At 73.4% G+C, this 112,790-nt stretch carries 102 protein-coding genes and 2 riboswitches (2 of these 104 cut by a window edge); of the genes, 53 read left to right on the top strand and 49 right to left on the bottom strand.

Annotation, left to right across the window (positions count from 1 at the left end; all coding sequences use genetic code 11):
• On the top strand, positions 1-941 hold the 3' portion of the coding sequence (locus tag ABRQ22_RS12280) for a glycosyl hydrolase family 18 protein (protein ID WP_353706939.1). Its footprint begins 778 nt before the window's first position; the window shows 941 of its 1,719 coding nt (coding positions 779-1,719); the start codon falls outside the window, past its left edge; it ends in the stop codon at positions 939-941.
• A gap of 187 nt (positions 942-1,128) precedes the next feature.
• Here the strand turns inward: ABRQ22_RS12280 and ABRQ22_RS12275 are convergent, their stop codons facing one another.
• Together ABRQ22_RS12275 and ABRQ22_RS12270 are read right to left on the bottom strand one after the other, a co-directional pair.
• Positions 1,129-2,220: an inositol-3-phosphate synthase gene (locus tag ABRQ22_RS12275; RefSeq protein WP_047230909.1), complete on the bottom strand. Its 1,092-nt coding sequence runs from the start codon at positions 2,218-2,220 to the stop codon at positions 1,129-1,131.
• Positions 2,217-2,912 carry a PadR family transcriptional regulator gene (locus ABRQ22_RS12270; RefSeq protein ID WP_353706938.1) on the bottom strand — a complete coding sequence of 232 codons (696 nt, stop codon included), beginning with the start codon at positions 2,910-2,912 and terminating at the stop codon, positions 2,217-2,219. Before ABRQ22_RS12270 ends, ABRQ22_RS12275 begins: the two co-directional genes overlap by 4 nt.
• A gap of 414 nt (positions 2,913-3,326) precedes the next feature.
• On the opposite strand from ABRQ22_RS12270, the gene ABRQ22_RS12265 reads away from it, so the two are divergent.
• The 5 genes from ABRQ22_RS12265 to rplI all read left to right on the top strand — a co-directional run bounded on the left by ABRQ22_RS12265 (position 3,327) and on the right by rplI (position 7,660).
• The gene (locus ABRQ22_RS12265; RefSeq protein WP_353706937.1) at positions 3,327-5,714 is read left to right on the top strand and encodes a penicillin-binding protein; all 2,388 of its coding nucleotides are present in this window, start codon (positions 3,327-3,329) and stop codon (positions 5,712-5,714) included.
• A 153-nt stretch (positions 5,715-5,867) separates the two neighbouring features.
• Positions 5,868-6,158 (top strand): 30S ribosomal protein S6, encoded by a 291-nt coding sequence (rpsF, locus tag ABRQ22_RS12260; RefSeq protein WP_009863694.1) that lies wholly within the window; start codon positions 5,868-5,870, stop codon positions 6,156-6,158.
• Positions 6,159-6,310: 152 nt separating this feature from the next.
• Complete coding sequence (locus tag ABRQ22_RS12255; RefSeq protein WP_047230913.1) at positions 6,311-6,856, top strand: single-stranded DNA-binding protein; 546 nt, start codon at positions 6,311-6,313, stop codon at positions 6,854-6,856.
• 101 nt (positions 6,857-6,957) lie between these two features.
• Entirely contained in the window at positions 6,958-7,194 is a 237-nt protein-coding gene (gene rpsR / locus ABRQ22_RS12250; protein ID WP_021481584.1) for a 30S ribosomal protein S18, read from the top strand.
• Positions 7,195-7,213: 19 nt separating this feature from the next.
• Positions 7,214-7,660, top strand: a complete 447-nt coding sequence (gene rplI / locus ABRQ22_RS12245; protein ID WP_047230914.1) for a 50S ribosomal protein L9 — start codon at positions 7,214-7,216, stop codon at positions 7,658-7,660.
• Between the two features lie 63 nt (positions 7,661-7,723).
• Here the strand turns inward: rplI and ABRQ22_RS12240 are convergent, their stop codons facing one another.
• Positions 7,724-9,142: an MATE family efflux transporter gene (locus ABRQ22_RS12240; protein WP_353706936.1), complete on the bottom strand. Its 1,419-nt coding sequence runs from the start codon at positions 9,140-9,142 to the stop codon at positions 7,724-7,726.
• A 349-nt stretch (positions 9,143-9,491) separates the two neighbouring features.
• Here ABRQ22_RS12240 and ABRQ22_RS12235 point away from each other — a divergent pair, with 349 nt between their 5' ends.
• Both ABRQ22_RS12235 and ABRQ22_RS12230 read left to right on the top strand, forming a co-directional pair.
• Entirely contained in the window at positions 9,492-13,115 is a 3,624-nt protein-coding gene (locus tag ABRQ22_RS12235) for a replicative DNA helicase (RefSeq protein WP_353706935.1), read from the top strand.
• A gap of 303 nt (positions 13,116-13,418) precedes the next feature.
• Positions 13,419-14,456 carry a hypothetical protein gene (locus ABRQ22_RS12230; protein WP_353706934.1) on the top strand — a complete coding sequence of 346 codons (1,038 nt, stop codon included), beginning with the start codon at positions 13,419-13,421 and terminating at the stop codon, positions 14,454-14,456.
• Here the strand turns inward: ABRQ22_RS12230 and ABRQ22_RS12225 are convergent.
• Together ABRQ22_RS12225 and ABRQ22_RS12220 are read right to left on the bottom strand one after the other, a co-directional pair.
• Positions 14,417-15,046 carry a hypothetical protein gene (locus tag ABRQ22_RS12225; RefSeq protein ID WP_353706933.1) on the bottom strand — a complete coding sequence of 210 codons (630 nt, stop codon included), beginning with the start codon at positions 15,044-15,046 and terminating at the stop codon, positions 14,417-14,419. The genes ABRQ22_RS12230 and ABRQ22_RS12225 overlap by 40 nt on opposite strands.
• Positions 15,043-15,390 carry a hypothetical protein gene (locus tag ABRQ22_RS12220; protein WP_353706932.1) on the bottom strand — a complete coding sequence of 116 codons (348 nt, stop codon included), beginning with the start codon at positions 15,388-15,390 and terminating at the stop codon, positions 15,043-15,045. The genes ABRQ22_RS12225 and ABRQ22_RS12220 overlap by 4 nt, the downstream gene beginning before the upstream one ends.
• A 156-nt stretch (positions 15,391-15,546) precedes the next feature.
• Between ABRQ22_RS12220 and ABRQ22_RS12215 the strand changes: the two genes are divergently transcribed.
• Positions 15,547-16,718 (top strand): IS3 family transposase gene (locus ABRQ22_RS12215; protein ID WP_353706931.1). Its coding sequence is split into 2 segments (ribosomal slippage): positions 15,547-15,817 and positions 15,817-16,718, totalling 1,173 coding nucleotides; the frame shifts between segments, so codons are not numbered across the junction.
• 293 nt (positions 16,719-17,011) lie between these two features.
• Here the strand turns inward: ABRQ22_RS12215 and rplL are convergent.
• The 4 genes from rplL to ABRQ22_RS12195 form a co-directional block, all read right to left on the bottom strand.
• Positions 17,012-17,407, bottom strand: a complete 396-nt coding sequence (rplL, locus tag ABRQ22_RS12210) for a 50S ribosomal protein L7/L12 (protein ID WP_353706930.1) — start codon at positions 17,405-17,407, stop codon at positions 17,012-17,014.
• Between the two features lie 245 nt (positions 17,408-17,652).
• A complete protein-coding gene (locus ABRQ22_RS12205) occupies positions 17,653-18,213 on the bottom strand; it encodes a hypothetical protein (RefSeq protein WP_353706929.1) in 561 nt (186 codons plus the stop codon).
• A 918-nt stretch (positions 18,214-19,131) separates the two neighbouring features.
• Positions 19,132-19,887 (bottom strand): class I SAM-dependent methyltransferase, encoded by a 756-nt coding sequence (locus ABRQ22_RS12200; RefSeq protein WP_353706928.1) that lies wholly within the window; start codon positions 19,885-19,887, stop codon positions 19,132-19,134.
• A 326-nt stretch (positions 19,888-20,213) separates the two neighbouring features.
• The gene (locus tag ABRQ22_RS12195; RefSeq protein WP_353706927.1) at positions 20,214-20,738 is read right to left on the bottom strand and encodes a DUF1992 domain-containing protein; all 525 of its coding nucleotides are present in this window, start codon (positions 20,736-20,738) and stop codon (positions 20,214-20,216) included.
• A 72-nt stretch (positions 20,739-20,810) separates the two neighbouring features.
• Here ABRQ22_RS12195 and ABRQ22_RS12190 point away from each other — a divergent pair, with 72 nt between their 5' ends.
• Together ABRQ22_RS12190 and ABRQ22_RS12185 are read left to right on the top strand one after the other, a co-directional pair.
• Entirely contained in the window at positions 20,811-21,413 is a 603-nt protein-coding gene (locus tag ABRQ22_RS12190; RefSeq protein WP_353706926.1) for a TetR/AcrR family transcriptional regulator, read from the top strand.
• 179 nt (positions 21,414-21,592) lie between these two features.
• Positions 21,593-23,521 (top strand): glucoamylase family protein, encoded by a 1,929-nt coding sequence (locus tag ABRQ22_RS12185; RefSeq protein WP_353706925.1) that lies wholly within the window; start codon positions 21,593-21,595, stop codon positions 23,519-23,521.
• Positions 23,522-23,706: 185 nt separating this feature from the next.
• On the opposite strand, the gene ABRQ22_RS12180 is transcribed toward ABRQ22_RS12185, so the two are convergent.
• From ABRQ22_RS12180 to ABRQ22_RS12170, 3 genes are read right to left on the bottom strand one after another with little or no spacing between them, the layout of a single operon-like run.
• Positions 23,707-24,723, bottom strand: a complete 1,017-nt coding sequence (locus tag ABRQ22_RS12180) for a LacI family DNA-binding transcriptional regulator (RefSeq protein WP_353706924.1) — start codon at positions 24,721-24,723, stop codon at positions 23,707-23,709.
• The gene (locus tag ABRQ22_RS12175; protein WP_353706923.1) at positions 24,720-25,382 is read right to left on the bottom strand and encodes a hypothetical protein; all 663 of its coding nucleotides are present in this window, start codon (positions 25,380-25,382) and stop codon (positions 24,720-24,722) included. The genes ABRQ22_RS12180 and ABRQ22_RS12175 overlap by 4 nt, the downstream gene beginning before the upstream one ends.
• Entirely contained in the window at positions 25,379-26,329 is a 951-nt protein-coding gene (locus tag ABRQ22_RS12170) for a sugar-binding domain-containing protein (protein ID WP_353706922.1), read from the bottom strand. The genes ABRQ22_RS12175 and ABRQ22_RS12170 overlap by 4 nt, the downstream gene beginning before the upstream one ends.
• A 150-nt stretch (positions 26,330-26,479) precedes the next feature.
• Between ABRQ22_RS12170 and ABRQ22_RS12165 the strand changes: the two genes are divergently transcribed.
• Genes ABRQ22_RS12165 through ABRQ22_RS12140 form a run of 6 tightly spaced genes read left to right on the top strand, consistent with a single transcriptional unit; the run spans position 26,480 to position 32,915 of the window.
• Positions 26,480-27,484: an ABC transporter permease gene (locus ABRQ22_RS12165; protein WP_353706921.1), complete on the top strand. Its 1,005-nt coding sequence runs from the start codon at positions 26,480-26,482 to the stop codon at positions 27,482-27,484.
• 26 nt (positions 27,485-27,510) lie between these two features.
• Complete coding sequence (locus ABRQ22_RS12160) at positions 27,511-28,515, top strand: substrate-binding domain-containing protein (protein WP_087470398.1); 1,005 nt, start codon at positions 27,511-27,513, stop codon at positions 28,513-28,515.
• A gap of 1 nt (position 28,516) precedes the next feature.
• The gene (locus ABRQ22_RS12155; RefSeq protein WP_353706920.1) at positions 28,517-30,076 is read left to right on the top strand and encodes a sugar ABC transporter ATP-binding protein; all 1,560 of its coding nucleotides are present in this window, start codon (positions 28,517-28,519) and stop codon (positions 30,074-30,076) included.
• A gap of 32 nt (positions 30,077-30,108) precedes the next feature.
• Positions 30,109-30,768, top strand: a complete 660-nt coding sequence (locus ABRQ22_RS12150) for an SIS domain-containing protein (RefSeq protein ID WP_087470396.1) — start codon at positions 30,109-30,111, stop codon at positions 30,766-30,768.
• A gap of 2 nt (positions 30,769-30,770) precedes the next feature.
• Positions 30,771-32,246 (top strand): FGGY family carbohydrate kinase, encoded by a 1,476-nt coding sequence (locus tag ABRQ22_RS12145; protein WP_353706919.1) that lies wholly within the window; start codon positions 30,771-30,773, stop codon positions 32,244-32,246.
• A gap of 21 nt (positions 32,247-32,267) precedes the next feature.
• A complete protein-coding gene (locus tag ABRQ22_RS12140) occupies positions 32,268-32,915 on the top strand; it encodes a transaldolase family protein (RefSeq protein WP_353706918.1) in 648 nt (215 codons plus the stop codon).
• Positions 32,916-33,013: 98 nt separating this feature from the next.
• Here ABRQ22_RS12140 and ABRQ22_RS12135 read toward each other — a convergent pair whose 3' ends face one another.
• Genes ABRQ22_RS12135 through ABRQ22_RS12120 form a run of 4 tightly spaced genes read right to left on the bottom strand, consistent with a single transcriptional unit; the run spans position 33,014 to position 37,333 of the window.
• Positions 33,014-34,183, bottom strand: a complete 1,170-nt coding sequence (locus tag ABRQ22_RS12135) for a family 1 glycosylhydrolase (RefSeq protein WP_353706917.1) — start codon at positions 34,181-34,183, stop codon at positions 33,014-33,016.
• 23 nt (positions 34,184-34,206) lie between these two features.
• On the bottom strand, positions 34,207-35,103 hold the full coding sequence (locus ABRQ22_RS12130; RefSeq protein WP_253051556.1) for a carbohydrate ABC transporter permease: 897 nt from the start codon (positions 35,101-35,103) through the stop codon (positions 34,207-34,209).
• A gap of 1 nt (position 35,104) precedes the next feature.
• The gene (locus ABRQ22_RS12125) at positions 35,105-36,028 is read right to left on the bottom strand and encodes a sugar ABC transporter permease (protein ID WP_253051555.1); all 924 of its coding nucleotides are present in this window, start codon (positions 36,026-36,028) and stop codon (positions 35,105-35,107) included.
• A gap of 15 nt (positions 36,029-36,043) precedes the next feature.
• Positions 36,044-37,333, bottom strand: a complete 1,290-nt coding sequence (locus ABRQ22_RS12120) for an extracellular solute-binding protein (RefSeq protein WP_353706916.1) — start codon at positions 37,331-37,333, stop codon at positions 36,044-36,046.
• Positions 37,334-37,475: 142 nt separating this feature from the next.
• On the opposite strand from ABRQ22_RS12120, the gene ABRQ22_RS12115 reads away from it, so the two are divergent.
• From ABRQ22_RS12115 to ABRQ22_RS12105, 3 genes are all read left to right on the top strand, one after another.
• Positions 37,476-38,219: a TetR family transcriptional regulator gene (locus ABRQ22_RS12115; RefSeq protein WP_353706915.1), complete on the top strand. Its 744-nt coding sequence runs from the start codon at positions 37,476-37,478 to the stop codon at positions 38,217-38,219.
• Positions 38,216-41,653 (top strand): hypothetical protein, encoded by a 3,438-nt coding sequence (locus tag ABRQ22_RS12110; protein WP_353706914.1) that lies wholly within the window; start codon positions 38,216-38,218, stop codon positions 41,651-41,653. Before ABRQ22_RS12115 ends, ABRQ22_RS12110 begins: the two co-directional genes overlap by 4 nt.
• Before the next feature lie 109 nt (positions 41,654-41,762).
• Complete coding sequence (locus ABRQ22_RS12105; RefSeq protein ID WP_353706913.1) at positions 41,763-42,335, top strand: hypothetical protein; 573 nt, start codon at positions 41,763-41,765, stop codon at positions 42,333-42,335.
• 15 nt (positions 42,336-42,350) lie between these two features.
• Here ABRQ22_RS12105 and ABRQ22_RS12100 read toward each other — a convergent pair whose 3' ends face one another.
• Positions 42,351-43,469 carry a DUF1080 domain-containing protein gene (locus tag ABRQ22_RS12100; protein WP_353706912.1) on the bottom strand — a complete coding sequence of 373 codons (1,119 nt, stop codon included), beginning with the start codon at positions 43,467-43,469 and terminating at the stop codon, positions 42,351-42,353.
• Between the two features lie 144 nt (positions 43,470-43,613).
• On the opposite strand from ABRQ22_RS12100, the gene ABRQ22_RS12095 reads away from it, so the two are divergent.
• The gene (locus ABRQ22_RS12095; protein ID WP_253051550.1) at positions 43,614-44,270 is read left to right on the top strand and encodes a GntR family transcriptional regulator; all 657 of its coding nucleotides are present in this window, start codon (positions 43,614-43,616) and stop codon (positions 44,268-44,270) included.
• Positions 44,271-44,307: 37 nt separating this feature from the next.
• Here ABRQ22_RS12095 and ABRQ22_RS12090 read toward each other — a convergent pair whose 3' ends face one another.
• A complete protein-coding gene (locus ABRQ22_RS12090) occupies positions 44,308-44,745 on the bottom strand; it encodes a hypothetical protein (protein ID WP_253051549.1) in 438 nt (145 codons plus the stop codon).
• 198 nt (positions 44,746-44,943) lie between these two features.
• Positions 44,944-45,834, bottom strand: coding sequence for a S1 family peptidase (locus ABRQ22_RS12085; RefSeq protein ID WP_253051548.1), 891 nt, complete (start codon positions 45,832-45,834; stop codon positions 44,944-44,946).
• 134 nt (positions 45,835-45,968) lie between these two features.
• Between ABRQ22_RS12085 and ABRQ22_RS12080 the strand changes: the two genes are divergently transcribed.
• The 4 genes from ABRQ22_RS12080 to ABRQ22_RS12065 all read left to right on the top strand — a co-directional run bounded on the left by ABRQ22_RS12080 (position 45,969) and on the right by ABRQ22_RS12065 (position 48,762).
• Positions 45,969-47,264, top strand: a complete 1,296-nt coding sequence (locus tag ABRQ22_RS12080; protein ID WP_353706911.1) for a hypothetical protein — start codon at positions 45,969-45,971, stop codon at positions 47,262-47,264.
• Between the two features lie 24 nt (positions 47,265-47,288).
• Positions 47,289-47,363, top strand: a riboswitch (Fluoride riboswitch).
• A 42-nt stretch (positions 47,364-47,405) separates the two neighbouring features.
• Positions 47,406-47,954, top strand: coding sequence for a universal stress protein (locus ABRQ22_RS12075; protein WP_353706910.1), 549 nt, complete (start codon positions 47,406-47,408; stop codon positions 47,952-47,954).
• Positions 47,951-48,388: a CrcB family protein gene (locus ABRQ22_RS12070; protein ID WP_353706909.1), complete on the top strand. Its 438-nt coding sequence runs from the start codon at positions 47,951-47,953 to the stop codon at positions 48,386-48,388. Before ABRQ22_RS12075 ends, ABRQ22_RS12070 begins: the two co-directional genes overlap by 4 nt.
• Complete coding sequence (locus tag ABRQ22_RS12065) at positions 48,385-48,762, top strand: CrcB family protein (protein WP_353706908.1); 378 nt, start codon at positions 48,385-48,387, stop codon at positions 48,760-48,762. The genes ABRQ22_RS12070 and ABRQ22_RS12065 overlap by 4 nt, the downstream gene beginning before the upstream one ends.
• Before the next feature lie 72 nt (positions 48,763-48,834).
• Here the strand turns inward: ABRQ22_RS12065 and ABRQ22_RS12060 are convergent, their stop codons facing one another.
• From ABRQ22_RS12060 to ABRQ22_RS12030, 7 genes are all read right to left on the bottom strand, one after another.
• Positions 48,835-49,440, bottom strand: coding sequence for a flavodoxin family protein (locus ABRQ22_RS12060; protein ID WP_353706907.1), 606 nt, complete (start codon positions 49,438-49,440; stop codon positions 48,835-48,837).
• Between the two features lie 207 nt (positions 49,441-49,647).
• Positions 49,648-50,061, bottom strand: coding sequence for a PRC-barrel domain containing protein (locus tag ABRQ22_RS12055; protein ID WP_253051542.1), 414 nt, complete (start codon positions 50,059-50,061; stop codon positions 49,648-49,650).
• Complete coding sequence (locus tag ABRQ22_RS12050) at positions 50,058-50,486, bottom strand: hypothetical protein (protein WP_253051541.1); 429 nt, start codon at positions 50,484-50,486, stop codon at positions 50,058-50,060. Before ABRQ22_RS12050 ends, ABRQ22_RS12055 begins: the two co-directional genes overlap by 4 nt.
• Positions 50,483-51,712 (bottom strand): divalent metal cation transporter, encoded by a 1,230-nt coding sequence (locus tag ABRQ22_RS12045; RefSeq protein WP_353706906.1) that lies wholly within the window; start codon positions 51,710-51,712, stop codon positions 50,483-50,485. Before ABRQ22_RS12045 ends, ABRQ22_RS12050 begins: the two co-directional genes overlap by 4 nt.
• Positions 51,709-52,233, bottom strand: coding sequence for a hypothetical protein (locus ABRQ22_RS12040; protein ID WP_353706905.1), 525 nt, complete (start codon positions 52,231-52,233; stop codon positions 51,709-51,711). The genes ABRQ22_RS12045 and ABRQ22_RS12040 overlap by 4 nt, the downstream gene beginning before the upstream one ends.
• 77 nt (positions 52,234-52,310) lie before the next feature.
• Positions 52,311-53,327: a zinc-binding dehydrogenase gene (locus tag ABRQ22_RS12035; RefSeq protein WP_353706904.1), complete on the bottom strand. Its 1,017-nt coding sequence runs from the start codon at positions 53,325-53,327 to the stop codon at positions 52,311-52,313.
• A gap of 75 nt (positions 53,328-53,402) precedes the next feature.
• Complete coding sequence (locus tag ABRQ22_RS12030; protein ID WP_353706903.1) at positions 53,403-54,137, bottom strand: ANTAR domain-containing protein; 735 nt, start codon at positions 54,135-54,137, stop codon at positions 53,403-53,405.
• A 162-nt stretch (positions 54,138-54,299) separates the two neighbouring features.
• On the opposite strand from ABRQ22_RS12030, the gene ABRQ22_RS12025 reads away from it, so the two are divergent.
• Together ABRQ22_RS12025 and ABRQ22_RS12020 are read left to right on the top strand one after the other, a co-directional pair.
• A complete protein-coding gene (locus ABRQ22_RS12025) occupies positions 54,300-54,929 on the top strand; it encodes a PAS and ANTAR domain-containing protein (RefSeq protein ID WP_353706902.1) in 630 nt (209 codons plus the stop codon).
• A 75-nt stretch (positions 54,930-55,004) separates the two neighbouring features.
• Complete coding sequence (locus ABRQ22_RS12020; protein WP_353706901.1) at positions 55,005-55,670, top strand: flavin reductase family protein; 666 nt, start codon at positions 55,005-55,007, stop codon at positions 55,668-55,670.
• Between the two features lie 139 nt (positions 55,671-55,809).
• Here ABRQ22_RS12020 and ABRQ22_RS12015 read toward each other — a convergent pair whose 3' ends face one another.
• The gene (locus ABRQ22_RS12015) at positions 55,810-56,682 is read right to left on the bottom strand and encodes an alpha/beta hydrolase (RefSeq protein ID WP_353706900.1); all 873 of its coding nucleotides are present in this window, start codon (positions 56,680-56,682) and stop codon (positions 55,810-55,812) included.
• Positions 56,683-56,847: 165 nt separating this feature from the next.
• On the opposite strand from ABRQ22_RS12015, the gene ABRQ22_RS12010 reads away from it, so the two are divergent.
• The 3 genes from ABRQ22_RS12010 to ABRQ22_RS12000 all read left to right on the top strand — a co-directional run bounded on the left by ABRQ22_RS12010 (position 56,848) and on the right by ABRQ22_RS12000 (position 65,026).
• A complete protein-coding gene (locus tag ABRQ22_RS12010; RefSeq protein WP_353706899.1) occupies positions 56,848-58,860 on the top strand; it encodes a BTAD domain-containing putative transcriptional regulator in 2,013 nt (670 codons plus the stop codon).
• Between the two features lie 131 nt (positions 58,861-58,991).
• Positions 58,992-64,118, top strand: coding sequence for a glycoside hydrolase domain-containing protein (locus ABRQ22_RS12005; protein ID WP_353706898.1), 5,127 nt, complete (start codon positions 58,992-58,994; stop codon positions 64,116-64,118).
• 200 nt (positions 64,119-64,318) lie between these two features.
• Entirely contained in the window at positions 64,319-65,026 is a 708-nt protein-coding gene (locus ABRQ22_RS12000; protein ID WP_353706897.1) for a hypothetical protein, read from the top strand.
• Positions 65,027-65,033: 7 nt separating this feature from the next.
• Here the strand turns inward: ABRQ22_RS12000 and ABRQ22_RS11995 are convergent, their stop codons facing one another.
• The 3 genes from ABRQ22_RS11995 to ABRQ22_RS11985 all read right to left on the bottom strand — a co-directional run bounded on the left by ABRQ22_RS11995 (position 65,034) and on the right by ABRQ22_RS11985 (position 68,333).
• Entirely contained in the window at positions 65,034-66,716 is a 1,683-nt protein-coding gene (locus ABRQ22_RS11995; RefSeq protein ID WP_353706896.1) for an ATP-dependent DNA ligase, read from the bottom strand.
• Between the two features lie 172 nt (positions 66,717-66,888).
• The gene (locus ABRQ22_RS11990) at positions 66,889-67,920 is read right to left on the bottom strand and encodes a cation diffusion facilitator family transporter (RefSeq protein ID WP_353706895.1); all 1,032 of its coding nucleotides are present in this window, start codon (positions 67,918-67,920) and stop codon (positions 66,889-66,891) included.
• Positions 67,917-68,333 carry a metalloregulator ArsR/SmtB family transcription factor gene (locus ABRQ22_RS11985; protein WP_353706894.1) on the bottom strand — a complete coding sequence of 139 codons (417 nt, stop codon included), beginning with the start codon at positions 68,331-68,333 and terminating at the stop codon, positions 67,917-67,919. Before ABRQ22_RS11985 ends, ABRQ22_RS11990 begins: the two co-directional genes overlap by 4 nt.
• Positions 68,334-68,480: 147 nt before the next feature.
• On the opposite strand from ABRQ22_RS11985, the gene ABRQ22_RS11980 reads away from it, so the two are divergent.
• A complete protein-coding gene (locus ABRQ22_RS11980; protein ID WP_353706893.1) occupies positions 68,481-69,665 on the top strand; it encodes an SLC13 family permease in 1,185 nt (394 codons plus the stop codon).
• A 65-nt stretch (positions 69,666-69,730) separates the two neighbouring features.
• On the opposite strand, the gene ABRQ22_RS11975 is transcribed toward ABRQ22_RS11980, so the two are convergent.
• Complete coding sequence (locus ABRQ22_RS11975) at positions 69,731-70,276, bottom strand: N-acetyltransferase (RefSeq protein ID WP_353706892.1); 546 nt, start codon at positions 70,274-70,276, stop codon at positions 69,731-69,733.
• Positions 70,277-70,455: 179 nt separating this feature from the next.
• On the opposite strand from ABRQ22_RS11975, the gene ABRQ22_RS11970 reads away from it, so the two are divergent.
• Positions 70,456-70,941 (top strand): hypothetical protein, encoded by a 486-nt coding sequence (locus ABRQ22_RS11970; protein ID WP_353706891.1) that lies wholly within the window; start codon positions 70,456-70,458, stop codon positions 70,939-70,941.
• Positions 70,942-70,977: 36 nt separating this feature from the next.
• Here ABRQ22_RS11970 and ABRQ22_RS11965 read toward each other — a convergent pair whose 3' ends face one another.
• The gene (locus tag ABRQ22_RS11965; RefSeq protein ID WP_353706890.1) at positions 70,978-71,304 is read right to left on the bottom strand and encodes a hypothetical protein; all 327 of its coding nucleotides are present in this window, start codon (positions 71,302-71,304) and stop codon (positions 70,978-70,980) included.
• Between the two features lie 185 nt (positions 71,305-71,489).
• On the bottom strand, positions 71,490-72,470 hold the full coding sequence (gene dapA, locus ABRQ22_RS11960; protein ID WP_353706889.1) for a 4-hydroxy-tetrahydrodipicolinate synthase: 981 nt from the start codon (positions 72,468-72,470) through the stop codon (positions 71,490-71,492).
• Between the two features lie 72 nt (positions 72,471-72,542).
• Between dapA and ABRQ22_RS11955 the strand changes: the two genes are divergently transcribed.
• Positions 72,543-73,433: a LysR family transcriptional regulator gene (locus ABRQ22_RS11955; RefSeq protein ID WP_353706888.1), complete on the top strand. Its 891-nt coding sequence runs from the start codon at positions 72,543-72,545 to the stop codon at positions 73,431-73,433.
• Between the two features lie 49 nt (positions 73,434-73,482).
• Here ABRQ22_RS11955 and ABRQ22_RS11950 read toward each other — a convergent pair whose 3' ends face one another.
• Complete coding sequence (locus ABRQ22_RS11950) at positions 73,483-73,824, bottom strand: YciI family protein (RefSeq protein WP_253051520.1); 342 nt, start codon at positions 73,822-73,824, stop codon at positions 73,483-73,485.
• 380 nt (positions 73,825-74,204) lie between these two features.
• Here ABRQ22_RS11950 and ABRQ22_RS11945 point away from each other — a divergent pair, with 380 nt between their 5' ends.
• Both ABRQ22_RS11945 and ABRQ22_RS11940 read left to right on the top strand, forming a co-directional pair.
• Positions 74,205-77,606: a CARDB domain-containing protein gene (locus ABRQ22_RS11945; RefSeq protein ID WP_353706887.1), complete on the top strand. Its 3,402-nt coding sequence runs from the start codon at positions 74,205-74,207 to the stop codon at positions 77,604-77,606.
• Between the two features lie 71 nt (positions 77,607-77,677).
• Positions 77,678-78,088, top strand: coding sequence for a hypothetical protein (locus ABRQ22_RS11940; protein ID WP_353706886.1), 411 nt, complete (start codon positions 77,678-77,680; stop codon positions 78,086-78,088).
• 53 nt (positions 78,089-78,141) lie between these two features.
• Here ABRQ22_RS11940 and ABRQ22_RS11935 read toward each other — a convergent pair whose 3' ends face one another.
• Positions 78,142-79,392 carry an MFS transporter gene (locus ABRQ22_RS11935; protein ID WP_353706885.1) on the bottom strand — a complete coding sequence of 417 codons (1,251 nt, stop codon included), beginning with the start codon at positions 79,390-79,392 and terminating at the stop codon, positions 78,142-78,144.
• A 42-nt stretch (positions 79,393-79,434) separates the two neighbouring features.
• Here ABRQ22_RS11935 and ABRQ22_RS11930 point away from each other — a divergent pair, with 42 nt between their 5' ends.
• Positions 79,435-80,115 carry an FCD domain-containing protein gene (locus ABRQ22_RS11930; RefSeq protein ID WP_253051516.1) on the top strand — a complete coding sequence of 227 codons (681 nt, stop codon included), beginning with the start codon at positions 79,435-79,437 and terminating at the stop codon, positions 80,113-80,115.
• 27 nt (positions 80,116-80,142) lie between these two features.
• Here ABRQ22_RS11930 and ABRQ22_RS11925 read toward each other — a convergent pair whose 3' ends face one another.
• The 3 genes from ABRQ22_RS11925 to ABRQ22_RS11915 are packed head-to-tail and all read right to left on the bottom strand — an operon-like array spanning position 80,143 to position 82,235.
• Positions 80,143-80,580 (bottom strand): VOC family protein, encoded by a 438-nt coding sequence (locus ABRQ22_RS11925; RefSeq protein WP_353706884.1) that lies wholly within the window; start codon positions 80,578-80,580, stop codon positions 80,143-80,145.
• A gap of 9 nt (positions 80,581-80,589) precedes the next feature.
• Positions 80,590-81,879, bottom strand: coding sequence for an MFS transporter (locus tag ABRQ22_RS11920; RefSeq protein WP_353706883.1), 1,290 nt, complete (start codon positions 81,877-81,879; stop codon positions 80,590-80,592).
• Positions 81,876-82,235 carry a hypothetical protein gene (locus ABRQ22_RS11915; RefSeq protein WP_253051513.1) on the bottom strand — a complete coding sequence of 120 codons (360 nt, stop codon included), beginning with the start codon at positions 82,233-82,235 and terminating at the stop codon, positions 81,876-81,878. Before ABRQ22_RS11915 ends, ABRQ22_RS11920 begins: the two co-directional genes overlap by 4 nt.
• A gap of 71 nt (positions 82,236-82,306) precedes the next feature.
• Between ABRQ22_RS11915 and ABRQ22_RS11910 the strand changes: the two genes are divergently transcribed.
• Positions 82,307-82,954 (top strand): uridine kinase, encoded by a 648-nt coding sequence (locus tag ABRQ22_RS11910; protein WP_353706882.1) that lies wholly within the window; start codon positions 82,307-82,309, stop codon positions 82,952-82,954.
• A 26-nt stretch (positions 82,955-82,980) separates the two neighbouring features.
• On the opposite strand, the gene ABRQ22_RS11905 is transcribed toward ABRQ22_RS11910, so the two are convergent.
• The gene (locus tag ABRQ22_RS11905) at positions 82,981-83,463 is read right to left on the bottom strand and encodes a glutathione peroxidase (RefSeq protein ID WP_253051511.1); all 483 of its coding nucleotides are present in this window, start codon (positions 83,461-83,463) and stop codon (positions 82,981-82,983) included.
• 135 nt (positions 83,464-83,598) lie between these two features.
• Between ABRQ22_RS11905 and ABRQ22_RS11900 the strand changes: the two genes are divergently transcribed.
• The 4 genes from ABRQ22_RS11900 to ABRQ22_RS11885 all read left to right on the top strand — a co-directional run bounded on the left by ABRQ22_RS11900 (position 83,599) and on the right by ABRQ22_RS11885 (position 86,280).
• Positions 83,599-84,165, top strand: coding sequence for a hypothetical protein (locus ABRQ22_RS11900; protein ID WP_353706881.1), 567 nt, complete (start codon positions 83,599-83,601; stop codon positions 84,163-84,165).
• A gap of 140 nt (positions 84,166-84,305) precedes the next feature.
• Complete coding sequence (locus ABRQ22_RS11895; protein ID WP_353706880.1) at positions 84,306-85,091, top strand: 3-hydroxyacyl-CoA dehydrogenase; 786 nt, start codon at positions 84,306-84,308, stop codon at positions 85,089-85,091.
• A 70-nt stretch (positions 85,092-85,161) separates the two neighbouring features.
• Positions 85,162-85,857: a DNA alkylation repair protein gene (locus tag ABRQ22_RS11890; RefSeq protein ID WP_253051508.1), complete on the top strand. Its 696-nt coding sequence runs from the start codon at positions 85,162-85,164 to the stop codon at positions 85,855-85,857.
• 30 nt (positions 85,858-85,887) lie between these two features.
• Complete coding sequence (locus ABRQ22_RS11885; RefSeq protein ID WP_253051507.1) at positions 85,888-86,280, top strand: nuclear transport factor 2 family protein; 393 nt, start codon at positions 85,888-85,890, stop codon at positions 86,278-86,280.
• A gap of 18 nt (positions 86,281-86,298) precedes the next feature.
• Here the strand turns inward: ABRQ22_RS11885 and ABRQ22_RS11880 are convergent, their stop codons facing one another.
• Positions 86,299-87,999: a PQQ-binding-like beta-propeller repeat protein gene (locus ABRQ22_RS11880; protein WP_353706879.1), complete on the bottom strand. Its 1,701-nt coding sequence runs from the start codon at positions 87,997-87,999 to the stop codon at positions 86,299-86,301.
• A gap of 366 nt (positions 88,000-88,365) precedes the next feature.
• Between ABRQ22_RS11880 and ABRQ22_RS11875 the strand changes: the two genes are divergently transcribed.
• Complete coding sequence (locus ABRQ22_RS11875) at positions 88,366-89,352, top strand: sugar phosphate isomerase/epimerase (RefSeq protein ID WP_353706878.1); 987 nt, start codon at positions 88,366-88,368, stop codon at positions 89,350-89,352.
• A gap of 79 nt (positions 89,353-89,431) precedes the next feature.
• Here the strand turns inward: ABRQ22_RS11875 and ABRQ22_RS11870 are convergent, their stop codons facing one another.
• The 3 genes from ABRQ22_RS11870 to ABRQ22_RS11860 form a co-directional block, all read right to left on the bottom strand.
• Positions 89,432-90,241, bottom strand: coding sequence for an alpha/beta hydrolase (locus ABRQ22_RS11870; RefSeq protein WP_353706877.1), 810 nt, complete (start codon positions 90,239-90,241; stop codon positions 89,432-89,434).
• 76 nt (positions 90,242-90,317) lie between these two features.
• Entirely contained in the window at positions 90,318-91,655 is a 1,338-nt protein-coding gene (locus ABRQ22_RS11865) for an MFS transporter (RefSeq protein ID WP_353706876.1), read from the bottom strand.
• Between the two features lie 121 nt (positions 91,656-91,776).
• Complete coding sequence (locus ABRQ22_RS11860) at positions 91,777-92,739, bottom strand: PhzF family phenazine biosynthesis protein (protein WP_353706875.1); 963 nt, start codon at positions 92,737-92,739, stop codon at positions 91,777-91,779.
• A gap of 170 nt (positions 92,740-92,909) precedes the next feature.
• Here ABRQ22_RS11860 and ABRQ22_RS11855 point away from each other — a divergent pair, with 170 nt between their 5' ends.
• Complete coding sequence (locus ABRQ22_RS11855; protein ID WP_253051501.1) at positions 92,910-96,236, top strand: family 16 glycoside hydrolase; 3,327 nt, start codon at positions 92,910-92,912, stop codon at positions 96,234-96,236.
• Positions 96,237-96,511: 275 nt separating this feature from the next.
• Positions 96,512-98,797 (top strand): efflux RND transporter permease subunit, encoded by a 2,286-nt coding sequence (locus ABRQ22_RS11850; RefSeq protein WP_353706874.1) that lies wholly within the window; start codon positions 96,512-96,514, stop codon positions 98,795-98,797.
• A 96-nt stretch (positions 98,798-98,893) separates the two neighbouring features.
• Here the strand turns inward: ABRQ22_RS11850 and ABRQ22_RS11845 are convergent, their stop codons facing one another.
• Positions 98,894-99,400 (bottom strand): FBP domain-containing protein, encoded by a 507-nt coding sequence (locus tag ABRQ22_RS11845; protein WP_353706873.1) that lies wholly within the window; start codon positions 99,398-99,400, stop codon positions 98,894-98,896.
• Positions 99,401-100,087: 687 nt separating this feature from the next.
• Between ABRQ22_RS11845 and atpC the strand changes: the two genes are divergently transcribed.
• A complete protein-coding gene (gene atpC, locus ABRQ22_RS11840; RefSeq protein ID WP_353706872.1) occupies positions 100,088-100,402 on the top strand; it encodes an ATP synthase F1 subunit epsilon in 315 nt (104 codons plus the stop codon).
• Between the two features lie 3 nt (positions 100,403-100,405).
• Here atpC and ABRQ22_RS11835 read toward each other — a convergent pair whose 3' ends face one another.
• Positions 100,406-100,804 (bottom strand): VOC family protein, encoded by a 399-nt coding sequence (locus ABRQ22_RS11835; protein WP_353706871.1) that lies wholly within the window; start codon positions 100,802-100,804, stop codon positions 100,406-100,408.
• A gap of 92 nt (positions 100,805-100,896) precedes the next feature.
• Here ABRQ22_RS11835 and ABRQ22_RS11830 point away from each other — a divergent pair, with 92 nt between their 5' ends.
• Together ABRQ22_RS11830 and ABRQ22_RS11825 are read left to right on the top strand one after the other, a co-directional pair.
• Complete coding sequence (locus ABRQ22_RS11830; RefSeq protein WP_253051496.1) at positions 100,897-101,145, top strand: DUF2630 family protein; 249 nt, start codon at positions 100,897-100,899, stop codon at positions 101,143-101,145.
• Positions 101,146-101,199: 54 nt separating this feature from the next.
• Positions 101,200-101,451, top strand: a complete 252-nt coding sequence (locus ABRQ22_RS11825; protein ID WP_231581656.1) for a hypothetical protein — start codon at positions 101,200-101,202, stop codon at positions 101,449-101,451.
• 57 nt (positions 101,452-101,508) lie between these two features.
• Here ABRQ22_RS11825 and metE read toward each other — a convergent pair whose 3' ends face one another.
• On the bottom strand, positions 101,509-104,013 hold the full coding sequence (metE, locus tag ABRQ22_RS11820; protein WP_353706870.1) for a 5-methyltetrahydropteroyltriglutamate--homocysteine S-methyltransferase: 2,505 nt from the start codon (positions 104,011-104,013) through the stop codon (positions 101,509-101,511).
• Positions 104,014-104,045: 32 nt separating this feature from the next.
• Positions 104,046-105,110: a methylenetetrahydrofolate reductase gene (locus ABRQ22_RS11815; RefSeq protein WP_353706869.1), complete on the bottom strand. Its 1,065-nt coding sequence runs from the start codon at positions 105,108-105,110 to the stop codon at positions 104,046-104,048.
• 115 nt (positions 105,111-105,225) lie between these two features.
• A riboswitch (SAM riboswitch) is annotated at positions 105,226-105,328 on the bottom strand.
• A gap of 396 nt (positions 105,329-105,724) precedes the next feature.
• Between ABRQ22_RS11815 and ABRQ22_RS11810 the strand changes: the two genes are divergently transcribed.
• Together ABRQ22_RS11810 and ABRQ22_RS11805 are read left to right on the top strand one after the other, a co-directional pair.
• Positions 105,725-106,468: a hypothetical protein gene (locus tag ABRQ22_RS11810; RefSeq protein WP_353706868.1), complete on the top strand. Its 744-nt coding sequence runs from the start codon at positions 105,725-105,727 to the stop codon at positions 106,466-106,468.
• Positions 106,469-106,798: 330 nt separating this feature from the next.
• On the top strand, positions 106,799-109,432 hold the full coding sequence (locus tag ABRQ22_RS11805) for a LuxR C-terminal-related transcriptional regulator (RefSeq protein WP_353706867.1): 2,634 nt from the start codon (positions 106,799-106,801) through the stop codon (positions 109,430-109,432).
• A gap of 19 nt (positions 109,433-109,451) precedes the next feature.
• Here the strand turns inward: ABRQ22_RS11805 and ABRQ22_RS11800 are convergent, their stop codons facing one another.
• Positions 109,452-110,036, bottom strand: a complete 585-nt coding sequence (locus ABRQ22_RS11800; RefSeq protein ID WP_253051492.1) for a sigma-70 family RNA polymerase sigma factor — start codon at positions 110,034-110,036, stop codon at positions 109,452-109,454.
• On the opposite strand from ABRQ22_RS11800, the gene ABRQ22_RS11795 reads away from it, so the two are divergent.
• On the top strand, positions 110,005-110,910 hold the full coding sequence (locus ABRQ22_RS11795; protein WP_253051491.1) for a hypothetical protein: 906 nt from the start codon (positions 110,005-110,007) through the stop codon (positions 110,908-110,910). The genes ABRQ22_RS11800 and ABRQ22_RS11795 overlap by 32 nt on opposite strands.
• 56 nt (positions 110,911-110,966) lie before the next feature.
• Here ABRQ22_RS11795 and ABRQ22_RS11790 read toward each other — a convergent pair whose 3' ends face one another.
• Positions 110,967-111,152, bottom strand: coding sequence for a hypothetical protein (locus ABRQ22_RS11790; RefSeq protein ID WP_353706866.1), 186 nt, complete (start codon positions 111,150-111,152; stop codon positions 110,967-110,969).
• 280 nt (positions 111,153-111,432) lie between these two features.
• Here ABRQ22_RS11790 and ABRQ22_RS11785 point away from each other — a divergent pair, with 280 nt between their 5' ends.
• The 3 genes from ABRQ22_RS11785 to ABRQ22_RS11775 form a co-directional block, all read left to right on the top strand.
• Positions 111,433-111,618, top strand: a complete 186-nt coding sequence (locus ABRQ22_RS11785; protein ID WP_353706865.1) for a hypothetical protein — start codon at positions 111,433-111,435, stop codon at positions 111,616-111,618.
• A gap of 69 nt (positions 111,619-111,687) precedes the next feature.
• A complete protein-coding gene (locus ABRQ22_RS11780; RefSeq protein ID WP_353706864.1) occupies positions 111,688-112,224 on the top strand; it encodes an exosortase/archaeosortase family protein in 537 nt (178 codons plus the stop codon).
• Positions 112,224-112,790, top strand: partial view of a glycosyltransferase family 2 protein gene (locus ABRQ22_RS11775; RefSeq protein ID WP_353706863.1) — the beginning only. The gene runs 783 nt beyond the window's last position; only the first 567 of its 1,350 coding nucleotides appear in the window; its start codon is at positions 112,224-112,226; its stop codon lies off the right edge, out of view. The genes ABRQ22_RS11780 and ABRQ22_RS11775 overlap by 1 nt, the downstream gene beginning before the upstream one ends.

Raw genomic sequence — 112,790 nt, 5'->3', positions numbered from 1 at the left:
ACTACCTCATCACCGGCTTCGCACCGGCCGGCTGGGCCCCGCGCACGTACGGTGGCTGGCTCGACCCGCGCTTCGTCGACGCGCTCGACTTCATCAACGTCCAGGGCTACGACTACCACGGCGACTGGAACACCACCCGCACCGGGCACCAGGGCAACCTGCACGTCTACGACGACCCGACCACCGGCGAGCCCGCCAACTGGGGCCTCGCCGCGGACGGCGTCCTCGGCGCCTACCACGCGGCCGGGTGGCCCAAGGAGAAGCTCGTCCTCGGCATGGCCGCGTACGGCTACGGCTGGAAGAACGTCACCGACTCGACGCCCGGTGCCGCCGCCGACGGCGCCCTCCCGTTCACCTACTACTCCGAGATCAAGGCCAAGGGCCTCCCGGAGTACTACGACGAGGTCGCCGGACAGGGGTACTTCTACGGCGACGGCGAGTGGTGGACCGCGGACACCCCGCGCTCCGTGACGGCCAAGGCCGAGTACCTCGCCACCCACGGCTACGGCGGCGGCTACTTCTGGGACCTCGCGGGTGACCTCGACAACGAGCTCCTCGGGACCCTGCGCGGCACGTTCGAGACCGCCACCCCGGGACCGCTCTTCCCCGCCGACGCGGCCGCCCCCTGGTACGCCTCCGGCGTGTACGCCACGGGCGACGTCGTCTACCACGACGGCGTCGAGTACCGCGCCGCCTGGTGGACCCGGAACCAGGAGCCCGGCCAGCCGAACGGGCCCTGGCGCGCCATCGGCGGTCCCGGCACCGCCCCGGCGGGAGAGGCACCCGCCTGCGGCGACGCCTGGGACGCCGGGCGCACCTACACCGCGGGCGACGTCGTCACCCGCGCGGGCGTGAACTACACCGCGCAGTGGTGGACCACCGGCTCCCAGCCCGGCACCGACGTCCACGGCGCCTGGGACGCGGGCAGCCCCTGCGCCTGACGCACCGCACGACGAGCACACGGGCGAGGCCCCTGCCGATCACCGGCAGGGGCCTCGCCCGTATCTCCACCTTCGCTGCGCTCCGGATCAGCGCTCGACTCTGCTGGTCGCGCTGGTCCTGCGCTCCGCTACGGCCGAGGGCCCGGCGAAAAGCGTGCCGGGCCCTCAACCTTCGCTGCGCTCCGGATCAGCGCTCGACCTCACCGGCGATGAAGGCCTCCAGCTGCGCACGGCCCTTCGTGTCCTCCATCTGGACCGGCGGGGACTTCATGAAGTAGGTCGAGGCCGAGAGGATCGGGCCGCCGACGCCGCGGTCCTTGGCGATCTTCGCGGCGCGCACGGCGTCGATGATGATGCCGGCGGAGTTCGGGGAGTCCCACACCTCGAGCTTGTACTCCAGGTTCAGCGGGACCTCGCCGAACGCGCGGCCCTCGAGGCGCACGTAGGCCCACTTGCGGTCGTCGAGCCACGCGACGTAGTCCGACGGGCCGATGTGGACGTTGCGGTCCTCCTTCTTGCCGCCCAGCGGGCCCTCGAGGTTCGAGGTCACGGCCTGCGTCTTGGAGATCTTCTTGGACTCCAGGCGCTCGCGCTCGAGCATGTTCTTGAAGTCCATGTTCCCGCCGACGTTGAGCTGGTACGTGCGGTCCAGCACGACGCCGCGGTCCTCGAAGAGCTTGGCGAGCACGCGGTGCGTGATCGTCGCGCCGACCTGCGACTTGATGTCGTCGCCGACGATCGGGACGCCGGCCTCCTCGAACTTCGCGGCCCACTCCGGGTCGGACGCGATGAAGACGGGCAGCGCGTTGACGAACGCCACGCCGGCGTCGATCGCGGCCTGCGCGTAGAACTTCGCGGCCTGCTCGGAGCCCACGGGGAGGTAGCAGACGAGCACGTCGACCTGGGCCTCGCGCAGCGCGGCGACGACGTCGACCGGCTCCGCGTCCGACTCCTCGATCGTCTGCGCGTAGTACTTGCCGATGCCGTCGAGGGTCGGGCCGCGCTGGACGGTCACGCCGAGCGGCGGGACGTCCGCGATCTTGATCGTGTTGTTCTCCGAGGCGTTGATCGCCTCCGAGAGGTCGAAGCCGACCTTCTTCGCGTCGACGTCGAACGCCGCCACGAACTCCAGGCTCGACACGTGGTAGTCGCCGAACTGCACGTGCATGAGGCCCGGGACGGTGCTGCTCGGGTCGGCGTCACGGTAGAAGTGCACGCCCTGGACGAGGGACGATGCGCAGTTGCCTACTCCGACGATGGCGACGCGGATGGAGGTCATCCTCGCTCCTTGGTGTTCGATGTTCCAGGGTCCTCGGGTCGCCTCGCGCCGTCGGGCTCCTGCTCGGATGGTTCCGCAGGATGCGGGGTGCTGCTGGTCCGCGCACGGGTGGTGCTCCGGGAGTGCCCGGAGCTCCGGTCGCGCTCGGTGGTGATGAGACCGTCGAGCCAGCGCACCTCGCGCTCGACCTGCTCGAGTCCGTGACGTTGCAGCTCGAGCGTGTACTCGTCGAGCCGCTCGCGGGTGCGAGCCGCGGACTCTCTGACCGCCTCCAGCCTCTCCGTGAGCCGGGTGCGCCGGCCCTCGAGGATGCGGATGCGGGTCTCGGCGTCGGTCTGCGCGAAGAACGCGAACCGGACGTCGAAGCTCTCGTCCTCCCAGGCTGCCGGCCCCGACGAGGCCAGCACGCTCTGGAGGTGCTCCTTGCCCTCGGCGGTCAGCTCGTAGACGATCCGCGCGCGCTTGCCCGAGAGGGCGGGCGCGAGCGTCGACTGCGCCGCGGACTGCTCGGTGCCGCTGATGAGCCCGCGGGCCACCAACGACTTGAGGGCGGGGTACAGCGAACCGTAGGACAGCACGCGGAACGACCCGAGCATGAGGTTGAGCCGCTTGCGCAGCTCGTACCCGTGCAGAGGGGACTCCTTGAGGAGGCCGAGGATCGCGGTCTCGAGCACCGGCGTCTTGCTGCGCACGAACCCACCTCCTGACGCTCCTCGGGCGTGCCCCGGCGGGCTCGCTGTGACCTGATGGTCGACTCGATGTATCGAGTCGATACATCGACAGGTTAGGTCGTCTCGATGTGTCGTGCAATCTTCGGGGAGTGTCGCGCACCGCGCCACAGATGTGAAGGACCCGCGGAGGCGGCGGGACGCCGCGGCGAATCAATGGCGCACGATCGCGCTGTCAGTGCTGCAGACCCTTGTCCCGACAGGGCGACGCCCTATTGTTCAGGGTGGTCCGGCGTGTGCCGACCCCGTGCCCGACGACGTCCCACGCCCGAGGCGGGGACGCGCCGTCGGGCAGGCGGTCCGCTCGCGGCGGGCCACGAGCAGGTCCGCGGACGACGTGGAGCCGGCTTCCCGTTGCCCCCCAGAGGAAGGTAGACCGTGGCGCGATCCACGAGGACGAACGGACGGACGACCCCCCGCGGGCGACGTCGGTTCTTCAACTACCCGCGCTCGCACGTCAAGAGCTTCCGTCGCTGGCTGCCGTCGTGGCGCGTCGTCGTCGGGACCATGCTGACCGGCGTCGCGCTCGTCGCGGGCGTGCTCGTCGCGGCGTGGTTCACGACCGAGGTGCCGACGAAGCTGCCGAGCGTCGAGGCGCAGACGTCCACGGTGTACTGGGGCGACGGGACCGAGATGGGGAAGTACGCCGTCGAGAACCGCGAGATCGTCGACTACGCCACGCTTCCGAAGTACGTGGGCGACGCGGTCGTCGCGTCGGAGGACCGAACGTTCTGGACGAACTCGGGCGTGGACTTCCGGGGCATCGCACGTGCCTTCTACAACAACTTCAAGGGCGGCGACCGCCAGGGCGCCTCGACGCTCACCCAGCAGTACGTCGAGCGCTACTACACGGACACCGTCACGGACTACGCGGGCAAGGCCCGCGAGGCCATCCTCGCGCTGAAGATCACGCAGCAGCAGAAGAAGGAAGACATCCTCGGCAACTACCTCAACACGATCTACTTCGGCCGCGGGGCGTACGGCATCCAGGCCGCCGCGCAGAAGTTCTACGGGGTGGACGCCGCGGGTCTCACCGTGTCGCAGTCCGCCATGATCGCCGGCATCGTCCCGAACCCCACCAACTGGGACCCGATCAACAACCACGACCAGGCCGCGTACCGCTGGGACCGGACGCTCGGCTTCATGTACGAGGACGGGCACATCGACAAGGCCCAGTACGACGAGGCCCTCGCCGCGGGCTTCCCCGAGCCGGTCGAGTACACGAAGTCGCAGCGGTATGCGGGGTCGACGGGCTACCTCCTGCGCATGGTGGAGGAGGAGCTCGCCGGGAGCGACAACCCGATCGACTTCGACAGCCTCTCCACCGGCGGGTACACCGTGGTGACGACGATCGACAAGGGCATGCAGGACGCGGCCGTCGCGACGGCCGACTCGCTCCCGCGCGAGGGTCGGGGGGACGAGAACCCCGTCTCCGAGAACATCCGGGCGGCGCTCGTGTCGATCGATCCGAACGACGGTTCGATCCGGGCGCTCTACGGGGGCCCGGACTTCGTCCAGAACGAGTACAACAACGCGACCCGCGGCGCGGCTCAGGGCGGCTCGACCTTCAAGCCGTTCACGCTCATCGCCGGGCTCGAGAACGGCCACACGCTCGACGAGCGGTTCGACGGCGACTCGCCCAAGACGTTCCCTGGCGCGGACAACGGCAGCGACTGGAAGGTCCGCAACTTCAGCGACCACGACTGGGGAAACATCGACCTCACCGAGGCGACCGCGCAGTCGGTGAACACCGCCTACGCGGAGCTCAACCTCGAGGTCGGGCCGGAGAAGACCGCGGACGTCGCGGCACGTCTGGGCATCAAGGCCGACGTCGGGTCGAACCTGGCGAACGTGCTCGGTGACGCGACGGTGACGCCGCTCGAGCTGACGAACGCCTACGCGACCATCGCCGCGCAGGGCATGCGGTCGACGCCGCACATCGTGGCTTCCGTGACCGACTCCCGGGGCAACCTGGTGTACCAGGCACCGGGCGCCGACAAGCGCGAGCAGGAGTTCGCTCCCGACGTCATGGCTGCGGCGACGTACGCCCTGTCCCAGGTCGTCGAGAAGGGGTCGGGCAAGCCGGCGCAGGCCATCGGCCGCCCGGCCGCCGGCAAGACCGGAACCTCGACCGACAACAAGTCGGCCTGGTTCGCGGGATTCACCCCTGGTCTCGCGACGGTCGTCGGTCTCTACCAGTCCGGCCCGGACGGCGAGCAGGAGCAGATCACCCCGTTCGGCAAGTGGGTCGGGGACGAGATCACGGGTGGTTCGTGGCCGGTCGAGGCCTGGACCTCGTACATGCAGACGGCGGTGGCGAACCTGCCTGCCGGCGAGTTCCCGGCGTACACGCCGCCCAAGCCGCAGCCGACGGAGACGCCCACCGAGACCCCGACGGAGACCCCGACCGAGGACACGCAGCCGGAGGAGCCGGTCGAGCCGGAGCAGCCGGAGAACGTCACCGTGCCCAGCGTCGTCGGCATGGAGAGCCGGGCCGCGCGCGCCCAGCTCGAGGCGGCAGGGCTCAAGGTGCGGATCACCGAGGAGTTCTCCGACCAGCAGCCGCGGGGCTTCGTCATCAGCCAGTCGTCGATGAGCGAGGTGCCGCCCGGGTCGACGATCGCGCTCGTGGTCTCGAAGGGCACCGATCCCGGGCAGCAGCCGACCGACCCGCCAGACCCGGAGAACCCGGATCCGTCCCCGACCGAGACGGGGCCCCCGGGCGGTGGCGGGAACGGGGGCGGCGGCGGGAACGGCAACCCCTGACCTCGGCCGTCCCGCAGATTTCCAGGGGCCCGCGCCGAGCGGGTACCCTGGGGAGCTGCCGTCCGCACGTCGGACGGCAGCAGCACGAATGCATGAACCCTCCTGTCACGGAGAGACCGTGACCGCGAAGACCAGAGGAGGTGGGTTATCCGCATGCGTCAGTACGAACTGATGATCATCCTCGACCCCGAGATCGAGGAGCGCACCGTCGCCCCGTCGCTCGACAAGTACCTGTCGGTCATCAAGACCGACGGCGGCTCCGTCGACAAGGTGGACATCTGGGGTCGTCGCCGCCTCGCGTACGACATCAACAAGAAGTCCGAGGGCATCTACGCGGTCGTCGACTTCACGTCGACGTCCGACACCGCCAAGGAGCTGGACCGTCAGCTCGGCCTCAACGAGGTCGTCCTGCGGACCAAGATCCTGCGCACGGACGCTCGCTGACCCTCCCCGCGTCCCCCGTCCGACCGTCCCGCACGGGATCTCCACGCCGTAGCGCGTGTGGGCGCCGCGTGATGGGATGAGCGACGCGAGAACGTTACGAGCGAGGCGCGCGGCGCCGTCGACGACACAGACGACACACGAAGGAGCTGGCCATGGCAGGTGACACCGTCATCACGGTGATCGGGAACCTCACGGGAGACCCGGAGCTGCGTTTCACCCCCTCGGGTGCGGCGGTGGCCAACTTCACGGTGGCGTCGACGCCGCGGACCTTCGACCGCCAGTCGAACGAGTGGAAGGACGGGGACACCCTGTTCATGCGCTGCTCGATCTGGCGCGAGGCCGCGGAGAACGTCGCGGAGTCGCTGACGAAGGGCATGCGCGTCATCGTGCAGGGCCGCCTCGTCCAGCGCTCGTACGAGACCCGCGAGGGGGAGAAGCGCACCGTCGTCGAGCTGCAGGTGGACGAGATCGGTCCCTCCCTGCGCTACGCCTCCGCGAAGGTCACCCGGGCCCAGCGCTCGGGTGGCGGTGGCGGCGGCTTCGGCGGCGGTGGCGGCTACGGAGGTGGCGCCAACTCCGGCGGTGCCTCCGGTGGCGGATTCAGCTCCGGCGGCGGTCAGCAGCAGAGCGACGACCCGTGGGCCTCGGCTGGCCCCGCGTCGTCCGGTGGTTCGTTCTCCGACGAGCCCCCGTTCTGATCGCCCGCCACTCCCAGAACACACACCCGTCCCCGCGGGTGCCGCGCCGCTCGTCGGCACGGACCGCGCGCGGGGATCGCACCTTGTAGAGGAGCAACACCATGGCGAAGCCTGTGGTGCGCAAGCCCAAGAAGAAGTCCAACCCGCTGAAGTCGGCCAAGATCGAGTCGGTCGACTACAAGGACACCGCGCTGCTGCGCAAGTTCATCTCCGACCGCGGCAAGATCCGTGCGCGTCGCGTGACCGGCGTCTCCGTCCAGGAGCAGCGCCAGATCGCCCGTGCGGTGAAGAACGCGCGCGAGATGGCGCTGCTGCCGTACACGTCGACGGCTCGCTGAGCGGGAAGGGAGAGAACTCATGGCCAAGCTGATCCTGACCCACGAGGTCACCGGTCTCGGTGAGCCCGGCGACGTCGTCGAGGTGAAGGACGGGTACGCCCGTAACTTCCTCGTCCCGCGCAAGCTCGCCACGCCGTGGTCCAAGGGCGCCGAGTCGCAGGTGACTGCGATCCGCAAGGCGCGCAAGGCCCGCGAGATCGCGTCGCTCGACGACGCGAAGGCGATCCGCGACTCGCTGCAGTCGAAGCCGGTCGTCGTCGAGGCGAAGGCCGGCGCTGCCGGTCGCCTCTTCGGTGCCGTGACGACGGCGGACATCGCGTCCGCCGTGACCGCCGCGGGCGCGTCGGTCGACAAGCGCAAGATCGAGATCGGCCAGCCGATCAAGGCGACGGGGGACTACACGGTCTCCGTCCGCCTCCACCCGGAGGTCTCCGCGACCCTCGCGGTGAAGGTCGTCGCTGCCTGATCTGCTGCTGAGCAGTCCTCGAAGGCCCGGTCCCTCCTCGGAGGGGCCGGGCCTTCGTGCTGTTCACGCCGTCCCGGTGACCATCCAGGCGCTGCCCCGGGCGCGGAGTCCGGTGGTGACGGCGCGGGCGGCCATGAAGACCCCCGCGAAGGCGAGCCACAACCACGCGAGGCCCGCCGCGCCGTCGGGCGCCCACTGCCGGACGGCGAGGGCGAACGGCACGTAGACCACGAGCGTGAGCATGCCCGCCCAGGCGAGGAAGCGGCCGTCCCCGGCGCCGATGAGGACGCCGTCGAGCACGAACACCCAGCCCGCCATGGGCAGGAGCAGCCCGCACACGGCCATGCCGACCGCCACCGCGGCGCGCACCTCCGGGTCGGACGTGAAGAGCAGCGCGAACCACCAGCCGCCCGCGGCCATGACGACCCCGAGGGCCGCGCCCGCCGCGACCCCCCACTGCAGGGTCCGGCGCAGGACGGCCCGGACGCGCGGGACGTCGTCGGCCCCGAGCCCGTGGCCGACGAGCGCCTGCGCGGCGATGGCGAGCGCGTCGAGGGCGAAGGCGGCGAGCCCCCAGACGGAGTTCACGACCTGGTAGCCGGCGAGCGTGACCTCGCCGAGCCCGGTCGCGACGAACACGGTGAGGAGGATCGCGAGGCGCAGCGAGAGGGTGCGGACGAAGAGCGGCGCGCCGGCCCTCGCGTTGGACCAGATGCCGCCGGCCGCGGGGCGCAGGGACGCGCCGTGGCGCCGGGCGCCGCGCACGACCACGACGACGAGCACCGCGCCCATGGTGAGCTGCGCGACGGCCGTCCCGATGCCCGAGCCGGCGATCCCGAGGCCCGCGCCGTAGACGAGGACGACGTTGAGGACCGCGTTGAACGTCGCGCCGCCTGCCGCGACCCACAGGGGCGTCTTCGTGTCCTGCATGCCGCGCAGGACGCCCGTGGAGGCGAGGACGAGGAGCATCCCGGGGAGGCCGAGGGCGGACCAGCGCAGGTAGACGACGGCGTGCTCGGCGACGTCGCCCGTCCCGCCCATCGCGCCGACGGCCCAGGGCGCGGTCGCCCACAGGGCGGCGGCGAGGAGCACGCCGAGCCCGACGGCGAGCCACAGGCCGTCCACGCCCGACTGGAGCGCCTCGCGCGCGTGCCCGGCGCCGATGCGGCGGGCGACGGCGGCCGTGGTCGCGTAGGCGAGGAAGACGCACAGCCCGACGAGCGTGACCAGGAGCGTCGAGGCGAGGGAGAGCCCGGCGAGCTGCGCGGTGCCGAGGTGGCCGACGACGGCGCTGTCGACGAGGACGAAGAGCGGTTCCGCGACGAGCGCGCCGAGGGCGGGGACGGCGAGCGCGAGGATCTCGCGGTCGAGCAGGGAGCGGGTGCGGCGTCCTGTGGACGACGGCGCGGGGTCGGATGGCGTCCGGGTGTCGCCGGAGTGGCCGGGCGGTGTCCGGCGTGTCGTCGGCGTGTCGTCGGACATTCTTTCTTCCACACCCCTGAGGGTAGTGACGAGGCTGGTCAGAGGCCGCTCGCGCTGATGTACACAGGGAGATCGTGACGTTGTCCACACGGTTATCCACCGGGTGTGCACAGTGACGGGGACTGTGTCCACAGGTTCGGGGGTCCCTGTCCACCGGGCGTGCACAGGGTCGTTTGCGGCGTGCAGGACGGCGTTCTAGTGTCGCGGGGTCGTGCCTGTCGGAGGCGGGAGGCGCGGTCACCGGGACAGTCGTGTGGGTGGCCCGCGGTAGAACACGTGTACGACGAAGGTTTGTCCCGGTCGCGCGGTCCCTCGTGGGTCGTGGCGGCTTCGGGGGAGCGAGGGGCGCATGTCGATCGAGGAGCTCGAGGAGAGCTACGGGGGCCCGGGGCCGTCAGGTTTCGACCGGACGCCGCCGCAGGACGTCGCGGCGGAGATGAGCGTGCTCGGCGGCATGCTGCTGTCCAAGGACGCCATCGCCGACGTCATCGAGCAGATCCGCGGCTCCGACTTCTACCGTCCCGCGCACGAGGTCGTGTACGAGTCGATCATCGACCTCTACGGCCGCGGCGAGCCCGCCGACGCGATCACCGTCGTCGCGGAGCTGACCAAGCGCGGCGAGCTGCAGCGCATCGGTGGCGCCCCGTACATCCACGACCTCATGGCCGGCGTCCCGACCGCCGCGAACGCCGGGTACTACGCCCGCATCGTGCGCGAGCGCGCCGTGCTCCGGCGTCTCGTCGAGGCGGGCACGCGCATCGTCCAGCTCGGCTACGCGACCGACGGCGGCGACGTCGACGAGATCGTGAACAACGCCCAGGCCGAGGTCTACGCCGTCACCGAGCGTCGGACCACCGAGGACTACCTCCCGCTCTCGGAGATCCTCGGCCCCACGTTCGACGAGATCGAGGCCGCGCAGGGCCGCGGCGAGGGCATGACCGGCGTCCCGACCGGCTACTCCGACTTCGACCGGCTCACCAACGGCCTGCACCCCGGCCAGATGATCGTCGTCGCGGCGCGACCCGCGATCGGCAAAGCCCTCGCGCTGGACACGCCGCTCCCGACGCCGTCGGGCTGGACGACGATGGGTGACGTCGCCGTCGGTGACCTGCTCGTCTCCGCGGACGGGACGCCCACGCGCGTCGTCGCCGCGACCGAGGTCATGGTCAACCGCCCGTGCTACGAGGTCGAGCTCGACGACGGCACGGTGATCGTCGCGGACGCGCAGCACCAGTGGGTGACCTCGACCCGCGCCCAGCGACGCGCGGTGCGCGCCGGCGAGACGCCGGAGTCGTCCGTGCGCACGACCGAGGAGCTCGCCGCCACGCTCCGGACCGCGACGGCCGACAAGCGCGCGAACCACTCCATCGTCACCGCGGCGCCGCTCGACCTGCCGGACGCGGACCTCCCGATCCACCCTTACGCACTCGGGGTGTGGCTGGGCGACGGCAGCTCCCCACGTGCCGAGCTCGCGTCCGCCGATCCCGAGATCGCGATGCGGCTCGAGGGGCTGGGCTACGTCGCGCGGCCGGACGCGGACGACCTGCGCGCGCCCGGTGTGTCGGGAACCGACCACATCCCGGCTGCGTACCTGCGCGCGAGCGAGGCACAGCGTCGGGACCTTCTGGCGGGTCTGCTCGACACCGACGGCACCGTCATGCCGCAGGGCAGCGTCCAGATCAGCCTGACGAACGAGCGGCTCGCGCGCGAGACGCGTGAGCTCATCCTGTCGCTCGGGTATCGCACGGGTTGGTCGACGAAGACCGTGAAGGGGCGGACCGAGGCGTCGTCGACGGCGTACACGATCACCTTCACGACCGAGGACGACGTGTTCTGGCTGGAGCGCAAGCGCCTCGTCCACAAGGAGCGCCGCCGTCCGGGCACCGCGCGCCTCACGTCACGGTTCGTCGTCGACGTCCGCCGGGTCGAGTCGGTGCCGGTGCGCTGCGTCGAAGTGGACCATCCCTCGCACCTGTACCTGGCAGGACGATCGATGGTGCCGACGCACAACTCCGTGCTCGGCATCAACGTCGCGACTCACGCCGCGGTGCACCACCAGATGGCGTCCGTCATCTTCTCCCTGGAGATGAGCCGCAACGAGATCACCATGCGTCTTCTCGCCGCGGAGGCGCGGGTCCCGCTGACGCGGATGCGGTCCGGAAAGATGGACGAGCAGGACTGGCAGAAGCTCGCGTCGACGATGGGCAAGGTCGCCGAGGCGCCGCTGTTCATCGACGACTCGCCGAACATGTCGCTCATGGAGATCCGGGCGAAGTGTCGGCGCCTCAAGCAGCGTCACGACCTCAAGCTCGTCGTCATCGACTACCTCCAGCTCATGAGCTCCGGCAAGCGCGTCGAGTCGCGCCAGCAGGAGGTCTCGGAGTTCTCGCGTGCGCTCAAGCTCCTCGCGAAGGAGCTCGAAGTCCCGGTCATCGCGATCTCGCAGCTGAACCGTGGTCCGGAGCAGCGCGGCGACAAGAAGCCGCAGATGAGCGACCTGCGTGAGTCGGGCTGCCTCACCGATGACACGAAGATCCTGCGCGCCGACACCGGCGCAGAGACGAGCCTGGGCGAGCTCTTCGCGCTCAACGCCAAGGACGTCCCGGTGTGGGCGCTCAACGACCGGCTCCAGTACGTCCGCCGCCACCTGACGCACGTGTTCCCCACGGGCGTGAAGCCCGTGTTCCGGATGCGCCTCGCATCGGGCAAGGAGATCGAGGCGACGGCGAACCACCCGTTCCTCACCTACGACGGCTGGACCGCGCTCGGCGACCTGGAGGTCGGGTCGCGCATCGGCGTGCCGCGCCACGTCCCCGGCCCGGAACGGAACCTCGAGTGGGACGACCGCAAGGTCGTCATGCTCGCGCACCTCCTGGGCGACGGGTCGTTCGTGAAGCGGCAGCCGATCCGCTACGCCTCCATCGACGAGCGGAACCTCGCCACCGTCTCCGACGCGGCGGGTGCCTTCGGGATCACCCCGATCCGCGACGACTACGCCGCGGCCCGAGTCACGACCCTGCGCCTCCCCGCGCCCTACCGGCTCGCCAGGGGGCGCCGGAACCCGATCGCCGAGTGGCTCGACGACATGGGGCTGTTCGGCGCACGCAGCCACGAGAAGTTCATCCCGACGAGCGTCTTCCACCTGCCGAAGCGCCAGATCGCGCTCTTCATCAAGCACATCTGGGCCACGGACGGCTCGGTGACGATCAACAAGAACGGGCGCAGCGGGCGGATCTACTACGCCTCGACCTCGCGCGAGATCGTCGACGGGCTGTCACGCCTCCTGCTGCGATTCGGCATCTCGACGCGTGTACGGACGGCGACACCCAAGGGGTCGTACCGTCCCGGGTACACGCTGGACGTGAGCGGGGTGGACGACCAGCGCCGCTTCCTCCAGGAGATCGGCGTGCACGGCGACCGAGGCGATATCGCCGAGAAGCTGCTGACGATCATCCGCGAGACGCGCGCGAACACGAACGTCGACACCGTCCCGCGTCGGGTCTGGGACGACGTCCGCGACATCCTCGTCGAGCGCGGCATGACGCACCGTGAGTTCGCTGAAGCGATCGGGACCCAGTTCTGCGGCAGCGCGCTGTGGAAGAACTCTCCGTCACGGCATCGCCTCGGCAAGATCGCGGCGGTGCTCGAGAGCGAGGAGCTCGAGATCATGGCCGTGAACGACCTTCTGTGGGATGAGGTCGTCTCCGTAGAGCCGATGGGCGAGAAGCAGGTTTACGACGCCACCGTCCTCGACGGGCACAACTTCGTCGCCAACGGCATTGCCGCACACAACAGTATTGAGCAGGACGCCGACGTCGTGATCCTGCTCCACCGCGAGGACGCCTATGAGAAGGAGTCACCGCGAGCGGGCGAGGCCGACCTTATCGTCGCCAAGCACCGTAATGGCCCCACCGACACGATCACCGTCGCGTTCCAAGGTCACTACCAGCGCTTTGCCGACATGCAGATGTAGCAATATCGTTTGTTGTCGACGTTGTCGATATGCGGCCTACTTTGCACAATCCTCCCGCTATGTAACGTGACTGTTTCTTTGCCTTTGGTCCGCGGATGGGTGGTCTGATGTCGGAGTGGTGGGTGTCTGTTAAGGGTCAGTGGGTGGTGCGTTCGCGTGGGGTAAGCGTTCTGTCGTCGGAGTGCTTGCTCCTTCATCGCGCGGGAGAGGACGTCTCGCGCCCGAGGCTGAGATTGGGTATCGATGAGTGACGCGTATCGGGTTCGTCGGCAACGAGCGGGGTCTCTTCGTCCGGTTGACGGGTTGAGCGAGCCGTTGTTCCTGCACGCCTCGGGGGCGGAGGTGGGCAAGGTGGCGCCGTTGTGCGTGCCGGGAAGCTTGGGCGCGATCTACACGGTGCCCGGGGGGCGTGCCCGTGATGAGCGGGCGGGTCAGATCGTTCGGGAACACAGGGAGCAGGGTGTGCTGGGCTCGTCGTTCCTCCTGGACGCGGCACGGTATGGGGGCGCGGGGAGGGTGGGCGCCGATGCGGCATTGACGCCGCAGTGGTTGGCGCAGCAGTGGGACCGGGGCCTTGAGTGGGCGATGACGGACAGCGGGTACGTGGACCGTGACCGGGTCGACCAGCTGGACGCGTTGTTCGACAGCGCGGTGGCGATGCGCAAGCAGGCGCCGGTGGGGGCGAAGTTCTTCTTGCAGGTGCCCGCGGACTCGCAGTGGGTGTCCAAGCGTGCGGACGAGGTGCGCGAGCGGGTGGACCGGTACCAGATCCCGGTGGCGTACATGTTCGGCTCCTCGGGTGACCCGTTGGAGACGCGGGCGAGCGTGCAGGGGTTGTTGCACCTGCTTGGCTCCCCGGTGCCTTCGGCTCTGGTGCGGGCGGATCACGCGGCGTTGGGGGCGTTGGCCGGTGGGGCGGTTCTCGGTGCGATGGGCACGTCCTCGGGCCGGCGACACATCTACACCAGTGCAGGTCGGGGGCGCCGGGTGCCGGGACTGTTCTCGGTGCTGTTGCCCGAGGGGCTGAGCTTCCACCGCAGCGACACCCTGGCCCGCGCGATCGGTTCGTCGCCCGAGCAAAGCTACTGGCGCTGTCACCACTGCTCGAGATGTGAGGGCGCGCGCCTGGACGACATCGTGGACCCGACGGCGGCGTTCATCCACTCCATCGAGTCGTTGCAGGACCTGGCCGCCGGCGTGCTCGCCTCGGGCGAGGCGAGCACCGCGATGGCGTCCTGGAAGGCGAAGTGCCGTTCCGCGCAGTTCATCCACACGGACATCGCGGTGAACCTGAAGTGGGACTACCCGAAGTCGCTGAAGGCGTGGACCACCGGCTCCTGAGCAGGTATCGAGTCGGTACGCATGGCCCAGTCGTAGAGCTGTTCTTCGAAGAACCGCCGCCAGACGGGTGACATCGCCGTGCCTGCGCGCACGCCTGGGTCGCCGCCGACGACCACCTGGGGCGGATTCCCTGCTGTGACGACCGCGGTGCCTTGCAGGTCGAAGCTCGTCAGCGTCATGGCTTGCGGTATGGCCCCGGACGGGGTGAGTGCGATGGTGCGGGCGAGCGGGCGTAGCCCGAGCAGGTCCTGCCTGGCCCGGTAGAGGGGGTCGATCCCGATGAACGCGACCATGCGCACCGCGGACGGGGTGTGCTGGTCATGTCCGGGACTGGTGAGCACATCGCGGACCGTGGCGGGGTCGAGCAGTGCTGCCGGTGCCTGGTGGCGTCTTGTCCATAGGGCGTGGGGGTCGAAGGTGACCACTGGGAAGACGCGGGCGTCGGCGAACCGGACCAGCGGGAGGAGCTGACCGATCCCGATGACGTGCTCGAGGACCTCGCGGGCTGATGCCGCGGGGTCGGTGGTGCGCCACCACCGCTGGGCGGTGCGGGTGAGGGGTGCGGCGTGCAGCCGGTACTGGCTGCTCATGAGGCCGTGACCTGGTAGCGGGCCGCGGCGACGGTGAGCCCTTGTCGTGGGGACATGACTTCGATCCCGGTGTGCGGGTCGCCCAGACGCATGTACACCACCTGAGGCTGGTCGAGGTTCAGGGTCTCGACGATGCCACGGGGCAGGACGACTTGCCCGACGCAGGAGATCGTTCCCGCATGCTCGGACCCTGCGCGGTAGGCCTGGATCACGATCGTCTCGGGTGCACTGTCGTGGGTCTCCAGGGTGACGCGGGTCGGTGGTTCCATGCCTGCCGCGCGCAGCAGGTCGAGCGGCACCCCGACGATCCGGCGGGGGCTGAGTCTGCGCGGACCGTACAGCACCTCCCCACCTCCTTGCCGTTCGCTCAGCTCAGACGTCTTAATCCTAGTACGCCGCCGCCTTTAAGCGGTAGGGCCGTGTGGGTCGAAGGGGACTGCCCCAGCATCGGTTGACTCCTGATCTGTGAGGACTGTGGTCCTCGCTGGAAGGATGTCCCCGTGCCCAAGCCCTATCCCGCCGAGTTCCGTAGCGACGTGATCGCGGTCGCCCGTCAGGGTGGTTCGATCGCGCAGATCGCGAAGGACTTCGGCATCACCGAGTCGTGCCTGCGCCGTTGGCTGGCCGCCGACGATGTCGAGAACGGCGCCAAGCCCGGAGTCACGAAGACCGAGTCGGCCGAGCTGCGCGAGCTCAAGCGGCGCAACCGTCAGCTCGAGCAGGAAGTCGAGATCCTGCGCCGGGCGGCGGCGTACTTCGCGAAGGAGATCTCCCCAAAATGACGTACCCGCTGGTCGGTGACCTGGCCGCGGACGGTATCCCCGTCGCGGTGACCTGCCGGGTGCTCGGGTTCTCCAAGCAGGCCTACTACGCGTGGAAGGCCCGCCCCGTCACGCCCGCAGACCTGCAGCGGGCGCACCCGATCAACGCGGCCTGGGACGTGCACCGAGACGACCCGGAGTTCGGGTACCGGTTCGTCGCCGACGAACTCGTCGACGCCGGCTTGAGCGTGTCACCTAACACCGTCTGGTCCTTGTGCCGCGAGGCGGGCCTGATTGCCTCGTTCCACAAGCGTCGCGGGTCGGGCAAGAGACCGGGTCCGCCCGTGCACGACGACCGCGTCCAACGCGACTTCACCGCGCCCGGTCCGAACCGGTTATGGCTCACGGACATCACCGAGCACCCCACCGGCGAGGGCAAGCTCTACCTGTGTGCGATCAAGGACGTCTGGTCGGGGCGCATCGTGGGCTACTCGATGGACTCACGCATGAAATCCTCCCTGGCCGTGGCCGCGCTCGATCACGCCGCAGCCCGCCGCACCGTGATCCCCGCCGCTGGCGAGCAGGCCGGCACGACGTGCCACAGCGACAGGGGATCGCAATTTCGTTCCAGGCGCTTCGTCCAAGCGCTCGGCCGGCACGCCGTGACCGGCTCCATGGGCCGGGTCGGCGCCGCCGGGGACAACGCCGCCATGGAGAGCTTCTTCGCCCTGCTCCAGAAGAACGTCCTCAACCGCAAACGGTGGGCCACCCGAGACGAACTACGCCTGGCGATCATCACCTGGATCGAGAAGACCTACCACCGCCGACGCCGACAGACCCGACTCGGCCGCATGACACCCATCGAGTTCGAGACCGTCTACGCTGCTAACACCCTGGCCCTCGCGGCCTAACTCAAAGAGTCAACCGATGCTGGGGCAGTCCCGAACGACTCCGGAACAACCGACATTCGAATCCCGAACTCACCGACCGAGCCAGACGATGGCGCCGGTGAAGCGTCCATAAGGAAGGAGGCACCTCCTCGGATGAGTCCGGACCGGTCCATGACACCAGGGATCAGGCGGGGGAGAGTCCGGGGCCCAGAAGTGCGCCCGTATGTGAATGCAGCGCGGGGCGCCGGGCACCGGCACCGAGGATGTGGCCGGCGTGCGGCAACGACCTGTTGGCGCTCCTCGTCCGAAAGCTGTCAGTGGGAGGAGGTGACTGCGATGGTGGCGCCGGCGCCCTCGAGGGCAGCCTTGGCCTTCTCGGCCGTCTCCTTGTTCGCGCCCTCCAGGACCGGCTTCGGGGCACCGTCCACGAGGTCCTTGGCCTCCTTCAGGCCGAGGGACGTGAGCGCGCGCACCTCCTTGATGACCTGGATCTTCTTGTCGCCGGCGGCCTCGAGGATGACGTCGAACTCGTCCTTCTCCTCCTCGGCCGGGGCGTCGCCCGAGCCACCCGCGGGGGCGGGGACCGCGATGGCGGCGGGGGCGGCGGCGGTGATCTCGAAGGTCTCCTCGAAGGCCTTCACGAACTCGTTGAGCTCGATGAGGTTCAAGCCCCGAAACTGCTCGATGAGGTCGCGTGCACTCAGCTTCACATGACCACGTTCGAGGAGCGGGCCCCTACGCATAGGGCTGGGGCCGTCTGGGGGACGCCACGGAGTCTTTGCGGGTTCGGGATCGGCGCTCGGGGTTGGCGACGGCGTCTGGGTGGGGGACGGATCGGAGGCAGGTTCCGTGGCAGGGGACGGGGATGGGTCCTGGGTCGGTTCACCGCTCGCGTCGTCGCGATGGCGCTTGTCAGGCACTCAGCTCCTCGATTCTGCTGATTGATCGGGCGAACTTATCCCCTCAGCCACGCCAGCACGACCCAGACGCTCAGTTGCACGAAGCCGAGTACGACGAAGGTCGAGAAGGAGCGGTGCAGTGATTGTAGCGACGACTCGTTGGATTCGTAGGCTTCGTCGTTCAAGAGGGTGAGGGCGCGGATGTAGTCGACTTCGTTCGGGGCGCCGACCTGTGGCTCGATCCACTCGACCAAGCGTTTTCCGGACATCGCGAACGACCATTGGAATCGTGGCAGGCCCCAGCGGAGCGCGGCGAGCAGGAGAATGTGCGCGGCGAGAACGACCGATGCGATGGCGATGAGTGTCCCCAGCGCGGCGACGATGAAGAAAAGGGTGTCACGGGTCGAGCCGCTGAGGCTGGTACCGACCAGGAAAGCCGTGGCTGTCCCGACGAATGCGAGGTATTGCACGGTGCGCTGCCGCACACCCTCGAGTTGCTTCAGCTGGAACTCGAGCGCACGCGAACTCTCGGCGTAGGCGAGTTTGTACAGCTCCAGCCGTTCAGGCCGGGCCTCGCCCTGCGACCGTTCGGAACTGCCTTCCCGGGCAACAGGCACGCTCACAATCTAGTGCCTGCACGACCGTCGTGCTATGTCGTCGTCGGTGGACGCGCCGAGGTACGGCGGCCAGGACGCCTACCGGTGCCACGGGGGTGGGCCGTCGCCGTCGTTGCGGGCGCCGGCAGCCACGTCAGGGCGCTGGCTACGGATTGCCACGGTGCGCTGTGGGCCCAACGCGGTGCGCGAGTCCGTGTGCACCATTACGCCGGTGTGTGCCTTCTTCGCGCAGCAGCGGGAGTACGAGGCATCGATGCTTCGCCGCTACAACTGGTTGGGCTTCTTCGTCGCGGTTGCGTGGTCGCGTCGTTGATCGCGCTGATCGTCGCCGCCGCTGACTCCCGTGGGGGCCTCGGCGACAGCGATCGGCACGATCGTCTCGGGCGGGGCGATGAGGTTCGTACTCGATCAGAAGCGCGAGCAGCAACGACGCATCACCAGTGGATCACAACGATCAGCAAGCACGGCTGCGACTGAGAAGACACCGCCGGGTATGCGCGGGAAGGCCCAGTGTGGCGGTCGCCCCCTGCCCGGGGATCGGGCGGGCGCACTCATTGGGGTACCGGTTCTGCGCTGGGTAGGTCGAACTGCAGGTCGGCACCCCGACAATGGTGCGCGTCGCGGCTCGGGTCGCCCCCTCGTGCTCGCGCGAAGCTTCCGGCGCTGACCAGGCATGATGCAACCTACTTCGCGCACGACCCGCGCTACGCACGGGATCGTGCAAGGTAGGGCGGCGTGTCCGTGCAATCTGCGTGGCACGTCGACAGACGTGCAGCCTAGATTGCAGAGTCCTGCACACATGCTGCATGGGGAGTGCTTTGCCTGAGCAACCACAGGCGTACGCGCGACGTGTGTGGCGGCGTCCGGCAGTACGGAAGTACCGCGGCAGTCATCACGTGGCAGCGACGTGCACGCCGGTCAGTCACGCGTGCTGACGGCGACGTCGTGCAGGACGAAGGTGGCAAACCCTAGTTCGCGTCGTGCGCCGCTCAGCCAGGCATCGCGATTCTCACGTGCAGCGGCAAGTGCCTGGTCGCGATCCTCGGTCGTCGGGGCCTCCCGCACGGCCCAGTCGACGAGCGACCCGGTCCAGCTGAACTGGTAGTCGTCCCACTCGGCCAACGTGCTGACGTGCCCGTACGACGGCTCGAAGCCGTGCTCGTGGACGGCCCGCACGAAGCCGGCGAGGTCGGGATAGGCGTCGACGGAAACATCGAGCGCTGCCAGCGCAGAAGCCGACGGAGCGCCCTCCCAGATGCTGTCACCGATCAGCGCTTGGCCACCGGGGCGCAGCTGCCGCCGGACAGCGGCCAGCATGTCCTCCAGCCTGCCGAAGGCGTGGCTTGCGCCGATGCACAGCACCACGTCGAAGACCCCGTCGTCCCAGGTGGCGGCATCCGTCTCGATCCAGCGCACCCGGTCGCTCAGCTTCCGCTCCTCGGCACGCCGGGCGGCAGAGGCCGGGAGCATGTGGTCGATCCCCACGCCGGTGATTCCGGGGTGGGCGAGCAGCAGCTCCTGCAGCCACTCGCCCTCGCCGCACCCGAGGTCGACGGCGCGGGCACCGTCGCTCGGGCTCAGCCAGCCGACCAGTTCGCGTAGCCGCTCGGGCGCCACCGGCGCCCCGATCGGATGGCGCAGGTGGGCGATGTCGAAGATCTCGGAGCGTTCCATCTCGGCGACGCTACAGGCCACCGCCTACCCGCGCCGATGCCGTCTGACGAGCCATCGCCCCATGGCTCACGCGGCCACGAGACACACCCTCTTCCGCCGCCGTGGGACCGCTGAGTGCAACCAACCCTGCGCGACCCGACCGACACGCCCGAGGTCGTACGCGGCACAGCGGCGGGTCCGCGCGATCTGCGCTGCACGTCAACAGCGGCGGCCGTCTGGCGCAGGGAATCCTCGTCGCCGAGGGCGAATCCAGTGCGATGGAGCCGGCGCGTCAAGACGGGCCAGGCACGTGCGCCGAGGTGGTTGGACACGGTCGGCGACGGCGCCTACTCGGACCGTCGACGGGAGCGTCGACGGCGGGGACGCTTCGTCTCGGTCGTCTCCGCGGCTGCTGCCGCCCGTGCCTCCGCGGCGCGCGACGCGCGGCGCTGTGCCCATGCGGCGACGGTCTGGTCGACGTCCCGCGGCATGGTGACGAGGGGTGGGCCGGCGGGTGCTTGGTAGCGGCCGCGGAGGACGCGGCGGTTGAACTCCTCGACCTCGTGGCGCACGTCGTCCTCGACCCAGAGCTCGTCGAGGCGTTCGTCGAGCGCGGCGTCTTCTCTGCGCAGCTCGATGGAGGGTGGCAGCACCACGAGCCGCTCGCGCTTGACGAGGTTCTTGAGCCACCAGTCGGGGTCGTAGCGGTCGGGGATGGGGAGCGGCTTGCCGCTGCCGGGGAGGTCGTCGAACTCGCCGCGTTCGATGGCCTTGCGGATCTGCAGGTCGGCCAGCAGGGCGATCGCCACCTCCTGGTCGATGGCGACGGCGTACGGGTTGAAGAGCGCGGGGGACGGGTGCGGGTCGGCCATCGTCTCTCCCTCCCAGGGTTTGCCATACAACTGTATTGTGTCACGGGTGCTGCCAGAGGAAGGGAGTCCGGGGTGCCGAAGCTGGTGGACCACCAGGAACGCCGGGAGGCGCTCGCGCGGGCGCTGTGGCGGGTCGTCGACCAGCACGGCTGGACGAAGGCCACGATGCGCGAGGTCGCGAGCGAGGCCGGGGTCTCGCTCGGGCACGTGCAGCACTACTTCGCGTCGCGCGCCGGGATGCTGACCTTCGCGATGGAGTTCGTCGCCGAGCAGACCGCGGACCGGGTCGCGCGGGGACTGGCCGCGCTCGACCAGCCCCCGCACCCGCGGGACGTGCTCCGTCTCGTCCTCGTCGAGATGCTCCCCCTGGGCCCCGACGCGCGGGCGTCGAGCCGCATGAGCGCCGCGTACGTCCTCGAGGCGCTGCACGACCCGGCGCTGCGCGAGCGGGCGAGCCTCGGGCTCCGCGACGGCCGGGCGATGGTCGCGCAGCTCGTCCGCGACGCGATGGCGCAGGGGCAGATCGCACCGGACCGCGACCCGGACGTCGAGACCGACCTGCTCCTGGCGCTGACCGGGTTCACCCCGCTGCTCGAGCTCGAGGTGATCGAGCCGCGGGCCGCGCTCGCCGCCATCGACCAGCACCTGGACCACCTCTTCGCCCGAGCCTCCTGACCACGGTTGCCGCGAAGCGGCCGAGGAGAAGCTCGCGCGGTGCGCGCACGGCCGCCCGTCGCGGCGTCGTCGCCCGACGCGGCCTCCGTTGACCCCGTCCGGCACCCGGGCTACTCTCTGCGCCCCCATTCGGAAAGTGCGCCCGAAATTTCGGGGGTCACGACACGAAGGAGTGCCTGATGGATGGAACGACCACGAACGCGCGGAACGGCGTGCACCGCCGCCGCGGAGCCGCGCTCGTCGCGAGCGGACTCGTCGGCGGCCTGGCCCTGGCGGCCGGCCTCGCCGCCCCCGCCGCGGCGGAGAGCGTCCCGGCGGCGGGGAGCGTCCCCGCGAAGGCGACGCCCGGCGTCGGGCCGCCCGGCCTGACCGGCGCGCAGCGCGCGACGCTGGAGACATACCTGGAGGACACGTACACCTCGCTGGAGGCCATGACGGACGAGGGGACCGGCCTGCCCGCGGACAACATCGAGGGTGACCTGGACCCGGCATCGAGCAGCGCGTACACGTCGCCGACGAACATCGGCGGCTGGCTCTGGTCCACCGTCGTGGCCCGCGACCTCGGCCTGGTCGACGCCGACGAGGCGCACGACCGCCTCGCGACGACGCTCGACACCGTCGCGTCCCTCGACCGGCACGACGCGAGCGGGATGTTCTACAACTGGTACGACCCCGCGACCGGCGACCGGGTCGAGACGTGGCCGGACAGCGGCGACGTCGTCCACCAGTTCCTCAGCTCGGTGGACAACGGCTGGCTGGCCGCGGGCCTGCGCGTCGTCGCGGAGGCGGAGCCGAGCCTCGCGGACGAGGCGCGCGCGATCTACGACGACATGCACTTCGGCGCCTTCTACAACCCGGACGCGCGTCCGGACCTCGGCGTGGGGCTGCTGCGCGGCGGGTTCTGGGACGAGGAGCCGCCCGGCTGCTCCGTGGCGGGCGACTACCTCGGCACGGGCACCGACGTCTACTACACGTGCCACCACTACGACACGACGGTCTCCGAGACGCGCATCGCGACCTACCTCGGCATCGCCGAGGGCGACGTGCCGCCCGAGGCGTACTACGCGAGCTACCGGACGTTCCCGGACACGTGCGACTGGTCGTGGCAGGAGCAGAAGCCGATCGGCGAGACGCGCGAGTACCTGGGCGTCCCCGTCTTCGAGGGCGCGTACCGCTACCGCGACATGGCGGTCGTGCCGGGCTGGGGCGGCTCGATGTTCGAGGCGCTCATGCCGGACATGCTGGTGCCCGAGGCGGAGTGGGGCCCGACGTCGTGGGGCGTCAACCACCCGCTCGTCGTGCGCGCGCACAAGGAGCACGGTCTCGACGAGGCCGGGTACGGGGCCTGGGGTTTCTCGCCCGCGAGCAACCCGTCCGGGGGGTACGCCGAGTACGGCGTCGACGCGATCGGGCTCCGCTCCGACGGCTACCTGTCCGACGGCGAGACGGACGTCGACCTCGGGTTCGACGGCTGCCGCGAGGCGACGAACCCGACGCCGGAGTTCGGCGACGGCGTCGTGACGCCGCACGCGTCGTTCCTCGGCCTCGCGTACGACACCGAGGGCGTCCTCGACAACCTCGCCCACCTCGCCGACGACCTCGGCGCGTACGGGCCGGGCGGGTTCTACGACTCGGTCGCCGTCCGCTCGGGCACGGTCGCCGAGCGCTACCTGTCGCTCGACCAGGCGATGATCGTCGCCGCGATCGGGAACGTCCTCGACGACTCGCGCCTCAAGGACTACTTCGTCGACGACGAGCTCGAGCAGCGCCTGCGCCCGCTCATGGCGGCCGAGACGTTCTCCGCCACGGCCGACCTCACGCCCGGCGTGGGCGCCGACGTCCAGGTCCAGGCGCGCTGCCTCGGCCACCGGGCGGCCGTCGCCGTCCGCGCGACGAGCACGGGGGACGGCCGCGCGGACATCACGCTCGCCACGCCCTACGGGACGCGGTCGTTCGACGACGTCGTCCCGCACCGCAGCACGTACCAGTCGTTCGCGGCCCGCACGGCGGAGATCCCGTCCGGCACCGCGACGGTCACGGTCACGTCCGACGACGGGTCGACGACCCAGGAGCTGTCCTACCGCTACGCGGGCGTCTCCTGCGGCTGACCGGCCGCCTGCTCGCCGGTCGACCGGCACGCGACGACGGGAGGGACGCGGACCGCGTCCCTCCCGTCCGTCGTGGTCCCGGCGTGCCCCGGGCGCATGCGTCCGGGGCACGCGTCAGGACCGCCCCAGGCCGCGTCAGGCTCGCACGTCGGGACCGCACGTCAGCACCGCGCGCCACGGCCGTCTCACGACCGCGGCGGAGCGGTGGACTCCCGGACGACGAGGCTCGTCGCGAGCTCGGTGCGCAGCGTGTGCCCGCTCGCGGTGCGCGCGCGGTGGACGAGCCCGACGGCCGACGCGCCCATCTCGACGAGCGGCTGGCGGACGGTGGTGAGCGGCGGGTCGGTCCAGGGCGCGACGGGGAGGTCGTCGAACCCGACGAGCGAGACGTCGCCCGGCACGGACAGCCCCGCCTCCCGCAGCGCCCGCAGCGCGCCGAGCGCCGTGTCGTCGCTGCACGCGAAGATCGCGGTCGGGGGGTCGTCGCGGGCCAGCAGGCGCTGCGTCCCCTCGTAACCCGCGGGGACGCCGTACGTGCTCAGGCAGACCAGGTCGTCGTCGACGGGCACGCCCGCCTGGATCATCGCGGCGCGGTAGCCGGCGAGCCGCGCGATCGCGTTGTCCTGCTCCGGGACGCCGGTGATCGTCGCGATGCGCCGGTGCCCGAGCGCCAGCAGGTGCGCGGTCGCCTCGAGCGCCCCCTGGAAGTTCGCGGCGCCCACGCTGAGCACGTCCTCGGGCGGGCGTCGTCGCGGGTCGACGACGACGAGCGGGACCCTGGCGGCCGCGAGCGTCGCGCGCGCCTCGGGGTCGGGTACCGCGACGACGCTCACGAGCCCGTCGGTGCCCCGGGTCAGCGCGTGCCGGACCCAGGCGCCGCAGTCGTCGGGGTCCAGCTCCACGGACAGCACGACGTCCAGGCCCAGGCGCCGCGCCTCGGCGACCGCGCCGCGCACCACCGCCTCGGACCAGGGACCCTCGAAGTCGACGATGCGGACGTCGACGAGTCCCGTCCGCCTGGCCGCGGGAGGCCGGATCTCGTAGCCGTGGCGCCGCAGGACCTCGGCGACGCGCTCGCGCGTCGCCGCCGAGACGTCCGCGCGCGCGTTGAGCACCTTCGACACGGTCGGGACGGACACCCCTGCCTCGGCCGCGACGGCGGCGAGCGGGACGTTCCGTCGACCGGGCTGCGCGGTGCTCATCCGGCTCCTACGTCCTCGTCGCGCCGCGGAGCGACTCCGGTCGCGCGCGCCGCCGTGAGCCACCCGTGCGGGTCCTTGCTCGCGACGAGGTCCGTCCCGGACACGAGCCACGTGGCCCCGGCGCGGAGCGCCCGCGGGATGATCGAGCGCGTGACGCCGCCGTCCAGGCCGACGGCGTGACCCGGGGCGGCGACCTGCCCGACCGTGGCGAGCGCGTCGACCTGGAACGTCGACCCGGCGTGGCCGGGGGTGATCGACATGACGAGGACGTCGGTCCCGGGCTCGACCTCCGGCACCTCGACGCCGGGCGAGAGCGCGACGCCGGCACGCGCGCCCCGGGCGCGGACGCGGTCGAGCGCGGCGCGCCAGTCGCGCGTCCCGGCGTGGACGACGACGAGCTCGCAGAAGTCGGTCCAGCGGTCGACCTCGCGCAGCGGCTCCTCGACCATGAGGTGCGCCTCGGCGGCCAGCCCGCTGCCGGCGGTCACGGCGGACGCCTCCGCGGCGGTGAAACCGCCCGCCGCGGCGTAGCGCCCGTCGGTACGGTCCCAGTGGACGGTGCGGAGCCCGGCCCGGGCGAGCCGGTCGGCCTCCGCGGCGACGCGGTCGCGCGGCGTGGACCAGAACGAGGCGGCGACGCGGGTGCGGGGGGCGCTCATCGGCCCGTGCCGCGCGCGACGGGCGGGAGGTCGAGCAGGGCCTCGGCGCAGCGCTGCTCGGTGACGAGGGCGGAGACGAGGCCCGACCGGGTGACGGCGTGGACCGCGGCCGCCTTCTCGTGCTCGGCGGCGACGGCGATCACCTTGGGCACGCGGGCGAGCTGGCGTGCGGAGATCGAGAGGCACCGCTCGGCGAAGTCGGGGACGAGGTCCCCCTCGGCGGTGAGGAGGATGCCGGCGATCTCGGCGCGGACCCCGCGCGCGGTGAGGTCGTCCCGCTCGTCGCGCCCGAGGACCTCGCGGAGCTGGGAGATCGGCGGGTCCCACGACCCGATCGCGACGACCGCGACGTCGACCCGGTCGAAGAGCGAGAGCGCACGGGCGATGTCGGGCTGGCGGCGCAGCGTGGCCGCGGTCGCGGCGTCCTCCACGACCAGCGGCGCGAAGATCGCGTGCGCGTCGCCCCCGGCGCGCAGGGAGACGCGGCGGATCACCTCGACGGGGGAGTCGGAGAGGTCGGAGCCGACCGCGCCCGTGAGCTGGACGACCGTGACGGGCGGCAGCGCGGTGAGGCGCTCCGTCATGGCGGTGAGCGTCCGCCCCCAGGCGAAGCCGAGGGTGTTCCCCGGGCGCAGGGACCGGGTGAGCAGCTCCGCGGCGGCCGCGCCGACGTCCTCGCGCAGCTCGGGCACGGTGTCGCGGCCCTGGACCACGAGGCACTCGTCCAGGCCGAGGTGCGAGCGCAGACGCGCGGAGAGGGCCGGGTCGACGACGCCGGCGTCGTCGATGGTGATGGTCACGATCCCGGCCTCGAGCGCCTGCTCGAGCATCCGGGCGACCTTGAACCGTGAGACGCCGAGCTCCTCGCCGATCTCGACCTTGGAGGCCGAGTCCACGTAGTAGCGGCGGGCCACGTGTGCGAGCTCGTGGCGCGAGAAGTCCGTCATGTCACCCATTCTTGCTCATCTGAGCGCTCGTCTGCGCATGTGTTACCGATCTGTGATCGAGGCGCGTTGCTTGTGGCCTCGTGGTGTTCATACTATCGACATACGAGCAATCGAGTGCTCATATGAGCATCGCAAGGAGGCGAGAAGTACATGTCGCGACGACGCGTCCCTGACGAGGTCGGGATCGCGGGGATCTTGGTCCTCGTGGTGGTGGTGATGAGTCTGCTGTCCCCGAACTTCCGCACCGCCGGGAACTTCGAGGTCCTGCTGCTGAACGGTGCCGTGGTGGCGCTGCTCGCGCTGGGCCAGACCTTCGTGCTGCTCACCGGTGGCATCGACCTCTCGACGGGGTCCAACCTCGCCCTCACGGGCATGGCCGCAGCGCTCGGGATGCAGGCGGGGCTGCCCTGGTGGGCCGCCACGGTCCTCGCGCTCGTCGTCGGCGTCGCGGTCGGCCTCGTCAACGGGGTCTTCGTGCACTACCTGCGCCTGCCCCCGTTCATCGCGACGTTCTCGATGTTCGGCATCGCCGGGAGCATCCCCATGATCCTCACGGGCGCGGCGTCGGTCACGGTGCGCGACCCGATGTTCGCCTTCCTCGGGCGCGGCGGGATCTTCGGGATCCCGACGCCGATCCTCATCGTGGCGCTCGTCGCCGTCGTCTTCAGCGTCCTCCTGGCGCGCACGAGCACGGGCGTCCACATCTACGCGCTCGGCGGCAACAAGGAGACGGCGCGCCTCGCGGGCATCCACACCGGGCGCACCACCCTCTTCGTCTACGCGGTCTCCGGACTGTGCGCCGCGCTCGCCGGCGTCGTGACGACCTCGCGCCTCATGGTCGGCTACCCGTCCGCCGGCTCGGGCAACGAGCTCTTCTACTCGATCGCCGCCGCGGTGGTCGGCGGGGTGAGCCTGTTCGGCGGGGTCGGCTCGATCGGCGGCGCGCTGCTCGGTGCGGTGCTCATCGCGACCGTCTCGAACGGCATGAACGTCGTCGGCGTCGACAGCTTCTGGCAGCCGCTCGTCATCGGCGTGATCATCCTCGCCGGCGTCAGCCTCGACACCTACCGCCGCTCGCTCTCGACCACCGGGGGGAGAGGCCGCCTCTTCCTCCAGCTCCTCCAACCACGTCGCGCCGAGCGCGCCACGTCCTGACCCCCACCGCTCGAAGGAGAGTACTCATGCGACGCAAGATCATCGTCTCGGCCCTCGCCGTGACCGCCCTCGCCCTCGCGGGCGCCTGCTCCGCCGTCGACACCGGCACCGGCGACACGAGCGGGAGCGGCTCGACCGACCAGGCCGAGACCACCCTGCCCGCGTCCTGCGACGGGGAGAACCCGTACGTCGCGGTCAGCCTCCCGAACCTCACCAACCCGTACTACGTGGCCATGAAGCAGGGCTTCGAGGACGGCGGCGCCGCCAACGGGTTCGACGTCGAGGTCCAGGTCGCGAACGACGACGACGCCCAGCAGCTCGCCCAGGTCGAGGCCATGCTGCAGAAGGACCCGTGCGCGCTCGCGCTGAACCCCGTGAAGTCGGAGCCCGCCGCGGGGATCGTCAAGGCGGCGAACGACGCCGGCGTGCCCGTCTTCACCGTGAACGTCATCGTCGACGAGGACGCGCTCGCCGCCCAGGGCGCGACGATCGTCCAGTACCTCGGCGCGGACAACGAGGCGGGCGGCCGCGCGATGGGCGAGAAGGTCCTCGAGGATCTCGGCGCCGACGCCGCGCTGAGCATCGGCTTCATCACCGAGCCCGACGAGCGCCCGGTCGTCATCCGTGACGAGGGCTTCACCGACGCGGTGTCGGCGAACCCGAACGCGGAGGTCGTCGCCAAGGTCGACGGCAACGTCAAGCCCGACGACTCGCTGCGCGTCACGGGCGAGATGCTCCAGGGCAACCAGGACATCAACGTCATCTGGGCCTCGACCGGCCCCGCCGTCTACGGCGCGCTGCAGGCGCTGGGCAACCGCACCGACGTCGCGCTCTACGGGTTCTGCGCCTCCGAGGAGCCGCTCACCGAGGTGTACCGCGGCTGCGTCGCGCAGGAGCCGGAGAGCTACGGCACCCAGGTGACCGAGCAGATCCGCGCGTACGTCGACGGCGAGGACGTCGAGCCGGAGATCCTCCTGCCGCTCAAGGCGTTCACCGTCGGCGAGACCCCTGCGCCGGGGGAGGTCGGCTGACATGACCGACGGCACGACGTCGGTCCCGCGGGGCGCCGCCGAGCGCGGCGCCCTGCGGGCCAGCGGGATCGTCAAGAGCTTCTCGCACGTGCGGGTGCTCAAGGGCATCGACCTGACGCTCGCGGCGGGCACGGTCACCGGGCTCGTCGGGCACAACGGTGCCGGCAAGTCGACGCTGCTCCGCGTCCTCGCCGGCGCGCACCCCGCCGACGAGGGCACGGTGACCGTGGACGGCCACGCGCTGCCCCAGGGCTCCCCGACGGCCGCGCTCGACGCGGGCATCTCCACCGTCTACCAGGAGCTGTCGCTCCTGCCGAACCTCACGGTCACGCAGAACGTGTTCCTCGGTCGTGAGCTGACGCGCGGGGGAGCGCTCGACCGGCGCGCCATGCGCGAGCAGTCCCGCGCGCTCGCGGACCGGTTCGGCCTCGCGGTGGACGTCGACCGCAAGCTCGGCGCCTACCCCGTCGCGACCCGCCAGCTCCTCGAGATCGCGGTGGCCGTGGCGCGCGACGCGCGCTACCTGCTGCTCGACGAGCCGACGACGAGCCTCGAGGGCGGGCAGGTCGAGCGGTTCCTCGAGACCGTGCGCGACCTGGCCCGCACCGAGGGCCTCGGGATCCTGCTCGTCGACCACAAGCTCGACGAGCTCTACGCGGTCGCCGACCACGTCGTCGCGCTCGTCGACGGCGAGGTCCGCATCGCCGGCCCGGCCGGCACGGTCGACCGGCAGGCGGTCGTGCACGCGATCGCCGGGGACGAGGCCGTCGCCTCGACGGGCGGGGTCACGGAGGCGGCGCGCCGCACCGACGTCGTCCCGCTCGACGCGGGCGCCCGCCCGTCCCTCGTGGTGCGGAACCTGCGCACGCCCGCGCTCGCCGACGTCAGCCTCACGGCCCGCCCCGGCCGCGTGCTGGGCGTCTACGGGCTCATCGGCGCCGGCCGCACCGAGCTGCTGCGCACGCTCGTCGGCCTCGACAAGGTCCTGGCCGGGAGCATCGAGCTCGACGGCGCGCCGTACCGGCCCGCGACCCCCGCCGAGGCCCAGCGGCGCGGGCTCGTCTACCTGACCGAGGAGCGCAAGGTCGACGGCATCGTCGGCGGGCTGGACGCGACGACGAACGTCGTCCTCCCGGTCCTCGACCGGTACCGCCGGCTCGGCCTGCTCGACAAGCGACGCATGCGCCGCGAGGCGACGGCCCTCATGGACCGCATGCAGGTCCGCGGGGACCGCGAGGGCCCCGTCGAGCGCCTGTCCGGCGGCAACCAGCAGAAGGTGCTGCTCGCCCGCGTCCTGGCGCAGGCGCCGCGCGTGCTGCTGCTCGACGAGCCCACCAAGGGCGTCGACATCGGCGTCAAGACCGAGATCCACCGGCTCCTGCGCTCGCTCGCGCACGACGACGGGCTCACGGTCGTCGTCGTGTCCAGCGAGGAGGAGGAGATCCTCGAGCTCGCGGACGACGTCGTCACCCTCACGGAGGGCCGGTGCGACGGCGACGTCGTCGCGGCCGGCGAGCTGTCCTCCGTGGACCTGCGGCACGCGGCCTGGAGCGCCGCGTGACCACACCGAGAACCCCTGGACGAGGAGTACCCATGACCATCCCCGACACCACGACGCGACGCCGTGCCGCCGTGCTCGAGACCGCCCGGGCCGTCGTCGCGCACGAGGCGCAGGGGGTCGCCGCGAGCGTGACCGACCTGGGCGACGTGTTCCTGGACGTGGTCCAGCGGGTGTACGAGTGCACGGGCAAGGTCTTCGTCACCGGGGCCGGCACGTCCGGCGCGGTCGCGCGCCGCATGGCGCACCTGCTCTCCGTGTCCGGCACCCCGTCGGTGTTCATCTCGGGCGCGGACGCGCTGCACGGCACGATGGGCGCGATGGCCCCGGGCGACATCCTCGTCGCGATCTCGCGCGGGGGCGGGAGCGACGAGATCAACGACCTGGTCGTGCGCGCCAAGGAGCGTGGCGTCGACACGGTCGTCGCGGTCACGGCGGACGCCTCCTCGCGCCTCGCGCGGAACGCGGACGTCGTGGTCGAGCTGACGATGATCCCGGGGATCGACCCCGGCGAGGTCATCGCGATGGGATCTACCCTCGTGACGGCAGCGTGGGGCGACGCGCTCGCCGTGGTCCTCATGCGGATGCGCGGGTACTCGTGGGCGAACGTCCTGCACTCGCACCCCTCCGGGGCGGTCGGCAAGATCGACGAGGCGCCCCAGGAGCTGCCGCCCCTCGAGCCCTACTGGAAGTAGCCATGGACCTTGTCGCAGGGGTCGACTCCTCGACCCAGTCCTGCACCGTCGAGCTGCGCCGCCGGGACGACGGCGCGCTCGTCGGGACCGCGTCGGCCCCCCATCCCCGCACCGCGCCTCCGGTCAGCCGGCAGGACCCGCGGGACTGGTGGGCCGCGTTCCGGGCGGCGTTCTCGGGCGCGCTGCGCGACGCCGACGCCGACCCGACGCAGGTCGTCGCGCTCGCCGTCGGCGCCCAGTGCCACGGGCTCGTGCTCCTGGACCGGAGCGGGGAGCCCCTGGCTCCCGCGCCGCTGTGGAACGACACGACGGCGGGCCCGGCGGCGGCGCGGATCGCCGAGGAGTACGGGCTCGAGCGGTGGATGCAGGACGTCGGTATGGCGCCGTCGTCCGCCCTGACGATCATGAAGCTCGCGCACGTGGCGGAGATCGACCCCGCGCTCCTCGGGCGCGTCGCGCACGTCCTCGTGCCGCACGACTACCTCACCTACCGGCTCACCGGGTCGACGGTCACCGACCGGTCCGACGCCGCCGGGACCGGCTACCTCGACGTCCACCGCGGCGTCTGGCGGCCCGAGCTGCTGGACCGCTTCGTCTCGCCGGACGTCGGCTGGGAGGACGTCCTCCCGACCGTCCTCGGTCCCGACACCCCGGCCGGGACCGTGCGGCCGGACGTCGCCGCCGAGCTCGGGCTCCGGCCGGGCGTCGTCGTCGGTCCGGGCGGGGGAGACCAGCACCTCGCCGCCGTCGGGCTCGGCCTCGTCGAGGGCGACCTCGGGGTCTCGCTCGGGACGTCCGGCGTCGTCCTCAGCCCGCGCCGCACGTCCGTCGTCGACCCCCTCGGCACGGTCGACTCCGTGTGCGACGCGACCGGCGGGTATCTGCCGCTCGCGTGCACGCTCAACGCCGCCAAGGTCACCGACACCTTCGCGCGGCTCCTCGACGTCGACCACGCGACCCTCGAACGCCTCGCGCTCGCCGCCCCCGTCCGGGGAGAGCGGCCGACGCTCGTCGCCTACCTCGACGGCGAGCGCACCCCGCGGCGACCGGGCGCGACCGGCGTGCTCGGCGGGATCACCGGAGAGACCACGCGGGAGGACCTCGCGCTGGCCGCGTTCGAGGGTGTCGTCGCCGGCCTGGTCGGGGCGGCCCGCGCGCTCGAGCGGGTGGGCGTCGACACGAGCGGGGAGGTCGTCGTCAACGGCGGCGGCGCCCGGTCGCTCGCGTACCGGCAGGTCCTCGCCGACGCCCTCGGCCGCCCCGTCGTGCGTCGTGCGGCCCCCGAGGCGACGGCGCGCGGGGCGTGCGTCCAGGCCGTCGCCGTCCTCGAGGGCACCACCGTGGCGGGAGTCGCCGCGTCGTGGGTGCCCGAGGTGCTCGACGTCGTCCCGCCCCGCGACGTGCCCGCGACGATCGACGCCCCCTACTACGACCTGCTCGCCACGGTCGCGGACCGGCCCCGGCCGCCCGCGGCCTGACCGCACCACCAGGGAGAACGCATGCTGTACATCGACTCCGCCGACCGCGACCAGGTCGAGCGGCTCCTCGCGACCGGCCTGTTCGCCGGCGTCACCACGAACCCGACGATCCTGCGCCGGGCGGGCCTCACCGTCGACGACGCCCCCGACGTCCACCGGTGGGCGCGCGCGGCCGGCGCGGGGACGGTGTTCCTCCAGGCCGTCGGCCCGGACGAGGCGGCGCTGGAGGCGCACGGCCGGGAGCTCGTCGGCCTCGGCCCGGACGTCGTCGTCAAGCTGCCCGCGACCCGCGACGGCCTCGCCGTCTCTCGCCGGCTGACGCGCGAGGGGGTGCCCGTGCTCGTCACGGCGGTCTACCACGCGTCCCAGGCGCTCCTCGCGGACGCGGCCGGTGCGGGCTGGATCGCGCCCTATGTCGGGCGGATGAGCGACCTGGGCCTCGACGGCGTCGAGCAGACGGTCGACCTCCACGCGACGTTGCGCGCGTCGGGCCAGGGGTGCCGGGTGCTCGCCGCGAGCCTGCGCGACACGACCCAGGTCGCGGCGCTCGCGGCCCGCGGGATCGAGGACTTCACGCTGTCCACCGCGCTCTGCGCGGCGCTCCTGGAGAACCCGGACACCGTCGCTGCGGCGGCGCAGTTCGAGACGGACGCCCGCGCGGCGGGGTGACGTCCTCCGGACGGACGACGACGCGGGGCGGGGACGATGTCCCCGCCCCGCGTCGTGACCTGCAGGAGGGTGCGGCGCGCGGCTCCGGCCGCGTCGCGTCAGTCGTCGAGCGAGACCGTGCCGCGGGCGACGCCGCCGAGCCAGGCGAGGCTGGGCTTGGGCGTGCGCTCGAAGGTCTCCGGGTCCCACGCGACGAGCCCGAACGTCGGGGCGTACGAGCCCCACTCGTAGTTGTCGAGCAGCGACCAGTGGAGGTAGCCGAGCAGCGGGAGGCCCGCCTCCATCTCGGCGTGCAGCGCGCGCAGGGCGTCGCGCGTGTAGTCGATGCGGCGCGCGTCGTCCGCCGTCGCGATGCCGTTCTCCGAGACGAGGACCGGCAGGCCGGTGAGCTCGTGCCCGAGGCGCGCGGCCTCCGCGATGGCGGCCGGGTAGTACTCCCACCCGGTGAGCGTCTTCTCCGAGTCCTCGGGGGCGGGCAGCGGCCCGTCCACGGTGATGCGCGTGCGCGTGTAGGCCTGGACGGCGACGAAGTCGTCGCCGCGCGAGGCCTCGAGGAAGACGGTCTCGCGCGGGTAGGCGTACTCGCGCAGGACCTCCTCGGCGCCGGGGTCGGCGAAGAACTGCTGCGGCGCGACGGGCCACCCGACGGGCACCCCGACGGTCCGCACGAGCTCCACGGCCCGGCGGTGCGCGGCGATGAGGTGCTCGGTCGCGACCGGGTCGGGCGCGTGCATCGTGCCGGCCTGGAGCTGCTCGGTGCCCTTGGCGGCCGTGATCATCATCGCGAGGATGTTCGGCTCGTTGATGGTGAACACGTGCGACGCGCGGTCGAGCAGCGGCAGCACGTGCTCGACGTACCGCGCGAACCGCTCGACGGACCGCGGGTCGGTCCAGCCGCCGTCCTCCGCGAACCAGCGCGGCGAGGTGAAGTGGTGCAGCGTGACGAGCGGCGTGACCCCGTGCTCGAGGCAGCAGTCGATCATGCGGCGGTAGTGGTCCAGCTCGGCCCGCGAGAAGCGACCCTCGGCCGGCTCGATGCGCGCCCACTCGATCGAGAACCGGTACGAGGTGAGCCCGGACTCGGCCAGCAGCCGGATGTCGTCGGCGTACCGGTGGTAGGAGTCGGCGGCGTCGCCCGACGGCTCGGCGAGGGTCGAGGCCGGGTCGACCTCGCGCGCCCACCAGTCGCTGTTGACGTTGTTGCCCTCGATCTGGTGGGCCGCCGTCGAGGCGCCCCAGACGAAGTTCTCGGGGAAGGTGATCGACACGGGCTCTCCTCGTCGGTCGCCGGTCACTTGATGCCGGTCATGGCGATGCCCTGCACGAAGTAGCGCTGCAGGAACAGGAACAGGATGAGGATCGGCGTCACGACGAGCACGGACCCGGCCATGAGGAGGCCGTAGTAGGTGCCGTTCGAGCCGACCGAGTACAGCGAGAGCGCGACCGGGAGGGTGTACATGTTCTCGGTCTGCGCCACGACCAGGGGCCACAGGAAGTTGTTCCACGACCCGAGGAACGTGAGGATGCTCAGCGTCGCGAGCGGCGGCCCGCACTGGGGCAGCACGATGCGGAAGAAGATCCGGAACTCGCCTGCGCCGTCGATCCGGGCGGCCTCGATGAGCGCGTCCGGGATGCCGAGCATGAACTGCCGCATGAGGAACACGCCGAGCGGTCCGGCGAGGAACGGCAGGATGAGTGCCGGGTAGGTGTTGACGAGCCCCATGTTGGACACGAGCACGAACATCGGCACGAGCGTGACGACGCCCGGGACCATGAGCGTGAGCATGACGAGGGCGAACAGCACCCGCTTGCCGGGGAAGCTCATCTTCGCCAGGGCGTAGCCGACCATCGAGCAGAACACGATGTTGCCGAGCACCACGGCGACGGCCACGACGATCGAGTTGGTGAAGTACTGCCCGTAGTTGAGCTGGGAGAGCCACCGCTCGTAGTTGTCGAGCGTGGGGTCCTGCGGCCACCACGTGATGGGGCGCTGGAGCAGCTCGCCCTGCGTCTTGAAGCTGCCGAGCGCCATCCAGATGAACGGCATGAGGGTCAGGAGCAGCCCGACGACGAGCGCCGTGTACGTGGCGCCGCGCGACCACCGGATCGGGCGCCGCGGGCGGCGCCGGGTGGTCGTGCCGGCGGTCCCGGGCGTCGCGGGGGTGGTCCGCGAGGACGTGACGGTCATGTCAATCCTCCTTCGACCGCAGCAGGCGGAACTGGACGGCGGCGAGCGCGGCGATCAGCGCGAAGAGCACGTACGCGGCTGCGGAGGCGAACGCGTAGTTGCCGTACCCGAACTGGTTGTAGACGTAGTAGCTGATGGTCAGCGTGGAGTTGACCGGGCCGCCCTTGGTCATGACGAACGGCTCCTCGAACACCTGGAGGAAGCCGACGGACAGCAGCACCGCGCCGAGCAGCAGGGTGGGGCGCATGAGCGGGACCGTGATGGAGCGGAACCGGCGCCACGAGCCGGCGCCGTCGACCTCGGCGGCCTCGTAGACGTCGCGCGGGATCGCCTGGAGCCCGGCGAGGAAGATGATCATGAGCGTGCCCATGTTGCGCCAGGCGGCCATGAGGATGATCGACGGCATGGCCCAGGTGCTGTCGTTGAGCCAGTCGGGACCGTCGATCCCGACCCAGCCGAGCACGGTGTTGACGAGGCCGGAGTCCTGGAGGATGAACCGCCACACGACGGCCACCGCGACGATCGACGTCACGACGGGCGTGTAGTAGCCGACGCGGAAGACGCTGCGGAACTTCTCGATGCCCGAGTTGAGGGCCACGGCCAGGGCGAGGCCGAGCACCATCGTCAGCGGGATGCCGACGAGGACGAAGTAGAAGGTGTTGAGCAGCGCCTTGCGGAAGAGCTCGTCCTGGAAGACACCGGTGAAGTTCTCGAGCCCGACGAAGTTCACCGCGAACGGCGTCTTGATGTCACGGATCGTGAGGTCCGAGAACGACATCCCGAACGACGCGAGCAGCGGCCCCAGCATGAAGACCGTGAAGACCGCGACGAACGGGAGCGCGAACAGCCAGGCGACGAGCGCTTGCCGTCGCCGGTGGACGGCGCCGGCCGTGCGCCGGCGCCGTCCCTCGGTGGTGGTGGTCATGACCGACGGGTCCTGTTACCAGCCGAGCCCGAGCGTGTCGGCCTTGGCCTGGATCGCCTTGGCGGCGTCCTCGGACGTGACCTGACCGTTCGCGACCTTCTCGGCCTCGGTCTCGATCGTCGCGGAGAGCTCGTCCCAGCTCGGCACGGTCGGCGGGGCGATCGTGTTCTCGAGCTGCTCCTGGAGCACCTGCGTGCGGGGGTTGGACGTCAGGGGCTCGTAGTCCCACGCGGTGGTGAGGGCGGGAAGGTCGCTCGTCGCGTCGAACCAGGCCTGCTGCGTCTCGGGCTGGGCGAGCCAGCGCACGAGCTTCCACGCGCCGTCGGGGTTCTTGGCCTCGGCGAAGACGCCGAGGTGCCCGCCGCCGATGTACGAGTCGTTGTTCGCGGAGCCCGCGGGCACCGGGACGGTCGCGACGTTCTGCTCGACCCAGTCCTCGCCCTGGAGGTCGGCGAGCACGTTGACCATCCACGGGCCGGAGATGAACGCCGGGTCCGAGCCGTCGACGAACGCGCTGTTCTGCGAGTCGCCGTAGCCGGACAGCGGGGACAGGCCCTCGGTGAAGAACGACGCGTAGTAGTCGAGCGCGTCGACCATCGCCTGGTTGTCGAGGTCGAACGCGTCGCCGGCCTCGTTGAGGACCGAGCCGCCGGCCTGCGAGTAGAACGGCAGGATGACCTGCGTGGAGTCCTCGGCGTCGCCCATGGGGAGCTGGAGGCCGAAGGTCGAGCCGTTGGCCTGCATCGCCTCGGCGAACGACGTGAGCTCCTCCCACGTCGTGGGCGCCTCGACCCCGGCCGCCTTGGCCAGGTCGGAGCGGTAGTACAGGACGCGGGTCTCGACGTACCACGGCACGCCGTACTCGACGCCGTCGGCGACGGTGGAGGCGGCAGCGCCCTCGACGAAGTCCGCGCTGTCGACGAGGCCGTCCGGGACGGGCGCGAGGCCGCCGGTGGCGACCATCGTCGGCATGAAGGACGAGCCGATCATGATCGCGTCGGGCACGGTGCCCGCGGCGACGGCGGTCTGGAACTTCGTCATGACGTCGGCCCACGGGATCGTGGTGACCTCGACGTTCGCGTCGGGGTTCTCGTCCGTGAAGCCCTGGACGAAGTCGGGCAGCTTCTCGCCCTCCTCACCCATCGCCCAGATCGTGATGTCACCCTTCGCGGGCGCGTCGTCCACCGTCGTGGTGGACCCGGCGTCGGTCTCGCCACCCGTCGACTCGTCGTCCGCACGACCGCACGCGGTCAGGGCCAGGAGTCCGACGACGCCGATGGCGACCGCCTTGCGTCCGAGCTTCATGAGCAATCCTCCTCATCGAGCAGTCGGCTCGTCTGGTGTGAGCCGCTGTGGAAACTACCTTAGCGTGCGCTCGGTTAGTATTTTCAACCGGGGCGTCCAGGCCGTACCGTTGGCGCCGAGAGACTGGGCGAAGGAGACGGTGATGAACGAGAGCGACTCCGCAGGTGGCGGCGCCACGACGGGGACGGCAGGGGGCGCGGGGGGCCGTGCGACGACGACGACCGGGACGCGTGGCACGACGGCGGCCGGCCTGCCCGACCGACGCATCGTCCGGGGCGAGCAGCGCCGTCGCGAGATCCTGCGCACGGCCGTCGAGGTGTTCGGCGAGCAGGGCTTCCGCGGCAGCTCGCTGCGCGAGATCGCGGCGCGCGTCGGCATCTCCGAGGCCGGGCTCCTGCACCACTTCGGCAGCAAGGCGGGCCTCCTGACGGCGACGCTCGAGGAGCGCGACCGGCGCGACCTCGTGCGACGCACCGAGGACGAGGCCGCGGGCGCCGACCTCCTGACGACCATCCGCGACCAGGTCCGGCGCAACGCCGAGACGCCGGGTCTCGTCTCGCTGCACGTCGTGGTCGCCGCCGAGGCGACGGACGCCGCCCACCCGGCCCACGACGTCGTGCGCGACCGCTACCGCGCCTTGCGCCACCAGGACGACACGCGCTTCCAGGACGCCGTCGCGCGCGGCGAGCTGCGCCCCGAGGTCGACCCGCAGGCGATCGGCCAGCTCTTCTCCGCCGTCATGGACGGCCTGCAGCTCCAGTGGCTGCTGGACCCCGACAACGTCGACATGGTCGCCCTCTTCGACCAGTTCCTCGCGCTGCTGCGCCCCGAGGGCACGACCCCCGCAGCACCCGAGACCCGCACCACCGAGCAGGAGACCGCGTGACCCTCACCGCCAGCCCCGCACGCACGACCCCCCTCGCGGGAGCGACGCTCGCCTCGGGCGAGCTGACCGTCGAGCTCACCGGCGGGGGTGACGTGCGCACCGTGAGCACGGGCGGCCTGCTCGTCAACCAGTACCTGCCGGGCGAGCACGACCGCATGCCCGGCGGTGTCCTGCTGCGCGCGACCCGCGCGGACGGCGGCGTCGAGGTCGCCCGGCTCACCGGGTCGGCGCCCGCGGTGACGTCGGTCGAGGTCGGCACCGACCGGGTCGTGTGGTCGGGCGAGGCGCTCGGGCTCGCCACGCGCGTCGCGCTGACGCTCGACGGACGCACGCTCGTCTGGCGCGTCGACCTCACGGCCGGCGCGAGCACGCCCGCGGACGCGCGCTACGACGTCGTGCACGCGCAGGACCTCGCCCTCGCGCCGCCCGCGGCGGCGCTGTCGAGCGAGCCGTACGTGTGCCAGTACCTGCTGCACCGCGCGTTGGAGCACCCCGACGCGGGCACCGTGCTCGTCAGCCGGCAGACCATGTCCGCCCAGCCGCGCCTCCCGCTCGCCGTCGCGTTCCTCGTCGAGGGCGCCGTCGCGCACCTCACGGACTCGCTCCAGGTCTTCACGGCCCGGACCCGGCGCGACGGCGTCCCGCACGGCCTGCTCGGTCCCGTGGACTCCGGCGTGCTCCAGTACGAGTACGCGATGCCGACCCTCGTCTCGCGTCCGCTCGACCTGTCCGGCGGGACGGCCCGCGTGCACGCGGTGACCGTCGTCGACCCCGACGCGCCGGGCCCGCTCGCCGCGCACCTCGACGAGGTGGCCGGCTGGGCGGCGGCCGCGGTCGCCGCCGCCGCCGACGAGCGCGCGACCACCCCGCTGCCGCGGACCGGGTCCGTGCTGCGCGACGCGCCGCTCCTCGCGGGCGACGAGCTCGACGAGGCCGGGCTGCTCGCCGCCGTCGGGCTCGGCGCCGACGACGTGCTCCTGCCCGAGCGCGACGCCGACGGCACGCTGCTGTCGTTCTTCACCGCGGACGGGACGCACGTCGTGGACGCGCGCAAGGACACCGTGACCGAGCGCTCGCACGGGCACGTGCTCAAGGCGGGCGACGACGTGCTGCCCACGGACGACGTGCTCTCCACGACGGCGTTCGCGCCGGGCGTCTTCGCGTCGCACGTCGTGCTCGGCAACACCACGGCGAACCGCCTCGCGACCGTGCACCGGCACCACCTCAACCTGCTCCGCAGCAGCGGGCTGCGGGTCCTCGTCGACGACGGCCGCGGCCCCCGGCTGCTCGGGCTCCCCTCGGCGCTCGTCCTCGACGTCGGCGGCGTCCGCTGGGTCTACGAGACGCCGCTCGGCCGCGTGGACGTGCGGACCGTCGCGCACGACCGCGAGAACCGCATCGACGTGGACGTGCGCTGCGACCGGCCGCTGCACGTCACCGCGACGCTCGAGCTCGACGACGAGGCGGGCGGCTGGGTCGTCGAGCACGTGGCCCCGACGGCGGACGCGGGCGAGGCCGTCGTCGTGCACCCCGTCCCGGGCGGCGACGTCGACGCGCACTACCCCGACCTGCGGTACGTCGTGTCGTCGAGCGCGTCCGTCGTGCTCGACCCCGAGCACCCGGCGGGCGCCCCTGCCGGGACCGCGCACCGCCTCACGAGCGCGACCGACACCGGTGCGCTCCGGCTCGCGATCACCGGATCGCTGGACGGGGCCGACGCCGCGCTCGCGCTCGCCGCGCCGGCGCACGACCCGCTCACCGACGTCGACGCGACCCTCGCGGGCCACCTCGCGACCGTCCGCGGGGTCGTGCGCGGCCTGCGGTTCGCGCCCCACGCGGAGCTGGAGACGCAGGAGCTCGACCTGCTCGTGCCCTGGTACGCGCACGACGCCCTGATCCACTTCCTCGTCCCGCACGGCCTGGAGCAGTACTCGGGCGCCGCGTGGGGCACGCGCGACGTGTGCCAGGGACCGTTCGAGCTCGCGCTCGCGGGCGGGCGGCACGACGTCGCGCGCGCGATCGTGCTGCGCGTCCTCGCGCACCAGCACACGTGGGGCGAGTTCCCGCAGTGGTTCATGTTCGACGCCTACGGCGAGCGCTACAACGACTCGTCGCACGGCGACGTCGTCGTGTGGCCGCTGTTCGCGCTCGCGCAGTACCTCGACGCGAGCGGCGACCTCGCCGTGCTCGACGAGCCGGTCCCGTTCTGGGACCACGCGCACCGGCGCCCGGCCGCGTCCGGGCCCGACGCCGCGGCGACCGTGCGCGACCACGTCGCGCGCCTGCTCGACCACCTCGACCGCGACCGCCTGCCCGGCACCGCCCTGCCCGCGTACGGCGAGGGCGACTGGGACGACACGCTCCAGCCCGCCGACCCGCGCATGCGCACGGACCTCGCGTCCACGTGGACGTCCGCGCTGCTCGTGCAGGCCGCCGAGCTGCTCGCCCGCACCACGTCCGGCGGCGACGACCACGCCGCGCTCTCGCAGCGCGCGGGGGCACTGGCCGCCGAGGTCCGCGCCGACCTGCGCGAGCGCGCGCTCGTCGACGGCGTCATGGCCGGGTACGTGCGGCACGGGTCCGACGGCGACGAGCTCGTGATCCACCCGTCCGACACGGTCTCCGGGATGCGGTATCGCCTCATCCCCATGACGCAGTCGATCATCGCGGGCATCCTCACGCCCGAGGAGGCGGAGCAGCACGAGCGCCTCGTGGTCGAGCACCTCCACTTCCCCGACGGCGTGCGCCTCATGGACCACCCCGCCGCGTTCGACGAGGGCGTCCCGCACACGTTCCTGCGGGCCGAGCAGGCCGCGAACGTCGGCCGCGAGATCGGGCTCATGTACGTGCACGCGCACATCCGCTACGTCGAGGCGCTCGCGGCCCTGGGCCGCGGCCGCGCGCTCGACGAGCTGCTGCGCATCAGCCCCGTCGACCTGGGCAGCCGCCTCGCGCACGCCGCGCCGCGCCAGCGCAACGCGTACTTCTCGTCGAGCGACGCCGACTTCCCGGACCGCCAGAGCTTCGCGCGCGACTTCGACCGGCTGCGCGACGGGACCGTGGGCGTCCGCGGTGGCTGGCGCGTGTACTCCAGCGGGCCGGGCATCTACCTGCGTCAGCTCGTCCAGGGCGTGCTCGGCCTCACGGAGCGCTCGGGGTCGTCCGGCGCGCTCGTCGTCGACCCCGTGCTGCCCGCGGCGGCCGACGGCCTCGCCGTCGACCTCGAGCTCGCCGGACGGACGCGCCGGGTCGTCTACCGGGTCGTCGAGCCGGGCGAGCGCGTGCGGGTGCGCGCGGGGTCCGACCTCGGCACGCTCGCCGACGTCACCACGACCCCGCGGGCGGGCGACTACCGCGAGCGGGGCGTCGTCGTCGCGACGGGCGACCTGGGTGACGCGGGGCTCGTCGAGATCACGGTGCCCGCGGGCTCGTAGGCCGCGAGATCTCGCCGTCCCGAGCCGTTCCCCGCGCGGGGGCCGGAGGCGCTAGCCTTCGGACCACGCCGCCGTCGGGACGGCGTCACCCGCGACGAAGGAACACGCCGTGAGCCAGCCTCCGTACCAGCAGCACCCGGGCGGCGACGCCCAGCAGCCCCCGCAGGCCCCCGGGCCGTACGGGCAGGGCCAGCCCGCCTACGGGCAGCCGGCCGCTCCCGGTCCCTACGGGGCGCCGGCGCCGTACGGCCAGGGCCAGCCCGCGTACGGACAGCCCGCGCCGCCCGAGCAGCACCAGCCGGCCTACGGGCAGATGGCGCCGCAGGCTCCTCCCGTGGCGCCGTACCCGCCGCAGGGCCAGCAGCCCTACGGGGCGCCGTACCCGCCGCAGGGTCAGCAGCCGTACGGCGCGCCCTACGGCCAGCCCGGCTACGGCGCGTACGCGCCCGCCGGCCCGCAGCCGATGACGTGGCGCACGATCCTCGCGTACGTGTTCAGCCCGATCGCGGTGTTCTTCCTGCCGATCGTGTTCGGCGTGCTCGCGATCGTCTTCTCGGCGATCGCGGTCCGCCGGAACGAGAAGACGGCGAAGATCGCGCTCGGGGTCGCGATCGCGTGCACCGCGGTGGGCTTCATCCTGGGCGCGATCAGCGGCTACCAGGCGGCCAGCCAGTACTTCTGACGCCGCCCGCCCTGCTCAGCCGCAGTCGACCCCGGCGTACGGCGTCTCGACGACGACCGGGCCGTCGTCGGTCGCCACCGTCAGCGTGGCCGTGCCCGCCTCGACCGACGCGGCCCGCGTGCTGAACGCCTGGTAAGCGTTGCGGCCAGGCCGGACGTCGGCGAACGAGCGCTCGCCCGCGGCTGCGCCGAGGGTGAGGTCCACGCCGTCCTCCCCGACGTTCAGCGCTCGCACGGCGACGTGCGCCGTCCCGGCCAGGCACCGCGCGTCCACCTCGACGTGGACGGGCGGGAGCTCGCGGACGCGCACGTCGCGGTAGGCGACGACGTCGGGCGCGGACCCGTGCGCCTGCAGGCCGACGTACCCGACGAGGCCCCGGCTGCTCGAGTCCGGGTCGAGCGGGCGGTCGGGGAACGGGACGCCGGGCAGGTTCTCGTACTCGTTGATGACGACCCCGTCGCGGATCACCGTGTAGTGCTGCCCGACGACGCGCACCTCCAGCTCGTTCCACGTGCCCTTCGCGGTGGGTCGGGCGCGGTCGAGCCCGATGTCGGCGAACCCGTAGACCGAGCCCGTCTTGCGCGGGTCGTTCGACCCTCCCTCGGGCGAGTCGTTCACCTGGATCTCGTGGCCGCAGTTCACGGCGATCCAGGAGAGGTTGCCGGTCTCGTTGCCGTTGAACGTCGTCGGGCACCCCTCGACCGGCCCGGAGAGGTCCGGGAACCGGACCTGGACGCCGCTGTTGGCGCGCGCGTCGTCGGGCGCGTCGTCGCGGAACTGCACGACGAGCGAGAAGTCGCCGTACTGCCGCACCGGGTACCAGAGCGTCCCGAACCCGCCGCCCGCGCCCGCCCGGGAGCGGATCGTGCCGTCGTCGAGCAGGTCGAACCCGCCGTCGCCCGCGTACTCCCAGGCCGCGAACGACTCGGCGGTGCCGTCGAAGATCACGTCGTACCCGTCGTCGGGCGCCGCGGCCACGGCCGTCGTGGTCTCCTGCGCCGTGGTCCTCTGGGCCGCGGGCACGACCGCCGCGGCCGGCGCCGCGAGCGCGACCCCGACGGCGAGCGCGGCCGCCCCGGCGAGGCGGACGCGGTGCGCCCGACGGAGGACGGGGGGACGGGTGGTGCTCGACATCGGAACTCCCTCGTTCGACGCGTGTCCCTCCACCCTCGCACGGATGCCGGGCGCTCTCCACGGCACGGGGAGCGAGCGCGCACCCGGGGCCGCGCCCCGTGCGCACCCGCGTGCGCGCGTCGGGCGCGGTGGGAGAATCGACCGGTGTCCGGAGCCGAGGAGCGAGTGCTGGAGTCCGCCCGGGTCGCGGCGACGCTGCGCGACGAGATCCTGGACGGGGTGCGACGCCCGGGGTCCCGGCTGGTCGAGCGGGACCTGGCGGCCGACTTCGGCGTGAGCCGCATCCCCGTGCGCGACGCGCTCAAGGCGCTCGAGGGGGAGGGGCTCGTCGTGCTGCGGCCGCACACGTGGGCCGTCGTCCGGGAGTTCTCCGACGCGGACCTCGCCGACCTCGACGAGGTGCGCGAGGTCCTGGAACCGCTGGCGTTCCGTCTCGCCGCCGAGCGGCACGGCGCGGAGGGCCTGGACCGGCTCCGACGCGCCCTCGCGCGAGAGCAGGAGGGCGCGCGCACCGCCGACAGCATCGGGTCGCGCCGGTCCGCGGCGGACTTCCACGAGATCGTGACCGAGCTCGCGGACAACCGGCTCCTGCGGGACATGATGCAGGGCATCCGCAGCCGCGTGCGGTGGGCGTTGTCGCAGCACGACGACCTCGCGCACGTGACCGAGGAGCACGCGGAGCTGTTCGAGGCGGTCGCGGCGCGGGACGGCGAGCGGGCGGCGGCGCTGGCGGAGGCGCACGTCGACAGCAGCCGGCGCGAGCGCGCTGCGCACGTCGCGGCCCTGCGCTCGGGGGGCTGACGGGCCCGTCGACGGGACCGTGGGCTCGGCCCGGGGCTCAGACGGGGCCGACGGTCCCGTCGTGCGACGTGGCCGGCCGGGCGGGGATCTCGGTCGCCTTCTGCCACGACCCGACGAGCCGCCCGTCGCTCGTCTCGAGCCGGAACGGCGCGAGCGGCAGGTTGCCCGCGCGGCGGCGAGCGCGGAGCACGTCGATCGCGTCCTCGTCGCTGTCGGCGCCGAACGGTTCGCCGCGGCGCGCGCCGGTGGCGGTGACCACGCGGTAGCGGGTCATGCTGTCGTCGTCGTGGTGCACCTCGTCGGCGAGCGCGGCGACCTCCTTGGCGACCTCGAGGTTCGGCAGCGCGACCCAGGTGCGCTCCGGCCCGTCGAGCGTCCAGCCGTCGGTCTCGTCGCGCCGGATCACGTACTCGCGCGACGCGCTGCGGGCGCGCCACGTCGCGTCGTCTTCGGCAGTCCAGGTGAGTGTGTTCATGAGCGCTGGTGCGGGTCGGACGGCGGTCCGGTCTCTCGTCGGTCGAGCGGTAGTTCCCCCTGTCCGTCGTCCGGTGACCCACCCGCAGCGTACGCTGCCCGCCCCGCGGGCGTGTCCACCCTGGGGAGGAGATCACCCGTCGCGCAGGTCACACGCCGTCCGTCGCACGGACGACCCGCCGCGGCGGGGTGGCCGGTGTCAGGAGCCGAGCGGGGCGACGGGCGCCCGCCAGTCCGTGCCGACCGGGATGTTCTTCACGGGTACCGCCAAGGCGTCGCCGCCGCCGAGCCACGGCATCCCCGGCGCGAGGGTGCCGAAGCCGGGGCGGCCCTGCGACGGCCCGAACGCGGGGAGGTGCGCGCCGTAGATCGCCAGGGTCTCCTGGATGGGCCGGTAGCACCCGGTCCGGGTGCTCGGGTCGTACGCCTGGATCGTGCCGAGCGCGCGCAGGCCGGTGGCGTCCGAGCGCCAGACCGGGGCGCCCGCGTCGCCGAGGTCGGTGCGCATGTCCGTGCAGAGCAGCGTCATCCCGCGGAACATGACCGCCCCGGTGATCCGGCCCTCGGTCCAGCCGGTCCCGATCCCCATCTTGCCCACGAGCATCCCCCGCGTCTGCGCCGCGGACGCGGTCCATCCCACGACGCGGCCGTCGCCCGGCGTCCTCCCCGTGAGCGGGTCGCGGACGATCTGGTACGCGTCGTCCCCCGGGACCTCGCGCACGAGAGCGTTCCCGTCGGGGTAGTTCTGGGAGAACGTCCACCCGTAGAGGCGGTCGCTGCCTCGCACGGACGAGAAGATCACCGAGCAGGCTCGCGGGCCGAGGAGGAAGGTCCCGCTGTCACCGGCGACGGCGTAACCGCCGGTGCAGGCACCCTCGTAGCCCCCGGACGCCGTCCCGCCGTTGCTGAAGATCATGGGGTCGCCGGGTCGGAAGACGTACCCCCCGGCCGGCGTGGCAGTGACCCCCGCGGCGGTGGTGACCGTGCTTCCGCTCGCCGCGCCGACGTCCTGCCCGAGCGCCGTCGCGGTGCCCAGGCCGAGCGCCAGGGCACAGATCGTGGCGAGCGTCACGCACAGTCGTCTCCTCATGGACCGATCCTGGCGCCCCGACGGTCCTCTTGCCAGGGGTGGCACCCGTGCGTCGTGGGCCGCGGGGGCTGGTACGCCCGCGCGAGCGACTCCGCTACCCTGCACGAGCCGCCTGCGACGAGAGGACCCGTCCGATGTCCCACCCCACCGACCCGAACCACCCGGTCGACGACCACACCGTCATGCGGCCGCCGCGACGGTACGGGGACGACGGCGGGACGGGCTCGGCCGGACCGGGGCCGTCCGCGCCCGGCTACGGGTACCCCCACGCCCAGGCGCCCTACGACACCGACCCCTACGGCACGGGAGGACGCCGCGCGCCGGGCGGGCCCGGCGACCCCCACGCGACGCTCCCGCCCGCGGACACGGGGGCGACCTGGCCGCCCGCGGGAACCGCGCCCGGGTACGCGCCGCCGCCCGGCGCTCCGTACGGCACCTCGACGGCCCCGTACGGCGCCCCGACGACCCCGTACCCGGGCCCGTCGGGCCACGCCTACGGCGCGCCGGACGACGCGACGGTCGTGCCGGGCCCGCCCGCCCCGCCGTCGGACCCCTACGGCTTCTCCCCGTACACGACGCCGCCCGGTCGCGGCTCGCGGAAGTGGCTCGTGCCCGTCCTCGCGGGCGTGGGCGCGTTCGTGCTCGTCGCGGGCGGCCTCGGCGTGTGGCTCGCGGTGCGCGACGACGCGTCGCCCGCCCCGGAACCGACGACCGCCGAGCAGGCGCCCGCGACGGAGGCCCCGGCGGAGCCGGAGGAGACCGACGAGCCGGAGGCCACCGAGGAGCCGGTGGACACCGACGTCACGGACGACGAGCCGTGGCTCGAGCAGCAGTACCGCGCGGGCGCGGAGATGGACCCGGAGTCGGGCCCGGCGCTCGCGCCGATGTCGTGGGACTACTTCTCCGACAACGACTACCTCGTCAACGAGGACCGCATCGCGCTCGTGGCGCGGCGGGACTTCGCGTGCGACGACCTGCCCGCGATCCCCGCCATCGAGGCGATCGCGGGCTCGTGCCAGGCCGGGTTCGAGGCCCGCGTCGTGTCGGACGACGGCCCGACCCTCGCGCTCGACCTGGTCCTGGTGGACGTCGGGTCGGAGGAGGAGGCCGAGCGCATCGCCGCGGCCTTCAACGCCGCGCCGGAGGGCGACCCCCTCGCCGACACCTCGGGACCTGCGCACCCGACCCTCGCCGCCGCGGTGCCGCAGCCGGGGTTCCAGGGCACGTACGCGCTGCTCGACGACGGGGACTCGCCCGGGGTCATGTTCAACACCGGGACCGTCGTCATGATGTACCGGCTCGGCATCGACGACGGGCTGGAGCGCGACCAGATCCTGCCCGTGGCGCAGGCCGTCGGGTTCGTCATCACGGACCACGAGCTCGCCAAGTCGTTCGGCGAGAAGAAGTGGCTGGACACCAAGGCCGGCTGAGCGCTCGGCGGCCGGGCTGGTTACCCTGGGGGCGGTGATGGATCCCGCCGGGGCGTAGCCGCCCGAACCGCCGCCAGGGCTGATGGTTCCTGCCTCGTCGCACGTCGGCGGGCAGGGTGCTGCCCGCGGGAAGAGGTCCGCATGAGAGCCAGACCCGTGCCCCAGCCCGCGCTCGACCGCATGGTCCCGTTCGCAGGACACCCCGTCGTCGTCGGTGTGGCCCCCGGCGGGGACCCGCTCGTGGTCCGCACGGCCGCGGCCTGGGCGGACGCCGCCGGGTCCCGCGTGGTCGCCGGGTACGCCGACACCTCGCGCCACGTGGTCGCGGAGCACCCCGACGGCTCGGTGACGCACGCGCCGCTCGACCCGGACTCCGCCGACGACTCCTGGCAGGAGGTCGAGGCCCGGCTGCGGGCCGAGGCCGAGGAAGCGCTGCGGGGCACGGGCGTGGCGTGGGAGCTGCGCTACCTCGCGGGTCGCCCCGACCGCGCGCTGACGCACCTCGCGCGGGCGGTCGACGCCGCGGTGATCGTCGTCGGGACGCGCGCGCCCGGGTCGACCGCCCACCTGCGCGAGCTCGTCGAGGGGTCCGTCGCCGCGCACCTCGCCCACCACCAGCACCGGCCGGTGCTCACGGTCCCGCTCGCGGTCGTGGACTGGAAGGAGCTCCGCACGCCGTGGGAGAAGTGAGACGACGGACGCCGCTCCTCGCGCTCGCGGGCCTCGTCGCGGCCGGGGGAGCGGTCGGCACGACGGCGCGCGCGCTCCTCGAGCAGGCGTTCGCCCCGGCGCCCGGGTCGTGGCCGTGGACGACGTTCTGGATCAACCTCGCCGGGTCGTTCGTGCTCGGCGCGCTGCTCGAGACGCTGCTCCGCTCGGGACCGGACGCCGGGTGGCGGCGGGGCGTGCGGCTCGGCTGCGGGACCGGCGTGCTCGGCGGGTTCACGACGTACTCGACGTTCGCCGTCGAGGTCGAGCGGCTGGCGAGCGGGGGGCACGCCGCGCTCGGCGCGGCGTACGCGCTGGGGAGCGTCGCGCTCGGCGTCGCGGCCGCGGCAGGCGGGATCGCGCTCGCCGCCGTGGCCCGACGGCGGCTGGTCGCCCGGGGCGGTGGGGCGCGGTGACGGGCGTCCCCGAGCTGGTGCTCGTCGCCCTCGCCGGCGGGCTCGGCGCGGCGTCGCGGTTCCTGCTGGACACGCTCGTGGCCCGGCACAACCGGTGGTCGACGCCGCTCGGCACGGTCGTCGTGAACGTCAGCGCGTGCTTCCTGCTGGGGCTGCTCACGGGCTGGGGCGTGACGCACCCGGGCCACGGCGACGTCGCGGCGGTGCTCGGGGTCGGCTTCCTGGGCGGCTACTCGACGTTCTCGACGGCGTCGGTCGAGGGCGCGCGCCTGCTGCTCGCGGGCCGCGGTGCCGTCGCGCTGCTGCACGCGCTCGGGATGCTCGCCGTGTGCCTCGCGGCCGCGGTGGCGGGGATCGCGGCCGGGGGTGCGTGAGCGGGCGTGATCGATGCGACGCACCGCCGGCTCGCGGCGATCAAGCGCATCGCGGAGTCGTAGGCCGGGCGATCACGACCCCGGGGCGGGGACGGGGTGCTCCTGGAGCGCCGTCGCGACCGCGTGCAGGTTGTGCGCCATGAGGCGGCCCGTCTCTCGCGCCCACTCGTGGCCGTGGCCGGTCTGCACGTAGTCCGGGCCCGGGCCGGGACCCTGGTTCCAGTAGGTCCAGGCCTGGCCGGGGATCGTGTAGCCGATGTCGGCGAGCGCGCCGCTGACCTCCGAGATGACGTGGTGCGCGCCGTCCTCGTTGCCCGTCACCACCACGCCCGCCACCCGGTTGTAGGCGACCGGCGCGCCGTCGGGCCCGTCCTCGGAGAGCATCGCGTCCATGCGCTCGAGCATGCGCTGGGCGACCGACGACGGGCGGCCCAGCCACGTGGGCGTGAGGACGACGAGGATCTGCGACGCCAGCAGCCGCTCGTGCACGCGCGGCCAGTCGTCGCCCGCACCGGCGTCGGTGACGACGCCCGGCAGGACGTCGAGGTCGACGAGCCGCACGTGCTCGACCTCGACGCCGCGGTTCTGCAGCGCCTCGGCGACCACCCGCCCGAGCGCCTCGGTGTTGGACGGCTCCGGGGACTTCTTGAGCGTGCAGCTCACGAACAGCGCCTTCATGGGTCCTCCCGTGTCGCCGGGCAGGGCGACGGTGTCCTCGTGCCTCCGCCCGGACGGCTGACGGCGGGTGGCTTCACCGTCCCGTCCAGCGTCACGGGGCCCCGGCCCGCTCGCAACGCGCCGAGCGCTGCGCCCCGGGCGGGCGCCGCACGCGGAGGTGCCTCTCCCGACCGGGAGTGCCTCTCGGGCCGGCCGTCGCGCCCGACGTCACGGCAGGGCGGCGTCGTCCTGCCGGTACCCCGGCGCGAGGCGGACCTCGCCCTGCCCGACGGCGGCGACGTCGTCCCACGGCACGAGGAACGTCCCGCGGTGCCGGCGACGCACGAGCTGCGGGACCGGCCACGGAGCGGTGACGCCCGTGCGTTCGTACCCGAGGAACGACCCGCCCGTGCGCGGGCTCACGAGGATCCCGACGACGCGCGCCCGCCCGACCCGGCTGCGTCGCCGGACGCTCGCGCTCAGGGCACGGTCCTCCGGGTGCGCGTCGTCGGGGTCGTCCCCGGCGTCGGACGGGCCGCCGTCGGGCAGCGTGTCGAGCGCGAGCCGGACGTCCACGAGGAAGCCGAGGCCCTCGCCGTCCGGGCCCAGGACGTGCGCGTCGAGCAGGTCGCCGAGGATCACGGTTCCTCCTCGGGGTCGTGCCGGCCGCCGGGGACGCGGCCGACGACGTGCTCGCGCAGCCAGTCCTCGGTCCAGTGCAGGTCGAGCGAGTCCGCGCGGACGGTGAGCTCGAGCGCCGTCCCCACGTGCCCGACGTCGGCCCACCGGACCCGTTCCCAGCGTGACGCGGGCGGTCGGCCGCCGAGGAGGCGCGTCACGAGCACCGGGCCGGTGAGGATCGCGCCGACCTCCGCCGGCTCGCCGGGCACCGCGTCGCGCGGCCCGTCGTCCCGAGCGCTGCCGTCCGCGCCGTCCGTGGCGACGAGCTCGAGGTCGTCGACGGTCGTGACCGGCTCGCCGTCGACGTCGAGCACCTGGCGGCTCAGCAGGTGCAGGCGCGCGTCCACGACGCGCACCCCCGTCGGCGTGGAGGCGTCCCGGCTCATGACCCCGCTCCCGTCGCGATCATCAGGGGTATCGCCGCGACGGCCGCGGCGACCACGATCACCAGGTACACCATGCCCAGCGCGTTGGTCGCGCGCCCGTTGACGTGCTCGCCCATGTACTCCGGGTCGTTCGCGACGAGGAGGATCGGCACGTACGTGAGGGGCAGCGCGACGGCGGAGAACACGACGGACATCTCGGTGACCGCCACCGGGTCGACGCTCGTCATGAGGATGGCGACGGCCAGGAGCAGCGCGACCACCATCGTGACGTGGAAGCGCGCGGCGCGGGCCGGGCGGCGGAACTTCCCCCACGACCAGCCGAGGTACTGCGCGAGCGTGTACCCGCTCGACAGCGCGGTCTCCAGCGCCGCGCCGAACGTCGCCGCGACGATCCCGACGATCACGACCGCGAGCAGGAGCGTCCCGCCGGCCTCGGCCACGGGCAGCACGATCTGCGACAGCGACGACACCTCGATGCCCGCCGGCAGGAGCACCACGGCCGCGCACGCGGCGATCGCGACGGACAGCAGCCCGCCGAGCGGGAACCCGACGAGCACGTTGACCCGGTTCTGCGCGAGGTCCTTCGCGGTCCACCCCTCCTCGACGGCGCCGGACGAGAAGAAGAACACCTCGTACGGCGTCATCGCGGCCCCGAACAGCGCGACGGCGTAGTACCAGTACGTCGCGACGTGCTCCGTCGCCGGGGGAGAGGGCGGCACGGCCTGGCGCAGCAGCTCGCCCCAGTCCGGGCCGAGCAGGAAGAGCGCGACCCCGAACCCCACGAGCAGCAGCCCGAGCAGCCCCGCGACGTTCTCCATGACCTGGAACTTCACGCGCCACAGCACGAGCCAGACGGCGAGCGCCGCCACCGGGACCCACAGCCGCGGCTCGACGCTGCTCGCGAGGTGCAGCGCGAGCGCGATGCCGCCCACCTCGGCCGTGAGCGTGAGCAGGTTGATCGCGAACGACGACGCGAGGTTCGCGCCCGCCGCGCGGGGGCCGAGGCGCTCGCGGATGATCTCGAACGTCGCGCGCCCGCTCACCGCCGCCACGCGGCCGGACATCGACGCGAACAGGCAGATGCCGACCACGCCGACGACCACGACCCACACGAGCGACAGCCCGAACCGCGACCCGACGACGGCGTTCGTGACCAGGTCCCCGATGTCGACGAACCCGCCGATCGCCGTGAGGATGCCGAGCGCGACCCCGAGGAGCCGCTTCACGCGCCACCCGCCAGGGCCAGGGCCGTGTCCACGTCGTCGGCGGCGCGGGCGAGGTCGGCCTCGAGCTCGGACGCCGTGAGGGGGACCCCGCCGGCCTCCGACAGGTCGCCGCCCGCCTCGCGCGCGACCCACGCGCGCGCCGCGACCACCTCGCGCGTCGCGTCCGCGACGGCCACCAGACCGGCGTCGCGCTGCGCGGACGACACGTCGTCGGGCGGGACGAGGGTCGTGAGCGCCGTGGTGGACTCCTCGAGCACGCGCACCTGGTCCAGCACCGCGGCGTCCGCGACGGGCGTGGTGACGCGGTCGGCGTCGAGCAGGCGCACGGTGAGCCGCGTCGTCTCGACCGCCGACCCGGCCTGGGCGAGCGCGTCGGCCACGGCCGCGGTCGCCTGCCCGGGGTCCTGCCGGCTCACCGTGCAGCCCGCGGTCGTCCCGAGCACGAGCACGAGCGCGAGCACGAGCGCGTGCGCGTGCCTCGGCACGGCCCCGGAGCGGGTGATGCGCGCGCGACGTCCCACGTCAGCGATGGTCCCGCCGGGAGCCGCTGCTCGCACACGGACGGCCTCGTCGGTGGCGCGGGCGTCCGTGGCCGGCGTCAGGGGCGCAGCAGGGACTTGATCGCGCGGCGCTCGTCCATCGCGGCGTAGCCCTCGGCCGCGTCGTCGAGCGACAGCTCGAGGTCGAACACGCGCGCGGGGTCGATGCGACGCTCGAGGACGAGGTCCATCAGCTCGGGCAGGTACCGGCGGACCGGCGCCGGACCGCCCGACCAGTGCACGTGCCGGTAGAACATGTCGACGACGGGGAGCTCGACGCCGTGCGGCAGCCCGACGACGCCGACGTGTCCGCCGGGGCGCACGGCCCCGAGCGCCTGGGCCACCGACTCCGGCGTGCCGACCGCCTCCACCACGCCGTGCGCGCCGAGCCCGTCGGTGAGATCCAGGACGCGCGCGACGCCGTCGTCGCCGCGCTCGGCGACGACCTCGGTCGCGCCGAACGCCCGCGCGAGCTCCTGGCGAGGCGCGTGCCGGCTCATGGCGATGACCTGCTCCGCCCCGAGCTGCGCGGCGGCGAGGACCGCGAGCAGGCCGACGGCGCCGTCGCCCACCACCACGATCGACCGGCCCGGTCCCGCCTGCGCCTCGCGGGCGCCGAACCAGCCGGTGCCCAGCACGTCGGACGCGGTGAGCAGCCCGGGCAGCAGGTCGTCGTCGGGACGTTCGGGCGTCGCGACGAGCGTCCCGTCGGCGAGCGGGACGCGCAGCAGCTCGGCCTGGGCGCCGCGCACGGGCTCCCGGTGGACGCACGACGTCTGGTAGCCGGCGCGGCAGATCGGGCACGTGTTGTCGGACGCGAAGAACGACCCGACGACGAGCTCTCCCGGGCGCACGGTCCGGACGTCGGCGCCCACCTCCTCGACGGTGCCGACGTACTCGTGACCCATCGCCACGGGGTGGTCGATCGGGTTCGCCCCGCGGTACGTCCACAGGTCCGAGCCGCACACGCACGCGGCCTCGACGCGCACGATCGCGTCGGTCGGTGCGAGCAGTCGCGGGTCGTCGCGCTGCTCGACGCGGACGTCGTACGGGGCGTGGATGACGGTCGCGCGCACGGCGGCTCCCCTCGGGCGGACAGGACGACGCCGTCGAGCCTAAGGCTGCCCGGCCGGGCCCGCTCGGGTCGTGCGTCAGGGCTCCTCGGCCCGCTGCGTCCGGACGGTGTCGCTCGCGTCGTACGTGAAGCTCAGGCGTCGTCCGACGACCTCCTCGGCGACCTCCTCGAGCGTGGCCGACCGAGCGAAGGCGTGAGCCCGGAGCACGGCGAGCGCGTCGCGGGGCGCGACCCGGAGCTGGACCGTGACCATCCCCGTCGCCTGGTGCACCTCGGCGCGCGTCGACCAGTCGAGCGACTCCAGGTCGGCCAGGAGCGACAGCCCGACGACGTCAGCGAGGAACTGCACGTCGCCCGCCTCGCGCGCGAGCGTGGTGGAGGCGGTGAACAGGCTGAGCACCCCCACGACCTGGCCACCGGCGTGCATGGGGACGGCGTGGTACGTGGCGGGCCCGCTGATCGGTCCGACGACGCGGGAGAACACCGGGAAGGCGCCGCCGTCACGGCTCCCGTCGGCCTCGCGCACCACGACGCGGTCCTCGGCCAGCGCGAGCTGGGCTGGCCCCTCGCCCAGGGTCTCCTCGAGGTCCTCGACGCGCGCCGCGACCCCGTCGGCCGTGGCGACCGTGAGCCGCTCGTCCGCCGTCGCCGCGACCGTCAATGCGGCGCTCTCGGCGCCGAGCGCCGTGGCGCACGCCTGACACATGCGCTCGGGCATCGGCAGGTCGCCGTCGGCCTCGGCGAGCGCTCGGACGAGGAGGCCCAGCAGCTCCGACGCGCCCACGTCCGCCTCCGTCCGGTCCTCGTGCACCTCGTCCAGTTTTCCACCACCCCGGGCGCTCGCTCGGCGACCCACCTGCACCGTCGGAGCACCGTGCAGGCGGCGGGTTGCAGAAACATCGCGTCGGACTACAGTCCGGGTCTTGAGTCTGGACCTGGCTCACGACCCGCTGAACCACGACGGAGACGACCCATGTCCCTGGAGGATCACGCCACGCTGCACCCGCTGTCCCTCGCCGACGACACGACCCTGGGGCAGTACCGGGTCGACCTCGCGACCGACACCTGGTGGTGGTCGGCCGAGACGTACCGCCTGCACGGCTTCGAGCCGGGCGACGTCGTGCCGACGACGTCGCTCGTGCTGGCCCACAAGCACCCCGACGACCGTGAGCGCGTCCGGGACGTGCTGGAACGCGCACGGCGGGACGGCGCACCCTTCTCGAGCCTGCACCGCATCATGGACGCGCGCGGCAGGGAGCGTGTCCTCGTCGTCGTCGGCCAGGGGCGGCGCGACCGCGACACGGGTCGGGTCGTCGAGCTGCTCGGGTACTTCGTCGACGTGACGCGACCGGTCCGTGCGCAGGCCGGACGCCAGGCGCAGCGGGATATCACGGCCGCGGCCGACAGCCGGGGCCCGATCGAGCAGGCGAAGGGGGTCGTGGCCGCGACGCTCGGGGTCCGGCCCGAGCAGGCGTTCGCGCTCCTCAAGCGCGCGTCGAACGAGCGCAACGTCCGTCTGCGCGAGCTCGCGCGGCAGGTCGTCGAGGAGGGCACGCGGCCCGACGACGACCGCGCCGACCGGGTCGCCGTGCTGTTGTCGTAGGCGCCGCCGTCGCGCCCCGGACGCGACGTCCGACGGCCGCCAGACGTCGCGTCCGCGCGCGGCGAGGCTGGGTCCGTGACCACCACCTCGACCCGCCCCGCCCCGTCGCACGTCGTGATCGACCCGGGGATCCTGTACTTCGGCACGCCGGTCGCGCTGCTCAGCACGGTGAGCACCGACGGCCGCGTCAACCTCGCCCCGATGTCGTCGGTGTTCTGGCTGGGCCGCACGGCGGTGCTCGGCCTCGGCGCGCGCTCGCAGACGGCGCTGAACCTCCTCGCGACGCGCGAGGTCGTCGTGAACCTGCCCTCGACGGCCGAGGTCGACGCCGTCGACCGCCTCGCCCTGACGACCGGGCGGGACCCGGTCCCGGAGCGCAAGGCGTCCGTCGGGTACCGCTACGAGTCGGACAAGTTCGCGCGCGCGGGGCTGACGCCCGTCGCGTCGGACACGGTCGCGCCGCCGCGCGCCGCGCAGTGCCCCGTCGCGGTCGAGGCACGGCTCGTGCACGCCCACCCGCTCGGGCGCGACGATCCCGCCCGCGCCGGGTCGCTCGTCGCGTTCGAGGTGCGCGTGACGCGGGTGCACGTCCACGAGAGCGTCCGCATGCCGGGGACCGCGCACCGCGTCGACCCCGACCGGTGGCGTCCGCTCCTCATGAGCTTCCAGCGGTTCTACGGCCTCGGGCCCGAGGCGCACCCGTCGCGCCTCGCGACGATCGACGAGGACTGGTACCGCTGAGACGGACGCGCGACAGGTGCGCGAGATCGGCCCGAGCGTCCGAGATCGACCCTCAGGGGGTCGACCTGACGACGGGTGGGTCGATCTCACGGTGGTGCCCGGGGCTGACGTCCGCAGGGCGGATCGCGGGGCCGGCCGGTCAGCGCCGGCCGAGCGCCCGCACGACCGCCGCGACGTCGGCCGGGGCCTCCTCGGCCATGAAGTGGCCGGCCGTCGTCGTGAGGTGCTCCAGGTCCGGTGCCCAGCGCCGCCAGACGCCCGCGGCGTCGTACCCGAGCTGCGCGCCCCAGTCCTGCTGCACCACGGTGACCGGCATGGCCAGCCGGTCCCCGGCGTCGAGCGACGCCTGGTCGTGCTCGACGTCGACGGTCGCCGTCGCGCGGTAGTCCGCGACGATCGAGTCGACGGCGTCCCGGCTCGCCGCGAGGTAGTGCGCGCGGACGTCCGCGGGGATCGCCGCGGGGTCCTGGGTCCACGCGTCGAGGAAGAACCCGAAGAACGCGTCGGCGCTGTTGCGGATCATCGCCTCGGGCAGGCCCGGCGGCTGGGCCATGAGGTAGAGGTGGAACGCGACCGCGGCGTCCACGCCGTGCAGCACGCCCCACGTGTCGAGCGTGGGCACGACGTCGAGGATCCCGAGGTGGCTCACGCGGTCCGGGTGGTCGAGCGCGGCGCGGAACGCGACGAGCGCACCCCGGTCGTGGCCGACCAGGGCGAACCGGTCGACGTCCAGCGCGTCGGCGAGCGCGACGACGTCGGCGCCCATGGCGCGCTTGGCGTAGACGTCGGGCGTCGTCGCGGCGGGCTTGGCGCTGTCGCCGTACCCGCGCAGGTCGGGTACGACGACACGGTGGTCGCGCGCGAGGTCCGGGGCGACGTGCCGCCACATGTGGCGGGTCTGGGGGAAGCCGTGCAGCAGGACGACGGTCGGGCCGTCGCCCGCGGTCTCCGCGCGCAGCGCGACGCCGGGCGCGACCTCGACGGTGCGGGTCTCGAAGCCGGGGATGTGCATGGGTGGGTCCTCTCTCGGGTGGTTCGGGCCGCCGGAGGTCGTGCCGGGCGGCTCGCGACCATCCTCGGAGCGGCGGATCAGCGTCCGATCAGTGCCGCGCGCCGCCCGGGCCGCGCGCACGCCGCCCTCGTCGCCGCCGCGGCACGGCCCGGCGAGAATGGCCGGGTGGTGGAGCTGCGCATCGAGGTGCTCGGGCCGGTCCGGCTGCTGCGCGACGGCGCGGAGGTCGACCCGGGCGGCCCGCGTCAGCGCGAGCTCCTGGCGCGGCTGGCGGCCGCGCGCGGCCGTCCGGTGTCGTTCGAGCGGCTCGCGGCGGACCTGTGGGACGACGCCGCGGAGCGCGACCTCCGCGCCCGGCGCGGTGCCCTCGCGACGTTCGTCGGCGACCTGCGCTGTCGTCTGGAACCCGAGCGCGCACCGCGCACGCGGCCGCGCGTCCTCGTCACCGAGCACGGCGGCTACGCGCTGCGGGTCCCGGACGGCGCGCTCGACGCGGCACGCCTGGAGGCGGCCGTCGCCCCGGTCGGTGGACGCACGACGCACGGCCTGGCCGCCGCGGCACCCGGCGCCACGCCGGGGCTCGGGGTCGGGGACGCGCCGTCGGACACGCGTGCGCTGCAGGACGCGGTCGCGGCGTGGCGCGGGGAGCCGTACGCCGACCTGCCGGACCGCGCGTGGGTGCGGGCGGAGCGGCGGCACCTCGCCGAGGTGCACGCGCGGGCCGTCGAGCTGCTCGCGGAGGCGCTGCTCGCGGACGGGCGCCCGGGCGAGGCGGTCGCCGCGCTCGACGCGCACGCCGCCGCGCACCCGTGGCGCGAGCACGCGTGGGCGCTGCTCGCGCTCGCGCTGTACCGCGAGGGGCGCCAGACGGACGCGCTCGCCGTCGTGCGCGGCGCGCGTCGCCGGCTCGCCGACGAGATCGGCCTCGACCCAGGACCGGAGCTCGTGCGGCTCGAGCGCGACCTGCTCGCCCAGGCGCCGGCGCTCGACGGCCCGACGCCGGGTGCCCGCCTCGCGGTCACGGCCCCGACCTCGCGCGCCCAGCTGCGGTCCACGGTCGACGTCGCGCGCACGCTCGCGATCGCCGGGGGAGACCACCTCGCGACCGCACAGCAGCAGCGGGTCGCCGCGGCGCTCGCGGCCGAGGCGACGGGCGACCCGGTGCTCACCGCGCGCACGGTCACGGCGTACGACGTCCCGGCGGTCTGGACCCGGAGCGACGACCCCGAGGCGGCCGACGTGCTCGTCGGCGTGGCGCGGCGCACGTTGCACCGGCTGGGCCCCGAGGCGAGCCCGGTGCTCCGCGCGCGCCTGCTCGCCGTCGTCGGGATCGAGCACCGGGGGACGCGCGACGCGTGGGCCTGGGCCGCGGCCCAGGACGCGGTGGGCGTCGCGCGCGCCGTCGGCGACCCGGGGACGCTCGCGCTCGCGCTCAACGCCCGGTTCCTCCAGTCGTTCCAACGTCCGGGCGCGGCCGCCGAGCGCGAGACGACCGGCGCCGAGCTCGTCGCGCTCGCCGCCGCCCACGACCTGCCGACGTTCGCGATCCTCGGGCACCTCGTCCGGATGCAGGCCGCCGCGGGGGCCGGGCGGTTCGGCGACGCCGACGCCCACGCCGCGGCGGCGGAGGACGTGGCGGCCGGGTACGAGTCGCCCGTCGTCCCCATGCTCACGGCCTGGTACCGGGCGATGCGCGACGCCGAGACCTCCTCGCCCGACGCCGCGGCGCGCGCGTACCGGGCCGCCGACGACCTGCTGGCCGGGGTGCGCATGCCGGGCGTGCGCGACGGGCTGCTCCCGCTCGCGCTGCTCACGGTGCGGCTCCGCCACGGCCGCCCGCTCGCCGGGCTCGGCGACCCGGGGCCGTACGCGCCGTGGGTCGCGCCGCTGCTCGCGCTCGACGCGGGCGACCGCGAGGCCGCCGCGGACCTGGTCCGCGCAGCCCCTGAGCCTCCGGCCGACCACCTGCGCGAGCTGCGGTGGGCGCTCGTGGCCGAGGCCGCCGTCCGGCTCGGGGGCGCCCGCCTCGCGCGGCGTGCCCGGGACGCGCTCGCGCGCACCCCGGACGAGCTCGCGGGAGCCGGGTCGGGGCTCGTGTCGCTCGGCCCGGTCCGGGCGTGGCTCGACCGTCTCGGCCCGGTCGCGGACGGTGCGAGCGGGCGCCCGGGCGGCGGGTAGCGCCGCGGGGACGACCGTCCGTCGGGCAGGTGAACTTCGGGGGCGGGGTCTTGAGGTCGGCGGGGACGACACGTACCGTGAGGGCGGCGAGGCGGAGCAGCCTCGGCACGACCCCCCCAAGGAGAACTCTCGTGGCCAGACCATCTGCCGCGCGTCTTGACAGCGCTGTCGGACGACGCGGGGCCAGCCCGACGTCCGACCCCCATCCCCGACGAGGCCGCAGCCGGCTCGGCGGAGCCCTCGCCGGGGCTCTGGCCGCCGCGCTCGCCGTCGGCGTCCTGCCGCCCGCCGCCGCGGTCGCGGCCCCCGTGGTGCCCGCCGCCGAGAGCGACCTCGCGTCGCTCGTCGACGTGTTCGTCGGCACCGAGGGCGACTACGGCAACGACATGCCCGCCGCGCAGGCGCCCAACGGCCTGGCCAAGGTGAACCCGCGCACGACGCCGGGGCGCAACAACACCGGATACGACTACGCGCAGTCCAAGATCTCGGGCTTCACGCACACCAACCTCGACGGGGTGGGGGGCTCCGGCGGCGGCGGTGACATCCTCGTGGTCCCGACCTCCGGGTCGTACACCGCGCGGCCGGGCACGGGCACGTACGCGCACACCTTCTCGCACGACGACGAGCAGGCCGGCCCGGGCTTCTACTCCGTCGGGCTCGGCAACGTCGCGGGCAAGGACGGCGCCATCGCGGCCGCGCCGGGCACGATCGAGGCCGAGGTCGCGGCGACCACGCGCTCGGGCGTGCACCGCTACGCGTTCCCCGAGGGCTCGACGCCGAGCCTCGTCGTCGACCTCGAGACCAACAACACGAGCCGCCGCTCGTCCTCGGTGCAGGTCGAGACGCGCGCGGACGGCACCGTCGAGCTGTCCGGCCAGGTCACGGGCTACTTCTACAACGCCGCCTACACGCTCTACTACACCGCGCGCACGCTGCAGCCCGCGACGGTGCAGACGTGGGGCGACGACGACAAGCTCGTCGACGCGACGTCCCAGGACGGCGTCGACACGGGCGCGATCCTCACGTTCGACCCGGCCGACGCGGGGGACGTCGGCCTGCAGGTCACGCTGTCGCCGGTGAGCGTCGAGCAGGCGCGGACCGACCAGGCGGTCGAGCTCGGTGACCTGTCGTTCGACGCGATCCGCGACCGCACGCGCGCCGAGTGGAACGCGACGCTCGGGCGGGTCGCGATCGACGCCTCGACGGCGACCGACCCGACGGGCGAGCTCCAGCAGCTCTTCTACACGCACCTGTACCGCATGTTCGCCATGCCGATGAACGCGACCAGCACGTCCGGCACCTACCGCGGCGTCGACGGCGCGGTGCACGCGGCGCAGGGCTTCACGTACTACGACTCGTGGGCCACGTGGGACGACTTCCGCAAGTTCTCCGTCATCGCCTACATCGACCCGGCGCTGTACCGCGACATGGTGCAGTCGCTCGTCTACCTGTTCGCGGACGCCGAGGCGACCGGCACGGGCAGCGGCCTCGGCGGGTTCGTGCACTCGGTCCCGACGGTCCGCTGGGAGCGGTCGTCCGTCGTGGTCGCGGACGCGATCGCGAAGGGGTTCGACGGGTTCGACCGCCTCGACGAGGCGTACCCGGCGCTCAAGCGGCTCGCCGGGCAGTACAGCGCGGACGAGCTCCAGCGCGGCTACGTGGCGGGCAACCCCGGCGCGTCGGTGCAGCGCGGCTACGACCAGTACGGCCTCTCCGTGATCGCGGACGAGCTCGGCCTGACGGACGAGGCGCAGACGATGCGCGAGCAGGCGTCGTGGCCGATCGAGAAGCTCACCAAGCCGGGCGCGTGGACCGCGGCCGACGGCACGCAGGTCGGCCTCCTCACCCCGCGCGCCGCCGACGGCTCGTGGCAGAGCGCCGACTACGCGAAGTTCGAGGCCGCGAGCCTCTACCAGGGCACGCTCTGGCAGTACCACTGGTACGACGCGTACGACATGGACGCGCTCGTCGAGGCGATGGGCGGCCCCGAGGCGGCGCGCCTCGCGATGCGCCACATGTTCGGCGAGCACGCACCGGACGACGGCAAGGCCATGCTCCACTCGAACGCCAACGAGATCGACCTGCAGGCGCCGTACCTCTTCAACTACACGGGCGAGCCGAGCCTCACGCAGAAGTGGGCGCGCGCGATCTACACGAAGGAGACCTGGAACAGGTACATCGCGACCGGCTCCTCCAGCGCGGTCCCGAGCGGCGGCGGGGAGTTCACGCCGCCCGTGAAGACGAAGGTCTACCAGCTCGACCCGCGCGGGATGCTCCCCACGATGGACAACGACGCGGGCACGATGTCGACGATGTTCGTCGCCGCGGCCGTCGGCCTGTTCCCGGTGACCGCCGGGTCGGACGAGTTCCAGATCGGTTCGCCGTTCTTCGACTCCACGACCATCACCTACGACGACGGCAGCGCCTTCACGGTCACGGCCGACGGCGTCTCCGAGGACGCGTTCTACGTCCAGTCCGCGACGCTCGACGGCGCACCGTTCGGCAACACGTGGGTCGACTACGCGACCGTGATCGGGGGCGCGGACCTCGCGTTCCGCATGGGCGAGCAGCCGAGCGACTGGGGCACGGACACCGAGCCCGCGTTCTCGATGAGCACCGCCACCGACGAGCCCGCCGAGGGACCGCGCGTCAGCGCGGACCCCACGACCGTGCAGACCGGCGACGGCGGCGCGCTCGACGCGACCGTGACGCTCACGCTCGACGGCGCGCGGTTCGCCGCGTCCGCCGGCACGGACCTCGTCGAGAGCGGGGCGGCGAACGTCGTCGGGCTGCCCGACGGCGTCACGGCGGCCGTGACGGTCGCGTCGCCGACCGCGCTCACGGTCTCCCTGACGGGGACGGCGTCCGCCGACGCGCGCTTCTACGTCCACCTGGGCGACGGTGCGCTCGCCGACGGCGTCGCCGCGTCGTCGCTGCGCGGGCAAGGCGTCTCGGTGCTCTCCCCGCTGCGCCTGTCCGTGGCGTCCGCCGAGCGCGACGCGCTCGCCGGGCTCGTCGACGACGCCGTGCTCGTGCGGCACGGGAACTACTCCTCGGTGACGTTCGACCGGTTCTCCACCGCGCTGACCCAGGCGCAGGACGCCCTCGCGGACGAGGCCGCGACGAGCATCGCGCTGCGGTTCGCGGCCGACCGGCTCGGCGCGGCGATCGACGCGCTCGACCTCACGGGCGGCGGCTACCGCACGCTCGAGGCCGAGCAGTCCGAGGCGTGGTCGGGCGGCGAGCTGAAGAACGAGGCGAACAGCTCGTCGGGCAACCTCGGCGGCGTGCGCTCCGGGTCGTGGGTGCAGTACCGCGACATGACCTTCGAGACCGCGGCCGGGAACACGCCGCCGCGCTTCCTCACGGTCCGCTACGACACGAGCTTCGCCCCGACGGACACGCCGAGCACCGTGCGCGTGCACGCGGGAGAGGTCGACGGCCCCGTGGTCGCGACCGTGGACCTCAAGGGCACGAGCGGCTGGGGCAAGTACACCGAGGTGACGGCGGAGCTCGGCGACGTCCAGGCGCTCGTCGACGCGAAGGCCGTCACGTTCGAGCTGCTCGCCCCGTCGGGGCGGAACTGGGTCGGCAACTTCGACTGGTTCCGCTTCAGCGCCGAGGACCCGTCGGCCCCCGGCCAGCCGGGCGAGTCGCCGACCGTGACGATCGAGGCCGAGGACTGGACCGCGAACTCCGGTCGCGGGCTCAAGAAGGAGTCCTCGACGTGGACGAGCGGGCCGGTGACGAACGTCGGCGGCACCGCGGACGGCGACTGGATCGCCTACGGGCCGGTCGACCTCGGTGAGCTCCCGCTCGGCGAGCTGTCGGTCCACTACGTGCACAACTCGAACCGGTCGGGGAACAACTCGGCGCTGTCGGTGTACCTCGACGCGTTCGACCCGGCGAACCCGGGCGAGCCGTTCGTCACCGTGCCGCTGCCGACGACCGGGTCGAGCTGGACCTCGGACGGGACGGCGACCGTCGTCCTGCCGCAGACGGTGCAGGGGACGCACGAGGTGTTCGTGCGCCTGTCGACCGAGGCGTACGCCGACCACCCGTACGTCGCGAACCTCGACAGCCTGACGTTCGCGCCGGGCGGCCCGACGTCGGTCGTCGTCGAGTCCGAGGCCTGGACCTCGAACTCGGGCCGCGGGCTGAAGAACGAGAGCTCGACGTGGACGAGCGGGCCGGTGACGAACGTCGGCGGGACCGCGGACGGCGACTGGCTCGCCTATGGCGAGATCGACCTCGGCTCCGCCGCGCTCGACCAGCTCTCCGTGCACTACGTGCACAACTCGAACCGGTCTGGGCGCAACTCCGCGCTGTCGGTGTACCTCGACGCGTTCGACCCGGCGAACCCGGGCGAGCCGTTCGTCACCGTCCCGCTGGCCAACACCGGGTCGAGCTGGACGACGGACGGCACGGCCGTCGTCGACCTGCCGACCGCGGTCCGCGGCAAGCACCAGGTGTGGGTGCGCCTGTCCACCGAGGCGTACGCCGACCACCCGTACGTCGCGAACCTCGACAGCATGCGGTTCTTCACCGACGCGTACGAGGTCGAGGTCCCGCCGACCGACACGGCCGCGCTCGCGGCGTCGGTCGAGGACGCCGCGGCGTTCGTGGCGGAGATCGAGCGGTACGGCCGGATCGATGCGGGCGTCTTCTCGCGCGAGCTCACCGCCGCGCGGTCGCTCCTCGCCGACGCCGGCGCCGCCCAGGCGCAGGTCGACGAGCGGGCGCGCCGTCTCGGGCTGGCGACCGACCAGCTCGTGCCGGCCGAGCGTCGTCGGCTCGAGAACCTCGTGACGAGCGCGGAGGCCCTGACCGACGACGGGTACAGCCCCGAGTCGTGGCAGGCGTTCCGCACGGCGCTCGCCGCGGCGACCGAGACCCGGGACGACGCCGCCGCGTCGGACGAGGCGCTGCGCGACGCGCGCCTCGCGCTCCAGGGCGCGATCGACGCCCTGGAGGAGCCGGCCGACGTCGAGCTCGTCGAGGTCACGCTCAGCCCGCGCTGCCTGGCCGGGAAGCCGTACGTGGCGGTCCGCGCGGTGAACGTCTCCGACGCCACGGTGGACGTCGAGCTCGCCTCGGCGCTCGGGGCCAAGACGTTCACGGACGTTGCGCCCGGGGCGAACGCCTACCAGTCGTTCGCGGCGCGCGGCGTGACCGGTGACCTCGTGGTCACCGTGACCGCCACCGGTCCCGACGGCGAGCAGACGGTCGAGCAGACGGTCACGATCCCGACCTGCTGACCCGCACCCGACGTGCCCGCGTCACGGCCTCGTGCCGTGACGCGGGCACGGTCGTCTCCCGGGACGGACGGGGCTCGGGCGTGCGGAAGAATGCGCGGGGGTCGGCCCCGGTCGAGGGCCGGGACGGGGAGGCGTGCGATGGCGGTCGTCGTGTTCGGAGCGCCGGGTCGCGGCGCGGCGCGGGTCAGGACGGCGCGCCCGTGAGCCCGCGCGGCGGCTGGTGGCCGTTCGGAAGGCGAGGGGAGGAGCGGCCCTCCGCCGAGCAGGCCGCCGCGGCCGAGGCGCAGACGCGCCTGCTGGGCGTGCTGGCGCAGGAACTGGCGGCGGCCCAGACCGAGCCGTGGGACGAGCTGTCGTACCGCGCGTTCGTCGTGGCCGACCGGACGCAGTCGCACGTGTCGCTCCGCGGCGCGTGGCCACCGCCCCTCGCGCAGAAGCCGACCTCCTCGACGTTCGCGGAGGCGCTCGCCGAGCTGCGGGCGGCGACGGCGGCGCCCGGCCGGGGGGCCTGGTTCACCATTTCCATGACGGTGCGCGCCGACGGCGAGGTCGACGCGTCGTTCGACGTCGACACCGAACCCGGCTTCCTGCCCCCGGCCGGCCCCGCCGACTTCGCCCGCGACCTGGAGCGGTTCCCGCGGTCGGTCGAGGCGCAGCCGACCTGGCTGCGCGAGCGGCTCTCGTGGGCACGGCTGACGCCCGAGCAGAGGTCACGCGCCGAGGCCGGGGTGGGTGCGCTCCAGCCGTACCCCGCGCTCGGCGGGAGCCGACCGCTGTTCACCGTGACAGTGACGCCGGAGGACGACGTCGTCGACGTGCTCGACCACGCGACCGGCCGGCGAGCGCTCGTCGACCGGGACGGCACCGTCCGGCTCGTCGCGCCGGACCCCTCGGCCCGCCCGCGCTGACCACCCCCTACCGCACGAGCGCGCGCACCGCGTCGATCGTGTCGGCCTCGTCGGCGGTCTTGTCGTCGCGGTAGCGCAGCACGCGCGCGAACCGGAGCGCGAGGCCGCCGGGGTAGCGGGTGGACCGCTGGAGCCCGTCGAACGCGATCTCGACGACCTGCTCTGGCCGGACGTGCACCACGTACCCGTCGTCGGACGTCTCCAGCTCGCGGAACCGGCGCGTCTGCCACTCCAGCATCTCGTCCGTCATGCCCTTGAACGTCTTGCCGAGCATGACGAACCCGCCGTCGGGGTCGCGCGCGCCGAGCCAGATGTTGGACAGCCACCCGCGGCGGCGGCCCGAGCCCTGCTCGACCGCGAGCACGACGAGGTCGAGCGTGTGCCGCGGCTTGACCTTGACCCAGCCCGCGCCGCGCCGCCCGGCCGCGTAGGGGGTGTCGAGCGACTTCACCACGACGCCCTCCTGCCCCTCGGCCACCGCGCCCTCGAAGAACGCGGTCGCGGCGTCGGGGTCGGCGGTGACGAGGCGCCGCACGGCGTGGGGGCCCGCCACGTCGTCGAGCACCGCGAGCCGGTCGCGCAGCGGCTCGTCGAGCAGGTCGCGGCCGTCGACGTGCAGCGCGTCGAAGAAGAACGGCGACAGCTCGAGCGACGCCGCGAGCTCGGCCTCCTCGGCTGCGCTCCGCTCGCCCTGGGTCGCGGAGCGGGCGGCGGTCTCCTGGAACGGGCGCGGGACGCCGTCGGGCCCGACGACGAGCGCCTCGCCGTCGAGCACGAGCGCCCGGGCCGGGAGGGACCGCGTCGCGGCGACGATCTCCGGGACGCGCTCGGTGATGTCGTCGAGCGAGCGCGTGAAGACGCGCACGTCGTCGCCGTCGCGGTGCACCTGGATGCGGATCCCGTCGAGCTTGACGTCCACGGCCACCGCGGTGCCTGACGGCGGGTGCTCGCCCCCGGCATCGTCGTCGCCGTCCTCGGCGGCCGCCCCGGGTCCGGCGCCGAGCTTCTCGAGCGCGGCGCCGACGTCGGGCGCCGACTGCGCGAGCATCGGCCGGACGGGGCGGCCCACCGTGAGCCGGAACGTCGCGAGAGCCTCGGTCGCGGACTCGGGGCTCCCGGCCGTGAGCGCGGCGCGCGCGACCGGTCCCGTCGCGCCCGCGAGCATGACCGCGCGACGCACCGCGTCGGCGGGTACCCCGGCGGCCTCCGCGACGGCGTCGACCACGACCGAGTCGAGCGCGCCCTGTCGCAGCTCGCCCGAGACGAGCCCCGCGAGGAGCGACTGCTCGCGCGCCGTCGCGGCACCGAACAGCGCCGCGGCCTCGGCCTGGCGGGCCGTCGCCGAGCCGGGGCCGGAGAGGTCGGCCATGTGCGCGAACGCGGCATCGACCGCGGTCAGGGTGAGGCTCGGCTCCTCGGCCGGGGTGGGCAGGTCGCGCAGCGAGCGCCACCCGAGTCCCGTGCGCCGCTGGCGCAGCTCGCCCGCGAGGTACGCGACGGCGATCTCGACCTCGTCGCGCCCGCTCCCGCCGTCGGTACCGTCCGCGGTGCCGGCCGTACCGGCCGGGCCGGCCGGGCCGACGTCGGCGGCGACGCGGCGCAGCAGGTCCGCGATCGCCGCGCGCTTGGCGAGGCGCGAGCGGGTGGCGGCGACGGCGTCGGACGTGGCGGCGACCTCGGCGAGCAGCATGCTCCATCCTCACGCCGACCACCCACGTCCGCCCGTGCTCCCGCCGGTGCCGAACCCGGGGTCCCTCCCGACGATCGCCGCCCCGTGGGGAGGAACCCCGGGTTCGGCGGCCCAGGGGAGCGCCCAATCGGGAGCGAGCCCCGGTTCGGCGGCGCGGGACGCCGGCGGCCGGTCAGCGGGCGGGCGCCACTACGACGTCGACCGTCCCGACCGACGGCAGCGCGCCCCGCAGCCTGGCCTCGGCTGCGGCCGAGGTCCGGTCGGCGACGGCGACCGGCGTCTGCGGCGGCACGAGGACGCGCGCCTGGACGGCCAGGCGGTGGCCCGACCAGCGCAGCCGGACGTCGTCCACACCCTGCAGCCCGTCCACGCCGTCGAGCGCGTGGCGCGCCCGGTCCGTGAGGTCCGGGTCGACGCCGTCGAGGAGCCGGCGCCCGACGTCGCGCGCGGTGCCCCACAGCAGCACGAGGATCGCGGCGGTGATGAGCAGGCCGACGAGCGGGTCCGCGAGGGGGAGACCGGCGAGGACGCCGAGCGCGCCGAGCACGACCGCGAGCGACGTGAACCCGTCGGTGCGCGCGTGCACGCCGTCCGCGACGAGCGCGGCGGAGCCGATGCGGCGACCCACCCGGATGCGGTACACGGCGACCGCCTCGTTGCCCGCGAAGCCGACGATCCCCGCCGCGATCACCCAGCCCAGGTTGTCCACAGGTTGGGGATCCGCGAGGCGTCGCACCGCCTCGTTGCCCGCGACGACCGCCGAGAGGGCGATCATCGCGACGATGAACAGGCCCGCGAGGTCCTCGGCCCGGCCGTAGCCGTGGGTGTACCGGCGCGTCGCCGCGCGGCGGCCGAGCACGAACGCGATCCACAGCGGCACGGCCGTGAGCGCGTCGGAGAGGTTGTGGACGGTGTCCGCGAGCAGCGCGACCGAGCCGCTGACCGCGACGATGCCGAGCTGCGCCAGCGCCGTCGTGCCCAGCACGACGAGCGACACCTTGACCGCCCGGATGCCCTGCCCGCTCGCGACGAGCTCGTCGTCGATCGAGTCGGCCGCGTCGTGCGAGTGCGGCACGAACACCTCGTGCAGCCAGCCGCGCAGCCCGGCCGGGTGAGGATGGTCGTGGTCGTGGTCGTGGTCGTGGTCGTGGTCGTGGTCGTGGTCGTGGTCGTGGTCGACGGCGGCCGGGCGGGTCGTGCTCATCGGTCCGCCGCCGTGGACGTGGCGGTCCCGGCGGCGGGGGAGGAGCCGTCGACCGTGGCGTGCGCGTCGTCGGCGTGGTGCGCGGGGTGGTCGTCCACGGCGTGCTGCGCCTGGAAGACGGCCTGGGTCACGAGCGTCCGCGCGTGCTCGTCGACGAGCGAGTAGAAGACGCGGTTGCCCTCCTGCCGGGCGCGGACGATGCGACCCCAGCGCAGCTTGGCGAGGTGCTGCGAGACGGCCGTCGGCGACTTGCCGACGATCTCTGCGAGCGCGTTGACCGGCAGCTCGGTGTCGCGCAGGGCGAGGACGATCCGGACGCGCGTCGCGTCCGCGAGCAGCGAGAACACCTCCGCCGCGAGCTCGACGTACTGGCTCTCCACCCCGAAGGTGCACGCCTTCATATCTTCACGCATACGCAGATACTAACGGAGTCCGCACGCCCACGAGGCCGAACCCGGGATCGCTCCCCACCGGCGCGGCGTCGTGGGGACCGACCCCGGGTTCGGCGGTTCGGGGGCGGCCCTGATCCGTGGCCGTGTCGCGAGACTTACGATCGCGACGTGAACGCCTCGGGAGCACCGGCGCGCCGCCGTGTGCCGCTGTGGCTCGTCGCGGCGGTGGTCGTCGTCGTGCTGCCCGCGACCGGGCTGCTCCCCGCCGCCGACGCGCGCGACCTGCTCGCGCGGACCGGCCCGGTGCTGGTCTTCCTGCTCGCGATCACGGTCGTCGCCGAGCTGTGCGCGGGCGCGGGCCTGTTCGACGCCGTCGCCGGGCGGGCGGCGCGGCTCGCCCGGGGGCGGCGGCTCGCCCTGTGGGGGCTCGTCGTGGTCCTCGCGACGGCGAGCACGGTCGTGCTGTCGCTCGACACGACGGCGGTGCTCGTCACGCCCGTCGTGCTCGCCCTCGCGCGCCGCACGGGCACGAGGCCCCTGCCGCTCGCCCTCACCGTGCTCGCGCTCGCCAACACGGCGTCGCTGCTCCTGCCCGTCTCGAACCTGACCAACCTGCTCGCGGCGCACCGGTTCGGCACCGGGTACGTCGGGGTGATGTGGGCGCCCGCGCTGGCGGTCCTCGCCGTCACGATCGTGGTCCTGCTCGTGTTGCACGGCCGTGACCTGCGCGGACGCTTCACGCTCGGGGGAGCCGGCCCGACGCCGCCCGACCAGGTGCTCCTCCGGGTCACCGCCGCCGTCGTCGCGCTCCTCGCGGTCGCGTTCGCGCTCGAGCTGCCCGTCGCGCCGACGGCGCTCGCGGGCGCCGCGGTGCTCGCCCTCGCGACGTGGTGGCGGCGCGTGCAGCCCCTCGTGCCCGTGCGGGAGATGCTGCCGTGGCGGTCGGCGCTCGTCGTCGCCGCGCTGTTCGTCGTCGTCGAGACGTGGCACGCGCACGGGCTCGGCGACCTCCTCGCCGCCGTCGCCGGCACGGGCACCGGCCCGGGCGACCTCGCGCGGCTCGCCGCGACCGGCGTCGTCGCGGCGAACCTCGTCAACAACCTGCCCGCGTTCCTCGCGCTGCTGCCCGCGGCGGGGGAGAGCGTCGACCGGCTCGCGACCCTGCTCGTCGCGGTGAACGCCGGGCCGCTCGTCACGCCGTGGGCGTCGCTCGCGACCGTGCTGTGGTGGCAGCAGTACCGCCGCCACGCGTTCGAGCAGGGGCCGCCGCCCACGTGGCACGTGGTCCGGCAGGGCCTCGTGCTCGCGCCCCTGACGGTCGCTGCGGGCGTCGCCGTCGTGGCGTTCGGCTAGGCAGAGGGGCGCGCTCGGCGCCCGGGAGGCGTCCCGTCGTCGTGCGCACGCCGCCCGGCCTCACGTCACAGGCGGTCGAACGGGGCGGCGTAGGTGAACCGGCCCGCGTACTCGTCGCGCCACGCGCTCAGGGCGCGCGCCTGGAAGTAGTCCCCCCACGCCGGCTCGGGAGCCTCGATCCCGAGGGCGCTCGCGGGCACGAACCCGAACCGGGAGTAGAGGGCCGGCTCCCCGAGCAGCACCACGACGGGTTCCGCGAGGGCGTCCGCCGCGCCGAGGATCGTGTGCATCAGCGCGGAACCCACTCCGCGCTGCTGGTGGTCGCGACGGACGCTGAGCGGCCCGAGCCCCAGCGCCGGCCGGTCCCCGAGCCGCCCGCGGGTGGCGACCACGTGTCCGACCACCTGCGGGTCGGGGCGCCCGGTCTCGGCGACCAGCGACAGCTCCGGGACCCACCCGCTGTCCTCGCGCAGCCACCCGACCAGGGTGGCCTCGCCGGGTGCGCCGTCCGGCTCGACGGACGGGGCGGCGTGCTCGACCGCGGAGAACGCGTCCGCGGTGACCGCCCGGATCGCCGGGACGTCGGACGGGCGCTCGCGTCTGATCAGCATGCCGACACTCTCGACGCGTGCGCACCCGGGGGCAACGGAAAATCGCCACCGAATGCACCGTCACCGTCCGAGGCCATCTGGTTCTCCGAGCGCCCTGGGGGTGGCCCACCCCGGCGGCCCGTGGAGTCTCGGCACGGCCTCGGGCATGATGCGTGGCAGGTCGACGACGGGGAGGACGCATGGAAGAGCGAGACGTCGACGACAGGCCGTGGCCGGCACGACCACGGGGCCCGCGCCCGCCGGTCTGGGTCGGGACGGCCGCCGTCGTCGTCGGGGCGCTCGTCGTCGTCGTGGCGCTGGTGTCACGGCTCTCCGGCGGTGGTCGAGACTGCCCGGCGATCGCCTATCCCAGCCTCCTCGAGGTCGTGCTGACGGGAGAGACCGCCGACGTGGCGCACGTGCAGCTGAGCAACGGCGACGGCGAACCGTGGTACCCGCCGCTGCCGACGGATCCTGGGACCGCAGAACCCGCACTCTCGCCGGGACGGGAGGGGGACACCTGGACCTTCACGTTCTCCTCCCCGAGGAACCCGATCGGGCTCCGTGCGCTCGACGCCGCCGGAGTCGTCGTCGCCGAGACGAAGAAGTCCGTCGAGATGGTCCGCACCGGAGGGTCGGAGGCGTGCGGTGGTCCGATGCAAGGCCGCATCGGCTGGGCGCTCTGACGCCCACCTCGCGTGCCGGCGTCGGGGGAGCGGTCGCTACGTCGAGACCGCCAGGCACCCGTTGGTCCAGTCCCAGTCGCTCGCTGCCCGCTCGGCGACGTCACCGCCCGCGTCGTAGGCAGCGCTGACCTGCTCCGGGGGCAGGCTCGTGCGGATCGTCGGACCCCCGCACCCGCTGCCGATGAACGCGCCGTCGCGCTCGATCCACAGGCAGAAGGCAGTGTCCGCCTCGAGCGACTCGGCGAGGAAGAACGCGTACCCGTCCTGCTCGTGGAGAAGCCGGGTCTCGCCGATCGATCCCGGGTCGACGTCCGGGGAGCTCAGGTCCACCGAGTCCTCCGGCCCGGCCTCCGTGGCCAGCACCCGGGACGGGTCGCAGGCGGAGGTCCCGGTCCCGCAGGACACGGTGGCAGCAGCGGTGATCAGTACGAGCGCCACCGGAAGCACCGCTCGACGTCGCGAGCCGAGGTCTCGGCGCAGGCTCGCGAGTAATCCGATCGCATGCATGTCGCAACGATACTGGAATCGATCGTCATGATCGAGGAAGGTCACCTCCCGACCGGCCGCGCGTCCTCGCGTGTGCCGCGCGGTGGTGCGTCGGTGGTGCGCCGGTGGGCCGAGGCCGCCGCCGGTCCGGCTGCCCGGAGGGAGCCCAGCAGTGCGTCGCGGGACGCGAGGGCCGCCGAGAGCGCGTCCAGGGACGCCGGGAGCAGCGGGAGCCGCACGCGAGGGCTGGCGATCCGGCCGTCGGCGGCGAGGACGGCCTTGATCACCGCGGGATTGGGCTCGGCGAAGAGGGCGCGCGTGAGCGGGACGAGCGCGTCGTGCACCGTGCGGGCCCGGTGCGCCGGGCCGTGCCGCCAGGCCTCGATCAGCTCGGCATAGGCGCGCGGGGCCACGTTGGCGCTCGCGGTGATCGCGCCGCGGGCGCCGAGGGAGATCAGCGGCCCCGCGTACAGGTCGTCGCCGGCGAGCACGGACACGTCGGGCCGCAGGGCGCTCAGGAACGCGACCGTCGTGTCGTCGATCGAGCCCACCGTGTGCTTGAACCCGGCCACGCCGGGCAGGTCGGCGAGCCGGTGGAGCGTGTCCGCCGTGAGGGTCAGGCCCGTCCGGTACGGGACGTTGTAGACGACCAGCGGGACGGGGGCCGCCGCCGCGAGGCGCCGGACGTGCTCGACGACGCCCTCCTGGGAGGGGCGCGTGTACGACGGGACCGCGACGAGCGCGGCCGTCGCCCGGGGGTCGAGGGCCGTGATGAGGTCGACGGACGCGGCGGTGCTGCTCGTCCCCGTGCCGACGACGAGGTGCCGGTCGCGTCCCGCGCAGACCTCGGCGCAGACGTCGACGACCTGACGCGCCTCGGCGCGAGTCAGCGTCGCCGGCTCTCCGGTCGTGCCCAGGGCGACGACGCCCGCCGCGCCCTCGTCGAGGACCGTGGCGGCGAGCGTCGCGAGCGCGTCGAGGTCGAGGCGGTCGTCGTCGGTGAACGGGGTGACCAGGGGGACGTAGAGACCGGAGAGCTCCATGACGGCCACTCTGGGCCCGCCGCCACGGTCGGGTCTAGTTCCTGTTCGTGCGGCATGCCGTAAGTTCTCCTTATGCTCGACGTCCGCAGGCTCCGGCTGCTCCGGGAGCTCTCGCACCGGGGAACCATCGCGGCGGTGGCCGAGGCGCTCACCTACACGCCGTCGGCCGTGTCGCAGCAGCTCTCCGCGCTCGAGCGCGACGCCGGGGTGGCCCTGCTGGAGCGGTCGGGCCGCCGGGTCCGGCTCACCGCGGCCGCCGAGCGGCTCGTCGAGCACACCGAGAAGATCCTGGAGATCCTCCGCGAGGCCGACGCGGACCTCGCCTCGGCCGCCACGACGCTCCGCGGGACGCTGCGCATCGGCGTCTTCCCGACCGCCGTGCCGACCCTGCTCACGCCCGCGGTCGTGCGCCTGAGCTCCGACCACCCGGGGTTGCGGCTCCTGGTCTCCGAGCTCGACCCCGCGACGGTCCCCGCCGCGCTGCGCGGGGACGCGGTCGACGTCGCGCTGGTCCAGGAGTACGACCACGTCCCGCTCACGGTCGGGCCCGGCGTCGAGACGGAGCCGCTGCTGGAGGAGACGGTCCACCTGGCCGCCCTGGACGCCGGGTCGCTCGCCGACCGTCGCGACGCGCCCTGGATCGCCGGGACGCCCGGGACCCTGTGCCACACGCTGACCGTCAGGGCCTGCGAGGCCGCGGGCTACGCCCCCGGCATCCGTCACCACGCGGACGACTTCGGTGCGGTCCTCGCGCTCGTCGCCGCCGGGCAGGGCGTCGCGCTCGTCCCGGACCTCGCGGCCGGGAACCCTCCCACGGGCGTGGTCCTCACGCCGCTCGCCATCCGGCGTCGGACCTCGCTCGCCTACCGTCGCGGGACCCGGGCGCACCCGGAGGTCGCCGCCGCACGCGCGGCGCTGCACGCGGCCGTGGCGACCGCCGGACTCACGCGCACCACCGGGTAGCAGCACGAGGATCGCCGGCGCCGGTGCGCACGGCCGCGCCGGGGAGCCGTCAGCTCTCGGGGTCGTCCTGGAACACGCGCACCTCCTGGCGGCAGCGGCAGGCGACGGCGATCTTCGCCGCCCACCGGAGCGCGTCGTCACGCGTGGGTACGTCCAGCACGGTGTAGCCGCCCTCGATCCGGGCGGTCTGCGGGTACGTGCCCTCGGTGACGGTGCCGTCCCCGGAGACCAGGACCGGCGGGACGCTCTCGTCGATCCCGCCGCCGAACACCCAGACTCCGGCCTCCTTGGCCTCGCGCACCACCGTGTGCGCCGCGTCCGCGGCGGCCTCGAGGCCGCCTGGACCGAGCTCCATCTCGCCGCTGGGGAACGAGATCAGGTACTTCGCCATCGCACGACTCCTTCGTCTCCGGGGATCCCGGCCCATCGTCGCTCGGGGTACCCACGCCACGCCGACCCTTGACGCCCTGGATGTCCGTCTCGTAACGTCCGTACTGCACAACGCAAGAAGTTGACAGAAGTCCAGCACAAAGCAGTGCACACGCTGCAACTCTCGAATTCCGCCACGGGTCCGACCGGTGACCATCCCTGACGGGTCGTTTCGTGGCACCCGGCCGACCGGATCCGACCTCGGGCCCGGTCCCGACCCCGAACCAGCCCTGACCCGACCCACCCGTGACGGTGGCGCCGCACCAGCACGATCGCGTCCGCCGTCGGGCACCGTCGCCCGCGGGTGGACGAGCCCGCCCCGGCGGGAGAACGAGGACGTTCATGAGAACCCCCTGGAAGCACACGGTCGTGGCGGGTGCCGCGCTGGCGCTCGTCGCGCCGCTCGGCGTCGTCGCCGTGGCGCACGCCGCGGACGCCACCAACCTGGCGCTCGGCAAGCCGATCGCCGCGTCGTCGGTGACGCAGACCTACGTCGCGGGCAACGCGAACGACGGGAACACCGGCTCCTACTGGGAGGGCGCGGGCGGCCAGTACCCGTCGCACCTCACCGTCGACCTCGGGGCGGAGGCCGACGTCGACCGCGTCGTCGTCACGCTGCCCCCGCCCTCCGTGTGGTCGTCGCGCACGCAGACGTTCAGCGTGCTCGGCCGCTCCGACGGCGAGACGGCGTTCCGGACGCTCAAGGCGTCGGCGGCGTACCGGTTCGACCCCGCGAGCGGCAACACGGTCGAGATCCCGCTCGACGCCGAGGTCGACGAGGTGCGCCTCGCCTTCACCGCCAACACCGGTGCGGGCAACGGTCAGGTGTCCGAGCTCCAGGTCTGGGGCACGCCCACGGGCGGCACCGACCCGACGGACCCCACCGACCCGACCGGTCCCACGGACCCGACCGGCACCAACTACGCGAAGAGCCGCCCCGCGACGGCCTCGTCGACCGAGTGGCAGTTCGTCGCCGCGAACGCGGTCGACGGCAGCGCGACCACCTACTGGGAGGGCGCGGGCGGGCAGTACCCGTCGACGCTCGACGTCGCGCTCGCCGCGCCCACGCAGCTCAGCAGCGTCCGCGTCCGGCTCAACCCCGACGCCGCGTGGGGCCCGCGCACGCAGACGTTCTCCGTGTGGGGCCGCACCGGCACGGGTGCCTGGCAGGAGCTCAAGGCCTCGGCCGGGTACGCGTTCGCGCCGGGCAGCGGCAACCTCGTCGACGTGCCCGTGACGGGCACCGCGACCGACGTGCGCCTGCGCTTCACCGGCAACACGGGCGCGGGCAACGGCCAGGTCGCCGAGCTCGAGGTCTACGGCGCCCCGGCGCCGAACCCCAACCTCACCGTCACCGCGGTGACGGCGTCGCCGGCGTCGCCCACGGCGACGACCCCCGTGACGCTCACGGCGACGGTGACGAACACGGGCGACCGCGCGTCGTCGGCCACGACGCTGGACGGGAAGCTCGGCGGGTCGACCGCGGGCTCGGCCGCCGTCGCCGCGCTCCAGCCCGGCGCGAGCGCGCAGGTCCAGGTCGCGGCGGGCACCCGCCCCGCGGGCGAGTACACGGTCGGTGCCGTCGTCGACCCGGCGAACACCGTCGTCGAGCAGGACGAGACGGACAACGCGTTCACGGCGACGGCCAAGCTCGTCGTGGGCGAGGCGCCCGGGCCGGACCTCGAGGTCGTCTCCGTGTCGTCGAACCCGGCCAACCCGGCCGTCGGCTCGGCCGTGACGTTCTCGGTCCAGGTACGCAACCGCGGCAACCAGCCCGTCGCGGCAGGGTCGGTGACGCGCGTCGTCGCCGGCTCCACGACGCTCGACGGCACGACGCCGGCCGTCCCCGCGGGCGCGACCGTCACCGTCACGCCGAGCGGCTCGTGGACCGCGACGAGCGGCGGAGTCACCGTGACCGCGACGGCCGACGCCACGGGCGTGGTCGCCGAGACGAACGAGGACAACAACACCGGCACGCTCGCCGTGACCGTCGGGCGCGGCGCCGCCGTCCCGTACACGACGTACGAGGCCGAGGACGGCCAGTACACGGGCACGCTGCTCCAGACCGACGCGCTGCGCACGTTCGGGCACACGAACTTCGCGACCGAGTCGTCGGGCCGCGAGTCCGTGCGCCTGACCAGCACGGGCCAGTACGTCCAGTTCACGTCCACCAACCCGACGAACTCGATCGTCGTGCGCAACTCGATCCCCGACGCCCCCGGCGGCGGGGGCCAGGAGAAGACGATCAGCCTCTACGCGGACGGCCAGTTCGTGCAGAAGCTCACGCTCTCGTCGAAGCACTCGTGGCTCTACGGGACGACGGACCAGCCCGAGGGCCTGGTCAACACGCCGGGCGGAGACGCGCGTCGCCTCTTCGACGAGTCGCACGCGCTGCTCGGGCGGTCGTTCCCGGCCGGGACGGTCTTCAGGCTCCAGCGCGACGCGGGCGACGACGCGGCGTTCTACGTCATCGACCTGGTCGAGCTGGAGCAGGTCGCCCCTCCGCTGGCCAAGCCCGCGCAGTGCACGTCGATCACCGAGTACGGCGCGGTGCCGAACGACGGGCTCGAGGACACCGCCGCCATCCAGGCCGCCGTCACCGCGAACCAGAACGGAGAGATCGACTGCGTGTGGATCCCGGCGGGGCAGTGGCGCCAGGAGAAGAAGATCCTCACCGACGACCCGCTCAACCGCGGCATGCACAACCAGGTGGGCATCCGCGACGTGACGATCCGTGGTGCGGGCATGTGGCACTCGCAGCTCTACAGCCTCATCCCGCCGCACCTCGCCCCGGGCGTCATCAACCACCCGCACGAGGGCAACTTCGGGTTCGACATCGACGACAACACCCAGATCTCCGATCTCGCGATCTTCGGCTCCGGCACGATCCGCGGCAACAACGCCCAGGAGGAGGGCGGCGTCGGCCTCAACGGCCGGTTCGGCAAGAACACGAAGATCACCAACGTGTGGATCGAGCACGCGAACGTCGGGGTGTGGGTCGGGCGCGACTACTCCAACATCCCGGAGCTGTGGAACCCGGGCGACGGGATCGTCTTCTCCGGCATGCGGATCCGCAACACCTACGCGGACGGCATCAACTTCAGCAACGGGACGCGCAACTCGACGGTGGTGAACTCGACGTTTCGCAACACCGGCGACGACGCGCTCGCCGTCTGGGCCAACCCGTACGTCAAGGACCGGGCCGTGGACATCGGCCACTCCAACACGTTCCGCAACAACACCGTCCAGCTCCCGTGGCGCGCCAACGGCATCGCCATCTACGGCGGCTACGACAACTCGATCGAGAACAACCTCGTCTACGACACCATGAACTACCCCGGCATCATGCTGGCGACCGACCACGACCCCCTGCCGTTCTCGGGGACGACGCTCATCGCCAACAACGGGCTCTACCGCACCGGCGGGGCGTTCTGGAACGAGGACCAGGAGTTCGGCGCGATCACGATCTTCCCGCAGACGCACGACATCGTCGGCGTGACCATCCGCGACACGGACATCGTCGACTCCACGTACGACGGCATCCAGTTCAAGAACGGCGGCGGGAACATGCCGGACGTGAAGATCACGAACGTGCGGATCGAGAAGTCCAACAACGGCTCCGGCATCCTCGCGATGGGCGGCGCCCGTGGCAACGCGATCCTCTCGAACGTCACCGTCACGAGCTCGCGCGACGGCGACGTGGCGAAGGAGCCCGGCTCGCAATTCACCTTCACGGGCCAATAGGGGGCCACCTCGCCCACCCTCGCGGTGCCGAACACGACATGGGGGTCGTTATCCGCCGGATAGCGACTCCCATGTCGTTCTCGAGGGCGGGGAAGGTCGTGGTCGACGGCGCCCCGCTGGGCTGGCTCGCGACGTACCGCACGCCGGTGAAGGCCGCCCACCTCGCGAACAACCCGCACGCGAGCTTCTCCTACTGGGCGCCCCGCGGGAGCGACTTCGCGGCCGCGGACGTCGTCGCCAGGTGGGTCGACGACGAGCAGGACCGCCGCCGCGTGTGGGACCTCTACGCGCGGACCAGCCCGCAGGGCGCCGGCTACGACCTCGGCGCCTTCTGGGCGTCACCGACGGACCCGCGGCTCCACGTCCTGCGCCTCGACCCCTACCGCGTCCAGGTGATCCGCGGCCTCGACCTGCGCAACCGGATCTGGACCCCGAGCGACGTCCCGGCCGTCGTCCCACGAGCGGCCGTCGCCACGGCCTGACGGGCGCTCTCCGGCGGACGCCGGGTACGCCGCGGGTGCCCGCACAGCGGGGCTCAGCGCGGGGACGGCCGGTCGGCGACGGGCACCGACGGCACGGTGTCCTCCACGAAGCGGGGGCGGCAGGCGAACCAGCCCCCGACCACGCCGGGGACGGCGGTGGCGGCGAGCACGAGGAGCGGGACCGACCACGACCCGGTCGCCTCGCGCAGCAGGCCCAGGCCGATCGGGCCGAAGCACGCCAGCGCGTACCCGAGGCCCTGGACGAAGCCCGACACGGCCGACGCGGTCTGCGGAGTCCGGGTCCGCCGGTTGATGAGGGTCATGCACAGCGGGAACGTGCTCACCCCGATCCCCAGCGCGCACATCCAGAGCGCCGTCCCGTCGAGCGGGGAGAGGAGCAGGCCGACGTACCCGGTCACGAGCACGACGGCGCACACGACGACCACGACGAACGGGTTCGCCAGGCGCGTGGCGAGGTGCGGGACGACCAGCGCGGCGGCCATGCCCCAGGCGGAGTAGAGGGCGACCATGGTGCCGCCCAGCGCGGCGCTGCCGCCCGCGTCGGTGAGCACGGCCGGGACCCACGTGATGATCCCGTAGTTCGAGAGCGAGATCGCCGCGAACAGGACGACGAGGCCCCACACGGTCGAGGACCGGCCGATCCGCGGTCTCGCGCCGACGGCGGTCGAGGTGCCGGGCGCGTGGTGGTTCGCGGGCATCCGGGTCGCCAGGACGAGCCACACGACGGCGGCGAGCGCCGCGGGCCCCGCCCAGATCCCGACCGAGAACCGCCAGCTGGTCGCCTCGGCGACGGGGACGGCGAGGAGCGGGGCGACGAACTGACCGGTCTGCATGAGGATCAGGTAGAGCGACGTCCACAGGGCGATCCGGTCCGGGAACCACGCCTTCACCAGGGGGACGATCACGACGTTCGCCGCGCCGATCCCGGCGAGGGCCAGCACGGTCGACGCCACCAGCCAGGTGGTCGACGGGGAGATCGCGCGCAGCACGAGCGACAGGGCCGTCAGCGCCAGGGCGACCGTGGCCGTGCGCTCGAGCCCGAACCTGCGCGTCACCACGGGAGCGAGGAACCCGAAGAGCCCGAACGACACCGCGGGGACGGTGCCGAGCAGGCCGGCCACGGCCACGCCGTAGCCGAGGTCGGCGCCGATGGTCTCCAGCAGCGGGGTGAACCCCGTGACGGCGGTCCGGAGGTTGATCGCCGTCAGCGCGACGGCGAGCCCGGCCCACAGGGTGAGGCGGACCCGCCCGGCGGGGACGCGGGTGGGGGAGAGTGTGGCCATGTCAAACTCCGCTGCGAGGTCGGCCGTCGATAGGATCATGGGATGAATCCTGAGCAGTCTGACACGCGTGAGCCGCTGCGTCGAGTAGGACTCATCGACCAGGCGGCGGCACGGTTCCGCGACGAGGTGGTCTCCGGGCGCTGGCCCGTCGGCGAGCGCATCCCGACCGAGGTCGCCCTGGTGGCCGAGTTCGGCATCGGGCGGAACACGGTCCGCGAGGCGCTCCAGTCGCTGGTGCACGCGGGCCTGCTGCGCCGCGAGCAGGGGCGTGGCACCTTCGTCATCTCCCGCTCCGAGCTGACCGGCACCCTCGAGCGTCAGCTCGCCGGAGGCACGCGCCGCCACTACCTCGAGCTGCGCCTCGCCCTGGACAGCACCGCGGCCTCGCTCGCCGCCGCGAGCCGCACGGACGCCGACGTCGTGCTGCTGCGCGAGCTGCGCGACCGGCGGGAGGCGGCGTGGTCGACCGACGATCCCGACGCGCGCGCGAGCGCGGACCTCGACCTGCACCGCGCGATCGTGGAGGCGACGCACAACCCCCTGTACGTGACGCTGTACTCGAGCATGCTCGACGTGTTCGCCGTCCACATGCGCGACGAGGAGAACGAGGACGAGGACGCGGCCCACCGGCACCACCACGAGCTGGTCGAGGCGATCGCCGACGCCGACGCGGACGCTGCCGCGGAGGCGGTGGCCGCGATCATGGACCCGTTCCTGCGCTGAGCCGCGCCGCGGCAGCCGAGCCCGCCGTCAGTCCAGGCAGAACTCGTTGCCCTCGACGTCCTGCATGACGATGCACGACTCGTTCTCCTCGTCCGCGACCATGACGCGCACGCACGTCGCGCCGAGGGCGACCAGACGGTCGCGCTCGGCCTCCAGCGTCGCGAGGCGCTCGGCGCCGACGAGCCCGGTCCCGACGCGCACGTCGAGGTGCACCCGGTTCTTGACGACCTTGCCCTCGGGGACGCGCTGGAAGTACAGGCGGGGGCCGACGCCGTCCGGGTCGCTGCACGCGAACCACGCGTCCCGCTGCTCGGGCGGGAGCGCGGCGTTCGCGTCGTCCCACGTGGCGAAGCCGTCCGGGGGCGACGGCGGGACGTAGCCGAGCACCTCGCACCAGAACCGGGCGACGCGCTCCGGCCGCGCGCAGTCGAACGTGACCTGGACCTGCCTGACCGTCGTCGTCATCCCGCCACCCTAGGCACGCGGGCCCTCCTGGTCGGAGGGCATTTCCGGCCCCGGCGCGTCCGCTACCGGCGCGTCGGCCACCGGCGCGTCGGCCGTCGACACGTCCGCCACCGCCGTCGCCGCGGTCGGCCGCGCGGGGAACGTGCGCCGCGCGACGAGGACCACGACGAGCGCGCCGGCGACGATCCCCGCCCCGAGGAGCGGGACGACGTCGAGCCCGGACCGCGCGAGGACGAGCGCGCCGAGCGCGGCGCCGCCGCCGATGCCGACGTTCGACGACGCGTTGACGAGCGCTCCCGTGAGGTCCGGCGACGCCCCGTGCGCGCGGATCGCCGCGGCCTGGAACACCGGTGCGACGGCGCCGAACCCCGCGCTCCACACGCCGATCGCGACGAGCACCCCCACGGTCCCGGGGAACGCGAGCCCGACCGCGAGCATGCCCGCCACGACCGCGACGAGCGTGACGACCGTCGTCCGGCGCGGCCGGTGGTCGAGGCGCGCGGCGGCGAACGCCGTCCCGACGAGCCCCAGCGCCCCGAGCACGAGGAGCGCCGGGCCGAGCGCCGACTCCTGCAGGCCCGCGCCCAGGAGCAGGAGCGACACGAACGTGTAGACCGTGTACTGGCCCAGGTACGTGAGAGCGTTCGTGGTCGTGGCCACCGCGAGCGCGGAGCGTCGGCTCGCGCTCGACGCGTCCGACGGCGGAGCGCCGCCTCCCGGCACGGGCGGCAGCAGGAACGCGATGAGCACGGTGGCCAGTGCGCACGCGCCCGCGAGGACGCCGAACGCGGGACGCCAGCCGATCGCGGTGCCGAGCGTCGTCGTCAGCGGGACGCCGAGCACGAACCCGACCGCCGCCCCGGTGGTGACGAGCGAGAGCGCGCGCCCCGTGAGGTGCGGCAGCACGAGCCGCGACGCGTACCCGATGCTCACCGAGAAGAACACCGCGTGCGACGCGCCGCCCAGGGCTCGCGCCGCCGCGACGACGGCGAACGTCGGCGCGACGGCGACGAGCACGTTGCTCACCGTGTAGAGCACGAGCGTCGTCAGCAGCAGTCCCTTGCGCGGGAGCCGGGCGGTGCCGAGCGTCAGCGGCACGGCGAGCGCCGCGACCATGACCGCGTACGCCGTGACGAGCAGGCCTGCGACGGACTCGGTGACGTCCAGGTCCGCGCTGAGGAGCGGCAGCAGCCCGACGGGCACGAGCTCGGTCGTGATCGCCACGAACGTCGCGAGGCCCAGGGCGACGATGCCGCCCGCGGCCTCGCGCACCGTGCCCGGCCGGAAGGGTGCGGTCATGCGTCCGTCTCGACCTGCAGGGTCGTGTGGGGGTTCTCCAGGCCCTCGACCATGACGATCGTGCACGCCGTGACCCGGCCCTTCCACCGCGCCGCGACCTCGAGGTCCGCGCGCGGCTCGAGGGGGTAGCGGTTGGCCGTGAAGCTGTTGCCCCCGTTGCCGTGCGGGGACGCGTGGACGTGGTTCATGTACCGGATGCCGGTGTCGAGGTCGACGACGACCGGGTGCGCGAACGCCTCGGACTGGCTGAAGCCCCGGCGCTTGCGCTCGGGGCGGGTGTCGGCGAACTCGGTGACCTCCACCGTGTGCCCGACGGGAAGGGGAGCGGGGTAGTTGAGGGCGACGGTGCGCAGCATGCGTCCACCCTAGGAGCCGGACCTGCCCGGCGTCCCGGAGACGCTGCCGCACGATCTGGCATCCTGACGCGGTGCGCGTCGAACCGGTGACCGAGGACGTGCTCGTGGACCGGGTCGTGGACCGCGTCCTCGGGTTCCGGCGCCGCGACCGGGCGACGGTGCCCGACGGCGCGGTGCGGCTCCTCGTCGACGGCCACCCGTCGACGCACCCCGAGGCGCTCGCGGACCGGCTCGTCGCCCCGCTGCGCGCGGCGGGCCGACCCGTCGCGCGGGTCCGCGTGGAGGACTTCTGGCGCCCCGCGTCGCTGCGGCTCGAGCGCGGTCGCGAGGACCCGGACGCGCTGCTCGACGAGTGGATCGACGTGGCGGGCCTCAACCGCGAGGTGCTCGACGCCGTCGGCCCGGGCGGGACGGGTCGCTACCTGCCGAGCCTGCGCGACCCGGCGACGAGCCGGTCCACGCGGGCGGCGCCCGTCGCCGCGGAGCCGGGGCTCGTCGTCGTGCTCGACGGCGCGCTGTCCCTCGGCCGTGGGCTCGCGGTGGACCTCTCCGTGCACCTCGCGCTGCGCGACGCGACCCTCGCGCGCCGCACCGCGCCCGCGGACGCGTGGACTCTCGACGCGTACGCGCGCTACGAGCGGGAGGTCCGGCCTGCGGAGGCGGCCGACGTCGTCGTGCGGGTCGACGACGCGCGGCACCCCGCGCTCGTCGTGCGCTGACGCCCGCTACGCGAGGTGGCGTGCGCTCAGCGCGGCAGGTGCGCCTCGACGAGGTCGACGATGGCCGGGTCGTCGGGGAGGGTACGGGGGCGGAAGCGGTGCACCTCGCCGCCGGGGAGGACCACGAACTTCTCGAAGTTCCACGTGACCCGGCCGGCCTTCCCCTCGGCGTCCGGCGCCTTCTTGAGCTCCTGGTAGAGCGGGTGCGCGTGCCGCCCGTTGACGCGCACGCGGTCGACCACGGGGAACGTCACGCCGTACGTCAGCGAGCAGAACTCCTGGATCGCCTCGTTGGTGCCGAGCTCCTGGAGGAACTGGTTGCTCGGGAACCCGATGACGGTGAACCCGCGGTCGCGGTACTTCTCGTGCATCGCCTCGAGCGTCGCGTACTGCGGCGCGAGGCCGCACCGCGACGCGACGTTCACGACGAGCACGACGTCGTCCGCGTGCTCGCGCAGGGTGCGCGTCGTCCCGTCCATGGCGTCGAACGGGATGTCGTACAGGCTCATGCGGGGCGCTCCTGACGGTCGGGCGGAGACGGGTCGTCTCCCATCCTGCACCCGGCGGCGCCCGAGATGTGAAGATCTCGGGCCGAGGTCGCGCCCGCGGTCGCCGTCCACCACCGGGCCCGTCAGACTCGCGACATGACCACGCCCGACCTGGACGACTCCCGCACGGACGGCACGTCGCGCCTCGGGAGCGCCGTCGTCGGCGTGGTCGTGGGGCTCGTGATCTTCGCGTGCGTGGGCGTCGTGGGGTACTCCGTGTTCGTGGGGGTCACCATGAAGCAGTGGGCCGGGTCGTACGACTCGTCCCAGCCCGAGGCCACCGTGACGGCCGACGACGCGACCGCCGTCGGGCAGGAGGCCGGGCTCGACGCGTCCAACGAGGCGTACCGGCAGCGGACGGGCACGCCCGAGGGCGACGCCGAGGCGGCGCTCGCGATGCCCGCCGTCCAGGCCGCGCTCGACCCGGTCGCCGACGGGTCGGCCGTCGACGGCGACGAGGTCTCGGCCGCGCTCGTCGCGGCGGGGTTCGAGAACGTGCAGGTCGTGGACAGGAACGCGTTCGGCGACGTCGTCCCGGTCGTCGGCGTCGGGGTCGCGGTCCCCGGTGGCTGCGTGTACGGGGCGGTCGCGCCCGACGCCGTGACGCTCGACTCCGGCGGGCCGATCGCCGACGGCGGGTGCCTGGAGATGCCGTCGCACTGACAGCCTCGACCGGTGCCGACGAGATCGGCCCGAGCGTCCGAGATCGACCCTCGGTGGGTCGATCTCGCGACCCGCGGGTCGACCTGGGTACGGTCAGCGGGGCGGGCGACGACGCCCGCGCAGGTGACGGAGGGTGAGACATGCGGATCGAGGGCACGGTCGCCCTGGTGACCGGAGGGGCCTCGGGCCTCGGGCGCGCGACGGCGGAGGGCCTGGTCGCGGCAGGGGCGCGGGTGGTCCTCGCGGACCTCGCGTCGTCCGACGGCGTCGCGGTCGCCGGGGCGCTGGGCGACGCGGCGCGGTTCGTCCCCACGGACGTGACGAGCGAGGACGACGTGGCGCGGGCGCTGGACGCCGCGGACGACCTGGGCGGGGCGCGCGTCGTCGTGAGCTGCGCCGGGATCGTGCTCGCGCAGCGCGTGCTCGGGAAGTCCGGCGTGCACGCCCTGGACGCCTTCCGGCGCGTCGTGGACGTCAACCTCGTCGGGACGTTCAACGTCGTCCGCCTCGTGGCCGAGCGCATGCTCGCCCTCGACCCCCTGGGGCCTGACGGCCCCGGTCCGGACGGGGAGGAGCGCGGCGTCGTCGTGCAGACGGCGTCGGTCGCGGCGTTCGACGGGCAGGTCGGGCAGGCCGCCTACGCGGCCTCCAAGGCGGGCGTCGCGGGCCTCACGCTGCCGCTCGCGCGCGACCTCGCGCAGCACCGGATCCGGGTGATGACCATCGCACCGGGCATCTTCCGCACCCCCATGATGGCGTCGCTCCCCGAGGCGGCGCAGGAGTCGCTCGGCGCGCAGGTGCCGCACCCGAGTCGGCTCGGGCGGCCGGAGGAGTACGCGCACCTGGTGCGCGCGATCGTCGAGAACCCGATGCTCAACGGCGAGGTGGTGCGCCTCGACGGCGCGATCCGCATGGCGCCGCGCTGAGCGCACGGACCGCGCCGCGGCGCGGACCGCACGGACCGCGGGCGACCGCCCGCACGAGAGGAGAAGGACGATGCCGCCGTACACCACGGCGACCGACTTCCGCGCCGACCTGCTCGCGCGCGCGACCGCGGCCCAGCGCCGCGCCTACGCGCGGCACTTCCCGGGCGACGACACGCTCGCCGGGGTGCGCATGGGCGACGTGTTCACGCTCGCGAAGGGTGCGCTCGACCTGCCGGTGGACCAGATCGAGCTGCTCCTCGAGGACCGCGTGCACGAGGTGCGGGCCGGCGGCTGCTCGATCATGGGCAAGGCCGCGACGGCCCGGCGCGTCACCGTCGAGCGGCACGCGGAGCTCGTCGAGCTCTTCCTGCGCCGCCACGACCGGATCGACACGTGGGACCTCGTCGACCTCACCGCCTACCAGGTGCTCGGGTCGTGGCTCCTCGACCGGCCACGGGACGTCCTCGACGACCTCGCCCGCGCGCCGGACTGGCCGCGCCGGCGCTCCGCGATCGTCGCGACGGCCGCCTTCCTGCGGCGCGGCCAGGTCGACGACACGTTCCGGCTCTCCGAGGTCCTCGTCGACGACCCCGAGCCCTACGTGCAGAAGGGCGTCGGGTGGATGCTGCGCCACGCGGGCGACGTCGAGCCCGAGCGGCTGCGGACGTTCCTCGAGGACCACGCCGCGACCATGCCGCGCGACGTGCTGCGGGCCGCGGTGGAGAAGCTGCCGCCCGCGGAGCGCAAGGAGTGGCTCGCACGCTGACCTGGCCCGGACGAGCGGAGGAGCGACGTCATGACGGAGGACCCGAGGACCCGTACGGCATTCGCCGCGCTTCTGCGCGCGTGGGGTGACTCGCTCGTCGCGAACGACCCCGCCGCGATCGACGCGTTCGTCGACCCGGGCTGGGTGGTCGTGGGGACGGACGGGAACGCGCAGCCCCGCGCCGGGTTCCTCGCGGTCGTCGCGTCGGGGGAGCTCGTGCACACCGAGATGTCGTCCGAGCTCGTCGCGGTGAGCGTGCACGACGACGTCGCGGTCACCCTCGCGCGCGGCGTGTCCGCGGGCACGTGGCGGGGGACGCCGTTCCGCGACGAGGAGTGGTCGGTCGACACGTTCGTCCGTCGCGGCGACGCGTGGCGCTGCGTCCACACCGCGCTCGTCCCCGCCAGGTCGGGCGGGACCTGACCGACGGGAGCCGCCGGCTCAGCCCAGCCGGGTGACGGTCGCGTCCCCGCGGTCCGCGCGCAGCAGCCGGCCCTGGACCGCGACGTACCACGAGCCGGTCGTCGCGTCGCCGCGCCACTCGACGTCACCGTCGCGGAGGTCGAGCGCGACGAGCCGCGCGGTGTCCTCGCCGTCCTCCGACCAGGTCGTCACGACGAGCAGCGCCCGCGCCCCGTCCGTGAACGCCTGCGTGACCATCGACATCGGGGCGGGGGTCGGGGCGTCGTCGGGCTCGGGCGGGGCCAGCACCTCGGCGGTTCGCGTCCAGAGCACGCGTCCGGTCTCCACGTCGACGCCCACGACGACGTTGCCCATCCCCTGGCGGACCACGGCAGTGCCGGCCGCGACGACGTAGGCGGACTCGGCGCCGTTCACCCCGGCGCTCTCCCAGCGTCGTGCGCCCGTCGCGTCGCGGGCGACGAGAGAGGTGACCTCGCGCGAGAGGACGAGGCCGCCCGCGGCGCCGTCCGTGGCCTGCGGGACGAGCACCGTGCCCGGGGGCTCCCAGCGGACCTCGCCCGACGGCTCCAGCACGACCGGGGGTCCCGGCGACGGCGCGCCGTCGGCGACGGATTCCCGTGGGACTGCGCGGGAGAGCGCGCCGTCGGGAAGCCGCGAGAGCACGTCGGCGGGCGCCCGTGGGTCGTCGACCCGCGTCCCGTCGGCCGTGAACCAGGCGTCGACCCCGCATCCCTGCACGACGACGAGCCCTGCGCCCAGGACGAACGTCGCACCGTCGACGTCGGCGTAGGTGACGCTCTCCGTGTCGGAGTACGGCGCGCACGAACCCTCCTCGGGCACGAACGGGAGCTCGTGCTCCCAGCGGACCTGGCCCGTCCTCGCGTCCTCCAGCGTGACGACGGCGGGGCGGCCGGCGGAGAGGTCGGAGGGCACACCCGTCGTCGGGTCGACCGTGACGCGCGGACCGTCCGGCGCGTCGCCCGCTCGGCGGAACCGGGCGACGCTCCCGTCCGGACCGGGCGCGGACCAGCCGCGCGTCGCGTCCAGCGTGCGGGTCTCGGCGTTCCCCTCGGCGTCGATCACGGTGACCTCCGCGCCCTCGGCGGCGGGGACCGGCTCGTCTCCGAGCGGCGTGAGGGCGGTCGTCGCATCGAGGGGCGACGGGACGTCGTCCGTCACGCACACGAGCTCGTCGTCGGGCACCGGGGCCGACGCGGAGACCACGAGCTCGCCGCCGCACCGCGAGGTGGGCGGGAGCGGCACCGTCCACCGGACGTCGCCGGTGTCGAGGTCGTGGGCCACCGCCTCGTCGTCCCGCACGAGGACGACGAGACCGGGCAGCGTGGCGGGGTTCCCCGCCGTCTGCGCCGGCACGGTCCAGAGCTCGGTCGGTGCGGCCGGGAGGGGCTCGACGCCGCCGACCGCACGCCGCACCGTCTCGAGCGACCCGCGCGACGACACGGCGTCCACGACGATCATGCCGCCCACGACGGCCACGGCCGCTGCGGCCGCGACGAGGGCTCCCCGTCGGCGTCGCCGCCGTGCGGTGCGGGTCGCGCGCGCGGCGTCAGGGTCCGCGCTCCCGGTGTCGCCGTCCGGGGAGCCGGTGCCCGCCGGCGCGCCCGCCGGGTCGCCGTCAGGAGCCCCGTCCGCGGCGTGCGAACCCTCCTCGAGCTCGAACGCGATCCGACCGTGACCGGGACCTCGACGTCGAGACATGGAGCGATCCTAGGTGCGCTCCCCGGGCCCCCGCCCACAGGTCCAACGACGAACTTTCGACTTTTGATTGACACCCGACAGAAGCCTCGTAGGATGACGACCGGGTGGTAGGTGAGAGGCCGCCCGACACGGTGGGACGCGCTCCTCCGGCACGACGACGTGCGGAGGACTCGCTCGACGACGAGACGAGGAGGACCAGACGCAGGGCGCTGTACGGCCCTGACGAGGACGGACGACGAAGAGGGCCGCCCGAGGACCTGTCGTCGGCGTGACGACGAGCGCGTGTGCCGCCGACCGCCGCCGACCTGCACCACCCGCGGTGCGGCTCGCCCGAGCCGCACCGTCCCATCCCTCGAAGGAGAGACGATGAGCAAGTCTCAGATGACGCGCCGCAGCCTGATCAAGGCGCTCGCGACGTCGACCGTGGCCGTGGGCCTCGGTGCCGCCGTCGCGCCGGCGGCCGGCGCCGCCCCCGCCCCGACGGCCGCCGGGCCGCTCGCGGCCGCGGGCAACGGTCGCCTGGTCCCCCCGGGCAAGATCGGCATCCAGCTCTACTCGATCCGTGACAAGGTCTCGAGCCTCGGGTTCCGGACCGTGTTCGAGCAGCTCGCGGACATCGGCTACTCGGAGATCGAGTTCGCCGGCTACACCCAGAACCAGGTCGGGCCGATCACTCCCGAGGAGATCCGTCAGCTCCTCGACGACAACGGGCTGCGCGCCGTCGGCTCCCACGTCGGCATCAACGCGCTGCGCACCGACCTCCCGCGCCAGCTCGAGATCGCCAACATCCTCGGCATGCCGCACGTCGGCACGGCGAACGCGCCGTCGAACGTCAACACGGTCGACGGGTACCGCGCCGCCGCGGACGAGTTCAACGCCTGGGGTGCCCAGGCGAGCGCCGCAGGGCTCAAGCTCTACCAGCACAACCACGCGGGCGAGTTCGCGTTCGCGACGGACCAGCCCGAGGTGCGTCTGTACGACGTCTTCTTCGACAACACCGATCCCCGCCACGTGTTCCTCGAGATGGACGTCTACTGGGCCTTCGTGGGCCAGTACCGCTTCCCCGGCTTCGAGCCCATCGACTACGTGCGCAACAACCCGCACCGCTACCCGCTCCTGCACCTCAAGGACGGGGCGCGCAACGAGGCGAACCCGAACGGGTTCGACATCATCGAGTTCGACGCGGGCGACCTGCCCTACCGCGAGTTCCTCCGCGCGACGAAGGCGCGCGGCACGCGCTGGGGCATCTGGGAGCAGGACAACGCCCCGACGACCGCCGTCCCGCCGAACCCGGTCGACTCGTTCGGCAACGCCCGGCGCAGCTACACGTCGATCCTCGGCCTGCGCGGCTGAGGCACCCGGCCTCGAGGGCCCCGTCCGCGGCTGCGCGGGCGGGGCCCTCGTGCGTGCGCGGGCCCTCGTGCGTGCGCGGTCAGACGGCGCCGACGAACGCCCGGAGGTCCGCGAGGACCCCGGGCGCGGCGTCGCCGCCGAGGAACCCGTGGCTCGCGCCGGGCACCTCGACGAGCTCGCAGCGGACGCCGTCGCGCGCGCACGACGCGGCGAGCGTCCGTGCCTCGGGGAGCAGCGCGTCCTGGTCGCCGACCGCGAGGAACGTCGTCGGGAGCAGCGACGCGTCGAGGTCGAGCCGCGGCGCGTCCGCGAGGTCCGCGACCCGGGTCCAGGCGCGGAAGGACTCCGCGGACAGCGCGGCGTCGGGCCCGCCCGGCCGGTCCGGGTCGAACGACCCGAGCGTCAGGTCGAGGTTCGGGTTGGTGAGCGCGAGCCACGCCGGGGCGAGCGGCGTGCCGTGGGCCCGGTGCGCGGCGGCGACCGCGACGGCCCCGCCCGCGGAGTCGCCGAACAGGGCCGGCCTCCCGACTCCCTCCGTGGCGAGGAGCGCGAGCGCGACGAGCGCGTCGTCGGTCGCCTCGGCGAGCGTGCCCTCGGGCGCGAGCCGGTAGTCGACGGAGACGACGGTGGTCGAGAGCGCGGTCGCGAGGCGTCGGCACGAGGCGTCCTGCAGCTCCAGGTCCCCGAACAGCCCGTACCCGCCGTGCAGGAACACGACTGCGGTCGTGGGCTCGCGGCGGGAGCCGTGCGCGTCCGGGACGTAGCGTCGCAGCCCGACGCCGTCCCGCGTCTCGTCCTGCACCGTCCCCGCGAACGGCCACCGCGGACGGGCCAGGGCGCGCTCGCGCGCCTCGCGTCGCAGCGTCGTGACCCTCTGGGTGAGCTCCACGGGTCGATTCTCGGTCATCGTGCGCGAGGTGGGGGCCGGTGCGGGGGCCAGGGTTGCTCGCTCGTGCGACCGGGTCCTACCTCGTGGGCTCCTCGGCGGGCACCGCGGCCACGGGGTGGGGTGCCGGGCGGGGGAGCGGGCGCACCTGGCCGGCCACGGCGAGCGACAGGACGGTCGCGGCGCAGATGACCAGGAGCATGTGGCGGGCCCCGACCTGGTCGACGAGCAGGCCGAGCAGCGGCGGCGCGGTGAGCATCGCGACGGTCGAGAACGACGTCGCGACGGCGACGCGCGGGGCGGCGTGGGCAGGGTCGTCGGAGGCCGCCGCGATGGCGACGGGGTTGGCGAGCGCCGCGCCGCAGCCCCAGAGCACGATGCCGACCCACGCGAGCGGCAGGCTGGGTGCGAGGCCGAAGACGAGCAGCCCGACGAGCGCGGAGACGCCCGACGCGCGCAGCACGGCCACGCGCCCGAACCGGTCGATGAGCCCGGTCCCGGCGAACCGGAACACCGTCATCGCGCCGACGAACGTGCCGTACGCGACGGCGCCGAGCGCCTCGCGCACCGCGAACCCGTCGACGACGGCGATGGAGAGCCAGTTGCCCGCCGACCCTTCGGACAGCGACGACGCGAGCAGCACGAGCCCGATGAGGAGCGTGCGCGGCTCGCGCCACGCGGCGAGCGCGGCGCGCACCCCCGCCCCGCGGCGCGGCGAGGTCGGGTGTGCGGGTGCCGCGCCGTCGTCGGCCGGCTCGGTGGTGCCCGACGGCGCGGCCGCGCGCGCGGGCGCCGTGCGGTCGGGGGCGAGCGCGGTCGCGGGGGCGACGAGCACGGCGCGCGCCACCGTGACGGCGAGCGTCACGACGAGGATCTGCGCGGTGATGCCCACGTGCGCCCACGAGAACGCGGCCGCGACGAGCGCCCCGCACGCGGCGCCGATGGAGAACGCGGCGTGGAAGTGGGGGAGGATCGCCCGTCCGACGTGCTGCTCGACGGAGGCCGCGCAGATGTTGATCGGCACGTTGGTGAGCGCGCCGCACACCCCGTTGAGGAACGCGCCGGTCGCGAAGAGGACGACCCCGCCCGTCCCGGTGCCCAGGGCGACGAGGCCGAACCCGACGACGTTCCCCGCGGTCGCGACGACGAGGGTCGTGCGGCTGCCGAACCGTGCGACGACCGCGCCCGCGGACACCACGGACACGAGCGAGCCCAGGCCACCGACGACGAGCAGCAGGCCGAGCTGGCTCGCGCTGATCCCCAGCGCCTCGCGGACCGAGGGCAGGCGGCTCATCCACGACGCGCCGATGACCCCGAACAGCCCGAACTGCACCATGAGCGCCCAGCGGGCGCGCGCGACGACCGCGCGGTCCGTCAGGGCGCGGTCGGACCCGGAAACAGGTGGGGTTCTTGACACTTGCCCCAGTCTACGGAGCCCGGGGACCGTCGAGCCCGGGGATATCGCCGAGATCGAGCGCCGATGCCGGCGACGTCCCCCGGGTTCGGCACCCGGACCTCGGCCCGTCGCCGACGGGTGCTCAGAGGCGGACGGTGCCCGCGACGCACGTGACGCTCGCGCCGCCGACCCAGACCGTCCCCGACCCGTCGCGCTCGACGCGCACGCGCCCGGCCCGGCCGAGCGCCGCGCCCTGGGCGGCGAGGTAGCGGTCGGGGAGGCGGCCGTCCCGCGTGAGCCACTGCCCGACGACGGCGTTGAGGCTCCCGGTGACGGGATCCTCCGGGATGCCCATGGCGAGCGCGAACCCGCGGACCTCGACCGCGGCGCCGTCGGGGCCGCCGTCGTCCCCGTACAGGCCGGCGACCCCGACGGAGAGGTCGGGGTGCTCGACGCGAAGCCGCGTCCAGTCGGGTACGAGCCCGGCGACGCGGTCCGCCGAGTCCAGCAGCACGACGCGCCACCCGGGCCCGTTGTCGAGGACGCGGTGGTCGACCACGGCGTCGTCGGGGACGCCGAGCGCGGCGACGATCGCCGCGAGGTCGTCGTCCGGGACCGGCTCGTCGGCGAGCAGGTCGGGCGCGGCGAACGCGAGCCCGCGCGGGAGGTCCCCGTCCGGCTCGTCGTCCGGTCCGGCAGCGTCCGACCCGGCGGCCGGCGCCTCGCGCCGGATCGTCACCAGGCCGACGCCGCACTCCTGCACGACGGCGTCGCCCGCCCGGGGCTCGCCGCCCGCCTCGAGCCACGCGTGGCAGGAGCCGAGCGTCGGGTGCCCGGCGAAGGGGAGCTCGCCGCCGGGGGTGAAAATCCGCAGGCGGTAGTCGGCGCCTCCGGCGGCCCCCTCGGGGCTGGGCGGGAGGAGGAACGTCGTCTCCGAGAGGTTCGTCCAGCGGGCGAAGGCGGCCATCTGGTCGTCCGTGAGCCCGTCGGCGTCGAGCACGACCGCCACGGGATTGCCGAGGGTCGGGACCTCGGTGAAGACGTCCACCTGCGCGAACGGCCGGGACGCGGTGCTGTCGGCGATGTCGCCGTGGCGTGCGCTCATGCCTCCGAGCGTACGTCCGAGCAGGCCAGGGCACTTTTGTCGACTGCAAGTCGGAAGTTGTAGACACATCGATAGAACGAGGGCTAGCCTGTCCAGCGTTGTCATCGACGGAGCCGGGCAGGGGTTACGCTCCGTGGACTCGAAGTCCGACCGAGTATGAGGGAGCAACGATGCTCGAACGCACCAGCCTGCCGGTGTCCCGCCGGATCAGGTACCGACGCGGCGCGGCCGCCCTGACCCTCGGCGCCGTGGTCGTCGCGGGCTGGGCCGTCCCCGCCGCGGCCGACCTTCCCGAGCAGGAGCCCGGCGTCACGCTGCGGACCTTCCAGCTCGCGCAGAACCCCGGGGCCGTCTGCACCCTGAAGTCCGGCCAGACCCCCAACGTCGACAAGCTCATGCCGACCATCGACTGGTCGACCGCCGAGCAGTTCGGCGCCGAGGACAACTTCATCTCGCAGGTGACCGCGAACCTGACCGTCCCCGCAGACGGCCAGTACCAGTTCAAGGTCACCAACGACGACGGCGCCCTCGTCTACATCGACGGCCAGCTCGTCCTCGAGAACGACGGCCCGAACGACTCGACCTCCGTCGAGGGCAGCGCGACCCTCACGGCGGGCGTGCACGACCTTCGGGTCGACTACTACGAGGGCAGCGACAAGCAGCGCCTCACGCTCGCGTGGAAGACGCCGGGCAGCTCGACGTTCGAGGTCATCCCGACGTCGGCGCTCAGCACCGAGGCGGGCGTCGTGCGCGTGACCGCGCCCGGCTACAAGTACTGCGAGGGTGCGACCGACACGGCCGGCGACGGCCTGCGCCTGGACGCCGTCAACCCGAACTACGACCTCGTCGACCTGCGCCCCGAGGGCTTCGAGCCCAAGGTCTCGGGCCTGGCGTTCACGCCGGACGAGAAGCTCGCCGTCGTGACGACGGGCGAGGTCAGCTCCGGGGGCTGGCGCCCCGACCCGGTGTCCGGCGAGGTCTACTTCCTCGACGGCGTCACCACGGCGGACGGCCCCGAGGACGTCACGGCGACCCTGGTCGCGGACGAGCTGCTCAACCCGATGGGCATCGAGGTCGTCGAGGACTCGATCTTCGTCTCGGAGCGCTACCAGCTCACGCAGCTCACCGACCCCGACGGGGACGGCTTCTACGACCAGCACACGAAGATCGCGGAGTGGCCCGACGGCGGCAACTTCCACGAGTTCGCGTTCGGCCTGATCCACGACGAGGACTACTTCTACGTCAACCTCTCCGTGGCCATCAACAACGGCGGCGCGACGACCAACCCGCAGCCGGCGGCCAACCGCGGCACGTCGATCAAGATCGACCGCGAGACCGGCGAGGTCACGTACGTCGCGGGCGGCCTCCGCACGCCCAACGGCATCGGCTTCGGCCCCGAGGGTGCGATCTTCGGGACGGACAACCAGGGTGCCTGGCTGCCGGCGAACAAGCTCATCCACATCCAGCCGGGCAAGTTCTACAACCACTACACGAACCCGGCCGGGCCGTTCGACGCGAACCCCGTCTCCCCGCCGGCCGTGTGGCTCCCGCAGAACGAGATCGCGAACTCCCCGGGCAACCCGATCCTCGTCCAGGACGGCGAGTTCGCCGGCCAGATGCTCATCGGCGACGTCACCTACGGCGGCATCCAGCGCGCGTTCCTCGAGAAGGTCGACGGCGAGTTCCAGGGTGCGGTCTTCCGCCACACCGCCGGCCTCGAGGTCGGCGTGAACCGTGTCATCTACGGCCCCGACGGCGCGCTCTACGCCGGCGGCACCGGTGAGGGCGGCAACTGGGGCGAGTCCGGCAAGCTCCGGTACGGCCTCCAGAAGCTCGTCCCCGTCAACGAGGACTCCTTCGACATGAAGGAGATGCGCGTGGTCGAGGGCGGCTTCGAGATCGAGTACACCGACCCGGTCTCCGACGAGGTCGTCGAGAAGCTCGCCGACGCCTACCAGGTCAAGCAGTGGCGCTACGTGCCGACGCAGCAGTACGGCGGCCCGAAGGTCGACGAGGAGCCGCTCTTCGTCACCGACGCCACGGTGTCCGAGGACCGCACGACCGTCACGCTGAAGATCGACGGCCTCAAGCCCGGCCACGTCGTCTACATCCGGTCGCCGCGTCCGTTCGCGTCCGCCGACGGCGCCGAGCTCCTCAGCACCGAGGCCTGGTACACGCTCAACTCGCTCCCCGGCTACGTCGCCCCGGCCGACCGCGGCTGGTACGAGGCGGAGCTCGCGCAGCCGCTCGGCAGCTCGAGCATCGGCTCGGACCACAGCAACTACTCGGGCTCCGGCTTCGCCGCGGGCATGACGAGCGTCGGCGCCGGCCGGACGTTCTCCGTGACCGTCCCCGAGGCGGGCACCTACCCGGTCAACGTGCGCTACGCCAACGGCATCCACCCGTACACGACGCTGCGCGCGAAGAACGTCTCGCTGCACGTGAACGGCCAGGACCTCGGTCAGTGGAACTTCCCCACGACGGGGAGCTGGAAGGACTGGGGTGTGCTGACGCGCAACCTCGAGCTCCAGGCCGGAGTCAACACCATCACGCTCGCGTACGAGACCGGCGACGAGGGCAACATCAACATCGACGTGCTCTCGATCGGCGAGAACCCGGACATCTGCTCGCCGGGTGAGGTCGAGGACGGCTACACGGCCCTCTTCGACGGCACCCTCGCGAGCCTGCAGGAGGGCTGGCGCATGGCAGGTCCGGGTGGCTTCGGCCGCCAGGACGACTGCTCGATCCGCGGTGCGGGTGGCATGGGCCTGCTCTGGTACACGGCGCAGGAGCTCGGTGAGAACTACAGCCTGAAGCTCGACTGGAAGCTCACCAAGGACGACAACGGCGGCGTGTTCGTCGGGTTCCCGAACCCGGGCGACGACCCGTGGGTCGCCGTCAACAAGGGCTACGAGATCCAGATCGACGCGACGGACGCCCCCGACCGCACCACCGGCGCGGTCTACACGTTCCAGGGTGCCGACGAGGCGGCCCGGGACGCGGCCCTCAAGCCGGTCGGGCAGTGGAACGCGTACGACATCCGGGTCGAGGGAGACCGCATCCGCATCTACCTCAACGACGTGCTCGTCAACGACTTCACGAGCACCGACCCGGCGCGGCTGGTGAACAGCTTCGTCGGCATCCAGAACCACGGCAGCGGCGAGATGGTCAACTACCGGAACATCCGGTTCAAGGAGCTGACCGACGAGCCGGTCGAGGAGCTCGCGATCTCGACGACGGTCCAGACCCGCTGCATGGCGGGCAAGGTCTACGTCGCGGTCCGTGCCACGAACGACGACACGGTGCCGGCGGACATCACGCTGACGACGCCGTTCGGGACGAAGACGGTGACCGGCGTCCAGCCGGGTGCCTCCGCGTACCAGTCGTTCGCGACGCGCTCGACCTCGGTCGAGGCGGGCACCGCCCAGGTGTCCGCGACGGGCGGCGACCTGACGTTCCAGGCGGACGTCGCCTACGAGGCCGCGACCTGCGGCTGAGCTGAGACCCCGGGGCGGGCGGCGTGAGCCGTCCGCCCCGGGACGGACCGGGCGGGGGCGGCAGCACGAGCCGTCCCCGCCCGTCCCGTCTCACCCCCCTTCTCCACCCCGGTGGTCCCGAGGCGCACCCCTCGCACGGGCGGAGCGTGGTCCGACGGCGCTCCCACCCTCGCGTAGGGTGCTGACCTCACCTCACGGTCCGCGCAGGACCCGCACGAGCTCCTGCACCCGACCGGCTCTCTCCGCACGACGTCCCTCGACGAGGAGGACTGCCCATGGCGCTCGGACGCCTCCTGCACCGGACCGGACGGTTCGCCGCGCGTCGCCGTGGCGTCGTCCTCGGGGTCTGGGCGGTCCTCCTCGTCCTCGGCGCGGTGCTCGGCGGCGCCGTCTTCGACAAGACCACCGACGTCGATCCCGCCCCGCCCGGGAGCCCCTCCGCCCTCGCGGCCGAGCGTCTCGACGAGCTCCAGCCCGAGGGCGAGACCGTCGTCGCCGTCCTGTCCGGGCGCGACTACTTCTCCACGGAGCTGATCGCCCAGGCGAGCGAGGTGATGCACGGCATCCGGGCGATGCCGGGCGTCGTCGAGCTGTTCGACGCGTACACCGGTGGCGGCCTCATCGCCGACGACGGCCAGGGCTCGCTCGTGATCGTCGAGCTCGACCCCGCGCTGTCCGACGACGACGCCCTCGCCCTCGCGCACCAGGTCGCCGACGCGCTCCACACCGTCGACACCCCCGAGGTCCTCGTCGGCGGGGCGCTGCTCGCCGAGGAGGCGTTCGTCGACCAGGCGATCACCGACGCCGCCGTGGGCGAGGGCGTGGCGATCGCCGTCCTGCTGGTCGTGCTCGTCGTCGTCCTCGGCGGCCTGCGCGCGGGCCTGGTGCCGCTGCTGTCCGCGCTCGCCGCCATCGCGGTCGCGCTGCTCGTGCTCAGCGGCCTGCTGGGGATCGTGCCCGTCAACGAGTTCGCGGTGAACGTCGTGACTCTGCTCGGCCTCGGGCTCACGGTCGACTACTCCTTGCTCGTCCTGGCGCGCTTCCGCGAGGAGCGCGCCGAGCACCCGGGCCTCCCGCTCGACGAGCTCGTCGGGCGCACGCTCGCCACCGCCGGGCGCGCCGTCCTCGCGTCCGGGCTGGCCGTCGCGATCGCCCTGACCGGCCTGCTCCTGCTCGGCGACTCGCTGCTCTCCGGCATGGCCGTCGGCGGCGCCGTGGTGGTGCTCGTCGCGACCGCCGCCGGGCTGACGCTCGTGCCCGCGCTCGTCGCGACCTGGCACCGCGCCATCCCCGCCCCGGGAGCCCGCACCTGGTCCCACCCGTGGACCGGTCGCGGCGGGGCCGGGACGCTCGGGCGCCTCGCGCGCACCGCCCAGCGGCACGCCGTGCTCGTCACGCTCGGCGCGACCGCCCTCCTCCTCGCGCTCGCCGCGCCGCTCGGCTCGATGACGCTCGGCAGCTCCGAGGTCCACTCCCTGCCCGCCGACGCCGAGGCGCGCCTCGCCGCCGACGCGTCGACGTCGCGCTTCGCCGACCTCGGCGTCACCCCGATCACCGTGCTCGTCGAGGCGCCCCGCGGCGACGAGGCCGCCTCCGCCTACCTCGACCGCGTCGCGGCCCTGCCGGGCGTCGAGGACGCGATGCAGGACACCGACTACCCGTCCGAGGTCCTCGTCGTCGACGTCACGCCCGACGTCGGCGAGGGCGGCGACGCGACCGCCGCCGAGGCCCAGGACCTGCTGCGCGCGATCCGCGCGATCGACACGGGCGACCTCGACGTGCACGTCGCCGGTCCGGCCGCCGAGGTCGTCGACACCCAGGAGCACCTCGCGCAGCGCCTCCCGCTCGCCGCGGGCGTCGTCGTGCTCGCGACGTTCGTGCTCCTCTTCCTGCTCACCGGCTCGCTCGTCGTGCCGCTCAAGGCGCTCGTGATGAACCTGCTCACGCTCGCCGCGACGCTCGGCGTCCTCGTCTCGGTGTTCCAGCACGGCGTCGGGGCCTCGCTGCTCGGGTTCGAGCCGTGGGGTGCGCTCGACGTCACGACGCCCCTGCTCATCGGCATGCTCGTGTTCGGTCTGTCCACCGACTACGAGGTGTTCCTCCTCGCGCGCACGGCCGAGGAGTGGCGCGCCCGCACGCCCGGGGAGGACCTGCGCGCCGCGAACGACCGGGCCGTGCTCCGCGGCATCACCGCGACCGGCCCGGTCATCACGACGGCCGCCGTCGCCATCGGCATCGTGTTCCTCGGTTTCGCGGCGGGCGAGCTCGTCGCGATGAAGGAGGTCGGCGTCGGCATGGCCGTCGCCGTGCTCCTCGACGTGACCGTCGTGCGCGGCCTCCTCCTCCCGGCGACCATGACGCTTCTCGGGCGATGGAACTGGTGGCCGTCGTGGCGGGACGGTTCCGAGGGTTCAGTCCGGGCGAGGGCTCCGCGGGGGCGCGACGGGTCTTCCATCCGCCGCTCGTCCCTCGCGGCTCCCGCCAGACCCACCACGACCCGTCACACCCCCGCTCCGCCCTCGCCCTCGGCGTCCGGCTCACCCTCCGCGCCGCCGAGGTAGAGCCCTGGTAGGCCCAGGTAGAGCCCTGGTCTGCCGAGGTAGAGCCTTGGTCTGCCGAGGTAGAGGTCTGGTGGGCCGAGGGAGAGCCGTGGTGCGTCAGGCGTCGCGCATGACCTCGGCGACGAAGCGGGCGGAGCGCTCGCGGAGGCCGTCGACGCGGAGCTCGACGAACAGCTCGCGCATCGACTCGTCGTCGCCGATCTCGGTGCGGGTCGGGGTGCGGCGCACGTTCTGCGAGCACAGGAAGTGGGTGCAGATGAGGGTGCCGACGGTGTTGCCGCGGCGCCCGGCGGCGCCGGCGCGCCGCGCGACGTAGAGGCTCACGTCGTCCGTGACGACGACGTCCTCGCACCACGCGCAGACGGCGCGCTTGCGCATGCCGCCCGTCTTGGCGTCGGTGGAGCGCAGCAGGACGCCGCGCGGCTCGCCGTCGACCTCGACGACGGCGTACGCGAGCAGCGGCGCCTTGCGGTCGCGCCACCCGAGGTAGTCGAGGCGGTCCCAGTCGAGCGAGTCGAGCTCGGGGAGGGTCGCCTGCGCGGCCTCGCGCTTGGAGGCGTTGACGAACGACGCGCGGATCTGCTTCTCGGTCAGGGGGTTCATGGGTTCAGGGCTTCCGTGTCGGTACGGTCCCACCCTGCCCGACGGCGTGCGGCGGCGCAGGCGGCCGGCTCACCGCGACGCGGGGTCGCGGTGGCCGCACGACGACGGCGCTCGTCCGAGGCGGGGAAGGCGGGGAGGACGGCATGCCCGCTACCGCCGTCGCCAAGACCTGCTGGGTGCGGGGGAAATGTCGTCAGGAACGCGTCGTGACGACGAATCCCAGCACTCAGCGGGGCGGGGCGCCTTGTCGGCGTCCGGAGGGTGGTCTCAGCGGGAGACGGTGCGGGAGGGGAGGGTGCCCGAGCAGGCCGCCATGGCCACCTCGCAGCCTGCGGTGCTGTGCATCCGCGTCTCCTCGTCCCGTGCGGTGCGCCCGTCCGGCGCGACCTGAACCGTGGCCGTGCCCGACCGGCACGACGAACGGCTGCCCTCGGCAACCGTCACCCTCGATGGTGCGCCTCGCACACCGCCGTCGTCAACGTGATTCCCCCTCGCACGGCGAGACCGGTCGTCGCCGAACCCGGGGTTCCTCCCCAGGCTGCGCTCCACGTGGGGAGGAACCCCGGGTTCGGCGATGTCGCGACCGGTGACCTCCGGCGCCCGGAGAGGGACGAAAGACGACGCGGCGGGACGCCCGCGGGCGCGAGACTCGGAGGCTCCGCCACCCGTCGTCGAGGAGGATCCTCCGTGCCCGTCGCGCCGTCACCGTCCGAGACCGCCGTACCCGTGGGGGAGCGCCTGGTGTCCGTCGAGGTGGTGGTGCCGTCCGGGGTGTTCTGGTCGGGCCCGGCGCGCAGCGTCACGGTGCCGTCGGTGTCGGGCACGCTGGGGATCCTCGCGCGGCACCAGCCCGTCGCTGCGACCCTCACGGCGGGTCGCGTGCGGCTGCGGACCCCGGACCGTCCGACGGCGGAGCTGCGCATCGGCGGCGGCTTCCTCGTGGTCGACGACGACGAGGTGACGATCCTCGCCGACGACGCGACGTGGGTGCAGGCCCGGTAGCCCCTAGGCGGGGTCGGCCGCCGGACCGAGCTGCACGACGACGATCCGGTGCCCGTCCGGGTCGTGGACGTGCGCGAACCGGTCCCCGGACTCGGCGTCGGAGTCCGGCCCGACGAACGGCTCGACGCCCGCGGCGGCGAGCCGCGCGAGGGTCGCGTCGAGGTCGTCGACGTAGAGGACGAGGTTCGGCAGCCCGTGGCGCACGAGGGGTGCGCCGCCGTCGGGGAGCGGGACGAGCCACAGCCCGGGCTCGTCGACGCGGCCGGGTCCGACGTGCAGCAGCGGGAACCCGTCGGTCTCGCCGCGGAACAGCGTGCCGAACCCGAACCCGTCCGCCCAGAACGCGGCGCTCGCGTCGAGGTCGTGGCAGAGCAGGACCGTGCGGCCGATCGTCGTCGTCATGGCGGCGAGCCTAGGCCGTGCCGCCGACACCGCGCCCGCCCGGCGCCCGCCCTCACGGGCGCGCGTGCGCCGTCGGGCATACCGTGGACCGCATGGCGACCGACGGCGGCATCCGCAGGACGATCAGCGACCTCGTCGCGCAGGAGCGCGAGCTCCGCGAGCAGCTCGCGCACGGCGAGATCACCGGCGGGCAGGAGCACGAGCGACTGCGTGCGATCGAGGTCGAGCTCGACCAGTGCTGGGACCTGCTGCGCCAGCGCGACGCGGCCCGCGAGTTCGGGAGCGACCCGGATGCGGCGACCGTGCGCGACCCCGGTACGGTGGAGAACTACCTGGACTGATCGTCGCCGACGACGACGCCCGGGCCCACGCACCGACCTCAGAAGGAGAACGCCATGACCACGACCAGCGAGCAGGCGGCCGACAGCCCCCTCCCCACCGGGACGGAAGGCCGCGACATCCCCGGGCACGCGGGCGCGCTGGCGCGGTTCGTCGTCTCGTTCGCGCTGTTCGTCGGGGGCCTGGTCCTCATGGGGTCGGGCATGTCCGGCGTCGACGGCGGCGTGTGGCTCTTCGTCGGCGGGCTCCTCGCCGCGACGCTCGCGTTCGCCCTCCCGATGGCGGGGACGGGCACGACCGAGCGCTGACCGACACGACGCGGAGGCCGGGTCCCGACGGGACCCGGCCTCCGGCGTGTGCGGGGATCAGCCGAGCGTGGCGCGGACCGCCTTCGCCGCGGCGACCAGGTGCTCGAGGGACGGCACGGTCTCCTCGTAGCGGCGGGTCTTGAGGCCGCAGTCCGGGTTGACCCACACGACCGTCGGGTCGATCGACTTCACGGCGAGCTCCAGCAGCTCCGTGACCTCCTCCGTGGAGGGCACGCGCGGGCTGTGGATGTCGTAGACGCCCGGCCCGATGCCGCGGGAGTACCCGGCGTCGCGCAGCTCCGGCACGATCTCCATGCGGGAGCGCGCCGCCTCGACCGACGTCACGTCCGCGTCGAGGCCGTCGATCGCGCCGATGACCTCGCCGAACTCCGAGTAGCACAGGTGCGTGTGGATCTGCGTCGCGGCCTCGACGCCCGACGTCGCGAGCCGGAACGACCCGACGGACCAGTCGAGGTACGCCGGCTGGTCCGCGCGGCGCAGCGGCAGGAGCTCGCGCAGCGCGGGCTCGTCGACCTGCACGATCCCGATGCCCGCGGCCTCGAGGTCGGCGATCTCGTCGCGCAGCGCGAGGCCCACCTGGTTCGCGGTGTCGCCGAGCGGCTGGTCGTCGCGCACGAACGACCACGCGAGGATCGTCACCGGTCCGGTGAGCATGCCCTTGACGGGCTTCTCGGTGAGCGACGCCGTGTACGCGGACCACTCGACCGTGATCGGCGCGGGCCGCGTGACGTCGCCCCACAGGATCGGCGGGCGGACGCACCGCGACCCGTACGACTGGACCCAGCCGTTCGCCGTGACGGCGAACCCGTCGAGGTGCTCCGCGAAGTACTGCACCATGTCGTTGCGCTCGGGCTCGCCGTGCACGAGGACGTCGAGGCCCAGCTCCTCCTGGAGCGCGACCACGCGCGCGATCTCCTCGCGCATCGCGGCCGTGTAGTCCGCGTCCGAGAGCTCGCCCTTCGTCCACAGCGCGCGGGCGCGGCGGATCTCCGGCGTCTGCGGGAACGAGCCGATCGTGGTCGTCGGCAGCGGCGGCAGGTTCAGACGCTCCTGCTGCGCGGCCGCGCGCTCGGCGTAGTCACCGCGCGCGAAGTCCGAGTCCGTCAGCGCGGCGGCGCGCTCGCGCACCGCGGGCACGACGACGCCGCTCGCCGCGGCTCGCGAGGCCACCGCCGCGCGGGACGCCTCGATCTCGGCGGCGACGGCGTCGCGACCCTCCGTGAGCGCGCGGGCGAGCGTCGCGACCTCGCCGACCTTCTGGTCCGCGAACGCGAGCCAGTCGCGCAGGCGCGGGTCGAGCGTGGTGCCCGACGCGGTCCCCGCCTCGGCGAACACCTCGTCCTCCACGTCGTGCGGCACGTGCAGCAGCGACGTCGACGTCCCGACGGCGACCGCACCGGCGCCCAGCGTCTGGAGCGCGTCGACGACCTCGAGCTTCGCCGCGAGGTCCGCGCGCCACACGTTGTGCCCGTCGATCACGCCCGCGACGAGCGTCTTCCCTGCGAGGCCGGGGACGCCGCCGTCGGCCGCCGTCGGGACGGCGCCCTTGACGAGGTCGATCGCGATCGCCTCCACGTCGGTGCCCGCGAGGAGCGCGAGCCCGTCCCGCGCGTCGCCGCCGTCGTCCTCGGCACCGGCCTGCAGCCCGCCGAACGGCGCGGCGACGAGGATCGCGGGCCGCGCCCCCTGCGCCGAGCCCGGGATCTCTCCCGAGCCGGAGGACTCCGTGGGGAGCGACCCCGGGTTCGGCGCCGGGCGGAGGTCCGTCGCGAGGGTGCGGTAGGCCGACTCCACCGCTGCCGCGAGCTCCGTGAACGGCACGTCGACCGAGTCGGTGACCAGGATCGGCTCGTCGAGCTGGACCCACGGCGCGCCGGCGGCGGCGAGCGCGCGGAGCAGGTCGGCGTAGGCGGCGACGACGTCGTCGAGGCGGTCGAGCGGGCGGAAGCCTGCGACCGACGACGCAGCGTCGTCGGCGGCCTTCGAGAGCGCGAGGAACGTCACCGGCCCGACGACGACGGGTCGCGTGACGATGCCCGCCTCCTTGGCCTCGACGAACTCGCGCACGATGCGGTCGTCGACGAACCGGATCGGGGTGTCCGGGCCGATCTCGGGGACCAGGTAGTGGTAGTTCGTGTCGAACCACTTGGTCATCTCGAGCGGGGCGTCGTCGCCCTGGCCACGCGCCACGGTGAAGTAGCCCGCGAGGTCGAGGCGGCCCGCGTCGTCGGTGAGCGACGCGAACCGCGACGGGATCGCCCCGAGCGAGGCGGCGACGTCGAGCACCTGGTCGTAGTAGGAGAACGACCCGGGGACGGACGCGTCGTCGGCGCCGAGGCCGAGCTCGACGAGCCGGCGCACGGTCGCGAGGCGCAGCTCGCGGGCCGTGGCCTCGAGCTCGTCGGCCGACGTCTTGCCGGCCCAGAAGGCCTCGACGGCCTTCTTGAGCTCGCGGCGGCGCCCGATGCGGGGGTAGCCGAGCACGGTGCCGGCGGGGAATCCGGCCTGGATCTGGGTAGGGGAGGGTACGGAAGTGGCCATGATCGAAACCTCTTGCTGGTCCGGAGGACCGGTCAGACGGGCGTGCCGTGCGTGGCGGCGCTCGTCGGGGGCAGGGAGGTGCCGGTGACCCACGGCCCGCTGGCCAGGTCCGGGACGAGCGGGGTGGCGGCAGCGCTGGCGCTGCCCCCGGTCCCGCGCGACCCGCCGCCGAGGTGGACACCCTCGAGCAGGTCAAGAGCGGCGCGGTGCTTGTTGAACGTGTACACGTGCAGACCGGGCGCGCCCGCGTCGAGGACGCGCTGCGCGAGGTCGACCGAGTACGCGATCCCGTAGGCGTGCTGCGCCTCCGGGTCGGGCAGGGCGTCGAGCGCGTCCAGCAGGTGCTGGGGCGCGCGCACGCCCGTGAGCTCCTCGACGCGGCGGAGCCGTGCGGGCTCCGTCGTGGGCAGCAGCCCGGCGAGGATGGGGATCGTCACGCCGGCCGCGCGGGCCTCGGCGACGAAGTCGGTGTACGACGACGCGTCGTAGAAGAGCTGCGTGATCGCGAAGCTCGCGCCGGCCTGCTGCTTCTGGAACAGGCGGCGCACCTCCTGCGTGCGCGTCGTGCCGGCGGCGGGGTTGCCGTCGCAGAACGTCGCGACGGCGATCGTCAGCGGCCGGGCCGCGCCGCGCAGCGCCGCGGCCGGGTCGGCCGCGCACCGCGACGCCTCGACCTCGCGCAGGAGCGCGACGAGCTCGGTCGACGACCGGACGCCGTCGGGCGCGGGCTGCCAGTCAGGCTGGTCGCGCGGCGGGTCGCCCCGCAGCGCGAGGAAGCTCCGCACGCCCTCGTCGAGGAAGTCGGAGATGACCTCCTCGACGTCCTCGCGCGATGCCCCGACGCACGTGAGGTGCGCGATCGGCAGCACGGGCGTGCCCTGGAGCAGGCGGCCGACGACCTGGCGAGCCGTCGCGCGGTCGGTGCCCGCCGCGCCGTACGTCACGGACACGAAGTCGGGGTGCGTCGCGACGAGACGGCGTGCCGTCTCCCAGAACTTGGGCGCCGCGTCCGGGCGCCGCGGGGGCATGAGCTCGAACGAGACCGTGGGACGTGCCGCCCCGCCGTGCGCCTGCCCGACGGCGTCCGCGACGCTCACGACGTCGCCTCGCCGGGGCGCGCCACGGCACGCGGCGCCGGGACACGGAAGGGCGCGACCGCCGTCGGGCACGTGCCCGGACGGTGCGCGAAGGATGCCTCTGAGGTCATGCGTCACTCCATCGACCCTGGCGTTAGCACCTTTGTCCTCGGGAGGCTTCCGTCGGCGGGTTGCTGCGGTGTCGTCGAGCCAGGACTCTCGACCGCTCTGGATGGTTGCCACGATCCTACGGGCCATCCGGCATACGGTCGAGGGTGCCCGTCACGTGAGACGGGATGGCGTTGCCCGGGGGTGCCGTGACGTTCGGGGACGTGGGCCGGTGTCCGCGTCCCTGGACGGCGAGAACACGGTGTGAGTGCGATCGCAACAGGGTGACCCCGGGGGTGACCGCGGGTGAAGGATGCTGTGAGTGGTATCACGGGTGGGGCCGCCAAGCATGCTCTCGCCTGCGACGATGCGCGCCGTGGCTCTCAGGAGCGCTCAACTGGACGGTCGTTCAGGTCTACCGTCGAAAGGCGTGGTCGACCCGCTCTGACATGCGATCTGCCCGGCCCCTCTTGGCGGAGTACGAACCGGGCAGATCTCTCCCTCTCAAGGAAGGACCTCACTGTCCCATGCGTATCGCATCGGGGGCAATGCTCGGCGCTGCCCTCATCCTCAGCCTGTCCGCGGCACCCGCGCTCGCTGGCGGGTCCGACTCGCCCACGCCCTACCGCGTGGCCCCGGAAGGGCTCTATCTCCCCGCGGGTGACGCGTTCCCGGACGGTGGCCACGTGAACGTCCGCTACACGGTCGAGGGCGCCGAGCGGTCGGTCGGCATCCACTTCGAGACGCTCAACGACCAGCCGTCGGGCCGGTTCGTCGGCTCGAGCTTCCTCCCGTGGTCGGCGCTCGTCCACTCGGACGACTACTGCATCACGTGGGTCCAGGTCGCCCACTACGACGAGCACTTCGGTGAAGGCGGCCAGGATCCCGTCTGCTCGAGCGTGCCGTCGGACCCGGTTGAGCCGTCAGACCCGGTTGAGCCGTCGGATCCGGTCGAGCCGTCAGACCCGGCCGAGCCGACAGACCCGGCCGAGCCGACAGGCCCGGCCGAACCGACAGGTCCGGCCGAGCCCACGCACCCGGCGGACCCGAGCGATCCGGCGGAGCCTGTCGTGCCGTCGCAGCCCGTCGACATGGTCGTGGCCGAGCCGACCACGGACGCCATACCTGGTGCGGCGCAGCCCGCGGAGAAGGGAGAGCTGGCGGCGACGGGGCTTGAGACGGTGCCGGTCGCGGCGGCGTCCGGTGCGCTGCTCCTGGCCGGTGTCCTGCTCGTTGCCGGGCGCCGCCTCGTGCGCCTCCGCGAGGGCTGAGCGGGAGCCGGTTCCCGTGAGGTCGGGCCGTCGCTCCGTCCTGTGGTCACCCTCAGGATCACCCTCCGTACCTCCTGACTTCGCCGGTCCGTGAGGTTGTATCGGGGCAGACGTAGGGCGCGCGGTAACCGTGTCGCCCTGCGTCCTTGTGCCGGGCGCATGACGGATCACCCGTCGTGACTCCGGCCGACCGACGTCTGTCAGAGGTATGGAGCGGTGGCGGAGGCGAGAGACGGCGGACGACAGCGAGAGCAGGGTTCACCCTCGATCAGCGGGTGGCAGCAGGTGCTGACCGGTCGGGAAGAGGCGGGCGGCGCGGGACGGGCCGAGGTGGAAGCGGCGCTTCGCGGTCTGCTCCCGCGTCTGGCGACGACCTCTGCGGCGATCGAGCGTCCGCTCCTTGACGACACGCTCACGAGCACCACCCGTCACGTCCTGGTCCGCGCCGCGCGCGGCTTCGGGAAGACCGTGTCGGTCGCACGGTGGTCGCGGGCCGCGCTCGCCGAGGGCCAGGTGATCGTCTGGCTCTCGGCGTCCGCGAGCGACCCGGCGCGGCGGTGCATCGGTGCCGGAGAGCTCGCGGACCGCGTTCTCGACCAGGTGCGGTACGTGCTCCGGCCCACGGGGTCCACCGATCTCGACGGCGCGGGACCCGGGCGCCTCGGGGCGCTGCTCCGCGCTCTGGGCCCGGTGACCGTCGTCGTCGACGACGTCCGTGCAGGCCATGCAGGCCTCATCGACGCGGCCTGCGCGGCGGCGGTCGCTCTCGGGGCACGGGCGGTCGTGCTGAGCACCGTCGGTCCCACGCCCGTCCGGCGGGGCACAGGCATGGTCGAGGTCGGCATGGCTGCGCTCGCATGGAGCGCGCAGGACACGGTGCGCTTCGCCCGGGTGCGAGGGATCGAGATCACCGAGGAGGTGGCGGGGCTCGTCACCGACGGACTTGGCGGCTACCCGGCGTCGATCGTCACCGCGGTGGCCGACCTGGGTTCGGGCGGTTCGGGAGGAGTCGATCTCCACGACGCGGTCCCCGCCGTCGTCCGTCGAGAGACGACGCGAGCTCTGGGGTCGTTCGTGCCTCCGGAGATCATGCCCTTCCTCCTCGACACCTGCGTCGAGCGTCGTCTCCAGGTGGACGAGCTCGACGACCTGACGGCGGTGCCGGACGCGCGCTCGACGGCTCGGCGACTCGTCGAGGGGGGGATCCTCTACCGTCATGTGGGCGCTGACGCGGGCGTGCTCGAGTACGAGCCCAGGATGCGGCAGAGCCTGCTCTCGCACCTGCGCTATCTGGATCCGGCCGGCTACGTGCGCCGCTTCCAGCAGCGTGTGGACGCTCACGTCGCCCGGGGGGCCACGTGGGCGGCCCTCTCGCGGGCGCTCGACTCCAGAGAGCCCGGAGTCGTGGACCGCGCGCTGGTCGCGACCTGGCCCGACCTGCTCGCCGTCAGCTCCGGGCCGGGCTTCGACGAGCTGTGGCGCAGCGCCGTCGAACGATGTCCGGAGAGCATCCCGGGCCGACTCCGCATCCTGCGCGCGGCGATACGACCCACGATCGGCCGCATCGAGTCGCTCGACGAGCACGACGAGCCTCTTGCCGAGGCCGTCGCGCCGACGACCGCATCGCCTGAAGCGCGGGCGTTGGACGCCTTCTGTCGGGTCGCACTCCTGCGCCGCGCCGGCCTGTACGACAAGTCCTTGCAGGCGGCACAGGGTGCGCTCGACGATCTCGGTGCCGACCGCGGCGCGCCGCGGTCGATCGGCGCGGCAGTGCTGCTCGAGCTGCAGGCGTCGATGAGCGCGCTCTGCGCAGGTCTGGTCCGGGTCGCGGCAGCGTTCGCCGACTCGGCCTCGCAGCGGGCCACACGCTCGGGTGCGCTCTCCGTCGCTGCCGTGGCGTGCGAGCTGGCGGCGGTCGCGGAGGCGTGTGGTGGTGATCTCGTGGCCGCGGACGAGTGGGTGCGCGAGTCGCGGTCCTTGCCGGCCCCGCCCGCCTGGTGGCGCGGGTGCGGGGGGGACGTCCCGTCGGTCGTCGCAGCGCTGGTCCACCTGGAGGGTCGCCGTATCGACGAGGCCAAGGCGTCGCTCGGGAGGAGCATCGAGAGGCCGGGCGGTGACCTCTGGTTCGTGCGGAGGCATGTGATGGCGGTGATGGCCGAGCTCAGCGGTACTCCGGATCTCGCGCTCGACGTCCTGGTGGCGGATGCCGCGAGGAGAGGCATGGCGGTCGAGCCCGACGCGAGCGAGCGGCGCGCACCTTTCCTGGTCGTGCAGGACGTCGCTCGCTTGCACCTGGTGGCGGGTCGCGGTGCAGCCGCCATCCGCGTCGCCGACACCCTCCCGCGGTCCGCGCCGGTCCGAGACGTCGTCAACGCCCATGCGCTCGTGGCGAGCGGGAGCCTGGTCGAGGCGTTCCGTCGCGTCGCGAGGCTCGGCGAGAGGGCCCGGCTGACGACGGGGGCTCGCATCGAGGGCCTCGCCGTCACGGCCAGCGCACTCGTGGCGCTGGGAGAGAAGGACCAGGCCCGCGCGGAGATGCGGCGGGCGTGGGGCCTTGCGCGCCGGGCGAACGCGCTGCTCGAGCTCCGGTGGGCCTCTCCTGAGGCGATGGACCTCCTGCTCGCGGACGTCGACGGTGCGGAGCGTGCCGAGCTGGAGCCGGTGGCGGAGCTTGGGCGGCGGGCCTCGCCCGAGGGCGGGACGGTCCTGCTGCCCGAGCGTCAGCTCCTCGTGCTCCAGCTCGTCGTCGACGGGCTGAGCGGCCCCGAGATCGCCCGCAGGCTCTACGTCTCGCACAACACGGTGAAGACTCAGATCCGCGAGATCTACCGTCGCCTGGGCACCCACACGCGTGCGGAGACGGTGATGCGCGCGAAGCAGCTCGGTCTCGTCGCGGCGAGCCGGGGAGCGGTCCGGCGCGGCGTGAACGCGGCCTCGGCGGCAGGTACGAAGCAACATCGATGACGGCGCCGGTCGGCCCCGGCTAGGGCTCCGTCGTCACCTGCCCGTGGTGGCGCAGATAGGCGTGTCGGAGGCGTTGCCGCGCCCGCCGCGCGAGGGACGACACGGCGTTGGGGCTGATCCCGAGCACGTCGGCCAACTCTGCGGGCGAAGCGCCCAGGACCTCGATGTGCCAGAGCACCTTCTGCCATCGTGCCGGGAGAGCGGCGAACGCGTCGAGGACGCGATGTCGCTCGATCTCGTCCAAGAGAACGTCTGGATCGTGGTGGGTCCCGTCGAGCCGGTGCAGGTCCGTCGCCCGGACGCGGTCCTGGGACCGCAGCGTGGACCACGCGACGCGTCTCACGATCGTCAGGAGGTAGGCCCGCACGTGCCGTGACGGACCGCGTCCGGCGCGGATCACACCCAGGAGGGCCGTGAAGGACTCGGCGACCACGTCGTCGGCCCAGGACGGGCCGACGAGCGCCCTGGCCACGACCAGTGCGTACGGTCGGTGAGAGCGGTAGAGCGCAGCGAACGCGTCGTCGTCGCCCTCGCGCAGCCTGGCCACGAGCTGCTCGTCCGAGAGGGGCGCCGTGAGCGAGGGCGACCCGGTGTCGAGGGTCACCTGTTCAGGGAAACGCGCGAGCGTGGCCTGCGCGCGGCAGGAGAGGGTGATTCGGCGGGCGAGCGACGTGTCGGTCCCGGTCCGTCATGAGACGGGTCCGCGGACGTCCTTCTCCACGATGACCACGACCGGGGCAGGCGCGCCGCTCGACGAGCTGTGCGAGAGGTGGCGCGCGGCGACGTTCGCAGCGGGCTGGGACGCGCTCGCGGACTGGGCGGTCCCCGCGGTGGTCCACGTGGCTGCCGCGCACCTGGGAGGCCGGGACGTCACCGGGCCTGCGCGAGCCCTCGGCATCGCTCGCGCGAACGCGGGGGTCGGTATCGCCGACGGGATCCGGGATCTGGCGGTCTTGTACTCCCTGGGCGGCGCAGGTCTGCCCGGCCCCGTCGTCGCGGCTCTCGCCGACGGGTGGGAGCGGACGTCGGGCATGCTGGGCGGGGCGGCAGCGCACGGGAGCCTGAGCGGTCTCGGGACGGTGGACGACTTCCTGAGCGGCTGTGGCGCGGTCGTCGCCTCCTATCGCCACGGCCGGGAGGGCGACGTGCCGATCGTCGTGGTGGTCGACGGCCGGGCCGGTTCGTCGGTCCCCCTCGACAGGTGGGAGCGCGACCTCGCACTCGGGGAGTCTCTGCGCCGCGTGTTCCCTCCGCCCGCACCCGCCTGCTACGTGGACGGCGTCGCCCTGGTGGTTGCCTGGCGCGTCCCCTGCGAGGATCCGGACACCACGCGGAACGTCGTTGCGACCCGTGTGCGAGACGAGCTTGCACGATGGACGGCAGGTTCGCTGAGGGTGCCTGTCCGGGTCGGTGTCGAGGCCCTCCCGGACGACTCGCGTGGGCTCGGACGGCTCGTGCAGAGACTGCTCAAGACGTAGTCCGGGGCAGCCGCCCGGACCAGGCGGGCGGGAGCAGTGTCACTCGTCGAGCTCTTCTACCACGCCGAGACGACGAGCATGACCAGCACGAGCAGGCCACCGAGGACGCAGCACACGCTGAGCACGGCGAGGAGGCGTGCTGTCCGGCGCTGTCGCCGGGGCGTCGGCGGCTTCCACGTCACGACCGGCGCTTCCCAGCCGCGCAGCTCCTCGTAGTCGTCGGTGCGGATGGCGCGGAGCACCACGTGGGTGGGTGGTGCGAAGGTTCGCGGACCGCTGCCCCACGACCAGGGAGCGACGATCTCCCGCGAGGGACGGGTCGGTTCCGCGGCTGAGCTCTTCCGGGCCATGTCTGGACAGACGCCGCCGACGCTCGAGCAACTCTATGTGACGTACATCACATCAATGCCCCATCACCGGGCTCCGAGATCCCCCGTCTGTACCCCCGAGCGACGGGCTCCACGTCCGTCGCGACTCGAATCCGCGCAGGGCGTCCCGCCCGGCTCTACGGAAGGGCAGTCCATGTACAACACCCCTGGAATCAGCACCGGCATCAGTGGGGCCACCGCGGGTGCCGGTGCGCTCGCAGTGACGGGTGCCACGACGTTCGCCTACGTCGCGCTCGCCATGGCGCTCGTCGTGGGAGGTCTGCTGCTGCTGCGGACCTCGCGCCGCCGACGTGAGGCAGTCGCTGGGGCCGAGGCCTGACCCGTGAGCGCCGCGGAGGCGACCGTACCGCTCGTGCCGGGGAGCGTCTCGCGTGTCTTCGACCGGGTGATGCGGTGGACGCTCGCCGCGGCGCTCGTCGTCGGTTCGGTGGTGGTGATCCTGCATGCGCAGGCGTTCCGCCAGCTCGAGGCGCGACTCGCGGGCGAGGTCACTGGCTTCGTCTTTGCGCGAGAGGTGCGGGTCATGACGTACGAGCCCGTCCTTGCGTTCGAACGGGTCGCGGGTGACGACGGCACATGGTTCGCGCTGCGCATCACCCCCGACTGCAGCGCGCTGTACTTCCTGGTCCCGCTCGCGCTCATCGCGGCGTTCGTGCTCGCTACAGGGCGTTCGAGCGTCGTCAGGATTGTGCTCGCGACCCTGGGGGCGGGGGTTTTCCTCGAGCTGTTGAACGTCGTGCGTGTCGAGGTGATGGTGCTCTCGATCGTCCGCTGGGGGGCTGAGGTGTTCCAGTGGGTGCACGACACGCTCGGTTCGGCGCTCATGCTCGGTGGACTCACCGTCGCACTCGTGCTCTTCTTCCGGCTTGGGTTCTTCGGTCGGCGCGGTCGCAGGACGCGCGGGGCGCAGGGTGAGCAGCCGTGATGGTCGTGCTCGACATCCTCGCGCGGGTCGTCATCAGCATCTCGATGGTCTACTTCATCCTCCTGATGGGCTCAGGACTCGTGCAGCTGCGCCGCGCGCGGGCGAGCCTCGGGGTGCAGGGCCAGGCGACCTACGGGTCGCGCGACTCGCGGGCGCACGAGCACCTCGATGTCTACTTCCTCGTCCCCTGCCTCAACGAGGACGCCGTGATCGGGCAGACCGTCTCGGCGCTGACGCTCCTGGCCGGCACGACCACCCTGGTCATCGACGACGGCTCCGACGACGACACGGCCCGCTGCGCCGAGGAGGCGGGGGGAGATCGGGTCCGGGTCCTGCGCCGCGTGCTCCCGGAGGCGCGCAAGGGCAAAGGTGAGGCGCTGAACAACGGGATCGCGTGGGTCCGTGACGACGTGGCGGCGCGGGGACTGGACCCCGGGAAGGTCGTCGTCTGCGTCATGGACGCCGACGGGCGGCTCTCGGACCACGCTCTCGAGCACGTCCTGCCGCTGTTCGAGGACGAGAACGTCGGGGGAGTGCAGCTCCAGGTGCGCATCCGCAACCGGGGT

The organism is Cellulosimicrobium sp. ES-005, from assembly GCF_040448685.1.
Lineage (GTDB): Bacteria > Actinomycetota > Actinomycetes > Actinomycetales > Cellulomonadaceae > Cellulosimicrobium > Cellulosimicrobium cellulans_G.
This window is presented reverse-complemented; position numbering and strand designations above follow the sequence as displayed.

Excerpts from the sequence above, each read along its gene's own strand:
- ABRQ22_RS12275 (WP_047230909.1), bottom strand. The coding sequence starts at position 2,220 with ATGACCTCCATCCGCGTCGCCATCGTCGGAGTAGGCAACTGCGCATCG.
- rpsF (WP_009863694.1), top strand. The coding sequence starts at position 5,868 with ATGCGTCAGTACGAACTGATGATCATCCTCGACCCCGAGATCGAGGAG.
- ABRQ22_RS12255 (WP_047230913.1), top strand. The coding sequence starts at position 6,311 with ATGGCAGGTGACACCGTCATCACGGTGATCGGGAACCTCACGGGAGAC.
- rpsR (WP_021481584.1), top strand. The coding sequence starts at position 6,958 with ATGGCGAAGCCTGTGGTGCGCAAGCCCAAGAAGAAGTCCAACCCGCTG.
- rplI (WP_047230914.1), top strand. The coding sequence starts at position 7,214 with ATGGCCAAGCTGATCCTGACCCACGAGGTCACCGGTCTCGGTGAGCCC.
- ABRQ22_RS12240 (WP_353706936.1), bottom strand. The coding sequence starts at position 9,142 with ATGTCCGACGACACGCCGACGACACGCCGGACACCGCCCGGCCACTCC.
- ABRQ22_RS12235 (WP_353706935.1), top strand. The coding sequence starts at position 9,492 with ATGTCGATCGAGGAGCTCGAGGAGAGCTACGGGGGCCCGGGGCCGTCA.
- ABRQ22_RS12225 (WP_353706933.1), bottom strand. The coding sequence starts at position 15,046 with ATGAGCAGCCAGTACCGGCTGCACGCCGCACCCCTCACCCGCACCGCC.
- ABRQ22_RS12200 (WP_353706928.1), bottom strand. The coding sequence starts at position 19,887 with ATGGAACGCTCCGAGATCTTCGACATCGCCCACCTGCGCCATCCGATC.
- ABRQ22_RS12195 (WP_353706927.1), bottom strand. The coding sequence starts at position 20,738 with ATGGCCGACCCGCACCCGTCCCCCGCGCTCTTCAACCCGTACGCCGTC.
- ABRQ22_RS12185 (WP_353706925.1), top strand. The coding sequence starts at position 21,593 with ATGGATGGAACGACCACGAACGCGCGGAACGGCGTGCACCGCCGCCGC.
- ABRQ22_RS12180 (WP_353706924.1), bottom strand. The coding sequence starts at position 24,723 with ATGAGCACCGCGCAGCCCGGTCGACGGAACGTCCCGCTCGCCGCCGTC.
- ABRQ22_RS12175 (WP_353706923.1), bottom strand. The coding sequence starts at position 25,382 with ATGAGCGCCCCCCGCACCCGCGTCGCCGCCTCGTTCTGGTCCACGCCG.
- ABRQ22_RS12170 (WP_353706922.1), bottom strand. The coding sequence starts at position 26,329 with ATGACGGACTTCTCGCGCCACGAGCTCGCACACGTGGCCCGCCGCTAC.
- ABRQ22_RS12165 (WP_353706921.1), top strand. The coding sequence starts at position 26,480 with ATGTCGCGACGACGCGTCCCTGACGAGGTCGGGATCGCGGGGATCTTG.
- ABRQ22_RS12160 (WP_087470398.1), top strand. The coding sequence starts at position 27,511 with ATGCGACGCAAGATCATCGTCTCGGCCCTCGCCGTGACCGCCCTCGCC.
- ABRQ22_RS12155 (WP_353706920.1), top strand. The coding sequence starts at position 28,517 with ATGACCGACGGCACGACGTCGGTCCCGCGGGGCGCCGCCGAGCGCGGC.
- ABRQ22_RS12150 (WP_087470396.1), top strand. The coding sequence starts at position 30,109 with ATGACCATCCCCGACACCACGACGCGACGCCGTGCCGCCGTGCTCGAG.
- ABRQ22_RS12145 (WP_353706919.1), top strand. The coding sequence starts at position 30,771 with ATGGACCTTGTCGCAGGGGTCGACTCCTCGACCCAGTCCTGCACCGTC.
- ABRQ22_RS12140 (WP_353706918.1), top strand. The coding sequence starts at position 32,268 with ATGCTGTACATCGACTCCGCCGACCGCGACCAGGTCGAGCGGCTCCTC.
- ABRQ22_RS12130 (WP_253051556.1), bottom strand. The coding sequence starts at position 35,103 with ATGACCGTCACGTCCTCGCGGACCACCCCCGCGACGCCCGGGACCGCC.
- ABRQ22_RS12125 (WP_253051555.1), bottom strand. The coding sequence starts at position 36,028 with ATGACCACCACCACCGAGGGACGGCGCCGGCGCACGGCCGGCGCCGTC.
- ABRQ22_RS12120 (WP_353706916.1), bottom strand. The coding sequence starts at position 37,333 with ATGAAGCTCGGACGCAAGGCGGTCGCCATCGGCGTCGTCGGACTCCTG.
- ABRQ22_RS12115 (WP_353706915.1), top strand. The coding sequence starts at position 37,476 with ATGAACGAGAGCGACTCCGCAGGTGGCGGCGCCACGACGGGGACGGCA.
- ABRQ22_RS12100 (WP_353706912.1), bottom strand. The coding sequence starts at position 43,469 with ATGTCGAGCACCACCCGTCCCCCCGTCCTCCGTCGGGCGCACCGCGTC.
- ABRQ22_RS12090 (WP_253051549.1), bottom strand. The coding sequence starts at position 44,745 with ATGAACACACTCACCTGGACTGCCGAAGACGACGCGACGTGGCGCGCC.
- ABRQ22_RS12085 (WP_253051548.1), bottom strand. The coding sequence starts at position 45,834 with ATGAGGAGACGACTGTGCGTGACGCTCGCCACGATCTGTGCCCTGGCG.
- ABRQ22_RS12080 (WP_353706911.1), top strand. The coding sequence starts at position 45,969 with ATGTCCCACCCCACCGACCCGAACCACCCGGTCGACGACCACACCGTC.
- ABRQ22_RS12075 (WP_353706910.1), top strand. The coding sequence starts at position 47,406 with ATGAGAGCCAGACCCGTGCCCCAGCCCGCGCTCGACCGCATGGTCCCG.
- ABRQ22_RS12060 (WP_353706907.1), bottom strand. The coding sequence starts at position 49,440 with ATGAAGGCGCTGTTCGTGAGCTGCACGCTCAAGAAGTCCCCGGAGCCG.
- ABRQ22_RS12050 (WP_253051541.1), bottom strand. The coding sequence starts at position 50,486 with ATGAGCCGGGACGCCTCCACGCCGACGGGGGTGCGCGTCGTGGACGCG.
- ABRQ22_RS12025 (WP_353706902.1), top strand. The coding sequence starts at position 54,300 with ATGTCCCTGGAGGATCACGCCACGCTGCACCCGCTGTCCCTCGCCGAC.
- ABRQ22_RS12015 (WP_353706900.1), bottom strand. The coding sequence starts at position 56,682 with ATGCACATCCCCGGCTTCGAGACCCGCACCGTCGAGGTCGCGCCCGGC.
- ABRQ22_RS11995 (WP_353706896.1), bottom strand. The coding sequence starts at position 66,716 with ATGCTGCTCGCCGAGGTCGCCGCCACGTCCGACGCCGTCGCCGCCACC.
- ABRQ22_RS11990 (WP_353706895.1), bottom strand. The coding sequence starts at position 67,920 with ATGAGCACGACCCGCCCGGCCGCCGTCGACCACGACCACGACCACGAC.
- ABRQ22_RS11985 (WP_353706894.1), bottom strand. The coding sequence starts at position 68,333 with ATGCGTGAAGATATGAAGGCGTGCACCTTCGGGGTGGAGAGCCAGTAC.
- ABRQ22_RS11975 (WP_353706892.1), bottom strand. The coding sequence starts at position 70,276 with ATGCTGATCAGACGCGAGCGCCCGTCCGACGTCCCGGCGATCCGGGCG.
- ABRQ22_RS11970 (WP_353706891.1), top strand. The coding sequence starts at position 70,456 with ATGGAAGAGCGAGACGTCGACGACAGGCCGTGGCCGGCACGACCACGG.
- dapA (WP_353706889.1), bottom strand. The coding sequence starts at position 72,470 with ATGGAGCTCTCCGGTCTCTACGTCCCCCTGGTCACCCCGTTCACCGAC.
- ABRQ22_RS11955 (WP_353706888.1), top strand. The coding sequence starts at position 72,543 with ATGCTCGACGTCCGCAGGCTCCGGCTGCTCCGGGAGCTCTCGCACCGG.
- ABRQ22_RS11950 (WP_253051520.1), bottom strand. The coding sequence starts at position 73,824 with ATGGCGAAGTACCTGATCTCGTTCCCCAGCGGCGAGATGGAGCTCGGT.
- ABRQ22_RS11945 (WP_353706887.1), top strand. The coding sequence starts at position 74,205 with ATGAGAACCCCCTGGAAGCACACGGTCGTGGCGGGTGCCGCGCTGGCG.
- ABRQ22_RS11940 (WP_353706886.1), top strand. The coding sequence starts at position 77,678 with ATGTCGTTCTCGAGGGCGGGGAAGGTCGTGGTCGACGGCGCCCCGCTG.
- ABRQ22_RS11935 (WP_353706885.1), bottom strand. The coding sequence starts at position 79,392 with ATGGCCACACTCTCCCCCACCCGCGTCCCCGCCGGGCGGGTCCGCCTC.
- ABRQ22_RS11930 (WP_253051516.1), top strand. The coding sequence starts at position 79,435 with ATGAATCCTGAGCAGTCTGACACGCGTGAGCCGCTGCGTCGAGTAGGA.
- ABRQ22_RS11925 (WP_353706884.1), bottom strand. The coding sequence starts at position 80,580 with ATGACGACGACGGTCAGGCAGGTCCAGGTCACGTTCGACTGCGCGCGG.
- ABRQ22_RS11920 (WP_353706883.1), bottom strand. The coding sequence starts at position 81,879 with ATGACCGCACCCTTCCGGCCGGGCACGGTGCGCGAGGCCGCGGGCGGC.
- ABRQ22_RS11915 (WP_253051513.1), bottom strand. The coding sequence starts at position 82,235 with ATGCTGCGCACCGTCGCCCTCAACTACCCCGCTCCCCTTCCCGTCGGG.
- ABRQ22_RS11905 (WP_253051511.1), bottom strand. The coding sequence starts at position 83,463 with ATGAGCCTGTACGACATCCCGTTCGACGCCATGGACGGGACGACGCGC.
- ABRQ22_RS11900 (WP_353706881.1), top strand. The coding sequence starts at position 83,599 with ATGACCACGCCCGACCTGGACGACTCCCGCACGGACGGCACGTCGCGC.
- ABRQ22_RS11895 (WP_353706880.1), top strand. The coding sequence starts at position 84,306 with ATGCGGATCGAGGGCACGGTCGCCCTGGTGACCGGAGGGGCCTCGGGC.
- ABRQ22_RS11890 (WP_253051508.1), top strand. The coding sequence starts at position 85,162 with ATGCCGCCGTACACCACGGCGACCGACTTCCGCGCCGACCTGCTCGCG.
- ABRQ22_RS11885 (WP_253051507.1), top strand. The coding sequence starts at position 85,888 with ATGACGGAGGACCCGAGGACCCGTACGGCATTCGCCGCGCTTCTGCGC.
- ABRQ22_RS11880 (WP_353706879.1), bottom strand. The coding sequence starts at position 87,999 with ATGTCTCGACGTCGAGGTCCCGGTCACGGTCGGATCGCGTTCGAGCTC.
- ABRQ22_RS11875 (WP_353706878.1), top strand. The coding sequence starts at position 88,366 with ATGAGCAAGTCTCAGATGACGCGCCGCAGCCTGATCAAGGCGCTCGCG.
- ABRQ22_RS11860 (WP_353706875.1), bottom strand. The coding sequence starts at position 92,739 with ATGAGCGCACGCCACGGCGACATCGCCGACAGCACCGCGTCCCGGCCG.
- ABRQ22_RS11855 (WP_253051501.1), top strand. The coding sequence starts at position 92,910 with ATGCTCGAACGCACCAGCCTGCCGGTGTCCCGCCGGATCAGGTACCGA.
- ABRQ22_RS11850 (WP_353706874.1), top strand. The coding sequence starts at position 96,512 with ATGGCGCTCGGACGCCTCCTGCACCGGACCGGACGGTTCGCCGCGCGT.
- ABRQ22_RS11845 (WP_353706873.1), bottom strand. The coding sequence starts at position 99,400 with ATGAACCCCCTGACCGAGAAGCAGATCCGCGCGTCGTTCGTCAACGCC.
- ABRQ22_RS11835 (WP_353706871.1), bottom strand. The coding sequence starts at position 100,804 with ATGACGACGACGATCGGCCGCACGGTCCTGCTCTGCCACGACCTCGAC.
- ABRQ22_RS11830 (WP_253051496.1), top strand. The coding sequence starts at position 100,897 with ATGGCGACCGACGGCGGCATCCGCAGGACGATCAGCGACCTCGTCGCG.
- ABRQ22_RS11825 (WP_231581656.1), top strand. The coding sequence starts at position 101,200 with ATGACCACGACCAGCGAGCAGGCGGCCGACAGCCCCCTCCCCACCGGG.
- metE (WP_353706870.1), bottom strand. The coding sequence starts at position 104,013 with ATGGCCACTTCCGTACCCTCCCCTACCCAGATCCAGGCCGGATTCCCC.
- ABRQ22_RS11810 (WP_353706868.1), top strand. The coding sequence starts at position 105,725 with ATGCGTATCGCATCGGGGGCAATGCTCGGCGCTGCCCTCATCCTCAGC.
- ABRQ22_RS11785 (WP_353706865.1), top strand. The coding sequence starts at position 111,433 with ATGTACAACACCCCTGGAATCAGCACCGGCATCAGTGGGGCCACCGCG.
- ABRQ22_RS11780 (WP_353706864.1), top strand. The coding sequence starts at position 111,688 with ATGCGGTGGACGCTCGCCGCGGCGCTCGTCGTCGGTTCGGTGGTGGTG.